Source organism: Ensifer sp. GW821-FHT05G01 (genome assembly GCF_059419585.1).
In genome coordinates this window covers 388011-495037 of the sequence record NZ_JBWKSC010000004.1, presented here as the reverse complement: position 1 = coordinate 495037, position 107027 = coordinate 388011, and the positions used below count along the sequence as shown (strand labels likewise).

Sequence of the window (107027 nt, the reverse complement as noted above, 5' to 3'; positions counted from 1 at the left end):
TGGCATGGCCGACGTCTTGCAACGCCGCCGGATGATCGACGAGGGCGGTGCGGCCGACGACATCAAACGCATCGAGCGCGGCAAGCTCAACGCGCTCTTGGCGATCTGCGAGACGGCCGGCTGCCGCCGCCAGGCGATCCTCGCGCATTTCGGCGAGGCCCATCCCGGGCGCTGCGGCCATTGCGACACCTGCCTGAAGCCAGTGGAAACCTGGGACGGAACCGAGGCTGCGATCAAGGCGCTTGCCGCCGTCTACCGTACGGGCGAGCGTTTTGGCACCGGGCATGTCGTCGATGTGTTGATGGGGACCGTCAACGAAAAGACCGAGCGTTTTGGCCATGTCGACATGCCGGTTTTCGGTGCCGGCAAGGATCTGCCGGCTCGGACCTGGCAATCGGTGTTTCGACAGTTGCTGGCCGCCGGTCTCGTCAGTGTCGACCACACGGCCTTCGGCGCGATCAAGCTGGAGCCGGAAGCGCGCGCCGTGTTCAAGCGCGAGCGCCAGGTGCTGTTTCGCAAGGACCGCCCGCAGACGGGCAAGGCGGCACGGCAGGCAAAATCCGGCAGCCAGCGCGAACGCGCCGACCTTGCCGGCTCCGATCTCGAGCTGTTCGAACGGCTGCGTGCCGAGCGCTTTACCATCGCCAAGGACCTGAACGTGCCGCCCTATGTCGTCTTCCCGGACGCGACGCTGATCGCGCTCGCCAAGGAGCGCCCGCGCGGCTTCGACGAACTGCTCGATATTCCCGGCATCGGCGAAAGCAAACGCGAGCGCTACGGCGAGGCGTTTCTCGCTGTCATCGACGGATATCTGGAGGGGTGACGCTGCCCGCCGGAGCGCTGTCTGGAGCGGCATTCGTCCGTTGCACCTTTCGCGCCGCCGACGCGGCGCGATAGATGGTGCCCAAGTGGACACACGGTTCCAGCCTCGCCGACCGCGCACTCAAGCCTAACGGCAACCGAAGCAATCTGTCTTGCACGACGAAGGCTACGACATAAAATGTCGACCAAACCGTCTCGCCATGCAATGCCCTGTCGTTTTGCCTAGGGAATGCCGCCCGGAGCTTTGGATCCGCTGGAATTTGCTGCAACGGGAAAGCTGGCGTGGTACTCGTTTGACACGAAACGTCCTTTTCACAGTGAAAGCGGCCAGCCATGACCTCAGCCTTTTTGTCCCACCTTCGTTCTGAACTCGATGGCCTGAAGTCATCCGGTCTCTACAAGTCGGAGCGGGTGATTATCTCGAAGCAAGCGGGCGAGATCGAGGTTGCCTCGGGCGAGCGGGTGCTGAACTTCTGCGCCAACAACTATCTTGGCCTTGCCGACAACGCGGAGCTGGCCGAGGCCGGAAAAAAAGCGCTCGACCGCTATGGCTATGGCATGGCGTCGGTGCGCTTCATCTGCGGCACGCAGGAAGAGCACAAGCAGCTGGAGGCGCGCATTTCGTCGTTCCTCGGCCTGGAAGACACGATCCTCTATTCCTCCTGTTTCGATGCCAATGGCGGCTTGTTCGAGACGCTGCTGGGCGAAGAGGATGCGATCATCTCCGATGCCTTGAACCACGCCTCGATCATCGACGGCGTGCGCCTCTCCAAGGCCAAGCGCTTCCGCTATGCCAACAACGACATGGCAGCACTTGAAGAAGAGCTGAAGAAGGCCGAAGGCAGTCGCTTCAAGCTGATCGCCACCGATGGCGTGTTCTCGATGGACGGCATCATCGCCAATCTCGGCGGCGTGTGCGATCTCGCCGAGAAATACGGCGCCATGGTCATGGTCGATGACAGCCATGCGGTTGGCTTCGTCGGCAAACATGGTCGCGGCTCGGCCGAACATTGCGGCGTCGAAGGCCGGGTCGACATCATCACCGGCACGCTCGGCAAGGCGCTCGGCGGCGCCTCAGGCGGCTACACCTCTGGCAAGGCCGAGGTCGTCGAGTGGCTTAGACAGCGCTCGCGCCCCTATCTGTTTTCCAACACGCTGGCGCCGGTGATTGCCGCAGCCTCGCTGAAAGTGTTCGACCTGATCGACAACGGCGATGCGTTGCGCGAACGGCTTTACGCCAATGCCAGCCTGTTTCGCACCGAGATGTCGAAGCTCGGCTTCACCCTTGCCGGTGAGGGGCACCCGATCATCCCGGTGATGCTCGGCGATGCGGCGCTGGCGCAGGAGATGGCGGCGCGCATGCTGAAGAAGGGCGTCTATGTCATCGGCTTCTCCTTCCCGGTGGTGCCGAAGGGGCAGGCGCGCATCCGCACGCAGATGTCGGCGGCCCACAGCGAGAACGACGTGCGCCGGGCGATTGCCGCCTTCGAAGAGGTCGGCCGCGAGCTTGGCGTGATCTGAGGGCAATTCGGCCCCTCACCCTAGCCCTCTCCCCGCAGGCGGGGAGAGGGGACTTATCTCTGGTCGGTGGTTGAAGAGGGACGCGAAGTTTGCGGCATCGTCCTTCTCCCCGCGAGCAGGGAGAAGGTGGCGGCAGCCGGATGAGGGGCACCCTCACCGGGCGGATGAGGGGCTGCGGTTAAAGGCGCGACGGCAAGGTTTGTGCGCCCGAGAGAGGCGCGGCGCCTGAACGGCGATGATTTTGGAGGCGATCGATGACGAACATGATGAAGGCGCTGGTGAAGACGAAGCCCGAAGTCGGGCTGTGGATGGAGCGCGTGCCGGTGCCGGAGGTCGGACCGAACGACGTTTTGATCAAGGTGAAGAAGTCGGCGATCTGTGGCACCGACGTGCACATCTGGAACTGGGACCAGTGGGCCCAAAAGACCATTCCGGTGCCGATGGTCGTCGGTCACGAGTTCATGGGCGAGATCGCCGAGGTCGGCTCGGCGGTGACGAAATACCACGTCGGCGAGCGCGTCTCGGGCGAGGGGCATATCGTCTGCGGCAAGTGCCGCAACTGCCGCGCCGGTCGCGGCCATCTCTGCCGCAACACGCTCGGCGTTGGCGTCAACCGGCCGGGCTCATTCGGCGAATTCGTCTGCCTGCCGGAATACAACGTCGTGCCGATCCCTGAAGACGTTCCCGACGAGATCGCAGCGATCTTCGACCCCTTCGGCAATGCAGTGCACACCGCCCTTTCCTTCGATCTCGTTGGCGAGGACGTGCTGGTGACCGGTGCGGGCCCGATCGGCATCATGGGGGCGCTGGTTGCCAAGCGCTCAGGCGCGCGCAAGGTTGTCATCACCGATATCAACCCGACACGGCTTGAACTTGCCCGCAACCTCGGCATCGACCATGTCGTCGACGCATCGAAGGAGAACCTTGCCGACGTGATGAAGGCGATCGGCATGACCGAGGGTTTCGATGTCGGGCTGGAGATGTCGGGCGCGGCACCGGCGTTCCGCGACATGATCGACAAGATGAACAATGGCGGCAAGATCGCCATTCTCGGCATTGCGCCGGCCGGCTTCGAGATCGACTGGAACAAGGTGATCTTCAAGATGCTCAACCTCAAGGGCATCTACGGCCGCGAGATGTTCGAGACCTGGTACAAGATGATCGCCTTCGTCCAGGGCGGGCTCGACCTTTCGCCCGTCATCACCCACCGCATCGGCATCGACGACTTCCGCGACGGCTTCGAGGCCATGCGCTCCGGTAACTCCGGCAAGGTCGTCATGGACTGGTGAACGGGGACTGGTGAACGGGGAGCGGCGAGGCGGCGCGCTTCGCCAGAACGCTGAAATCCACAAGGCCGCGTATCGCCATCGATGCGCGGTCTTTTTGTCAATTGGCAAGGCCGAACTGGATCTCTATCTCGTGGTAGCGAGAGCCGGGGCCTGCCCAGCGGTGATAGATCTCGCGGCTTTCGCCGGAGAAATTGTGCCGGCTCATCTCGATCTTTTCGACGAGCGGCGCATAGCCCTGGGTGAAGAGGCTTCGCATCGGCCCCTGATGCAGGGTGGAGGCGACCATGATCGGCTCCAGTTCGATCAGGTCGAGCGCGCCGTCATAGGCTTCACCGCCTTCGACCGGCCGGCAGATACGCCAGTCAAATGTGGCCTTGGCATTTTTCGGCAGGTTCTGCGCGATGAAGATCCATGGCCCCGAGGGCTTCAGCCCCGCGCGGTCGATTTCCGCGTCGATCAGCGGCGCAAGCTCTGCGCTTGCATGTCTGACGTCGGGAATCGTCAGCCTGCGTTGAATGCTGATGACGCGCATGGCGCCGGTTTCCTTGATGTTCAAGAGAGCCTCCATTTTCTCGGCCGGAAGGTCAGTCGAGATTGGGTCGAGGGCAAGCAGAAAACCGGAATAATGTTGCGAACACGCGGGTGAAGTTCGGGTTTTCGGGAATTGTTTTGCGTCTTGGCACGCGTTGTTCAATCCGGCTTGTTCGCCCGTGTTCACGCACTATCTTTGCCGACAGTTGCGGGCGACCGCGATCGACGGTTGTGGCGGCCAAAGGAGCCAGTGCATGCGTTACGAGGGAAGTTGCCATTGTGGCAAAATTGCTTTCGAGGTCGAGGGAGACTTCGCCGAGGCGATCGATTGCAATTGTTCGATGTGTCGCCGGCGGGGCGGCCTGCTGGCCTTTGTTCCACGCGACAGTCTGAGCCTGAAGACATCGGAAGCCGATCTCTCGACCTATGAGTTCAACAGGCATGTCATCAAACATCACTTCTGCAGCCATTGTGGTATCGCGCCTTTCGGCGAAGGAGCCGGTCCGAACGGACCGATGGCGGCCGTCAACCTGCGCTGTCTGCCGGAGTTCGATATCGAGGCGGTGAAGATCGTCAAATATGACGGGCTATCGGTATGATCGGCGGTATTGTGCATAGGTATGGTTGCGCGTGCGGATGCGGTGCAATCTTACCTTGCCGATAGGCAGTATCGACCCTTGTCTTTTTATGGGCAACGCCTACATGTTCAGCGGAAGCTGATAAACACCCGAAAACGTGAACTGAGGCGATTTTTGCCGAATCAGGCGGTTTTTCAGCGGAAATGCTTGACGGGATCGAAAATTCTGGGAATCACCATTTCCAAGCAAGAAATGGCGAAATGACACGGCGGTTAGGATATCATGCCAGTAGTGCTTCAGTGGCAGGACTGTCGAAGCTTGTCCGCTTTGCCACGATCGCTATCGTGGTTAATCAGGAATTAAACATCATCCCGTTACGTCAGGGGAAATGATTCGGTGGCGGGTGCGCGGCGCACCCGGACCTTCGAGCGGCATTTGCACCGGGCTCACGCCGGTTGCGACAAGGAAAGCGACGAACTAAATGGCAACCAAAGTCAAAGAAAACGAAGAAGCTGACGTTGAACGCGAAGGCGCTCCGGACGGCCCGCTTCTCGATCTTTCCGATGACGCTGTCAAGAAGATGATCAAGGCCGCCAAGAAGCGCGGCTATGTGACGATGGACGAGCTGAACTCCGTCCTGCCGTCCGAAGAAGTCACCTCCGAGCAGATCGAAGATACGATGGCGATGCTCTCCGATATGGGCATCAACGTCATCGAAGACGAGGAAGCTGAGGAAGCCGCCGGCGGCAGCAGCGACGACGAGAGCAGCGACGACGACAACGACGGCGAAGGTGGCGAACTGGCCACCTCCAGCGGCGGCACGGCGCTTGCGGCAACCAAGAAGAAAGAGCCGACCGACAGGACGGACGACCCGGTGCGCATGTATCTGCGCGAAATGGGTTCGGTCGAGCTTCTGTCGCGCGAAGGCGAAATCGCGATTGCCAAGCGCATCGAGGCTGGCCGCGAGACGATGATCGCCGGTCTCTGCGAGAGCCCGTTGACGTTCCAGGCGCTGATCATCTGGCGCGACGAACTCAACGAAGGCCAGACGCTGCTGCGCGAGATCATCGATCTGGAAACCACCTATTCCGGACCAGAGGCAAAGGCTGCGCCGCAGTTCCAGAGCCCTGAAAAGATCGAGGCAGACCGCAAGGCCGCCGAGGAAAAGGAAAAGACCCGCAAGGTTCGCTCCCCCAGCGACGACGACATCACCAATGTCGGCGGCGATGTCATGCCGAGCGAGGAAGAAGAGGAAGACGAAGACGAGTCGAACCTCTCGCTCGCAGCCATGGAAGCGGAACTGCGTCCGCAGGTCATGGAAACGCTCGACATCATCGCCGAGACCTACAAGAAGCTGCGCAAGCTGCAGGACCAGCAGGTGGAAGCCCGCCTTGCTGCCACCGGCACGCTGTCGCCTGCCCAGGAGCGCCGCTACAAGGAGCTCAAGGACGAGCTGATCAAGGCGGTCAAGTCGCTGTCGCTCAACCAGAACCGCGTCGACAGCCTCGTCGAGCAGCTCTACGACATTTCCAAGCGCCTGATGCAGAACGAAGGCCGCCTGCTGCGGCTTGCCGAATCCTACGGGGTCAAGCGCGACTCGTTCCTCGAGCAGTACTCCGGTGCCGAGCTCGATCCGAACTGGATGAAGTCGATCAGCAACCTGGCCGGCAAGGGCTGGAAGGAATTCGCCAAGAGTGAAAACCAGACGATCCGCGACATCCGCCAGGAGATCCAGAACCTTGCGACCGAAACCGGCATCTCGATCGCCGAATTCCGCCGCATCGTCTCGATGGTGCAGAAGGGCGAGCGCGAAGCGCGCATCGCCAAGAAGGAAATGGTCGAAGCCAACCTGCGCCTCGTCATCTCCATCGCCAAGAAGTACACCAACCGTGGCCTGCAGTTCCTCGACCTCATTCAGGAAGGCAACATCGGCCTGATGAAGGCGGTCGACAAGTTCGAATACCGCCGCGGCTACAAGTTCTCGACCTATGCGACCTGGTGGATTCGCCAGGCGATCACCCGCTCGATCGCCGACCAGGCCCGCACGATCCGCATTCCGGTGCACATGATCGAAACGATCAACAAGATCGTTCGCACGTCGCGCCAGATGCTGCACGAAATCGGTCGTGAGCCGACGCCGGAAGAACTGGCCGAGAAGCTGGCCATGCCGCTCGAAAAGGTCCGCAAGGTCCTGAAGATCGCCAAGGAGCCGATCTCGCTCGAAACCCCTGTGGGTGACGAAGAGGATTCGCATCTCGGCGATTTCATCGAGGACAAGAACGCGCTTCTGCCGATCGACGCCGCCATCCAGGCGAACCTGCGCGAAACGACGACCCGTGTCCTCGCCTCGCTGACGCCGCGCGAAGAGCGCGTCCTGCGCATGCGCTTCGGCATCGGTATGAACACCGACCACACGCTCGAAGAAGTCGGCCAGCAGTTCTCGGTTACCCGCGAACGTATCCGTCAGATCGAAGCGAAGGCGCTGCGCAAGCTCAAGCACCCGAGCCGCTCCAGGAAGCTGAGAAGCTTCCTGGACAGCTAAGCGTTCGAAGAGCAAATCATCCAGAAAGCCGGGCCCAGCGCCCGGCTTTTTTGTTTCCATGCAAGCGCTTCACCGGTTTTCTTGTGGGGGCTTGGCCGGAGGACTATACTCTCCCTTTCCGAGCAATCGGGGCACCCGGCCAAAGCGCGGGAGCAGTCGCACCGCGGGCGTGAAACGTGTCCTCATGGAGGTGTGAAATGACCACTTATGTCGTGCTCCTCAACTGGACAGAGCAGGGCGTGAAGAATGTGCGCGAGTCTCCCAAGCGGCTCGACGCGGCCAAGAAGATGCTCGCCGACATGGGCGGCTCCTTCAAACATTTCTTTCTGACCATGGGCGAGTACGACATGGTGGCGATCTGCGAGGCACCTGACGATGCGGTGGCGGCGCGTTTTGCCATGACGCTCGGTATGGGCGGCAATGTGCGCACCCGCACCCTCAAGGCATTCCCGGAAGCGGCCTACCGCGAGCTGGTTGCGTCTCTCGGGTGAGATCAGCAGCGCTGAGCAACAGCCGGCAAGCGCGCAATGCCCGTCTACGGCGGGCCGTTGCCGGAGAGAACGCGTGCGGCGCCCCGCATGGCGTTGCGAAATGCGTCATCGAAGCTGACGCCCCTGATCTGCCAGCGATACGCCTTGCTGTTTTCGATGAGGCGCCAGTCGGCGACCCAGCCACGTGCGGCGTCGGACCAGACGAGCGTGCCGGCGAGGGGAATGTCTGCGCCGACGTCCATGGCTAGCCGCTTCAACTCGGCCGGTTGCATCCGCGACAAACGCTCGAAATCCAGCCTGTTGGCGGCAAGCGTTGCCGCTTCGGGAAGGCGTGCCGTGAGGGCCTGCGGAACCGTGGCGGCCGCAAGCGATTGCGCCATGTAGGGGCTCCCGCCGCCGTCGCGCGCCAGAACGAACCGACGCCTCTGGTCGTGAACGGCCAACAACACGGCGATCACCGGGCGCGGCGACAGCCATGGTTTGCGCTCGAGCTTTGCCAAAAGTCGATCGATTGTGGCGGGATCGAAACGGCAGGTGAGATCGTGCGGCCGGTCGTGCGTTCCCTGCTCGTCGTGGATCGGGATGCCTTGCAACCGGTCGCGATAGGAGAAGGTGGCGACGAACTCCGCTGCCCGCGCCTGGAGGGCGGCAAGTGCCGCGCTATCGGTGAGGGTGAAATCGCCGGAGACCTTGACGAGCACCTCGCTCAGGCATTCGCGAAAGCCGATCTGCCGGTTCTCTTCTCCGGTGCCGGTGACGATCGCATCGCTGATGTAGAGGTGCGATGGCTCGGTTGCCTGTGCTGCGCCGCAAAGCCACGCACTGACAAGCGCGACCGCGAAGACGCATGTCTTCGCCGCCTTCGTCACGGCAGGCTTCAGTTGGCTGAGGGCACGGGGCAACTGAGGTCGCCTTCCTCGCAGCTCAGATAGGTCTTGAAGTCCTTGACGCGGCTCTGCGTCAAGCCATCCCTGCATTGCAGAACGATCATCGGATAGACCGAGCCTCCTGCAACGCCAGCTGCGGAAAAGTCGCACTCGGCATCGCGGAAGGCGATCCATGCCTTTTGTGCCGCAACCAGCAGTCTGGTTTTGTCCTGATCGTCCTTCAGGCGCGCCTCGATCTGCTTGTAGAGGGTGTTGAGTTCGCCGTCGGAAGCCTTGAGGGCCTTGTCGGCGCATTCGTTCATCGTCGCCTGATCGCTGGCATTGGCGCAATCGTCGGGCCATGCCGCCGGTGCCATGCCCGTCAGTCCGACAAAGGCTGCAAACATCAAGGAACGAAATCGCATGCGTTCGCTCTCCTCGTCTTGCGCATGGCGCCTTTGGCGTTCCCGCGCTCTCCCATCGCCTTCGAATGCCTGCTGGCCTCGGGAGGCCGCCCGTCTGCCGCCATCCTTCCGCACGCGGAGAATAGGCCAAACCTGAAACGTCAGATAGCACAATCTCGGGCGCTGCACGCGTCAACCACGATCACTCGCATTCGATTCAAAACCGATCCTTAACGTTTACGTTTTATCAATCTCTCGGAAACGAGAGGTTCGAAGATGCGTTGCGTTTTTGTCGTCGTCCTCCTGTTGCTGGCCGGTTGCGCCACGGTGCCGAGAGACACCCGAAACGCATGCGCGGTTTTCGAGCAGCGAGATGGCCTTTTCAACAATTGGCGCCGCGCCGCCTATCAGGTGGAGCGCGAATACGGCGTGCCCGTGCCGGTGCTGATGGCGACGATCTATACGGAATCCGGCTTCCGCCATAATGCCAAGCCGCCGCGCACCAAACTCTTCGGCTTCATTCCGTGGACGCGGGTTTCGTCGGCCTATGGCTATTCGCAGGCGCTCGATGGCACCTGGGCGCGCTACCAGAGCGAAACCGGGCGCTGGACGGCACGGCGTTCCGACTTCGGCGATGCCATCCGCTTCATCGGCTGGTACCACCGCGAAAGCGCCCAGAAAAATGGCATCGCGCTCAACGACACCTATCGGCTCTACATCGCCTACTACCATGGCCATGCCGGCTACGCCCGCGGCAACTGGAGCGACACAGCCAAGAACGGCGCCAAACGCGCCACCGGAATGGCCTCGCTTTATAGCCGCCAGCTGAAAAGCTGCGGTGGCTAAAGCGCGTCGCGATCTTTCAGATTCGCTTGACGCGCTTTAAGTTCTTGTTTTTGCGCATGTCGTTATCGCAAAACCGCGGCACACTTTTGCGCGACATGCTTTAGGACAAGGCTCAGCCGGCGGCTGCCTTTTCAAGGCCTGCAACGTCGATCTTGACCATGCCCATCATCGCCTGCTGGGCGCGGCTGGCGCGTGCCGGATCCGGATCGCTCAGGTGCCGCATCAGCGCATCGGGTATGATCTGCCAGGCCAAGCCGAAGCGATCCTTCAGCCAGCCGCAGCGCTGCGGCGTGCCGCCGTCGAGCAGGCGTTCCCAGTAGTAATCGACCTCCGCCTGATCGGCGCAGCGCACGAAGAACGAGACGGCTTCGGAAAACTTGAAATGCGGCCCGCCGTTGAGCCCCATGAACGCCTGTCCCTCGAGCTCAAAGGCGGCAGTGAACGCCTTGCCATCAGGCCCTTTCTTGACGTCAGTGATCCGGGCGTTGCGGAAGATGGCGGTGTAGAACTTTATCGCGTCTTCAAGCTGGTTGTCGAACCAGAGAAAGGGCGTGATCTTCTGCATGGCGGTTGCTCCCTTGGTGATGGTCTGTGCCAAGGACGAACGGGAAGGGGACTTGCCGACAGGCGGTCATAACTATTTCGCAAGGCCGTGCGCGACCGCCGACGACAGCCCTTGAAGGGCGGCAAACACACATCAAACGGAAAATCTGAGGCTAGTGTCGGAACTTTTCGATCCCGTTCGTCCTTTGGTGGTCGAAGCAACCGAGGAGGATATCGACATGAGCTACGTGGATGGTTTCATCGTTGCGGTGCCCAAGGCCAATATTGAGGCATACAAGGACATGGCGCGGCAAGCGGGTGACGTGTGGATGGAGCATGGTGCGCTTTCCTATGCCGAGTGCCTTGGCGACGATGTGCCCTATGGCGAGGTGACGTCCTTTCCTCGCGCCGTGCAGGCCCGGGAAGACGAGACTGTCGTTTTCTCCTGGATCACCTACAAGTCACGTGCCGACCGGGACGCGATCGTTGCCAAGGTGATGGAGGATCCGCGGCTGCAGGGCGAGGCCTGGAGAGACGTGTTCGACGGCAAGCGTATGATCTATGGCGGTTTCGAGGCCTTTCTCGAGAAATAGCTTTCGAGAACAGTCGCCGTTTGCTTGACTTGGCGGCGGGTTTTGTCGAATCCGTCGCGATGGCGGCGCGCATGCCGCCGCCGCGTGCCAAGGGAGACGGGCAGCGATGCCACAGACCACGATCGTCATTTCCACCCGCGGTCAGGGGCTCTACGAGTTCACCGACGAGGCGGCAGCGTTTGTCAGCGCCAATAGCGGGGGCGAGGGGTTGTTGACCCTGTTCGTCCGCCACACCTCTTGCTCGCTCCTCATCCAGGAAAACGCCGATCCTGACGTGAAGCGCGACCTCAGCGAATTTTTTGCCCGGCTGGTGCCGCCATCCTCCGATCCATCGATGCGCTGGGTGGTGCACACGCAGGAAGGGCCTGACGATATGCCGGCTCACATCAAGGCGGCGCTGACGCAGGTTTCGATCGGCATCCCCGTCAATGCCGGCCGCATGGCGCTTGGCACCTGGCAAGGCCTCTATCTGTTCGAACACCGAGACCGGGCGCACCGCCGCGAGATCGTGCTGCATCTTGGCGCCTGACGCGACCCGATCGCCCGATCGATCGTGGCGGCGACTTGAAGGGCGTCGTCGCCCCTCCATATTCGTTGGAGGGCGGCGCATGGAACCGACATTGGCTTTCGTCGTTTCCCTGGCTGCAGTCCAAAAGACATGGACGAACCCGACATCAGCATCCGAGGCAGATATGACCGACGCCCAAACCATCGCCAGCCGCTTCATCGACGCATTGAACGACCGCGATTTCGACGCATTGGCGCGGCTTGTCGACGAGGATGTGGCGCTCGATTCTCTGACCGGACAGCGCACCGTCGGCGTCGAGCCGCTCAGATCCAGCATCATGACCTTCCTGCGCCATTTCGACGAAACCTATGGCGACATCGTGCTGATGCGCGACAATTTCGGCCAGCGGATCGCCGCCGACCTGACGGCGCGTGGCACTTACCGCGAGACGCTCGACGGTTTCCCCACCGCCTCCGGCCAGACCTATTCGATCCCGAGCGTCTTCGTCATCGAGATCGAGGATCAGTCGATCACGCGGGTCAGCCACTATCGCAACATGCGCGCTTTCGAAGCCGAACTTGCCGGCTGAACCGCGTCTTCGCATCGCAACCTCCTCAGGAAGATCGCGCCGCATTTCACGCCCCCTGTCGCGCAGGGGATGGCAAGGCCATGTGTCGGTCAGTCCTCTAGCATATTGATATCACTCGAAAATGCTGGGCCAGCGCTTGCCGGCAATTCGCCGGGGCACCTCGCCTGGAAGTCGAACGAATCTTCGTTGCCCGCGCGCTTGCGTCAGGCGCCCGCAATCTGAACCCCGCATGAATGTGTAGTTCCGCTAGCGTTCAGTTTGGCGCCGCTATTGTCCGATCAATCGCTTGGGACGGTGATTGCAGATCGAACCCTTCAAGCCCTCGGAGAAAGACCATGAAGAACATCCTCATCAACGCCGCCGCAGCCGCCGTCATCGGTTTGACCGGCCTTGTCGGTGCCGCCTCCACCGCGTCCGCAGACACCGTCGAATTCGGCTTCGGCTCGGGCGATGGCGTTCAGGTTCAGTATCGCGATTTTGACCGTGGTTACGACGACGAGCGCGACTGGGGTCGCGATCGCCGCGGTCCAGACCGGGGCTGGGATGGCGGTGGCCGCCGCAGCCGCTGCGCCCCCTGGATGGCTGTCGACAAGGCCCGTGACCATGGCCTGCGCCGCGCCTATGTCGCCGACGTCTCGCACCGCCGCATCGTCGTCGAAGGCAGCCGCCGCGGTTACCGCCAGACGATCGCGTTCGCCAACGTTCGCGGTTGCCCGGTTATCGGCCGCTGGTAATCCCCGTCTTTCCGCCTTGTCTCCCCCGGCCGGCGGAAATGCACCCCTCACGCCCCAGGTGTGAGGGGTTTTTCTTTGTCCGGATCATGCCAACCCGTTGGGGCAGGTCCGTCGGAACCGAAACGGACCTTCCTCGTGCTTGCAAACGGACCCGGTGTAGCCATTGGTGGATCGCCTCGGGGCGATGCGAAACGGCCGCATGAGCACGCGACTGCCTTGCGCAGATCTCCGCGCACAAAAGGGACGCGGCTCCGCGAGCTCGGCGCTGTGCCGGGAGATCGCCGTTCGCTTCCTGGCATCGGCGACGGAACTGGCTGCGGCATAAGCCCGACGATCCGATCTAAGGGTGAAACGATGCAGCGGGTCGAAAGGGTTACAGTGTCCTCTGCACGCCACATTTGACGCGCGGTGCTATCAGCGAACGGTGCAAGAGCGGTTCTGCGGGCCGGAGACCGTCTTTGCGATCATCGAGAATTCCCTGCCGCAACTCAAGCTGCTGTTTTCGCAGGTTAACAATGGCAAATTCGTACACGACGAGCATGCATCGAGCTTCAGCCAGACACGAAAAAGCCCCGCGCGGTTTCCACTGCGCGGGGCTTTGTCTTGTCCGGTGCCGGTCTCCGAGCGTCGTCCGAGGCCGGTCGCAAACCGCAAAAGCCCGCCAGCGCTGTTGGCGTGCGGGCTTCTTGCGGCAGGCGTTACTGCTTAATCGCGAAGGTGACGTTGACCGTGACGTTGTAGCTGTTTTCGCCGGTTGCCATCGGCACGGAGTCGGCTGCAAATTCCTTGGCCATGCCGGCGCGCATCATCGGCACCGGCTCCGGGCGGAAACCCTGCTCGGTGATGTTGACGACGTTGCCGAGCGAAACGCCGGCAGCTTCCGCCAGGACCTTGGCCTTCTCGATGGCATCGGCGACAGCAGCCTTGCGCGCTTCGGTGATCACGCCTTCCGGCTTGTCATTGGTGAACTGGATGCCGCCGCCCTGGTTGACGCCGAGCGTGACCGACTTGTCGATGATCTCGCCAAGCTTGGTAAGGTCGCGCACGCGCACGCTGACGCCGTTGGCCACCTGGTAGCCGATCAGCTCCGGCGGGCGGTTGCCGCCGTCATTGTTGGTCGGGAAGTTGAACTGCGGGTTGATCGAGAAGCCGCTCGTCTGCAGGTCGCGGTCGGCAATGCCGCTTGCCTTGAGGGCGGTCAAAACCTCGGCCATCGTCTTGTTGTTGGCGTCGAGCGCCTCACGGGCGGTCTTGGCGTCCTTGACGACGCTCAGCTGCAGGATCGCCATGTCGGGCGCGATCGACGAGCGGCCTTCGCCGGCAACCGTGATGATCGCTTCGCGGTCCCTGGCGGCATCCTGCGCGTGCGCGCCGGCAGCGGCAATACCCGCAAAGGCGGCGGCCAAGGCAGCGATGGAAAGCGTGCGGGCAGTGCGTGTGGAAGTCATGGGTCGTGTCTCTCCGGTTGTTTCTGTCCCTGCTCACTTCATGCTTATCGATTGTGTGGGCATTGCGGCAATGGCTTGTCGTCAAAAAGGTTTTCGGCTAGAGCCATTGCCGATCACGAACTGCCATTGGTTCGCTGAGTCCCGGACCAAATCCGGCGTGGGCCTGTAGCTCAATGGTTAGAGCCGGCGGCTCATAACCGCTTGGTTGGGGGTTCGAGTCCCTCCGGGCCCACCAAAATTTAACAAATTCAATTAGTTAAGGGTAGGTTAGCCAGCAGGGTTAGCCAATAGGTTAGCCAATCGGCTTTTTGCGGTGAACACGCTTCGTCAGCCGCGTCATTGCATCGCGGGCGAGTCGCTGCTGCTCTGCTTCGCGGCTATACAGCTCGGCGTGCGCGATATCGTCGTGACCGAGTGTGTCCATAAGCTGGCGGGTGCTGGCTCCGGTCTCCGCCAAGAGCTTACCTAGGGATTTTCTAAGGCCGTGCATTGTGCAGCCTTTCGGCATATCCGCGCTCTTCGTCCAATCAGCCATGCGGCCGGTCAGGGACTTCTCCGAGAAAGGTTCGCCATAGGCTGTAATCAGAACGAACTCACCCTTCCGCTCTAGGGGGTCGATGATCTCGCGAAGCATAGGGGTGATCGGCAGGACAAGTTCCTTGCCACCTTTTTTCTGTTTGATTGTTACGATGCCGCGGCGGAAGTCGAACCAATCCCATCTCACGCGTGCCACGTCGGACCTTCGATTGCCGAGCCACAGTGCGAGCCCGTAGGCAGTGCGCGGAGTGCTGCCGAGCGGCCAGCGCGCCTCGAAGGTTTCGCGCTCCTCGTTAGTCCACGCCCTCCAGCCCTTATACTCTGGGCGATAGTTCATCTTCCAAGTGGGGTCGGCCTCGATCCATTCCTCGTCAAGGGCAACGTAGACCATCTTTCGGATGGTCGTCAGGAGGTGCTTGGCCTTGTGCGGCGTGGCGCTGAAGTGCGCAAGAATCCCTTTGATGTGCCGGCGCTTCGCATCCTTCACGAGCATATCGCCCCAGACATCGGGCCGCCCGTCAACGACGAGAAGCTTTAGGAACTCGGTGGCGAGCCGCGTGTTCTGGTCCTTGGTCGCGGGGTCGTGGGCGAGCCACTCCGGCGTTTTCTGGACGCGCTTCCATGCGTCGCGAAAGCTGCCGAGTATCGCTGTGCCCGGCATGGTGATGATCACGGCAGGTTTGTATTCTCGACCTTCGATCGCTGCCTGGTAGGCGGCTTCGAACTCGTCGTCGCCTGGCGATCCCTTGATCGGGGTTGTCTTGCCGGCGCGGCGGAAACGCCAGCGCGTCTGGCCGTGGCGATCTTGATAGGATGATAGGTAGGGGCGGGGCTCTGGTTTTTCGCTCATGGCGCGAAAGATATGCGCCTATGCTCGTCCTGACAACAAGTCGTCGATGCGGTTGCCGCCTTCCTCGGGCAGCGCAGAAAACGCCACGTCGAGCGCGATGCGATCCCAGACGACACGACCGCCGATCCGCTTCGGGCGTGGCATCAGCCTATCCGCAACCATCTCGTCGAATTTCGTCTCTCCGACACCGACATAACGTGCCGCTTCCGGCCGGCTGAGACCGCGTGGCGGATAAGCGATTTGGTCTTGATGCTTCATCTGCCGATCTCCTCGCATGCGGGTTTGCGGGTGGTGGTGTTGGCGATTTCGAGCAGGATGTCGGCATGGCAGGGGGCGCCGGGCTTGCACCAGCAGGCGAGGTTTTTGCCCTTCAGGTCACGACGTATCTCCGCCGGTGTTGGCGGTTTGCCCATCTCAGCTATCTTGCCGCCTATCCAAGCGTCAAAGCAGCGGACGGCATGCTGCTGCCACGAACCCTCGATCGGTTTCCGGCCCATCTCTCTCCATAACGACTGCAGATCTATGAAGTCCTGTTCGGTGACGGGATTGCCGTATTTGGACGGGCGCGAGACGATGGCTGCCAACAAGCCGTTGGTTTCGAGGCTATGGCGCTGCAGGTTAAAACCCTTTGCTCTGGAGAGCTGAAGGCGGACGGGCTCAACGATCATCGGCGCGGGCCTTTCAAGTTCTGCCGCCAATCGAACATACCGAGGGCGCCATTGACCGGAATAAACTCGACGGGGCGAGGGTTGGCGAGCAGAAAGCCATAGGCGCCGGAGTCTTCGCCGAAGAACCAAGGGCTTTTGGACTGGCTGACGCAATCGACGATATCGACCACGCCGACAATGCCGCCGCGCGGCAACTCCTCCAACCTCGGCAACGCAAGGCCGGCCGGAAATCCCGGAAATGGCTGCGTCTCGCTGATCTCGTGCACCGTGGCGAGACAATCTTCGAACTCGGCCTTGGTCAGGCCCTTGGCTGCATGCAGCGCGATCGGTCCACGGAAGCGGGTGCGCCAGGTGCGGTTCTCGATATCCTTGCCGGCGTGAAGGATGCACCATGCCCACGGTTGACGGATCGAGAGGGCAAACTGAGGGATGCTGGGGTCAACCATTGGCCTTCTCCCTGATGATCTTGATTTTGCGGATCGCTCCGTCGGTGACGTTGCGGCGCTCGATTGCGACCTTGCGGGCATCGGCAACGCAGGGCGCTTCGATGTCCAGCGGCGGAAGATCCGGGTCGTGGAAGTGGATGCGGAAGGGGTGCAGCGGCGCGGTCATCACATGAACCTCACGCCGGTCACGGGGAAGGCGCGGCGCTGGTCTGCGGTCGCGACGAGATAAAACGCTTCGGGGTCGCCTACCTCGACCTCGTCGACCGGGCGGAGCCAGAACTGTGTGAGAACGGCGCCGCCGGCCTCGTCGATGATCTCTCGTGCATCGGCGGCGAATGCCGGCGACAGATCGTTGAAGGCTTTGACGATCGCCTCCTCGGCGTCGCCGGCAAGCGTGAAGGGGTTCACGTGTCCGCGAACGAAGGCGGCGAAGGGTTCGCCCTGGTCGGTTACAAGCGCCTGCCAGGCGTGCTGGATGGCGATAGATTCAAGCATGGCTGCGCTCATTTCCTGGCATCCTTCACAAGGTTGATCTTTTTGACGAAGCCGCCGGGGTTGGCGACGCGGGCTTTCTGCTCGGCCAGCAGCGAATTACCGGCCGTGAGAACGATGGTCTTTCCGCCGTGAAAGAAGACGCGGAACAGGGGCAGAGTGGCGCTCGCCTCAGACATCGGTCGGAGCCTCCGACTTCGAAGCGCGGAGTGGCTCGACGAGGGCAGCCAGCTCAACATCAAATTTATCCGCGTTGCGGTACGGAACGACGGTCAGGTGTGTTCCGCCATGCTTCTCCAGCAGCTCACGGGCAGTGTTGATGTAAAGCTGGTGCGGTAGACCGAGCCAAACTGGGAGGTGGCCAGCCGGGTTGGCGAAAACCACTATCATATCGCAGCCGAACGGCATCATCGGCGCGATGTACCTGCCAAAGTCGCTGTCTCGAAGCTGAAAGCGGGCTTTCAATAACAGGGATAGTGCCGGGTCCATGGATACGGGGGCGTCGAGAAACTCCCGCACCTTGTCGACCAGCATGTGAAGCTCGTAGCGATCGAACAACATCATTTCCGGCGCATCTTCGGGCGAGGTGCGGTCGGGCAGTTCGCAGCACCACGTTTCCAGCTCAGCCAGGAACTGCTGCCAAGCTGCCCACTCCACCTCCTGCCGTCCGTTCTTGTCGGGGGAGGAGGCGGAAGCCTTTCCAGCCTGGTAGGCTCGCACAACAGCCTTCAGTCCGTATTCGAGCGACCCGTTGTCTCGACGGGTGGCGCAAAGGTTCTCTTCCACCCACGCGATCGCCTCGTTGTCGGCCGGGTCGAGCAATTCCAGTGCCTTGACCTTCCCGTCTCCTGCAACGGGGAGCGTTGCCGAGATTGCGCGAACGATGTCCGAGGCGCGGACGTTCCCGATTATCCTTGCGTCTCCTACCCACGACTGAGCGCAGCCGAGGACGGCAAGAAGGACAGTCCTAACGTCCGCGTCGTCGGTGTTCGACATGGCTGCACGGTCGGCCTCGATTGCTTCCATGGTGATCTCGTTCATGTCCGCTTCTCCAGCGCCGCCCGGTGCATGGAGATGGCCGCAACGGAAAAGGGGCGAACGTCGGCGCCGCCGTCTTTTCTCGAGCGCCAGCGATAGATGACGGTCTTGCCCGTGAGGAACTCGATACGGCCTTCGTTGCGGTTGCGCAGCCAGCGCGGCCGACGGACCTCCAGGAACACGGTCGCGCGGCGCTCCGTCGTGTTGAAGGCTGCCGCGATCTCCGCCGTGGTACTACCGGCAAGCACCATGCGGCGGATGCGGTCAATGTCTGTCGGCGTCAGGTTTGCCGGGAATGTGCTCGTGCGTTCGGGCACGGCAATGCTGCTTGCGGACATGGCTCTATCCTCAATCGGTCAGGTTCAATTGTGAGAAAGGGGTGAGGGCGGCCGGAGCCGCCCTATTGCCGTCGGCTAATCAGCCGGCGGACATCTCGGGCGCGCCCTCGAACTTCGGCAGGCCGGTTTCATCAGCGGACTTGATCAAGTCAGAGCGCACCTGGTCGGTGATGTAGCGATCGGGTCGGTAAAGCTCGCAAATCCACGTCAGGGAGCCGGCGACCAAACGGTAGCGCAGGCGCACCGGAATGCGCGTAGGCTCACCCATGAAGAACGGCGAGATCTGAAGCACAAACACGCCCGGAACCATCAGCGGCTCGCCGCTGGCGTTCTTGTGATCCTCCTCGAACATGATCTGGGTTTCGCCGGTCTGCAGCTTCACCGCCTGCTTCACGCGCGTCTCGGCGTTGATCTGCAGGCCACGCGACAACATGACGATATCGTTGGGGAAGCCGACCTTGGCGCCGAACATGCGCTCGAAGTCGGTACTTTCGTCGTGATGAGGCGATGACAGATCCGCAATGTGGTCTTCGATGAACTCAGCGAATGCCGTTTGGTCCATCTTCTTGCCGTTGATGGCAAGCCATGCCTTCCATTCCTCGGACAGCGGGAACTGGTAGTGGATGCGGTGCTTGCCGTTATCCGGGCCGTTGGCGTCGTGGTAATCGATCACTGCCGTCAGCGCCGGCTTCTGCCAATCGGTCTGCGCGAAGATGACGCTGTTTTCCTGCTTATGGCGCAGGATCAGTTCGATGAACGATTCGAGCGTCTCGGCGCGGGCGGTGCCCACCTTGCGCTCCGGGCGGGTACGCCACGGCGCCAGCTGATCATAGAGGCTGATCACCCGACCGCTTTCGGGATGGGCGAGCGCCGGGATCGCGGACGGCAGGCCGTTGATCTTCTCCGGCAGGGTTATGGAGATGACCTTCATCTCCGACTGCTTGGCGAGCTTGGCGACGGCTTCGACCGCGCCTTTATCCAGTTGTTCCACGGTGTTTCCTTTCGTGGCGTTCGAGGTTGGGGAGGCTTACTGGCTCTGGCGCGTCGGCTCTTCGGAAGAGACGGCGCGCGGCGTGAACATGTCGTGCTGGCGCGGATGCTCGGTCGACAGGGCGCCGTCCTCGACGACCCAGAAAACGGAGTTCTTGCGCGGGCGCTTCGGCGTGACGGAGGAGAAGTCGGCGGCGATGGTCGCCATGCCGTCCTTCACGGTGAAGCTGAGTTTCAGGGTGGTGGAGCCCTTGAACGTTGCACCTTGGCTGCCTTCCGACATGTCATAGAGCTTGTTGAGGGTTTCGCTGACCTCGCCCGACAGGGCAGGGTTGAGCTGGCCGTTTTCCAGCAGTCCGATGATCTGGCTGAAATCGCGGATCTTCTTCATGAGATTTCCTTTCGGGTCAGGCCGAGATGCGCCAGAGGGCGAACAGGGCGACGGTGAGGAGGGTGCAGGCGATGCCGCAGGCCACGCCGCGAAGGAAGTCGCTCGCGTGGTCGGCGTGCTCGATCTCGCAGCGACGCTGATCGAGGTGTTCGTCGGGAAGGACCATGTGCGGGCGCGTTCCCGCGAGGCGTGGTTGCGACTGCATGAGGTTAGGCCGCGCGACGGGCGGGAATGCGGGTGCGGATGCTGCTCGACCCGAGCGCAGTAGCGTGCTCACGGGCACGATCGCCGTACCGGTCGATGTGCTCATTGGAAAAGCCGTCGGATTTCAGCTGCTCTCGAGTGCAGCCGTCGCCGTGACGGCGCATACTGTCGGCCATCGCGATAATGATCTGAGTGGGGGTCGCGTCGTCGAAGCGGTTTTTGTGCATTGTCGCTCTCCAGGGTGAGTAGAAGCCTTGGCGACGATGCATTTGTTTGTGCTTCCGTCGCCGAACAGTGCGAAAGAAAGCACGCCTTTAACAGGTTTGCAAGCAGCACTTTAAAAATTGAAGCGTGCAAAATCGATTCGACAAGCGCGAAGAAAGAATCAATATTCGGAACGAACTGAGAACAAAGGAGGTTGGGGATGCTGCCAACGGGCGAGCCCACACTAGGACAAGTTGCGTCGATCTCGATCGAGTGCGCCGATTGCGGCCATTCGCGTTGGCGCAAGCCGCAGCAACTGTATGGCCGAGGGATTGGTCCCGCGACCTCGGTCACTCAACTGGGCACGCGCCTGAGGTGCGCGCCGTGCGGAGAGCAGGGGCTGCCTGGTAAAACGATCTCAGTTCAGGTGATGTTTAGCTGTGAGGCGGATCGCGCCAAGGCAGATGCTTGGCGCGTTAATAGCCGAGCAATTCGCGCAACGGGATGACGCGCCACATGTTCTTCACGCGATAGGCGTCAAAATTCAGTTCCGTCCGGGGATTGTATTGCAAGCAGGTCAGTTCCGCAGCCGTTCGCTTGGTTAGGCGCTTCACGTAGGCCTTGCCGGCAGATTGCTCGTCATCCGGATACATTTCGATCACGATGTCGTCGCCTGGCACAGCGTGGCGCCCGCCGCAGTAGATTAGGTCTCCGGGCTCGTACCTGGGGATCATGCTGTCGCTCAGAACGTGAAGCGCGAACACGTTTCGCACGTTCATGATGCCCGGCGGGCGGCGAACATATCCCGACACTTCGCCATTTAGTGTGAAGTCGCCGTCGTCTCCTCCAACGGCTACCCCAAGAATCTCCACATCAAGTGGGCCGGTGGGCGGCGGGCCGGGTTCGCTGATAATCTCCACATCAGCGAGTTCGTGCGGGCCTACGTCGTGATAGGCGAGGTCGCCCCGACTCAATGCTACGGGGTCAACGCCGAGCAAGCGTGCGACGGCCTGCAGGTTTTCCATCGAAAGCACATTGGCGCCGCGCTCCCAGTTGCCAACGGCACCGGTGCTCACGCCGGCTGCCTCTGCAACTTCTCGCATGACAAAGCCGCGCTGCTTGCGCGCAGTCCGGATTGCTTTACCAATTTTTGCGGCGAGATCATTTTCGTTCATACCGCCATTGAAAGAGGAACTTTCATTCGGCGTCCATTTAAGTGTAGCTTGCAAATTATTTAAAGCTGTGCTTTTTTCTCGCGTCATGACGAACACATCAAACTCCCTGGCTTTGGATCGTGCAAAAGAGGTGGCGGGTGGGCCGTCGGCGCTTGGCCGGCTGCTGAACCTTTCACCTCAAGCTATTTCGCAATGGAAAGAGGCGCCGCCCAACAGGGTGTTGGCGATCGAACGAGTTACCGGCGTGTCTCGTCATGAACTGCGGCCCGACGTGTTTGGGCCGCCGGACGTTGCAGCATGACGGCTTCCCCGCAAGTGCCCTCCCTCCTCTCCATGGGCCTTGCCACCTGGCAGGGGCGCGCCACTGACCTGCGCGTCCCTGCCTCTGTTTTTGCATCTGCGTACCCATGTGGGCCTCCTTGATCTGATGCCCAATTCGTAGCGGCTCGGCCGCGCGGTTTCAGTGAATCCTTTCCCGTTTTTGTTTCCTTGCTTTCAGTGGGGTGTTTTCGTGCGCCTGATTTCCGAACAACAGATCCTTGCCCTGAAGGGCGTAACGGATGCCTGCTACCGGCTCGGCGGTGGCGTTACTTCGTTCGCGATGCTGACGCGCGTCGCGGTCTCCAGCCTCGTCAAGTATGCCACGCTCGGCGAGCGTCGGCCGGACGGCACCTATGAGCATGGCCAGTCGATGATCCCGATCGACATCGCCGTTGAAGCGGACATGCGCGCCGGCTCGCCGATCATCCTTTCGGAAGCGGCGCACATGCTGGGCTTCGATCTTGTGCCCTCTGCAGGGCGGGAAGGGGTCAAACCTCTAACCGAACTGGATGCGCACCGCGTTCTCTCGCAGACAATGGATGTCTCCAAGGCGATCATCGATGCCGGGGCGGATGGCAAGTACGACGCGCTCGAAAGGCGGACAATCCACCGTGAGGCGCTCGAAGCGATCCGGGCTCTCGAACTGGTCGCCGCCGCGACGGCGGAGGGCTGACCATGGGCGCTCCGTTGACAATCACCCCTCTCAAGCCCGCCGAGCGGGCTTTTCTGCGTCGGCTTTCCGAAACTGACGGCGAGTTTCTGCTGGCCACCGGGCTGCGCGAAAAGCTTGCCGGCTGTGCGCTGGCGCAGATCGGTTATGCCCGCCGGCATTCCATCTACCCGCATCGCTTCGCCATTGCAGCGGCGGGCGAATACTACCTCGAGCGGTTGATGAGGGCTGACTGATGGACATGACCGCGATGCTCTCACCCGAACAAAAAGACATCCTCCGCGCCGTTGCAACCGGCGAGTACCGCGCGCCCGATGGCGGCGGCAAACGCCGTATCCAGCGGCTACATCAGCACGGGCTCGTGCGGCGGCATGACACCGATATGATGCTGTGCTTTCCGACCGATGCCGGCATGACGCTGGCGCGCGATCTCGGCTTGCTCGACGCGGCGTCGCTTGAGCCCGCATTGCCGGCGGCTACGCTGGCGGTTGAGTTCGGCCTTGTTGAGGCTCCGAAGCCGGCGAAGGTGCCGGAGATCGTCACGATGCTGGAGACGGCGGCGCGGCTCTTCGACGAAGGCGACATCCAGCGCGCACGCGTGATTGCCGATGGCGCCTATGATCTCTCGCAGGCTGAGGCGCGGTTCGCCCAAAAGTATGCCGCGACGCGGGAACTGGTGCCGAAGTTCCGGCAGCTGCAGGGCGACGCGCTGCTGATGGAGACGCGCTGCAAAATCCAGCTCGCGAAGGCCTACGATGCAGCGCAAGAGGCCGGGCAGGCGGCGAAAAAGGGGCGTCCGAAAAATGTCGCAACTGACGACATTTTCAAACAGGCGGAAGCGGGACTAACCCGGCAGGAGATTCATGACGCGCGCAAGCTGGCGGCGGCGGAAGAAAAGATGCCGGGCATTGCCGAGCGGGCCATCGCCGCGCGTGTCGCCGCTGGCCTCGCGCCGACGCGGGCGAACCTGAAAAACGCGATCGGCACGAAGACGGCAACCAAGGAAGAGCGCGGCAACAATCTTTACGAGACCGCTGAGGAGGCGACGCGCGCCATACTTGCGCTGGAAGACTTCACGCCGACCGTGAATGAACCGTTCTGCGGACGCGGCGCAATCTGCCGCATTCTGGAGGAGGCCGGCTATGAGGTCGTGCTTTCCGATCTGGTCGATTATGGCACGGCGACAAAAGACGGTGAGGTGCAGGAGGTCGTCGACTTCCTCGAAACCACGGGGCCGGCCTTCGATATCGTCTCGAACCCGCCCTATGGCGACCAGATGAACGCCTGCATCGCGCACGCGCTGCGCGTTCACCGGCCGGCGAAGATGGCGCTACTGCTCAACCTCAATGTGCTGGCCGGTTTCGAGGATGATGACCGGAATTTCTTCATGGAGGAATGCCCGCCGGCTCGGATCTACGTGATGAAGCGCCGCGTGCCGATGATGCACCGCGACGGATGGGAGGGAAACAAGGCATCGAGTCAGATGAACACCATGTGGTGCGTCTGGGAGCTGCAGGAAGACGGCACCTATGGAGCCGAGACCGTCATCAGGCGGGTCGATTGGGCGAATTATCAGCCGGCGGACGCCTCGGAAGGCGAGGCGGAATGAGCGCGCCTTGGCAACGGAAAGAGGTGATCGGCGACTGCACGCTCTACCTCGGCGATTGCATGGAAGTCATGCCGGCAATCGGTCAGGTCGACGCCGTGATTACCGATCCGCCCTACGGAATCTCCATGGATCGGGGCGTGAGGGGCGGGGGCGTGGACGGCTTCGGCAAGGGCATCAAGCGCGCGCCGAAAGTTTATGCGGGCGAGTGGGATCGAAATCGGCCGGATGAAGCCCTTTTCCGGCGCATGCTCGCCGTCTCTGGCGTCCAGATAATCTGGGGTGGCAACTATTTCTCTGACCTCCTGCCCATGTCGCAAAAGTGGCTGTGGTGGGACAAGCTCCAGACGATGCCATCGTATAGCGATGGCGAGCTTGCATGGACGAGCCTGCCCGGATCTTCGACGAAAAAGTTTGTCTATAACGGCTCGGGCCTGATGGCGCGTGAAAAGGACCGCCGTCATCCGACCCAGAAGCCGGTCGAAGTCATGCGGTGGTGCCTGACCTTCCTCCGGGGGGGGGGCATCGTGCTCGATCCCTTTATGGGATCTGGAACCACTGGCGTAGCCTGTGCGATGGCTCGCCGCAGGTTCGTCGGGGTCGAGATCGATGCCGGCTACTTCGAGATCGCCTGCGATCGCATACGTCAAGCCTACGCTCAGCCGGATATGTTCGTCGCGCCTGCTCCAGCTCCGAAGGCAGAGCAGTCGGACTTTTCGTTCGGGGAGGATAGCTAGCGATGGCCGATTCTCCCGAAAGAGCGCGCGAAAAGGCGCAGCTGGCCAGATTCCGCGATATCGCCGACCGTCTCACGGGCGATGATTGGGAGCTGGATGTCAGCGGCACCGTTACGCGGATCATTGCGAAGCGCTCGACAGGCGAATCTGTCGGGCTCTGCGCCATGCATCAGGACGCGCTGACGCCTGAGCTTGAGCTGTTGTCGAGTAGCTTGGATCTACTGAGGCTGTTTCTGACGTTGCAGGATCGCGCGGCGCAGGCGGTGATCGATCTTCGCGGGCGGTTGGAGGGCCAAGCGCGGGCAAACCGGCCGTTGAGCCAGGTCGCGGCGACACTCTGCGGCAAGCCGACGTTTCAGCGGTTTTTAGAGGTGCGCGGTGCGGGCGGGCAGGTTCGCTCGACGGCCGAAGCCGATACCCGTCTTAAGTTCCTGCTCAACATCCAATCGAAAAAGCAGCTCGACGACGACGCGTCCTGTGCGGCGCGGTTCCGGAAGTTGCGCGGTGATTATGACCTGTACGTGCGTGCGAGGTCGTCATGAGCGCGCGCACGTTCCCCATCGAACGGATCGGAGCCACCGACACCGGCAACGCAGCGCACGGATATCGCATCCGCTGCACCTGCGGCGCCGTCTGTTTCTACCCGCTCAAGCGTGGCGTGAAGCGCCGGACGCCCGAATCCATTCCGCAACATTTCCGCAGCTTCGGCTGGCAGGTCGGCACGACGGGCCGGAAGGACCGTTGCCCGGAATGCCTGAAGCGTGCGGCGCCAACCCCAGAGGAGACCGAGACGATGACTACGCCCCAGAAAGGGCCGGCGGTGAACGTGGTGCCGCTCAAGGCAGAACCGCCGCCGGAGATGAGCCGCGCCGACCGGCAGATCGTGTTTGCCAAGATATCCGACCACTACAGCGGCGAGGGCTATTGCTCCGGCTGGACCGACAAGCGGCTGGCGGAAGATCTGAATGTTCCGGCGGCATGGGTGCGCGAGGTGCGCGATCAGTTCTTTGGGCCCGAAGGCTCCAATCCGCTGCTCGACCAGTTCCTGAAGGCGCAGGCCGATTTCGACCGCGAATACCAGGCCGTGATGGAGGTGCGCAAAAGGCACCTCGACGACGGCAAATCGCTCCGCAATCGCCTCGACGATCTCGACGGCAAGGCACGTGACCTCGCCGGGCTCGCCAAGCGGGTGGAAAAGGAGATCGGCCGATGAAGTCGATCTTCCTTGCGAGGCTCATCAACCGCGTGCTTGAGGCGCGCCTGAAACGTGAGCCGGATTTCATCATCGGCGGGGCCGAGCGGCCCTATATGCTTCGTTGGTTCATCATCCCGCGCAACCGTTTCTTCAACGTCTATCACCATCACATCAAGCGTTCCGACGACGATCGGGCGCTGCACGACCATCCGTGGTGGTCGCTGTCGATCGTGCTCGACGGCTCCATGCTGGAGGTTCTGCCCGGCGATGTCCGCCGGCAGCTGCGCCAGGGCGACATCGTTCTGCGCAAGGCCTCCAGCGCGCACCGTCTGGAGATCCGCGACTATTGGTACTGCAAGACGCTGTTCATCACGGGCCCGCGCATTCGCGAGTGGGGCTTCCATTGCCCGAAAGGCTGGAAGCACTGGAAGGATTTCGTGGCGAAGGGCGACAATGGAGCGGTCGGGCCCGGGTGCGACGATGAATGAGCTTCGTCCAGAAATCGCCCGGCTCGCGAACGCGACCGATGACGCGGAGCGTGCGAGCGCCTTGCTCGAATGCCCGCTGTCCATGCTCATGACCTGCGAATCGACAATCCGCAATCGCCTGATGCACTCCGGTTTCCGCGAGGGGCTGGCCTATCTCGATGCCGAAATGGCGCAGCTTCGCAGTCCGCGGGCGATCGACGATGCCGGATTTCAGCACATGGCCGTCATCGTCGCACGCGGGCGCATGCACCGCATCGTCAGCGGTTTGCCGGCGGACGGGCAGGAGGGCCAGCCGTGAAGGTTCTCGTCGGCTGTGAAACCTCGGGCGTCGTTCGTCGCGCCTTCGCCTCCATGGGCCACGATGTGTGGTCCTGCGACCTCTTGCCGGCAGACGATGGAAGCAACCGCCATATCGTCTGTGATATTCGCGACCTGCTGGGCGACGGCTGGGACCTGCTTGCAGTCATGCACCCGCCTTGCACGCGCCTCTGCAACTCCGGCGTTCGTTGGCTGACGGCTCCGCCGAAGGGGCGGATGCTCGCGGAAATGTGGGCCGACCTCGACGCCGGGGCCGCCTTGTTCTCCGATTGCTGGAACGCGCCGATCGAGCGGGTGGCTGTCGAGAACCCGGTGATGCATAGGCATGAGAAAGAGCGCATCCGCAACTACCAGCCGCCGGCGCAGACTGTGCAGCCATGGTGGTTTGGCGATCGGGCTCTTAAGGCGACGTCACTCTATCTTCGCGGGCTTCCGAAGCTCGTCGAGACAGATCGTCTGACGCCGCCCGCGTCGGGCTCGGAAGAGCATAAGCGCTGGTCGCAAGTTCATCGGGCGTCGCCCGGTCCAGACCGTTGGAAATTCAGATCCGCCACCTATCCGGGCCTCGCGAGTGCGATGGCAGCGCAGTGGGGCGGATATGCAATGCAGGAGGCGGCAGAGTGAGCCAGGAGGCAACCATTCGCCGTGGCGTGCGCAATGCGCGATACGCGGCAATTCCGAACCATGTGTTTGAAGACGCGAGGCTTTCGATGGAGGCGCGGTGGCTGCTCGGCTACCTGCTTTCCAAGCCGGATAACTGGACCGTGCAAATCGGTGACATCATCAAGAAAGGCGGCTGCGGGCGCGACAAGGCCCGCAAGATGATCGCCGAGCTGGTCGAGTTTGGTTATGCCGAGCGCGAGGAACAGAACCGCGATGGCGGCAAGTTCGGTGCGTCGGCGCTGGTCATCTTCGACGAGCCCAGGGTGATGCCGCCAGAGGCAGTCGTCGAGAGTGTTGCATCTTTGCCGCAGACTGATTTGCCGTCGACGGCAAAACCGTCGACGGTTCTGCCGTCGCCGGTAAAATCGGCACATAGTAATAACTTAGATTCAGCAAAGACTGATTATAAGAATCTGAGAGAGGGCGTGCGCGAGGCGGAAGGGCAGGAAAGCCAGTCCGAAAGCTCGGCGGCGATCGACAAGGCCTTCTGGGCGCTGGTGAAGGATTGGCCGGGTTTCGCCGGCATGCCGAAAGAGCCTGCGCGCCGTGCTTGGCATCTGCTGACAGCCGACGAACGGCGCGAAGCCGCTGACCGCTTCCCGCGTTGGCTGGATCTTCTCAAGGCGCAGAAGAAATCCCACGTGCCGGCGCCATCGACATACTTCGGCGAAAAGCTCTGGCTGGCAGTGCCTTCGGCGGAAGAGGCGTCGAAGCCCGCGAATGTGCCGGCGCCGCCTTACGGCAAGCTCTGGAACTCCACCCGTATCGCCGATTTGCTCTTGCCGCCGACTGGCGTTGTCGCTGGTCCGACCGGCTTCGAGCAGGCTCAGATCAACGCAGGCAAAACCACTCTGGCCGATGTCATGGCCGAAAAGCGGATGCGCAGCGGTTGGCCGACAGTGAACCTCATGCATGAACGGGCGAGGGACCGGCAGGGCTGGCTATGCCCGCGTCTGCTCGACGAGGCGGCGCACGGCTTCGAGCAGGTGCACCGAGATTCCGAGCGCATGGAAGCATGGCGGCGCGAGCACAAGCGCCGTGGGTGGCCGTTCTTTGACGGTCGCTTGCCGGACTGGATCTACTTCCCGGCGATCACTGCCGATGAAGACCTCGACCGCGCCGTTGCCGAAGCGGTCGACCGATACCGCGAACAGATTTCCGACTATCTCGCAGCTAGGAGCAAGGGCGATGATCATGCAGCGTAATGTGACCGAAGGTGCTCCGATTGCGGTCTACTCTGGCGAACGGTTCGAGGAGCGTATGCGTCGAATCACCGATAGCCTGCTCGACGAGGGCGCGCTCGTGACCCTGAATTGCCGAATCAGCGGGGGCAGGGCGCCATGGTTTGCGCTTCGGGTTTGGACCGGTCGTGAAAAGGCAGTGGAAAATACGCTTGAAACGATGGGAGTGCGGTCGCTTGTGCCCATGCGAAAAGGGCCGGATCTCCGTCGTCGTCACCGCGTTATCGAGGGCACGATGATGCCTGTTATACATGGATATGTGCTCGTTCAGATGCTGCCGCAGGCGGAGTATCTCGCTGGTCTCCAGGGCATCGAGCATGCCATTGACGTGCTCGGTGGGTGTGAAAAACCGATGCGCATCAGTGATAAGGAAGTATCTCGATTCAACGCGATGGCGCTTGGTGGAACCTACGACTGGGAGCGTCCTGTTGACCTGGTCGTAACGGCTGGCGAGCCGGTATGGATAACGGCTGGCCCGTTCAACAATCAGAAGGCCATCGTGGTCACGCCGAACAGGAAAGGACGCGGTGACGTCGTCGTGGCTATCCGCTTCATGGGTGGTGAAGTGCCAGTGACGGTGCCTCTTGCATTGCTGCGGAAGTTGTGAGAGTCATTCGATCACTGGACTAGCTGATGATCCTGAAGTGAGCCTCTGAAAACGCCTAAACAGCGGGGAGCAATCCCGAGGTCGGTACGCCGGTCAGCCCCAGCCTTGACAGTCTCCCGAGCGAGACACCGATTCAGGGCAAGTGCTACAGCTATGAGAAGATGACAGGCGGCCGAAAGGTCGCCTTTTGTGTTCTAAGAGTATGACTGCTGAGCTGAGACTGGACACATCGGAAGTATTGGCGCTCTCCCGCGCCATTCGTCGACTGCCCGAGCAGATCAAGGTCAAGGCCATGGCGCGCGCAATGACGCGCATGCGGTCGATGGCGAGAACCCGGATAGTCAATCGCAGTGCCGAGCATACGGCTTTGCCGCGCAACATGGTCAACAAGCTGACGCGGGCCTATTACAACGCTGGTGGCAACTCGATCGAGGTTGTTCTGAATTCTGGGTGGATACCGCTCTATCGGCTGGGCGCAAGGCAAACGCGCAAGGGCGTTTCGGTGCGTGGTCGCGGATCTTACGAGCAAGCTTTTCTGGCTGGATTCAAGAGCGGTCACCGAGGCGTCATGCGAAGGGTCGGTGACAAGAGGTTGCCGATCCGTGAGTTGTTCGGTGCTAACCCTGCGCACGCGGTGACCAATAACCCGGACGTCTATCTCGAAGTGATGGCGGAACTGATAGCCGAGCAGCTCGCTCCTCGCTTTCTTCATGAGGTCGGTCGCCTCCTCCCTCGGTGACCCTACCCCCACCCCCCCTCTGGGTCCTTCCCCGCCACCCCCCGCCAAGCGGGCCGGGGCGACCCCGAAGTTTCGCTAGTGACGGCGGCAAAAAAGCTGACCTGACAACCCTGACAAAGGGGCTGACAACCTGACATGAGCGATCTCGTCCAGCAGATGGAAGCGATGCCGGAAGGCCATTGGATCAGCGTCTCCGAGCTGGCGAAGCTGAAGGGCATCAGCAGGCAGACCGCAAGCGAGAAGGTTGCGAAACTCGAAAGTGAAGGCCGGCTGTCGACCCGCAAGGATGGACGGCTGCGGATGGTCGAGCTTGCCACTTACGACCGCCTCGTCGGACAGGTCGGCGACGCAGCCCGCGAGATCGGCGCCGCCACAAAAAAGTCCGTCGACGAAACCGCAGTCAACGGCGGCGCGTTGCGCGACGCCCAGACCGAAAAGGCCAAATACGAGACCCGGCTGAAGGCGCTGGATTATGCGGAGCGCAGTGGACAGGTCGTGCCGATCAAGGGTGAGCACGGTATCGAGGCCGCGCTGATCAAAGTTTGCGATCGTGTCGTGCGCGATCTGGACATGCCGATGCAGTGGATCGACGAGCTGATGGAAGCGGCACGCAAGGGTGAGCCGCACCTTCGTCGGCTGATGCGAACCAAGATCGCGGAACAGCGGAAGAAAATTGCCGATCGCCTGCTTGCCATCGCCGGCGAGGCTGTGAAGGCCGAAGCGCAGGGCATCGACATCAACATTCATTTCGATGGTGACGACTGATGCATATCGCGCTGAAGCGCTCGGCAGTTGCGGTAATCGCTGCCACGCTGGCGGCTGCCATCATGCCGCCGGAGAAGGTCGACGCGGTCGAGTATGCCCGCAACAATGTGGTCGTGCCGGATGGACCGCGCAGCGGTGACACCTGGGATGACAGCCTGACGCCGCATATCCGCGAGCCGCTGCTCATGACCATGGTCGAGAGCGGGCACAACGAAATCGCGGTGCGGAAGTCGGCGCAGACCGGCTTCACAACGCTGCTGCTATGCTCTGCTTCCTACACGATCGCGCAGGATCCCTGCCGCATGATGATCGTGCAGCCGACGACGAACGCGCTTGCGGAATTCAACCGCGAGAAGCTGACCGTCATGCTGCAGCAGTCGAAGTCGCTCAAGAAGCTGGTGCGCGATCAGACCAGCCGTTCGGGCGAAGGGTCGACCGCGCTGGCGAAGCGGTTTCCGGGCGGATCGCTGAAACTGGCGATCGCCAATTCTGCGGCCGACCTTCGATCGTCGACGATCAAGAAAGCCTTCTGCGACGAGATCGACGAATACCCTGACGATCTCGACGGGCAGGGCGACCCGTTCGGCATGATCGAAGCGCGTCAGGAATCCTTCCTGGCCTCCGGCGATTGGTTCCGGGCCTATGTGTCCACGCCCACCGTCAAGGGCTCGTCGAAGATCGACGACAAGTTCATGGCCGGCGACCAGCGTTACTGGAACATGCCGTGCCCCGGCTGCGGCCAGCATTTCAAGTTTGAGTTCGATCGCCGGTACTTCAAGTTCAACGATGCCTTCCCGCACGACCCGTACTACGCCACACCGTGCTGCGGCTCGATCGTTCAGAGCCATGAAAAGGTTTCGCTCTATCGGAAAGGCAAGTGGATCGCCGAGGCCAGCCGGCCGGGCGCATATCCGTCCTACCATTTCGATGCGCTGACATCGCCATTCGTTCCGTGGGAGAAGATCGCGGAACGTTTCGTTGCCTGCAACGGCGATCCGCAAAAGCTCAAGACGTTCTTCAACCTGACGCTCGGCCTGCCTTTCGACATGAAGGGCGATGCGCCCGATCATGTCAGGCTGATGGAGCGGCGGGAAACCGGCCTGAAGCGCGGGCATATCCCAGCGCAGGGCATCGTGTTTGTCGGTACCGCCGACGTGCAGATGAACGGGATCTGGTATCTATTCAAGGCCTGGGGGCCGGATCGCCAGAGCTGGCGGGTCGATGCCGGTTACATCGAGGGCGCGACCGACGATCCCCATGGCGGTGCCTTCCTCAAACTTGAGGAGTTGCGCAGCAAGGAATGGCCGGACGCGTTCGGCCGCACCCGCAAGGTTGATGCCTTCGGCGTGGATACGGGTTACCGCAGCCACGTCGTCTATACCTGGTGCCGGGGCAAGGCCGGTGTGTTCGCACTCGACGGTCTCGACGGGTGGTCCCGCCCGCCGATCGGGCAGCCGAAGCCGATGGATATCAACCTCAACGGCAAGCGCATCCGCAACGGCGTGATGCTTTGGGGTGTCGGCACCTGGTCTATCAAGGGCGCCTTTTATGCGAACCTTCGGAAGGAAGGTCGAGCCGCCGGCAAGGATGCCGACCCGCCGGGATACTGCCATTTTGGCGACTGGATGGACGAGGTCTATTTCAAGCAGATCACGTCCGAATATCTTGGTACCGAAAAGTTCAAGGGCCGGTCGCGCCAGAAGTGGATTCCACGCGTCGGCTACGAAAACCACCTGCTTGACTGCGAAGTCTATGGCGAGGCGCTGGGTGACTATCTCGGCATCGCGCGCATGACGCCAGACGAATGGCAGCGGTTGATTGCCATGCGCGGCGTACCCGAACAGGTGTTTACGCAGGACCTGTTTGCGCCGGCTCCGCTCGTCGCGCAGGCCGCTTCCGCAGCAGCGGTTGCGCCGACACCTGTCGCTGAGAACGACGATCTCGATCAGGTCTCGGAGGGCGATAGTGCCGCCGTCTCGATGACCCGCACCCGTGACCCTGATGAGTTTGGGGATCGCGATTACGATTTTTGAGGTTAACCCGTGACCACGACCAGTTGGACTGCAGCAGATCTCGTCGCCATCGAGGCGGCGATTGCAACGGGTGCGAAGCGGGTGCGCTTCCAGACCCATGAAGTCGAGTACCACTCGATCAAGGAACTTCTGACCGCTCGCGATGCAATCCGTGATGCACTCAGCACGCCCGAAACCGGCAGCAACGTAATGTTTGCCCAGTACGATAGTGGCTATTGATGAACCTCCTCGACAAATTCGTTTCGGTCTTCAGCCCGGAAAGTGGTGTGCGTCGCGCAGCTGCCCGTACTGTTCTCGATCAGTATCAGGAACGGGACTACGCTGCTGCGCAGGCTGGCCGCCGCAATCGCTCATGGCGGGCGCGTGCGACCTCGGCGAATGTCGAGGTTGGCGGTGCGCTCTCTACGCTTCGCAACCGTGCCCGCGCCTTTGTCCGTGACAAGTGGACGGGCACGCGCATTCTGGACGTGCTCGCCTCGCACGTCGTCGGAACCGGTATCCTTGTCGTTGCCGATACTGGCAGCGACCGCGCAGACAACGCTTTCAATTCTGCCTTCGGGGAATGGCAGGAAATCTGCGATGTCGAAGGGGTGATGAATTTCGGCGCGCACCAGGCGCTCGCCGTGCGTTCCATGGTCGAGGGTGGCGATTGCGTTACCCGAAAGATCGACCTGACCATGAATGAAGCGGATGGGACCGTGCCGTTCCGCCTGCAGGGACTTGAGGGCGATAGCATCGATGCCTCGCGCGATCGTTTCGCTGGAAACAATGTGCGCCTTGGCGTCGAGTTGGGGGAGTGGAACCGACGCAAAGGCCTCTGGCTTTTCAGGGAACATCCCGGCGATTCTTACGCCTCTGCCGTTGAAGGCTCGGCGCTCGTCGACTGGGCTGACGTCTGCCATCTCTATCGTCACCTGCGTTTCGGACAGGTTCGCGGTATCAGCTGGTTTGCGCCGATCCTGCTGACGGCAAACGAGATCCAAGACCTGATGGAAGCGGCGATCGTGCAGGCTCGCACGCAGGCAAGTTTTGCCGGCTTCATCAAGCGCCAGCCCGGCGGCATGAATGTCCTTGCTTCGAGCAATGACGAAAAAGGGCAGAAGATCACAAAGATTGAGCCCGGCATGATTGCCGACATCGGCGAGGCAGATATCACATTTGCCAATCCATCATCACAGTCTGCCTTTGCCGAGACCTATATCGCCGGGATGCAGGCCATGGCAGCCGGCGCCGGCCTCACCTACGACCAGCTGACCGGCGATTTACGTCAGGCGAACTACTCAAGTCTTCGGGCTGGCAAGATCGAGTTCCGTCGGCTCGTCGAGCAGATCCAGTGGCACATCATCGGGCCGCGCTTGTGCATGCCGGTCGCGCGTCGCTTTGCCGATCGGGCGGTTCTGGCTGGACGGATTCCTCGTCGGAAGGACGGCTACAGGTGCCGACTGGTTATGCCGGCGGTCGAGCCCATCGACCCGAAGAAGGATCTCGAAGCGGATATTCTGGCTGTGCGCTCGGGGCGGATGTCACCGCAGGACTTCGTATCAGCATGGGGCAACGACTGGCGGACTGTGGTTGCTGACTTCAAGTCGTTCTTCGCCTTCGCCGATCAAAACGGGATCGTGCTCGATATTGATCCGCGGCGACCACAGAACGGGCAGGCGCCCCGTAACGAACAGCCGCCGCAAGAGTGAGGCTACCATCATGAGCAATGTTATTCAGCTCCCGAAGCTCATTCGGGATGCGGAAGTGCGTTCCGCTTCGTTCGACGAGGCGGCCAACACGGTCGATGTCGTCTGGACAACCGGGGCAACCTTCCGTCGTGTTTCCTGGATTGAAGGCGAGTTCGACGAGGAGTTGGTTGTCAACTCGAAGAGCGTCCGGCTCGGTCGTCTGAATAGCGGCGCGCCATTTCTCGACACGCACTCCAAGTACAGCCTTGACGATGTGATTGGCTCGGTTGTCCGTGGATCCGCAAAGATCGAGAACGGCGTCGGCGTTGCGAAGGTGCTCCTTTCCAAGGCGGCTGGCGCTGCGGATCGGGTTGCCAAGATCGTCGAAGGCGTCGTGTCGAACATCTCGGTCGGCTACCGCATTCACGCGGTCGAAAAGAAAGAGCGGGCCGGCCAGATCCCGATCCATCGGGTTATCGATTGGGAGCCGTGGGAAATCTCTGCTGTCCCTATCCCTGCTGACGCAGGCGCGCAGGTTCGCGCTGGCGGTGATACTTCCGAAACCTTTGCCTGCCGCGTCATCGGTGACGCGGCTGATGCGAGCGAGATTGTGCGCATCCGTATGCGCATGGCTGCGGCTCAAAACCGATTGGCGCGCTAGCGATCCCGCACCGCCATCTGCCCCATCTTCGGCCGTCAGGGGCGCGGCTTCATGAATAAGGATATTATCATGACCCTCAAAGAATTGCGGGAGCACCTTGCCAAGCTCAAGGCTCGCGCCGCTGCCAAGCTGGCGGAAGTAAAGGACGGCATGGAGGCCGATGCGGCGCGCTCCATCGAGGATGAACACAAGGGCATCCTCAAGGAAATTGGCGACACCGAAGAAAAGATCGCCAAGCGCGAAGCCGATCTCGATGGTCTCGACCAGCGCGGCGGCACCACGCTGCCCACCGCGCCCGCACCGCAGGCAAGTCAGACCCCAGCTGCCGGCGAAGGGCAGCGCTCTGCCGAAATTCTGGCGCTGGGTCGCCAGGCTGGCATGGCTGACGATGCGATCTCCGAGGCGCTGCGCACCGGATCTAGCGTCACGGATTTCCGGGTTCGCGCTTTCGAGCACCTTGCGGCTCGTTCTTCCGCAACGTCCACGAGCCCGGCACGCGTCATCGTCGACGAGCGGGACACCCGCCGTTCCGCCATGACCGAAGCCCTTGCCTATCGCATGGGCGTTCCTGTTCCTCAGGCCGGCCCGAGCGAGGCGGCTCGCGGGTACATGTCTCGCGGGCTGATCGACATCGCTGCCGAATGCGTCGGTTACCGTGGTGGTCTGATGCTGAATGCCCGCCAGGTCGACGAGATCTACACGCGTGCATCGCACACGACGTCGGACTTTCCGGCGATCTTTGAAGGTTCGGTCAACCGCACGCTCGAAGCGCGCTACACTCTGGCGCAGCCGACCTATCGACGGATCTCGCGCCAGCGCAATTTCCGCGATTTCCGTCCGCATACCTCGGTCAAGCTCGGCGATTTCCCGATGCTGAAGAAGGTCGCGGAAGACGGCGAGATCAAGTACGGCACCTTCTCCGAAGGCAAGGAACAGATCTCGGTATTCAGCTATGCGATCGCGCTCCGCATCACGCGGCAGATGCTGATCAACGACGATCTCGGCGCGATCTCGGAGCTGCTCGGCAGCTACGGTTCGACTGTCGCGCTGTTCGAAGAGACGACCTTCTACGCCAGTGCTTTCAACGGAAAGCTCGCTGATGGCAAGGACGTGTTCCACGCCGATCACAAGAACCTGGCCGACACGGCTGCTGCGATCACGGTCGACTCGGTCGCCCTGGGGCGCGCGGCTATGTCGAAACAGAAGTCTCTCGAAGGCAATCCGCTGTTGGAGAACCGTGCACGCATCCTTCTCGTCGGTCCCGACAAGATCACCGAGGCGGAAAAGCTGGTGGCATCGATCACGCCCGCGACGGCTTCCAACGTCAATATCTTCTCCGGTCGCCTGGAGCCGGTCGAGACCGCACAGATCGCCGGCAACGCCTGGCACATGTTCGCTGATCCTGCTTCCGGCATCTCGAATTACCGCTGGGGCTATCTTGACGGTTACGAGGCGCCACGTGTGCGGTTTGACGAGCCGTTCGGACAGCAGGGCTTCGCCATGTCTGTCGAGCACGATTTCGGTTGCGGCGCTACCGACTTCCGCGGCGGCTACAAGAACGCCGGGGCATAAGCCCCGGTCACTCTCACCATCGGAGCCTCTTTGAGGCCCTCCTGAATTCATGAGGATGTGGACTATGAAAAACTTCATTCAGCCAGGGGATGCGATCGATATCCCCGCGCCGGCCGGTGGTGTCGTCTCGGGCGCCGCCGTCGTCGTTGGATCTCTCGTTGGCGTGGCTTCGGCCACGGCAGCCGAGGGCGTGACCTTCGCGCTTCAGACCAACGGCGTTTTCCGCATGCCCAAGACTTCTGCGTTGGCGATCGCAATCGGCGACAAGGTCTATTGGGATAACACGGCCAAGGTGGTGAACAAGACGGCCTCGGGCAACACGCTTCTCGGTATCGCCGTCGAAGCTGCGGCCAACCCGTCCGATTTCGTTGCTGTCAAGCTCGGCGCGACGACGGTCTGACGATGGGCAATGTGTTTGATCGGCTGGCGGCGGTGAGCCGCCAGACCGTCGAGCGGGTGCACGGCAAGGCCGTCACGATCTATCCGGTCGGGGGCGGCAGCGTTAATGCCGCGTCGGCCGTGGCGCTTGCCGATCCGGCCGCCTGGGAGACGTCGGCCGTGTTCTTCGAGAACACGATGATGGAATCCGACCGGCGGGCGCAACCTTCGGCGGATGGCCGGCGGATCATGCATCGTGCGCTGCAGGCCCAGGCTTCCATCCGTCTCATAGACGGAAAGGCGCTGAAGGCTGGTTTCCTCATGCGTCGTCATGAGGACGATGGGTGGTATTCAATTTCGAGTTTCGACCCTGATGGGCTTGGAACCGTGCTCGCGGTCGTGGCTCTCGCCAAGCCGCAGATCGTGGTCGACGAGGAACCCTGATCATGTTGGCACCTGAGGCGTTGCGGCTGCTTATCGTCGAAATTCTTTGCCCGACTGCGGCGATCGCGGGGGCGGAAGCGTTTCCGACAGTGGCCGGAAATCTGGTCTATGACAGCCGCGAGATCCCGGTGCAGGATATCAACCGGGATCGGGACTTCACGCCGGTCATTGCCATTCACGGCAATGATGCCCGGATTACCTCGCGCGGCGAGATGACGGATTTTTCCGACGTCGAACAGCAGGCGGTGATCGACATCGTCGTGGAATTGGCTGTGGTCGCGGAAGATGACCAGGGCGAATTTGCCGACGCCATGGCCGGTACTGATCCGACCGCGCGCCTGGTGTTGGCCGCGCTTTGCTCGCGCATTCGCTACCTGCTGGAATTCAGCGAGAAGGGCGTCGCCTGGCGTCGGTTGGTGCGGCGGGTGGTCAATCTTGAGGAGATGCCTTTTTCCGTGCCGGATCTCGGTCTGCGGTTTCAGCGCATGATACTGCGCTACACGATCGAGATCGCGCCGGACGCCTATAGCGAGGCTGGCGGGTTGCCGGAGCCCATTCGAAGCGTCGCGGCTGCCTTGCCTGATGGCAGCTACGCGAAGCGAAAGCTGCAGCAGCTCGGGGCCTACTTCCTGGCGGAGAACCCGGATGCCCTGCAGGAGATTGCCGGGACAGTGCATGTGACAGACCGCGTAGACCTGACGGCCGGCGTCTCCAGCCTCTCCTCCTGATTTCTTCCATCCATCATTTTTACGGAGGCATTGATGTCGACGAAGTACGTGGCGGCGCCCGGCCGCACGATCCCTGGCGGCTGGCCCGAGGATGGGCGGCCGATCGACGAGCTTTCCCAGTTTCACCGCCGGCTGGTCAAGGACGGCGACCTCATAAAACTGCCCGCCAAGTCGGCGGCGAAAAAGGATGATGCCAAATGACGACTAACATTCCGAGCGGCGTTGTCGCGCCTCTGCTTGCTTTCGATGTCGAGAGCGGTGGGCAGTTTTCCTCCGAGAACCGGGCAATCCTTCTTGGCTTCGGCCTGGCGGCCGGTGCCCTGGCGGCCGGTGGCGTCGCCCTCTGCGCGAGTGTCGAGCAGGCGCGCTACCTCGCAGGGCGAGGCTCCATGCTGGAAGCCATGTTCATCCGCATGCGGCGCAACGCCAATGTGCAGGAAATCTGGCTTGGTCGTGTCGAGGAAGGCGCGACCGCCGAAGTGCGAACGATCACGGTCGGCGTGGTTCCTGCCGCCGGCGGTCAGGGTGTGGTGACGATTGCGGGCGAGGATGTCTCGATTAACATCGCGGCAGGCGATACGGCCAATGCCGTTGCGTCGGCAATTGCTGCGGCCGTCAACGCCTACATCAACCCGGTTACGAAGATCTCGCTGGGGTTCACAGCCACGGTTGCCACAAACGTCGTCACCCTGACGGCTCGACACAAGGGCGCCTATGCGTCTGGCATCGACATCTACCTGCCGGTGCTTGAGGGCGTCAACGCCTTCAAGGGCGTTCTGACGTTTGCCACCTCGACCGCAGGCGCCGGCACGCCGGATGTCTCGGCGGTTCTTGCGGCCATGGGCGATAACCCTTTCGAGATTGTCGTATTGGCTTTCGGTGACGATACGAACCGGACACGGCTCGACACCTATCACGACAATGCGCAGGGGCGCTGGTCGTACCTGCAGCAGCTCTATGGCCATGTGTTTTATCCGAAGAGCGGGACGGTTAGCGAGATCGTCACCTCGGCACTGGCGAAAGACAGCTGGCATCTTTCGCTGATCCCGGTGCTGGCATCCATGGCGCGGCCGGATTACGAGTTCGTGTCGGCCTATGTTGGCGCCATTGCATCGTATCTCGATGGCGGTTCGGATGGCCGGGTCTCGGCAAATCAGTCTGGCCTGGTACTTGTCGATATGATCGCGCCGCGCGACCGTGACTACTGGCCCGATTATGCGACGCGCAACAGCCTGGTGACGAACGGCGTATCGACGTGGAAGGTCGATGTTTCCGGTAAAGTCACGATCGACAAGGCGGTGACGCAGCAGCAAACCACGAACGGCGTGCCGGATACGGCGCTGCGTGACATCCAGGCGATCTACCAGACAACGTACGCCTTGAAGTTCTATCGCGCGCAATTGGCCTATGAGTTCTCGAACAAGGCCATCGTCGACGACAATCCGGCCAACCTCCCGACGCTGGTCAAGCCGAACGACATCCGCGCCAACCTGGTCAACTCGACCATCCAGCTTTCGCGGCGCGGCGTTCTCGAGGCGGGGCAGGACGCTCTCGACCAGATCACGGTCATGCGCAACGCGGACAATCCCAACCGGGTTGATATCGTGCTGCCGATGGATCGGGCCAACCCGCTCGACATCTTCGCAGGCCTCGCTCGCGTCTACGCGGAAATCTGACCCTCTTTACCTCTGGAGAAATAAGCCATGGCAGGCAAGGATTTTGGCGGCCGTATGCAGGTTCGCCTTTCGAGCGGTGTGCCGCTTTCGTTGCGGGGCACCTTCTCGGTTCTGGCGGGTCGCCAGTCGATCGAGGCGGTGACCAACCAGGATGGTTCGACCGATCGTGTCGGCACCCCGACGGCGCCGCGTGCGAACGTGACATTCAAGGATGGTGGCATCGATCTGTCCGCTCTGATGGAGGCGCCGCGTCAGAACATCGTCATCACCGAGGAGATGACCGGCGTGACGCACCACTTCATCGACGCGTTCTTTTCCGGGGAATCGGAAAACAACCGCATCAATGGTGAGGTGAGCGGCCTGACGATTGTCGGTGACACCTATCGTCGTACTGGCGGCTGATCTCATGGCAGACAAGACCGTTCCACTCTCGAAAAAATACGAGGTGCCCGGGCACGAGCCGTTCGACAAGCTCGTGCTCCGTGCCCCTGTCTACCAGGACATCTTCATTGACGGCCTCGGAGAGCCTGCCGAAAGGCAGCCAAACGGGGCCGGAGGCTTCATGGTTGTCGTCTACCACTCAGTCGTCGACCAATATGCGCGGCGGCTTTTACGCTCTCCGGATTACAGCTGCATCACGCAGCTGGAAGCATGCGACGCTCTCGATCTGCAGAACGAGATCATCGGTTTTTTCTCCAAGCGGGTGGCCTCGACAACCTCGCCGGCGTCGCCGACACCCTTGTCTTCCGGCTCGGATGGGACGCTGCCCGCGTCCAGCTAATGACGATCGGCGAGATCGCCTGGTGGTCCCGTCGCGCTCTGGCTTTCAAGGGTAGATCATGAACCGCGAAATCGAAGCACGGCTGAAGTACACGGCGGTCGACAAGACCGGCAGTGCCCACAAGTCCGTCGCGGACAAGATGGATGGCATCAACAAACGTGCTGCTGCCTTCAGTCGGCAGCAGGGGGCCTTTGCGCGATCCACTTCCGCGATGTATGCGACCATAGCTCGGTATGCTGCTCCAGCAGCGATCGCCTATGGAGCGAAGGTTGCGCTCACGGATTTCGCAGCACTTGAGCGGCAGATGACGCGGATCGGCATTACCGCCGATGCATCATCGAAGCAGACGGCGGACGCTTTCGCCTTGGCGCAGAAGGTGTCGAAGGATCTGAAGTTCGACAGCGTAGCACCGGCGATCGAAGCGCTCGACACGCTGGTCTCGTCCGGCAAATCTCTGGAAGAGGCATTGGCTTTCCTTCCGTCCGTTTTGGCGACGGCGCAGGCCTCGGGTGCAGCGACTGCGGATATCGCCAATACCGGTCTGAAGGCTGCCGATGCTCTGAAAATTGAGACGGCCCATCTGCAGCGCGCTTTCGACATCATGGTTGTCGGCGGCAAGGCCGGTCAGTTCGAACTGAAGGATATGGCTCAATACATTCCCGGCCTAGCAAACAGCTTTGCGACGCTGGGCTATGAGGGTGAGGATGGTCTGAAAAAGCTGGTCGCCATGCTGCAGACCATCCGCGAGGATACGGGCGACGCTTCTTCGGCGGCGACGCAGGCGCAGAACATCTTCGGCAAGATGTATTCCGAAGAGACGGCGAACAAGTTCAAAAATTTCGGGATCAACCTTCGCAAGGAAATGACTGAGGCCCGCAAGGCGGGCGAGGATGCCGTCGATGCATTTGTGCGGATCTCGCAAAAGGCAATCAAGGGTGATCTGTCGAAATTGCCGCTGCTGTTCTCTGACCAGGAATTCCGACTCGGCATGCAGTCGCTGATGACCAGCACTGACAGCCTTGAGCGGTTTCTGACCTTGATGAATTCAGCGGAAGTCGACGGTGCTGTGTGGCGAGACGTGCAGCGCGTGATGAAGGATACGCAATCGTCCATCGACACGATGTCGAATAGTTGGGAGCGTTTGAAGACTTCCATTGGCAGCGCTATTGCGCCCGATGCATCGGCAGCAATGAACGGTGTGTCGGATAGTCTCGACTATCATTCAGCGGTGAATGCCGGGCTGGAGAAAAGCGGCGTCAACGGTTTCTGGAACCGGACGAAGTGGGGCGTGCTTAACGGCGACGACGAAAAAATGCAGATGGCTATCAAGGGCGGATATAGCAACAAGGACGCCATCGCAGAACACCAGAGAGGTCGGTACGAACGCGAGGCCAACAAGCCTTCGGTCGGTCGTCACAGCCGTGGCACTCCCGTTGCCGCCAAGGTCAATGCAATCCCCGCTGGGTTCGCACCGACGAGTGCGCCGGGCCTCGGGCTTTCCGACCTGGTCACGGTTCCGAGCAAAGAAGACTTCAAGGCTGCCTTGAAAATCGACCTGGGTTTCAAACGTCAGGGGGAGGAAGCGGGGGCGGCTGTCGCGGATGGCGGCAAGGAAGCCGGCAAGGCGATCGAGGAATCCGCAGCCTTCTTCAAGGTTGCCGGTTACGATGTTGGTGCTGCCATCGCCAATGCGGCGCGCGACCTCGCCAGTGCGGCCTCGAAGATGAGCGCCGTGGGCAGCTTCACCAATCCGGGTCAACGGCTTGCCGTGAATGCTGATACGGGGCGCAGCATGCCGCCCTCCGCCGGGCGACCGGCCGGTGGTTCCAAGTAAGGTGGTATCATGAAGGATTGGGCGGCGCGGTTGCGCAAGGCGAGCTTCCGCGGTGTCGACTTCTGGGTCGACGCGGAAGACTTCTCCGCTGGAAAGCGGATCGCACGGCACGAGTATGCCGGCGGTCGATACACCTATCTCGAAGAGATGGGGCTTGCGACTGCGGCCTATGATGTTACGGCATATCTGATCGGCGATGACAGCGACAGCGCGTCGCAGAGCCTGACGGCAGCCTTTCTGGCTGCCGGTCCTGGTCGACTTGTGTTGCCGATCGATGCCGGGCAGCTGGCCTACATCGAGGGTTTCCGAAGGAGCCGAGCACGTGACCAGCGCGGTTACATCGCCTTCGATTTCACTGCCATCCCTTTCTCCAATCAGCCTGGCGGCGTGCTTGGTGTCGGTGACCTGAATGCGTTGGTCGCCTCCGGTCTCGGGCCGGCGGCGGGCGTGTTTGCCTCGATCTTCCCGGCATCAGCCGACATTCCCAGTGTTGCCGGCTGGCTGACGTCGGCGGTTTCGGTGCTCGTCACCGATGACCTTGATAGCGTTTATCTTGGCCAAAGGATCGCGGCGTCCGTCAAACTCGACCGCTACGCGTTTGCCTGTGAGGCAACGGGTGTCATGCGGATCATTGCAGAGAGCGTGGTCGATCCTTCCGGGTTCGATACCCTGCGCTTGCCAGAGGGCAGTGACCAGACGACGCTTGATGCCCTGGGCATCCTGCTTGCTCAAGGGCTCTGCATCGCAGCACCACGGGTGGCGTGGGTGACAAGGCCGCAGGCGCGCGCTGCGCGCAACCGCGTCAGATCTGTCGGCGAGGCCGCCCTTCAGGTGGTCTCGGCGAAAGGCGCCATCGCGGTCGACCTATACCAGTTTGTTGCGCAGCTCGTCGAAGTGGCCGTTCGCATCGTGTCTGACCAGGCGGCCGACGCCGTGCCGGTGGTCAGGGTGGAGACCGGTGTCTCGTTGCCTTCGACGGTGCTCGCCTATCGCCTCTATGGCAAGGCGGATCGTGCGGGTGATGTCGTCGATATAGCGAGATCCGGAACGCCTATGTTGATGCCGATCGCCTTCGACGCTCTGGAGAGTTGATATGCGCCCATCGAGTTCGGGACCGCTGGAGACGGTCAGTGTCGACGGATTGCCTCGGCTGAAGTCGATCGAGATCAACGTCTCGGCCGAAGAGGCATCCCGAACAGCAAGCGGCGATTTCGTTCTGACCGGGTCCGGACTTCCTGTCGTTCCGGGGCTTTCGACAGCCATTCGCGCCAGTGGCGATCTGTTGCTGACGGGTTTCGTTCGCGACGTCGATCTGTCCTATGGGGAAGTCGATCGCAGTCTATCGTGCTCGTTTGTGTCCAAGACCATAGATTTGATCGAAGCCTCTGCGGTTCATGATGGCGGGGAGATCCTGAACAAGGATCTCGTTGCAATCGCAAAGGAGCTGGATAGCTACGGGGTCGGTATCGAGACGGATGGAGCGGCGTTTCCTCCCGAGCCTCGGCATAAGCTGCAGCTTGGCGAGAGTGCATTCTCGTCGATCGAGCGCAGAGCGCGCGGTCGCGGGGCTCTGCTCTATGATACTGCGAAGGGGCGGCTGAAAATCGCCACGAAACCGGAGGGCGTCCATGCGGGGACGCTGAAGCGCGGCGTCAACATCCTTCCAGGCTCCAGTGCTTCCCTGACGGAAGCGGGGCGATACTCGGATGTTCGCGTTCGTGGTCAGCAAAGTGCCGGCGTCGACAAGCAGCAGTTGCGACCGCAAACGAAGGTGACTGACAGCGGCGTGACGCGCAAGCGCGTGCTCATCCTGCCCTATGAGGGTGAGGCCAGCGTTGACGCGATGCGCCAGCGGGCAATCTGGCAAGCCCGTCGGGCGGCTGGCAACAGTGTCACCGCCTCACTTCTTGTCACCGGCTGGCGCGACGATGGCGGAAAACTCTGGTCGCCGAACTGGCTTGTCCAGGTCGAAGACGACTGGCTTGGGATCGAGGGGCAGATGATCATCAAGAGTGTGGTTTTCAGTCAGGGTGAGCGGACATGGGCGACGTTGTCGCTTGCGGACCCTCGGGCGCTGGGTGGCGAAAACCCGCGCGGCAAGACTTCGGCGGGTTATGCAGCGCCAGGCGTTATCGAAGCGGAGTACGAGGACGAATGAGGCGGTTTGAATTTGATGGCCGTCTTGAGGAGCGCGGCGGGCAGCAGTTTGCTTCCGGCCGGGGTGCCTTTGGAGACGCATGGACCTCTATTCATCGCATCGAGCCACATGGCTTTGCCTCGATGCCCGTCAAGGGCGCGAAGGGCTTGTTGCTTCCGATGCCGGAAAACCCGGACCTGGCTTTTCTGATCGGTGGCGAAAACCCCGGCAGCCGCCCGCAAGATTTGCCGCAGGGCGGCGCGGCTCTTTACGATGCCAGCGGCAACATCATCAAATTCATCATGGGGGATGGGGTCACGTTTGATCTTGCAGGATCGTCCTTCACCATCAGGAAGGGTGGTGTATCGGTGGTTATCGATGACGAGGGCCTGAAGGTGAATGGCGGCGGAATCTGGAACGATGGTGTGCCGGTGGATAAAACGCATAGACATGGCGTGTCCCCAGGCGGCGCGATGACCGATGTGCCGGCGGGCGGGTGAACCATGGTGAGAATTGTCCCCATAGAAGAACAGCAAGAGCCATATCGTTCGCCGGACCTTCTCTGGGATGGAGTGGCTGGAGATCTGGCCGTCAACCCTCTCGATCATACGGAAGCGCCCGGCGATCTGCAGGCCGAACAAGGGCTGGCGACGCAGGTACTCATCCACCTACAGACCGATCGACGCGTCGAGGCTAGCGAGCTTCGGGATGGTGAGGACAATCGTGGCTGGATCGGTGACAGTTTCGACCTGATGAATGACGAGCAGCCGCTTGGCTCTCGCCTGTGGCTTCTGCGCCGTCGCGGCATCTCCGACGGTATTGAGACTGTGGTCGAAGACTATGTTCGCGAGGCGTTGCAGCCGCTCATAGACCAGGGTGCGGTTGCCTCGGTCGGGGTCGAGGTTTCGGTTGATAGAATAGGGAACCGCGTCGACTACACCGCCTCGCTCTACGGGCGCGATGGCGCGCGGGTTTACGAACGCAAGTTCGACATCATGTGGCGCCAGCTCGACGGCGTCGTCAGTCCTTTGGCGCGCTGACGCCCTTTATTCATTCGAGGAACTTTTCCATGGCCTGGACGATCCGCTCTCTCGGCGAGACCTCGGCGCGCGTGCGTGGCGCCTTCCGGCAATACCTGCCAGGTACGGATTCGGCGCTGGCAAACAACTTCGTGACCGTGACAGGAAAGGTGCTGGCGGGCATCAGTCACGAATTCGAACTGCGGATGGGCTGGCTGGCGCGCCAGTTGTTTCTGTCGACCGCGAGCGGGCAGTATCTCGCGCTCCATGCATCCGATGTCGGTATCTATCGCCGCGCGGCCGCATCTGCGTCTGGGGTGATTGAAGGCTTGGGGCTTGCAGGCACCGTTTACCCTGCCGGTATCCGTTTCGTCTCCGGTCGAAACACCTATGTTTCGACGGCGGCGGCGACTGCGGCTGCCGGTGGACAGCTAAGCTTACCGGTGACGTCGGTCGAATTTGCGGCGTCGGCCAATCGTGATGCGGACGGCGCAATGACTCTTGCCGATCCTGGTCTGTGGCCCGATCTCAGTACGCAATGGGTTGTCGCGAGTGGCGGTATCGGCGGCGGTGCGGATATCGAAAGTGATGAATCGCTGCGAACGCGTGGACTTCAGCGCAAGCGCAACCCGCCGGGTGGCGGAACGCTGAGTGATTACGAACGCATTGCGCTTTCGGTGTCTGGGGTCGCGAAGGCCTGGGCCTACCGGGATACGCTGTCACCGGGTTTTGTTGTCGTCTTCTTTCTCTTTGAAGGGCGCCCCAATCTGATCCCGTTGCCTGCCGATGTCGATGTCGTGCAGGCGGCGATCGATGTGCAAAGGCTCATCAGGGTTGACGACAGTGTTGCCCAAGCTCCGATCCCGCGACCAGTCGATATCACCATATCCGGGCTATCCGTCGATACCGAGGAGCTTCGGGCGCGGATCTCCGAAAACTTGACGGCAATGTTTCGTGATCGATGCAGGCCTGGCATTCCGGCAAACGTCTTCGTCCTGTCGCGGTCGTGGATTGCCGAGACGATCTCTCAGACCACAGGTGAGGACCGACATACGTTGCTTGCGCCATCGGGCGATATCGTAATGACCGATGGGCAGTTTCCCGTTCTGGGGGTCGTGACCTATGGCGCGTGACCCGGCTCTTAACACGTTGACGACGATTGCTTCGATCGGGTTTCAACCGGTCCCGGTTCCTGCTCCGCAAGACAGCCTGTCAATGCCAGGCAATGATGATCTCGTCTCGGCGGCGATATCGCTCTGGCCACAGGGGGCGGCGTGGGGATCGCCAGATGGTCAGGCGGTAAGCCTGAATAGTAATCTCGCCCGTTTTACTCGCGTGCTGATCGACTCGTTCGAATGGCTCTATGCCAGGGCCTTTCAGCTTTGGCGTGAAGCGACAGTGAGTGGTGTATTCGATCTTTTGCCGGAATGGGAAGCGGAGTACGGGCTTCCGGATACGTGCGTTCAGGGGCCGTCGACGCGATCCGAACGGCTTCGCGCGCTTGAAGCCAAAGTCCTCAGTCAGGCGACGATCACGCCTGGCGACATCATCCGGATTGCGAGCTCCTATGGCTTTTCGATCTCGATCGAAGAGCCGGCTATGTTCGAATGCGGTTTCTCGGAATGCGGCGGAGAACACACCGTCGGTGATATCCGCCAGGAATCGTTCTGGATCGCTCGAGTTCTTGATCTGGCCATCGATTATTTCCGCGTCGGGGAAAGCGAACTTAGCGTCGATCCCTTGTTCGATATCGGCGACGGGGAGCGTTTGCTCTGCATCCTGAACCGCATCGCACCGGCATGGACTACGCCAGTGCTGTCGTTCGTCGCGTACCTGATTGATGGGCAAGGTAACCGCCTCACCGATGGTGAAGGCCGCCACCTCATATCCGGTGCAATCTAAGCTTTGAGGAACACCAATGAAATATCATGCGCCTTTTGGCTCCAGTGATGCGAATGCGCCCTACGTCGACCGAAATACGGCGGCTGCGATCAGGGGGTCTGTGCCTCCAGCGGCGGCAGTCGAAGAACCGCAGCGGGAAATCGTCGATGTCATCAGCAAATCCGGATTCGCGCCCGCGGATCTGCTGCAATTGGCGAGGGCCATTCAGAGCCAGAAAATGAACTTCGCAGAAGCAACGGGTACTGCGAACGCGATTGTCGTAACTCTCAATCCGGCGCCTTCATCTTACTCTGACATCATCGGCATGCCGCTGATTGTGCTGACATCCTTGGCTCCAACTGGACCCGCAACGCTGCGGGTAGCGGGTCTGTCAGCTGTTGGTATTGTCCGGCGAGGTGGCGGCGCGCTTGCCGGAGGAGAGTGGTCCGACGGCGATCTTGTTACCTTCGCTTACGACGGCGAGTTTTTCCAGGCGCTGGGTGCATTGCCTGCTGAGCAGACGCTTGTTCATGTCGGGACAGACACTGGCAGTGCCAATGCGATCGTTGCATCCGTTGTTCCTGCTATAAGCGAGTACAAGCAGGGAAGCGTTTACAGCATCAAGGTTGCCAATACGGTCACCGGCGCTTCGACGGCGAACTTCGGAGCGGGCATAAAGAGCATAGCGAGAGCCAACGGCGCCCCGACCCGGGCTAACGACCTGGTTACAGGACAGGACGCGTTGCTGGTCTACGACGGCGCAAAATTCCAGATCGCAAATTTCTCGCCGGCCAACATTCCAGCCCGCAATACCCAGCAGTTTACGGCGTCAGGAAACTTCACTGTTCCCGCCGACGTGTACCGCGTCAAGGCGCGCGTATGGGGCGGTGGCGGTGGAGCGGGTGGATCATTCGGCGCCAATGGCGCTGGCAGCGGCGGTGGCGGCGCCGGCTATGCCGAAGGCATCGTCGAGGTTAATCCGGGTCAGGTTATCGCCGTCACAGTAGGTAACGGGGGGGCGGGTGGAGCCTCCACGCCGACGGATGGACAAGATGGTGGGCCGTCGTCGTTCGGGGGCCTTGTCAGCGCGACGGGTGGCGGAAGAGGCTACGCCGGGAACAACGCTCTCCAGACGAGCCAAGGGGGCGCCGGCGGTACTGGCACCGGGCCGTTTGCTGTCTCTGGAGTGAGCGCCGGTATCGCATTCCTTGTCGGGACGACACCGGCGGCGGGCATAGGTGGAAGTGCAGGAATGGGCTCCGGATCGCCGACGATCTCGATCGGAGGCGTCGGTGCTGTCGGCCTCTTCCCCGGGGGCGGCGGCAATGGCGGGTCTGCAGGGACTTATGCCGGTGCAGCAGGCGCAAAGGGGCTTGTCGTCATCGAGTATTGAAGCTTCTGCGCGAACACGAATTCTCTGTTGAACACATAGACGAGCGCCTTCCAACGGCTCGCCGAGGCGGAAACTGATGGCAGAAAATACTCTCAGCAATTATCTTGCAAATCCTGGAGACGACCGGAGCTCGCTCGTCACGGCTCTTGGTGAACTGGGCCTTCTGCGCTCTGACGCATCGCAGGATTTCTCGGATGAAGATCAATCCGTGATAAGGTCCAACATCGGTGCGGCTTCGCTTGAGCAAGGAAGTCTGGCCGAGACGGCGCTTCAACCCGGTGACGTCGGAACGGAACCGGGTACGTTTGCAGCCGGCGACGACGCGCGGATCAACGGCGCAATGCAGAAGGCGCAGAACCTCAGCGACCTGGCTAACAAGGGCGCCGCTCGTTCTAACCTCTCCACGCCTGTGCATGTGGCCGACAGGACCGCGCTGAAGGCGATCAACCCGGCGCAGGATCTCGTCGCTGTGTCGCGCGAAAACCCGCGCCAAATCCCGTTCTACCCGCATCTATTGGCGTCTTTGTCGGCCACTTCGCTTGCGGCAATGGCGACCGACGTTGGTGAAAACATCTACGTGGCGTCAACCGAAAACCCGGCCTTCGTCTGGATCAGGCAGGGCGCAGAGGCTCGTGGTTTTTGGACCAACAGCACGACCCCGGCGTATGTCCATCGCCTGCGTGATCGAGTGATGATCGGGGATAGCGCTGGCTTTGATTGCTCCACGACACCGGACACAAACACGGGTGCATCGTGGCTTCATACGATCAAGCCTGGCGCCTCCCGAAGCATGGGATATTTGGAATCGCACGGTCGGGTTGTCTCGACAGGCGGCAACGGCATGCAGTTTGTCGGCGCAACTCGGATAGCTGGGACTACTGGCGTCGAGGGCTACGGCGGTATTTTCCACGTTCGAAATGAGACGACCGTCAATACTAAGGCATGGGGCCTTTACATTGACGCGGTTCGCAAGTTCACGTCGTCTGGCCATGTGGCAGGCATCGAACTAGACGTGGCCAACTGCACTGGCGTAGCTGATGTTTCAGTGCTGCCGTACGGCCTTGTTGGCGGCGAGAGCGCCAACGGTTGGACCTATGGCCTAGCGCTCGCCTCGGGCGCTGACCCGCTCGTCAACCCCGACGCACTTCCAGCATCGTTCGCGTTGAGCATTGTGAACAATGGCGCACGCTTCAATACCGGCATCGTGTTCCGCAGTGACGCCCTGGTGACTGATGGCGGCGGCTACGGTCGCGCAATCACGCTGGCTCAACAGCACAAAGTTGGCTGGTATGGCTCATCCGATGGTCTTGAAGCCGCGTATCTGACATCGACTGTCACGCAGGCCGCCAACGGGACCAGATCGCGATTTGTCAACGGCGGGTTTGAACTGATCCGTTATGCCGACGATAAACCGTATGCGAAGTTCTTGTTCAACGCTAGCGCGGTCAACTATCTCGAAATGGTTGCCACGGCAGCGGGCCTCTCTCCCATTATCCGTGTTGCTGGCGATGACGCGGACAGGAACCTTGTCCTGCAGCCGAAGGGAACAGGCGTTCTCCAAGTCACATATGCGGCCACCACGGCAGCCGACATCGCTTCAAATCGACGCGTGCGCATTCGCGTTGCTGGCGCAGACATCGATCTGCTCGGCGTGCTTGTTTAACAACGAAAGGAACTGCCTCATGAACTATCAGGAAGCTCTTACGCTTCTTCACGCTCTCCGTTCGCTCGACGGCCGGCAGGTCGCCGTGAAGAACGGTTCGCAAGACGCCGTCATCTTCAAGCCATACAAGTGCGACGAGACAATCAAGCTCAAGATTGCGATGAACATCAACCGCCTGTCTCAGGTCCAGCGCGACTACCAGGCCGCCCATGAAATGGCGCGCAAGGAATACGCCCCCGATGCCCAGCCAACCGATGATATTGAACTTTATCCGGCGCTTAACGAGGCCGTCAATCGACTTATGGCGCAGGAAGTCGAGGTGGATTTGAAGCCTCTGGCGTGGGCTGATCTGAAGATCTCCGAGAACGAAATCACGAATAGCGTTCTCTCAAATCTGACCGGCATCATCGTCGAACCCGAAAAAGGACTTTGATCCATGGAAGTAGCAATCAAAACCACATTCCTTGGAGGCGACGGCGAAAACCCGGCGCGCGTCAAGGCCCAAACGATACTCGACGGCGATGCAGCTGATCGCTTCATTACGGTCGATTGGAATTCAGCGCTCGACGCCACCGGGAACCACATCGAGGCTGCACGCCAGCTAGCGACAAAACTTGACTGGCCGGGAGATTGGCACGCTGCCATTGGCGCGAGTTGCCATGTATTCGTTCGGGTGGAAGGCGGGCCTGCTTTCACAGTGCCCGCCTCGTAACTGCTAGACAGCTCGCAGGTACATGTAGCGCTGCATAAGGTCGTCGCTCGACCGATCCATTGCGGCGATCTCCCAGCCCGTAGCGATGGACTTGAGATAATCGACGGTCATCGACGTGTCGCCATAGGTGATGTCGCCGTCGACGGCCTCTCTGTGATGAGGGGCGAATACAAAGCCCTCTGCATCGTGGCGCTTTTCCACCGACTGAAGCCAGCTTTCCCCGCGTTCGGCATACATCTTCTGCGAACGCCAATATTCGATTGGCCGGATGGTGACGCAGAGAACTCCACCGGTCTTCATGTGCTTGCGGATCGCCGCAAGTGAGGTGGTTGTGGCCCTCTGGCTCAGGTGGGTGAATACCGAAAAGGCGAAGGCGAAATCGAAGTCCTGATCGACCGGAAGCGACTTCGGCAGGTATTCGGACAGGTGGACGTTTGGCAATCCGGCTTCCGTGCAAACCTTGATCGATTCTGACCATGGATCAACGCCAACGACTTTGTCGGAGTAATAGGCGAACGCCCGCAGCATTCGGCCATAACCGCAGCCAAAATCGAGGATCTTCTTGCCGCGAAGCGTCTGGCCGGTGATCTCCGCATAGTTTGCGGCGGCGGCTCGCACAAACGACAGCGTTGCGCGCATCAGGATTTCGCCGCTTGCGCCGGTCCAGCGTGCTTGCGTCTCTTTCGAAGCCATGGGCGGCAATGCGGCTGAAGCCTTGGGGAACTCGGGCTTTGGCATCTCCCAAAGGGCGTTGAGGAAGTCATTCAGCCCGAGCTGGCGAAGCGTTTCAATCGATGCCTGGCGGTCACCGTCGGCAACCGATCCGGTTTCGATCTGCCCAATAACGTCTGCAATATGTCTCTGCATCTAATCCTCCGAGGCGATGCGCGGGAAAATGGCAATCTTTTGCGATGCAGTAAACCCTGCAACGAAAAGTTGGCGCTCTTCTATCAACTTTCCACACGACAACAAGGTGAACCACATGGCTCGGGAAACTCTTCCCGTCGCTCTCGAACTCGTGTTCGGGCACGAGGGCGGCTATTCGAACGTCAAGACGGATAAAGGTGGACCGACAAAGTACGGGATCACGCATAAGACGCTGGCCGCTCATCGAGGCGTGCCGGCCGTCAGCGCCGTCCAGGTGCAGGGCATGAGCCGCGAGGAGGCCGTCGAAATCTACCGGCGGTCATACTGGAACCAAGCAGGGGGCGACCTGCTGCCGCCGGGGCTCGACTATGCGGCGTTTGACTTCTCGGTCAACTCCGGGCCGGCGCGGGCGGTCAAGACCCTGCAGCGCGTCGTGGGTGTGCGTGAGGACGGCCAATTCGGCGAACAGACGCTTGCCGCGGTGCGGCGATACCCGGGCGGGGTCTCCACGCTGATCCGAGACTATTGCGAAGCCCGAATGAAGTTTCTGCGCTCGCTCACAAACGGCCAGACCGGCTTTCCGAAGAATGGTCGGGGCTGGACGATCCGCGTCACCGGCAAGGATCCGAAAGGACAGTGGGCCGATACCCCGGGCGTCGTCGGCAACGCGTTGCGCCTGGCTGCGGATGCAAGCGGCAGCACTGTCGCGAAGAGCCCAAGCCCGGAAGGTTCGGCCAAAGCCGACAGCCGGGATACGGGAATCGGTGAGGTGCTGAAGCGTCCTGAAGCCTGGGGCCCGCTCGGTGGCCTTCTCTCGGCCGGTGGCGCGCTCTTCGCCGGCAATGGACCTGTGCAATGGGCTCTGGCTGCTGCGCTCGTCGCTGGCGTCGGCGTGGGGCTCTATTACTTCGTCCGGCGCGTTCGTGAGGCGGGATGATGACGTCCTGGCCGACGATCATCGGCGGCGTGCTCGTACTCGCCGCCATCACCTGGGTCGTCCTTGAGATCCGCGAGGACGGCGCCCGATCAATCACCAATGCAATCGAAAGGCAGAACAATGCGGCGGCTCATTCGGCGGGCGATGCTCGCTCTGACTATGACCTATGTGTCGATGGGGGCGGCGTGTGGGACTTTGGCGCCCGCAAGTGTCGACGGCCTCCGGCAGATCGTCGGCACTGACCTGGTCGGCGCGCGCGGGGTGACGCCGGCGGATCAACGGAAAATAGACCGGACTGTCGTCGGCCTTTGCGCTGGCGGCGTCTGGACCAATGCGGAATGCGTGAGGCATGGGGAAGGGCGGTAATGGCATCAACAGAGACAGAGGCGGCTGTCCATCGCCAGCTTGGCGAACTGGCGGCGGGGATGCGGGCCCTGCAAGATTCCATGCGACGAATAGAGGAGGGCGCCGATCGAGCGGAAGACAAGGCGGCCGAAAGTCGCGCTGCCGTGCACCGCCGCATGGATGAGCTTGTCGGTCGCGTCGGCCATCTCGAAACGTCCACGGCCACAATCGTCGCTGACGTGGCCGAGATGAAGCCGGTGACCGACGACGTGAAGCGGTGGAAGCTGATGGGTATCGGTGCGCTCGGCGTCACTGGCATCGCGGCCATGGCGCTCGGTGTGAGTTTCGCCGAGGCGATCCGACGCGTGGTTTTCGTCATTATTGGGAAAGGATGATCGGCGCGGAGGAATGGCCTTAGGATAGGGGATGACGCTCTAATTCGACTGTGCCTTAATGAATCATGGCTAAGTCTCTCCCGCCCTATGACCCGATGCCTGACCGTGTCGAGCCCTGTCTAGCGCTGCTCGCAAAGAAGGCGCCAGTGGGCGACGATTGGGCTTTTGAGATCAAGTGGGATGGTTATCGGTTGGCGGTGCATGTTGAGACGAGCCGCGTGCGCATCCTCACCCGGGGCGGCCATGACTGGACGCATCGTTTCCCCGCGATCGAGGAGGCGGCGAAGGCGCTGGGGCCAACAACCATGATCCTCGACGGTGAGGCGGTCGTGCTCGACGACGCCGGCCGTTCGAACTTCGGCCTGCTCCAGGCGGCGCTTGGTGGCCGTGGCGGCAAGCGTAACGCCGGAGACGCCATCTTCTATGCATTCGATCTGCTCTACTTCGATGGCCACGATCTGCGCGGCATGGAACAGCAGGAGCGACGAACGCTGCTCGAAAGCGCGATTAAGGGGAGTGGCAGCGTTATTCGGCTTTCGGAGGAGCTTGAAGCCGATGGCGACGTATTGCTCGAAACGGTCTGCCAATTCGGCCTTGAGGGCATCATCGCGAAGGACAGGCGAGCGCCGTATCGATCCGGCCGCCGGGGCGATTGGCTGAAAATCAAATGCACCCAGTCCGACAGTTTCGTCATCGTCGGCTTTGAGCCCTCGACAAACGTGCCGGGTACAATCTCGCGACTGCTGCTGGCGGCGACGAGGGGCGACGAGCTTGTCTATGTCGGCGGCGTCGGGACTGGCTTCTCCGAAAAGATTTCCCGCGACCTCAAGAGGCGCCTGTCAGCCATGCCGGCGAAGGTGCCGCCGGTAAAGCTTGCGCGCAGGAATGCCTTCTTCTGTCAGCCAGTGCTGGTCGCGAAGATCGACTACATCGAGATCACCAGCGACGGGAAGCTTCGCCACGCGTCGTTTAAAGGGCTGCGGGAACGCACCGACGAAGTCGAGGTGTTCGATCTCGGCGAAACAACCAGCTAGCCTTTAGCTGCCTCGCGCGCTTCCACCTCCCGCTCCCATTGCTCCCTGCGCTCGATAATCCAGCGCTCATGGTCAAGCAGCTCGCCCAAGTGCTTCTGCGTCATCCCCGGCCATGTCAGGCCCAACACAGCGTCATAGCAAGCCTCGCAGGCTGCAGCAGCTTCCCGCGCAGAGGCGGCCGACCCATTGAAGAGTTGGACCCCGGTCATGTCCTTGATCCCGTGATTGAAGGGCATGAACCAGAGGAAGTGCCCGCCAACGACGCCTTTCTCAGCCCGGCCCATCTGTCGGTTGCCGTCGTAGGCGTGGTAGATTTCCGCCCCGCCTGGCTCTTTCGTCCATTTGTATTTGATCGCGATTTCGTCAGACATGCGCTTTCCTCCTCGATCGAGGTTTCAACAAGCCGCATGTCGTGAAGGGGCGCCCCGCAGCGCCGTTGGATCAGGACTTCTTGGCCGGTGGCCATTCGATCCGGTGTTCGAAGCAATACCAATTTGGCACTGCTCTTCCGTGTGCGAAGCCGAAGCTCCCCCACTTCGTGCAGCCAGGATGCTCGCACAGGTGCTCAACCAGGCCGCTTTCCGCTCTCTTGGTAGCGCCGACTTCGTCGCTCATGCTCAATGCCTTCTGAGTAAATTTGTTCTACAAATGTTCTCATTTGCGCAGAGAGTCAACGACCAGATTTAGGGAGGTGCTTAGTGCGGCTTCCGTGCCGCCAGCACGACGGCGGGTTCCATCGCGAGGAACTGGTTTTCCGCATCCTGCACCATTAGAGCAATCGCGATATCCACACGCGACCAGCCCGCCGCCTGCGCTCCATCGGGCAGCATCTGGTAATTGGCCTTCATCGCAGCCTGGCTAAGGATGTCGCGATCGGGGTGACAATTCGCATGCTTCGGCGCGGGAATTTTCGACATAGCGAGTCCTCCTACCGAAGATGGTAGGGCGCGCTCTGCGTTCTGCAAGGTCCCGCTAATTTAACAATTCGCCGTAGGAAGGGGCTGCATCCATGATCGTCTCCTCTTTCGGGACAGCCGGCGCTCGAAATGGCTGGACACTTTGCCGGAATGCATAATGAAAAAGCTGGACAGGTGAGTGTCCAGCTTATCCGCAAGCCATTGATTTTGGCTAATTGAGGTGGCCCGCCTCCGAGTACCATCGCGGCGGGCATCAAAAAAGGGCTTGCGACATACGCCGCCGTGAAATTCTATCTTTCAATCCGTCAGACAATCTTGGATAGGTGTTAGCTAAGCGGTCGACGGTTGTGGTGAGGGGCTAATGTTCAAGAATCTCAGTGTCTCCAATTGGCGGCAGTTTTCGCACGTCGATATGGAGTTCCACGACAAATTGACCATAATCGCTGGTGCGAATGGTGCCGGTAAAAGTACCTTGGTGAGAATTCTGGCTCAGTTTTTTGGGATCAGCCATTCACTCGTTGGCGTGCCGCTGGAGGGCGATAAGCGCATCTATTCCCACGCGAAGCGTTCGGATGATCAAGGCCGTGGCTTGTATTCTGCAAAATTCGGTTCGGTCGCACTCACAAACGGCTCTACCATCAGTCTCGCGATGCATGCCCAATCTGAAGACGTAGTATCTGGAATTGACCTGTCGCACTTCCAGAATGTCCCTGGGATGTTTTTTCACCCTCACCTGGGCGCGAATAGGTATGTAGGCGTCGGGCACCTACCGATAAATGGAAAAGGTCTCGAACAAATCTACCAGGAAGTAATTGGCAATCACGGAGTTATCTCGCACCACGAGCACCCAGTCGGAACTCCGGCCCCCCTTAACTCGGTAAAAACGAGCATGATAGCGATGGCCGCGTTCGGTCCGGGGGGGAAGTACATCACGCCGAACAGTGAAATGGAGTCAATGTTTGAAGGGTTCCGTGACCTGTTGCGGGGATTTTTGCCTGAGAGCTTGGGCTTCGAGGACTTTTCTGTCCGCTTGCCGGAACTGGTACTCATCACAAAGACGGGTGAATTCGCGCTCGACGCTGCGTCTGGCGGGATCACAACGTTAATAAACTTGGCGTGGGCACTTTTTGTCTTATCCAAAAAGCACCCCGACGGTTTCTCTGTCGTAATCGACGAACCGGAGAACCATCTTCATCCTGCTATGCAGCGGGAGCTGATGGTGTCTCTTCTGCAAGCGTTTCCGAACGCGCAGTTTATCGTAGCAACTCATAGTCCCTTCATTGTTTCATCGATCAGAGATTCCCGCGTGTACGCATTACGGTACGATGTGGCCACAGAGCGTGGCCGCAAAGTGCATTCAGAGCAACTAGATGGATTTAATAAAGCAGGTACCGCGGGGGACATTCTGCGGAGCGTGCTCGGCGTGCCCGTGACGATGCCATCTTGGGCTGAGGATGAGATCGAAGCCATTGCTCGCGATTTTAATATCCAGAACTTGACCGAAGCGAGTGTGCACGCATTGCGCGGCCGCCTCGAATCGGCCGGCCTTGGCTCATACTACGCGCAGACGCTCAGCAAGATGGCAGAGCGTCTATGATCAAGCTGAAAAAAGAGGATGAACCAAAGAAGTTGCGGGAGAACGCCGCAGCTTGGACGGCTGTAATCGAGGCAAAATATGCAGCAGGAGATAAGCCGACTGCCGCGGAAATGGCACGCTATCGGCATCCTGAAATTAAAGATGTGCTAGTCAAAGAGACCAACGGAAAGTGTGCTTATTGCGAAAGCAAATTACTGCATATCCACCACGGAGATGTGGAACACATATACCCCAAGTCTCTCGATCGAAAGATGACCTTTGAGTGGAGCAACCTGACCCTGGCTTGCGAGATATGCAACCAACTGAAAAGCGACAAAGATCCTCTCATCAAGCAAATATTAGATCCCTATTCAGTAGACCCGGCTCAACACATAACGTTGCTCGGAGTGGTCCCCAAAGGTAAGACTCCACAGGGAGTGTCCACCGTTGATTTGTTGAAGCTGTATCGGGCGGAGTTGCTGGAGCAACGCGACCAGGAGTTAGAGAGGATCTACGGCATCATCTATAAGATCGCAGATGCGCGAATTGCGGTCGAATCTCGTCGGTCAATGTACAGGAATCTTCTTGATGAAAGTCTTGCGGGTACTGGTGCGTACTCAGCGATGATCAGAGCAGTTCTGAGGGTTGAAACTGAAAATTTCGATCCGGAGATCACGTCATGAAAATTAGAGTGAGGTGGTCTGGATCGAGTGAGACAGATGCTGGGAAAAAGATAATGAAAGTACGTCCAACCCACATGTCCCACACTACCGCAAGGCATTGTTTTTAGGCAATTACCTCGCTCCGGCATGGGGCACCATATCCGGTGGCGAACGGCAAAAGGGGTTCGCCAAAAATCGAGAACAATCGCCGAACAGCGTTGGCTAACCGATCTGGTAGCCAATTGTTTTCGTTGACTCTTCGCAGGCCCTCCGGGCCCACCAATCCCCTCTGAGTATTAAATTTGCTAAGTTTTCTGGCTACGTGTGTCCCACATTTGATATGCACGCCGGCGAGGGACACTTTCCAGCGATTTTGTTGCTACGCGATATGGCGCAAGATGTGTTCCTCCAACGTCGGATAATCCCAACCCCTTTCCTCGTCGTTTCTGCTACGATGTCCGATCAGGCAGCAATGGAGAATTTCGATGGCTGGTCTGGGCGCGGACATGATGCGAATTGTACGTCGCAACAAGCTGGTCGGTTTCTGGGCAGCGGAGAAATTGGCCCTTGCCGGCGAGAATGCCAAGACCTACTCGGATGATCTTGCGATGGCGGCGCTGGACGTCGAACGCAGCAACATTCTTGCGATAATTCGAAGAGACTTTGATGCGGCAGGAGTGATCCAATCCGATGAGGACATTCTGGCGGTCATGACCGTCTGCTGGCTGGAGGCGGGAAAACCAACAAAGGGGTCAGACTGCAGCGATTCAGCGCTGCTGCACATTGCGCGTAACCTCATGCAAGGATCGTGAACGGAAGCACACCAAGGCCCCACGTCGACAAGCGAAGTTTCAGCCGGCCAATGCGCCACGTGAACAGGCGATAGAGCAAAATGCAGCGGCGTTCCAAGCTGGACGTAGGAGTAGCCGATACCGGGACCTGAGCTTTCTCTGGCTGCGAACCAGCAGAGCCAGCACGCTATCGTATAACAGCCGGATCCTAGCGCTCTGCGATGCCAAAAAAATGCCCGCCAGAAGCGGGCAGTTTTGGAGTGGGCGCATACGCTCAAACATGTTGCGCCTGGAAGCCAAGGTGCGTCACAGAGGTCAACACTGTGTAAACGGCGGGTGGCCAGAAATGAGGGGGACTTTGGTCGGAGCGGGTGCGCGTGCCGTTCCTTGCCTGCATCGAGCATCCCGCAGGAGAACGTTTGTTCCGGCTTGACAGGGCGTTGGCGCGCACGGCTTCGATGGCGGATGCCTCGGTCTGCACCATGAGAGGCGGGGAGTGCGGCCGATAGCGCTATCCCCTTGTTTTTGGTGCGTGCGGATCGGTTGTCTAACCTCATGATTTCGTGGCGGCTCTTTGTTGTGGTTGCGGGTCTCGACGCCGCTGGAGCGCGGTCGGCAGGGTCGGGACCGGTGCGGGCGGCTGCGGTCTGGCAGCGGCCTCGCGTTCGAAAAGCCGGCGCTCAGAAAGAAACTCTTAATTTTAGCTGTCAATAATAAGAAGTGAGGGTTGAACTTCACGGTCGATTCCCGCTAGGGAAATTGCCAGGCGGCGATGGCCGCTCGTTCGAAAGGATGCTTATGCGAAGCCTAACCGTCTTGGGCGGTCTCCGCCGCACCACCGTTTCAGGTTTCAAGTATCTCGTACCTGCCTCGTTTCTCGGTCTTCTGCTTGTCTCATCCGGCTGTTCGTCGGCGGGCATGGCGGAAAGCCCCCTGTTTGCGTCTGCCGGCCCGAAGGCCGTGACGGGCGTGCCGGGTATCGCCCCGAAAGCGGGTAAGTTGATCAGGGTTGCGCAGGATGACGATATCGTCGAGCCGCTGCCGGCAAGGAAGCGGGTCACCTCCTATCTCGGCCGTGCGCCCTACATCTGCTCGCCGAGTGGCTTCGGCCATACGTCGCGCTGCTTCCTCAGAAGTTCGCTGTAAAGCCGTTCCCATTTGGGTGATGCGCTTGAATTGGTTCGTCTTCATATAGTGTCGTTAGAGTGTTTCCGCTTGGGGTTTTGAGCGACGAAATACTCCAGTTCCTTGCAGTCATGCACCTTTTGGGAAGAGCCTTTTTCGCTCTGTTCCGCGAAACGCTCCAGATCCTCAGACGGAGACATATCGTGTCGATTGCGATGTTCAGATCGCTGGTGCTGGCCGGCCTCGTGGCGCTTTCGCCGGCGTTGGGGGCGGCGCATGCCGCGGCTGCCGATCTCGGTGACACGGTCGACCGGGTGCTGACGACGGCCTCGATCGGTACGGCCGGCAAGGTCGCGGGAAAATCCGGCGGCGCGGTCGCGATCGGCGTCTATGATCCGCATGACGCGGTAACGAACAGCGATGCGCTGACGATCGAACATGTGTTCGTCTATTGGCAGGCGCTCGACAAGGCGATGCTGAAGCGCAAGATCGCCATTGCCGAGGCGCAAGGCCGGGCGCTGATGATCTCCGTCGAGCCCTATACCCATGCGAGCGACTGGCGGGCAGGTGGCGAGCGGTTGTTTGCCGATATCGGCCGCGGCCGCTTCGATCGCGAGATCCGCGATATCTGCAAGCGCGCCGGTGCGGTGGCTGCCCCGGTCTACATACGCTGGGGCCACGAGATGGAAGATCCTGACGGACGCTATCCCTGGGCGCGGCGCGATGCGGATGGATACAGGAAGGCGTTTCGTTACTTCGTCGAAAGCTGCCGCACGCTTGCGCCCGACGTGCGCTTCGTCTGGTCGCCCAAAGGCCATCGCAACCTGACCGGCTATTATCCCGGCGACGATGTGGTCGATGCCATCGGCATTCCCGTCTGGGGCCTGCAGAAGATGGATGTGGACTATTGGGGCCGCGAGCGCAGCTTCGGCGAGACGCTTGGCGAAAAATACCGGCGGGTCGAAGGTTTCGGCAAACCTGTGATGGTTGCAGAGCTCGGCGTTTCCGGCTCGCCCGACTACAAGCGCGCCTGGTATGCGGAGATCTTCGATCGCAACACCTATCGCGATCGGTTCCCGCTGTTGACGGCCGTGGTGTTCTTCAACGACAAGGAACCGTATAAATGGCCGCTCGGCTACGGCTCGCCGGACTGGCGGCTGGACAAGGCGTCACTTGCCGCACTTGTTTCGGACAAGGGCGAAACCCTCGGCCGGCCGACGCAGTAGTGGCGGTGGACGCACCGGCGGTTCAGCCGGTGCGTGAACTTCGGAAAACTGGAGTTTTTCTCAGGCGAGCAGGAGGCCTGACTCACGGGCGGCTGCGGTAAAGCAGCGGCTTGCCCTGTTTACGCTGGTCAGCCCATCGAGCGCATCCAGGCAGCGCTGAAGGGCGGCACGATATTCCCGTCCACGTCTGCCCGGCCATTGCCGCAGCAGCTCAAGCGCCTCCCAGACCGTCCTGACGACGGTCTGCCGCTTGGACGACAGTTTCAGGTGGATCGGCGTTGCGAAGGTCTTTTCGCTCATCTTGCATTCCTCATTCATAGTCTTTTGAGCGGGAGGGCAACGCCGGGGATCGCCGATGGTTCCCTCGGCGAATGCAGTTTTTTAACCATGAGGACGGCGACCCGACATGGTCGGTGCGGCCGCGGCTGCCGAAAGTCCCCAAAGCCAAGGCTTTCGGACGAACGCGGCCACGCTTTGGCCGTGACAGATTTCGCCAAAGATTTTTCGGTTGATGGAGGTGCTGGAGGGAGGGGTGATGGTCGGCCCCAACGCAGGTCGTGCGCAAGCGGCGCCACATGATGCGCGTCGATGGACCGCTACCGCTGTGCCCTTCGGGCGGCAGGCATCAGAGATCGAGCGCGGCCCTGAGGTCGGTCGGCTTGCGCTCCCGAAGGTCGAGATCGGCCTCAATGTGATCGATATGATGGATCATCAGCGCTGCTGCGGTCTCGATGTCACCGGTTTCGATCGCGGTCAGGATGTCGTCGTGTTCGCTGTGGCCGCAACTCGAAACGGTCGATTGTCCGTAGAGCGCGATGACGAGCGAGGAGCGGGCGACCAGTTCGTCCATGAAGCGCCTGAGGATGGTATTGCCGGTGAGGTCGGCGAGCGCCAGGTGAAAATCGCCCGACGCCTTGATCTCGGCGCGGCGGGCCGAGCGGCCGCGCTGCGCGGTCAGGTGCTGTTCGGTGGCGAGCAGGCGGCGCAGTTCCTTGATCTCGACGGGGCCGATCCGGGCCGCAGCCGCGTGCAGGAGACCGGGCTCGATGAGCCGGCGGGTCGCAAAAATCTGGCGGGCTTCATCCGGAGAGGGATGGGCAACGAAGGCGCCGCGATTTTTCTCGACAGTGACCAGCCCTTCATAGGCCAGCGCCTGAAGGGCGGCGCGCACCAGCGTGCGGCTGACATTGAAGAGCTCGCCGACATCGCTTTCCGACAGCTTGGTTCCCGGCGCAAGCCGTCGTTCGACGATCGCATCGCGCAGCTTGTCGTGGATCTGGCGGGTGCTGGTGTCGGTGGGTACGTCGGCAGGTGCCGAATGGGTGGTCAGAGGCATGAAGGAGATCGATCCGCGAATGAGTGCGGCATCTTATCGTCGCGCGCGGTGAAGGGAAACGACAATCTGGCATGGTGGTGGATCGACACCATGCCGCCGTCTTCGAATGGCCAGCTACTTGTCGAGCTCGGGATACACCCGATCGAGGAAGCCGGGCCGTAGCTTTTCGCCGATCAGGCAGTCGGGCGCCGGCGTGGCATCGACGAGGCGCACGCGCGGCGGTGGCGGCAGGCCGCTCACCTCCAGGATCAGCTTCTGGCGGATGGCGATGGCGAAATCTTCCGGCTCGTGCACCGGCAGCACGAAGGAGCCGGGTCCACCGACGACGCATTCGGCATAATACTGGTCGAGCGGCCCGGTCGAGACCGACGGCCTGATCAGGATCGCCAGTCCATTGATGATGATACCGCGGGCAATCGCGATATCGCGGGCAGGGGTGACCGGTGGGCCGATGTTGTTGGGGCCGTCGCCGGAGACATCGATGACCCGGCGCATGCCGGAAAAGGCGTTGGAATCGATCAGCGCCGTTCCATAGCTGATCGCGTTTGAAATCGAGGTGCCGCGGCGTGTGCCGACGGGTCGTGCCTCGATCATCGCGGCAAAGGCGTCGGCCTCTGCGGCGTTGGAAATCACTCGCCAGGCGACGACGGAGGATTCGTTGACCGTGCCGGCCCATTCGAAATAGCCAAGGGCGATGCGGCCATAACGTCCGCTCTTCACCGCATTGAGGAATTCCGCATGGCGCAGCGCCTGCACATAGCCGGAGCGCTGGACCCGTGCTTCGTCCAGGTCCATCGAGCCCGACATGTCGACGGCCAGCACCAGTTCCACGTCGACATCGGTCGGCGCAGCGCCCGATTGGGTCGGGCTGCCCGTCAGGGAAAGGATCAACGCCAGCATGCTCAACATAGCTTCAACCCGTCATTGCGAGCCGCGTTATCTGACGAAATGTAGCACAGGATTGGCCGTCGGCGACTGTCTGGGGTTGGCCGACCTTCAATAAAAGGTGATATCGACATAGGTGACAGCCGACCGATACTGTGCCAGCAGTTCCAAATGAGCCGGTAAAATGCTTCAGCAGACACGGAATACGGAATGTTTTCAGATCGATAGGCTGCAAGCCGCCGCCTTCGATTATTTCCTGCGCTATAGCGACACCGAAACGGGGCTTGTCGCCGATACTTCGCTTGCCGATGCGCCCTCGAGCGTTGCTGCGACCGGTTTCGGGCTTTCCTGCTACCCCGTTGGCGTCGAACGCGGCTGGATCGGGCGCGGCGACGCGGCCAGCCGGGTGCTGACGACCCTGCGGTTTCTGGCGCAAAGCCGGCAGGGGAGAGATACGCTCGCCAGCGGCTATCGCGGCTTTTACTATCACTTTCTCCACATGAAAACCGGCGAGCGGGTGTGGCAGTCAGAGCTTTCCACCATCGACACCGCGCTGCTGATTGCCGGCGTCCTGGCGGCTGCCGCCTATTTCACCGGCGAGGATGCAACGGACACGGAGATCCGGGCGCTGTCGGAAAAACTCTATGCCCGGGTCGACTGGCGCTGGGCGCTCGGCCGCGGCGAGACATTGACGATGGGCTGGCGGCCGCCGGGGCGGTTTTTGAAATATCGCTGGCAGGGCTATAGCGAGGCGCTGCTGCTTTACGTGCTGGCGCTCGGCGCGCCGCACCATGCGATCGGGCCGGAGCATTACCGCGCCTTCACTGCCGCCTACGACTGGACGACGGTCGACGGTGCGCCGCATCTGAAGGCCGGCCCGCTGTTCATCCATCTCTTTCCGCAGGCCTGGATCGACCTTCGCGGTCTTCGCGATCCGCCGATGCGCGACAAGGCGACGGATTATTTTGAAAACACCTGCCGGGCGATCGACCTGCAGCGCCAGTATGCCGACGACAATCCCCGAGGTTTCGCCGGCTATGACCGGGTTGGATGGGGCCTCAGCGCCGGTGACGGACCGAAGGGGCGGCTGCGGCTTGTCGACGGGCGCTGGCAGCGGATGCTCGGTTATGCCGCCCGCGGTGCGCCCGGTGGACCCGACGACGGCACGCTGGTCCCCTGGGGGCCGGTTGCCTGTCTGCCCTTCGCCGCGGATGCTTCGCGCTCGGCGCTGGCCGCATTCGAAAACCGCTATCCGGACCTCCTGTGCGAAGGCCGCTTTCCCGGCGGGTTCAATCCAAGCCTGTCCGGCGCAGGCCCTGAAGGCTGGGTCGACGACCGCGTGGTCGGGCTTGACCAGGGGCTCGTCGTGATGATGATCGAAAATGCCAGAAACGGTTTTGTCTGGCAGCTGACGCGTAGCGTCCCGGCCATCCGGCGCGGCTTGCAGAAGGCGGATTTTCGCGGCGGTTGGCTTGCGGCAAGGGAGACGGCATGAGCTTCGCTCACCAGCGGCAGGACGATCGCCCGGCGGTAGAGGGCATGGACGCGGCGCAACGCCGGAGCGCTCTCGACCTGCTCGCGCGCCTGCAGCCATTCTTTCCCGAAGTCGGCTTTTCGCTCGATGCTGCCGGCGACGACGGTCTTTCCGCGGCGCAGTTCTGGGCCGAGGATGGTGCGGGGCTCGAAGCCGGGCTTGCCTATCAGGATTGTTTCGCCGTCGGTATGGACAACAAGATCCGCGCCGCCCATCTGATCGCGTTTTACGGCAACCAACTGGCGCTCGCGCTTGGCAGCCTCTATCTCGGTGCGGGCATCGTGGCGGGGGTTCGCCGCCTTCGCTTCGAAGAATTTTCGCGCGCCTATGGTGAGCGGCTGGTGGCGGCCAAACGGTTTCATTTCAGCCTAAGCATGCCTGCGGTCGGCGATAATGCCCCAGGCGATGCGGTTGCCTTCAGTGAAACCTTCGCCGTGCATCTGGCGCCAGTCATCGCCATGCTGAAGCGTCGCACGGGTCTTTCGTCCGGCGCGCAATGGCGGCTGGCAGCGGATTCGCTTGCGGGTGGTTTCCTGGAGATCGGTCGCGCGCTCGGCGACGAAGAGGATGCGATGTCCAAGGCGCTGGCGATCGTCAAACGCCAAGGCACGCCGCTCTATTCCGACAAGCTCTGTTATGAGGCAATCAAGGTCGAGTTCGGCGAGGGGAGCGGCGATCAAGCGCTGTCGCGCGTCTATCGCCTGCGCGGCGGCTGCTGTCTCTATTATCGAACCGAAGGCGGCAGCTTCTGCGACAATTGCGTGCTGTTGGCGCCGCAGGAGCGTCGGGAACGATTGCAGGCGCATCTGCTTGCATCGCAGACGGGCTGATCATCTCAAACGACAGAGCGCCTGATATCGGCGATATCAGGGGCTCGTTTGTCACGGTGGCCGGTCGGCTTATGCCTTGGCGAAACGGTCGTTGATGAAGCCCGAGACGACGCCGAGCACGATCCAGAAGGCGAGCGTGGTGGCGAGCGCCGCCACGGCGAACTCGGCGCCCAGTACGGCCGGAACATTACTGGAAATATCCGACGGCTGCGGCGCGCCATAGACGTGGGGTGCTGCGATCAGCACGAGGCCGATGATCTTGGCAACGATCTCTTCGCGCAGGACCAGCAGATAAAGGCCGACGGCGGAAAGCGCTACCGTTGCCAGCCACCAGACCTGGCGGTCGCCGAGTTCGGCGGCCGGGAAGCCCGGTAGTTCCGGCGGCAGGCCGATGGCCGGCAGCATGTGTACGGCAAGCCAGCCGCAGGCGCCCCAGAGCGCGCCGTTCCTGAGCGTGATCGGATAGCCGATGACGAGGCTGACGCCGGCCAGCAGCAGCGCGAAGCCGGAGCCGGTCACCAGATTGGCGATCAGCGTGCCGGAAAAGCGGCTCATGCCGAACATGATGCCACCTTCCTCGTGTTCGCCCTCGTGGGCGTAGGCGGGGGTGATCGGCGACAGGGCGTCGAGCAGGGCGCCGATCGGCGAAACCGCCTTCAGCGACGAATGCTGGTCGTGGTTTGCGGCGGCCGGATCGGCCGTTCCCGGCTGGGCGGCGGGCTGTTCGCCGGCGGCGGGTGCTTCGCCTTCGAATTCTTCCGCGTGCAGGATCAGCGGTACGACGCGCAGTTCCTGGGCGCCGGTCATGAAGACACCGGCAATCAATCCAGCCACGATCGCGGCCAGAAGCGTTCTGACAATCATTTTCGATATCCCTCGATATCGGCGCGCCATGCGCCTTGCAGGCAGCGCCGTGTCCCATTGGCAATCCTGCGAACGGCTCCGGCCGGCAGATCTTCGGTCTGCATCAGACGCAAGCAAACGCGTCCGGCTGTTTGCCGGAAGCGTTTTTGTCCGCAGCTATGTCGACGCGGAACGCATGTCGCGTCCCTCCGCATCGCTTAGTGGCAGGGGAAGCCGTAGGAGTGGCGGGTGTCGTGCGCGGTGTCGTGCAGCACGGCCGAATTCGCCAGGCCCGCGCCGAAGACGAGGAAGCCGCCGATGAGAAGCGCGATGATACCCGCGGTCAGACGATCGCTGAGGGAGAGCGGAATGCTCGAAACTGTAGACGTAGCCATGACAACCTCCGTGATGGCATCGGGAAATTTCCCGGTTTGGGCCCTATGCCCGCATCGACTGGCAGGTTTCCTGGCTCAGGACGTCGGGTGAGATCACCCTGGATTTGCCTCGCCTTCCCAGAGCCAAGGTCCGCCCTCTCGCGGTCTCGTCTCCAGTGGCTTCTTCCGGATCGCTCCGGAACGGCGCATTCACGTCGCTCTACAGTCGCGGGGTCGGCCGTGATTTGAATGCCCAGCATGGGTCCATCCGTCACGTTCCCGTTTACTCCCGAAACGCGTTCGCGTTGCGGGAACCAATCGATCTGATGATGATTAGGATCGCACCCCGGAGATGTCAATTAAACTTGCGCCGCCGCCCGGCCCATCCGCGACAAAATCCCGAAGGATCATGCGTTTATAGGCCTCGACGATCTGGTCGCCCTCGGCCCGGTCCACCGAGACCGCAAGCCGCATGGTGCAATCGCCGAGATGCATGATCAAAAAGGCGGCGCTATCGATCGCCTCGCGCGGCGTGCCGGGCGCAAACCGCGCCCAGACGTCGGCGAGAAGCTGGCCACCGGCACGGCTTTGCTGGAGGTCGATTTCGCGCAGCGCCTTGTCGGCCTGCATCGCCGACCAGATATCGCGCATGACGGGCTCGGCCAGGAACATATCGTAATAGATGTCGAACAATACGGCGAAGGCGTCACGCAGCTCGGCGAGCGACGTCACCTTGGCAAGCTCGGCCGCGATACACTCGTTGCACACCGCATTGTAGCGCTCGGCCAGCGTGCGCACGATCGCCGCCTTGTCGGGAAAGTACTGGTAGAGCGATCCGATCGAAATTCCAGCCTTTTCAGCGACTTCGCTCATGCGCATGGCGTCGCTGCCCTTCTCCTGGATGAGTGCCGTCGCGCAGGCGAGGATGTGTTCGACGCGCTCGCGGCTGCGTTTCTGGCTGGGTGTCCGGCGCAGCGCGGTCTCGTCGTCGGGGGGAGCCGCGGCTGGGCTTGTCTCTTGATTCATGAGTGATGCTCACATTTTGACTTGACTCCTAAAATACGAGGATTTATCACATTTGCAAATGTGAGAGATGCTCATGTTTGTAGGCCAACCTCAGGAGGAAGCGATGACGGACAAACTGACACTGGTTCTGGGCGGTACCGGCAAGACGGGGCGGCGGGTCGCGGCCCGCCTTCAGGAGCGGGGCGTTGCGGTGCGCATCGGCGCGCGCTCGGCGTCGCCTTCTTTCGACTGGACCGACGAGGCGACCTGGGCGACGGCCCTTGCAAATGTCGATCGCATTTATGTCTGCTTCCAGCCCGACCTGGCGGTGCCGGGTTCCGTCGAGATCATCGCCAAGTTTTCACGCCTTGCCGTCGACGCAGGCATCAAGCGGCTGGTGCTTTTGTCGGGCCGAGGCGAGGATGAGGCGGAAGCCGCCGAGCGTGCGCTTCAGGCCTCCGGCGCTGACTGCACGATCATCCGCGCCAGCTGGTTCTTCGAGAACTTCAGCGAAGGTTTTCTCGCCGATGGCATCGTGAGCGGGTCCGTCTTCCTGCCGACGGATGAGGTCACCGAACCCTTCATCAGCTGTGACGACATCGCCGACGTTGCGGTTGCGGCTCTTCTGGATGAGGGCCATGTTGGCCAGGTCTATTCGCTGACCGGCCCGCGGCTCATGACCTTTGCTGACGCTGTGGCCGAGATCGCTGCGGCTGCCAATCGGCGGATCAGCTATCAGTCCGTTCCGGTTGACGATTTTGCCGCGCAGCTGAAGGCCGACGGCGTGCCGGATGACTATGTCGAATTGATCCGCTATCTCTTCACCTCGGTGCTCGATGGGCGCAATTCGAGTGTGACGTCCGATGTCGAGCGCGTGCTTGGGCGCCGGCCGCGCGACTTTGCAACTTACGCCCGGGAGACCGCTGCAACCGGTGTCTGGAGTATTGCCGCATGATCCCGCTCATCCCCGCTCTGGCGTTTGCCGCCGCGATCGGTTCCGGCCTGATGGCCGGGCTGTTCTTCATCTTCTCGGTCTGCATCATGCAGGCGCTATCACGGCTGCCGGCCGAGCAGGGGATCGCGGCGATGAACGCCATCAACGTGGTGATCCAGAACCCGCTGTTTCTGAGCGTCTTCATGGGCACGGCGCTTCTGGCGCTTGCCCTGGTGATTGCCGCCTTCGTCTGGGGCGGCAATGGCAGCCTGCTCCTGGCTGTAGGCGGCATCGTCTATGTCGCCGGCGTGCTGATCGTCACCATCATCTTCAACGTTCCGATGAACGATGCGCTGGGTGCTGTCACGCCCGGCCAGGCTGCCACCGAATTCTGGCAGCAGCGCTACCTGACCGACTGGGTCTGGTGGAACCATGTGCGCACGGTGACTTCGATCGGGTCGCTGGCGCTGTTCATCCTCGGATTTGCACGCGCCTGACACGCGGCGACTGGCGGACCTTGACGAGGGTGCGCCGGTCGTTCCCGTCAATCGACCAGCGAACCGCAGGTGAGATTGGCGATTGCGCCGGTCATGGCGCCAGCCCGGTCCGAGGCGACGAAGGCGGCGTAGTCCGCGACCTCGTCGAGCTTCGGAAAGCGCCCGAGCAATGTCCCAGTCTTCGCGCGACCGTCGAGCATCTCCTCCACCGTCGTGTCGAAGCGGTCGGCAAAGCCTTGAAAGACGGCGCGTGCGTGCGAAACCGGCAGCGCCTCGGGAATGGCGTCCGGACGCAGGCAGATGACGCGGATGCCGTGACTGCCGACTTCGCCCGCCAGAATGCGCGAGAAGGTCTCGATGACGCCGCAGGTGGTGCCGTAGCCGAGGAAGCCCGAGCCTGACAGGCGCGAGCCGGGTGTCGACACCGTCAGGATGACGCCGCCGCCGCTTCTCTCCATATGCCTTGTGGCCGTCTTGGCTGTGATGAAATTGGCGCGGGTGTAAGCAGAGATCGGACGTTCGAACTGTTCCAGCGTCAGCGCCGAAAGCGGCGGACCCTGGACATGGGAAAAGCCGACGGCTGTCAGCACCACGTCGATCCGGCCGGCGCGATCGACAACCGATTGCGCGTGTTGTTCGACGGCGGCCTGATCGAGGACGTCGACGACGTCGAACTCTGCCTTTCCGCCCGCCGCTCGAATTGTCCCGGTCGTGCGGCTCAAGGTTTCGGCTGTCCGTCCGACCAGAAAGACATCAGCACCTTCGCGGGCAAAGGCAGACGCCGCAGCGCCGCCGATCGCGCCGCTGCCGCCATAAACGATGGCCACCTTGTTTTGAAGCAACATGTCAAACTCCGTTGATCCTGCCTCGTTGAATGGACGTGCGGCATGAGGCCCCTGGGTCGGCAGGGATCCCAGGTGGAAAATCACGCAGCAATTTCTCATGGTTAGAGGGTGCTAGGGCGGCGACAGCCGCCGGGCATATTCCAGTTCGGGCAGGGTATGCTTGTTCCAGAAGCCGCGCGACGTGCGGCCGGAAACCACATTGGCGAGAATGTCGAGATGGGTATGCCAGCCCGCGGCAAAGCTCGCCATCGTCTGCTGTTTCGCGATGCGCGAATGGGTGACGACCAGCAGCACGTTGGCACCCCTCATTTCCAGATCGAACCGCACCTGCGATGGCGTCGGCGTGCCTTCGCCCCAGCTATAGGCGAGCAGATGCGGCGGTTCGCAGGCGATGATGCGGCCATGGATTCGGCTTTCGCCGGCAAGGGCCGCATATTTGGCAGGCGGTTCGCCGCAATCCGTGCCGAGTTCCTCGTGACGGAAGATGTGCTCGACCTTCGTCCCGGCTGCAGCCCCTATGGTGCCGGCTGCCATCCACAGGCGGCGCTTGTCCTCCTCCGTCAGATAGGCCCAGATGCGCTCGATCGGCCCCGGCAACAGCCGCTCGATGCGCGCCGCATCCGGCGCGACGATCCGGGCATATCCGTCGTCGTTGCCGGTTGACGAAATCATCCCTTCTTCTCCGTCGTTGCCTGCGCATCCGCACCCTTTGCCGCGTCGTCCGCCAGCAGCAGCGCTTCCAGCACGTCGATGCGCTGGCGCCAGAAGGCTTCGTAATGGCGCATCCACTCCATGCCGGCATGCATCGGTTCGGCGTCGAGCCGGCAGACATGGGCGCGGCCGCGCACCTCGCGCCGCACGAGGCCGGCGCCCTCGAGCACCTTGATGTGTTTCGAGGCGGCGGCAAGCGAAATGGCGAAGGGGGCGGCAAGCTCGCCCACCAGCCGTTCGCCCGCCGACAGATCCTCAAGCATCGCTCGCCGCGTCGGGTCGGAGAGCGCATGGAATACGGCGTCGAGCCGATCGTTCTTATATTCAACCATGTTGTTGAATATTGCCGATGCGATAATTATTGTCAACCGTTTGGTTGAATTTAGTAGTAGCGCGAGAAGGAGCGGCCACGCGGCGGATCATCATGGATATGCCGTCCCTTCCAGGCGGCGAGCGCATCGGAGAGGTCGTCGGTCGGCACCATCTGGGCAAACTGCTCGCTTTCCACCAGCAGCCCTTCCGATATCGACATGTTGAGGCCGCGGGTGACGGCAGTGATGATCGAGCGGACGGCGAGCGGCGAATATCCCATGATGCGTCTGGCAAGGTCGCGGGTGGCAGGCATCAGTTCCTCATGGGCAACGACGTGGTTGACGAGGCCCATGTCCCGGGCGCGGTCCGGCGAGAAATCCTCGCCCGTCAGCAGCAGCTCGAGTGCGTGTTTGCGGCCGGCAAGCCGCGGCAGGCGCTGCGTGCCGCCGAAGGTTGGGGGCATGCCGAGTTTGATCTCGGGCTTGGCAAAGCGTGCCCGCTCGCTGGCGATCGCCAGATGCACCGCCTCGGTGATCTCGCAGCCGCCGCCATAGGCGATGCCGTTGACGGCAGCGATGACCGGCTTCGGGAAGGACTCGAGCCGCGCGGTCAGCCGCTGGCCCCGGCGAACGAAATCGCGCACCGCCGGGTTCACGCCCTTCGCCACGCTTTCGGAAAATTCGTGAATATCGCCGCCAGCGGAGAAGGCCCGCTCGCCCGCGCCGGTGATGATCACCGCGCCGACCTTGTCGTTGACCTCGATGGTGTCGAGCAGGGCCAGTAGGCGGTCTATCAGCTCGTAGTTCAGCGCATTGAGTTTCTCTGCCCGGTTCAGCGTCAGTTGGGCAATGCCTTCGGAAATCTGCATCAGCACGGTGTTGGACATGGTTGCTCTCCGGCAAGTGTTGACACGGAGAGGTTAGGTGAGGGAGGATACCATGTATATTCACTAGTCGGTATACATTGTGATGGCGAAGGCTCAGAAATCGACCCGGGAAACGATTGTCGCGTCCGCAGCAAAGCTCTTCTATGCGCAGGGTATCCGCGCCGTCAGCGTCGATGCGGTGGCCGAGGCTGCAGGGGTGACGAAGCGCACGCTCTACTATCATTTCGAAAGCAAGGACGAGCTGATCGCCGCCTATCTCGAAGGCCGCGACCAGCCGAACCTTTTGCTTTTTCGCAAATGGTTCGAAGCGGCAGACGGCGATCTGGCCGAAAAGGCCGAGGCGATCTTCGTCAACCTCGCCCGGGCCGCGCGACATCCCAAATGGAAAGGGTGCGGTTTCCTGCGCACCTCGGCCGAGCTCGCCAATATGCCCGGCCATCCGGCGATCCGCATCGGTGCCGCCCACAAGAAGACTTTCGAGGCCTGGCTGGCGCAGGTGTTCGCCGAGGCAGGCATCAATGATGCCGGTGAACTGGCGCGCCAGATGCTGCTTTTGCTCGACGGCAGTTTTGCCGTCGTCCTCCTGCATCGGGATGCAAGCTACATGGAGAGTGCCGGCAAGGCGGCGGCAATGCTGGTCCGCGCGGCGATGTCCGCCCGCTGATTTCCGGCTTCAGGGTTTGCCGTTGGCCTCGACCTTGGTGGTGCCGCAGGGGTCGAGTACGACGCCGTTTTCGAATGTGCCGGACACCAGTCCGCTGACGTCGACCCGATCTCCCGGCTTCAGCGCGCTGTTGTTGTATTCGAGGCAGACGACGCGGGTCCTGGTGTTCGGGCAAAGCGTGGTGACGGCGATCGGATCCTGGACCTCCAGCGATACAACTTCGGCGGTCAGCTCGACATCCGGCCATTCCGGTGGCTGCTTCTGCCAGCCGGCAACCATAGGGGCGATCGCCTCGCAGCTGGTAACGTGCGGGCCGCCATCTTCGGCGATCGATGGCGTCGGCAGCAACAGAAGCGTCAGGAAAGTGCTGCGGGCGATCCGCTTCAGGTCAAGCATTCAGGTCTCCTGTGTTAAGGAGGCGCTCTAGCAAAGCCCGTGATCGCTGGAAAATGATTGCTCCTCATCTCGCATTGAATGGAATTCAGCATGCTCGACTGGCGTCGGATCGACCTCAACAACCTGAAAGTGCTGCATGCGCTGATGCTGGAGCGCCATGTCGGCAGGGCAGCCGACCGGCTGGGGGTAACGGCATCCTCGATCAGCCACAGGCTCCGTCGCATGCGGGAAGACTTTGCCGACGATCTGTTCGTGCGCACGCCGAGCGGCATGGTGCCGTCGCCGCGCATGGAAGAGATCGCGGTGCCGCTCAGCGAAATGATCACCAGCATCACCCTTGCGGTTTCATCGGGCGCAATGGAGGCATTGTCGCAGGCGCGGCGTTTCACGCTCGTGGTGCCGGACGGTCTGCGCCAGCAACTCTTGCCGGTGCTGATACAGAGCCTGGTTCAGGACCATGCGGGCCATAGCCTGGAGATCCGCGTCTTCGAGCGCCGATCCTATGCCACCGAGCTGTCGCAGGGCGAGGTCGATGCGGTCATCTCGGTCGGTGGCGATCGCGACGACCGCAGTCTCGTCGAGCGGATACCGGTTGCATGCGACCGGCTCGTCTGTCTGTTCGGACCGCTCTGCCCACTTGCCGGCGCGGATGAGGTGGCGGTCGACGACTATCTCTCGGCCGCGCATCTCTATTCGCTGCCCTGGCCGGCGACGGACAATCACTTCGACCGGCTGCTGGCACGCGATGGGCGCTCGCGCCGGATCATGCTGACCATGCCATCGCATCTGGGGATCGGCGACGCGCTGATTGCCAGCCGGCTGGTCGCCACCGTCCCGTCGTCGCTTGCGCGTCATCTGACGGCGCTGCACCCGGCGCTCGCCATCCGCCCGCTCGCGATCGACGGCACCGAGGGAACGGTCTTTCTGGAAGCCTCGCGCCAACAACAGCGGCGGCCGGAAATCGCTCGCTTCAAGGCCCTGGTGGAAACGGCGATCCGCACGGTGCTGCCGCGATCGCCGGCGGCACCGGGCGTCTGACAGGACGCGAAAAGGCCGCTCTATCCTTTTGCAGCACGTGACGGCGCTGTAGCACTATAAATTGCTGCATAATTCCTTAAATCGATTCTGATTTAAGGAATTATGCAGTAGGCAAACGCGTTGCCGCGATACAGATTGCGCCCGAAAACCGGGAGAGCGACATGGCAGTCAAACGCATCGTTTCCAATTTATACGCGCCGGATCCCAAGGCCGCGCACGCCTTCTACGCCGACCTGCTCGGGCTTGAGCTGGTGATGGATCATGGCTGGATCCTGACATTCGCCGCCAAAGGGCAAACGGCGATGCCGCAGGTGGGCGTGGCGAGCGAGGGCGGAAACGGCACGTCGGTGCCGGTGTTGTCGATCGAAGTGGACGATGTCGATACGGTCTATGCGCAAGCACGGAAGAAGGGCGTGGACGTCGTCTACGAGCTTACCGACGAGCCTTGGGGCGTGCGGCGCTTTTATATGCGCGATCCGTTCGGCAATGTGATCAACATCCTGTCCCATTGAGGAGGCCGGTCGCCGAAGGGATCGGCGGCCAGCCTATCAGATCAGGCGAGCGTCAGCGCGTTCGCGAGGTCGGCGACCAGATCGTCGGCATGTTCGATGCCGATCGAAAGCCGGATCGTCGTGTCGAGAACGCCGATGCGACGGCGAACGTCGATCGGCACGCCGGAGTGGGTCATCGCCGCCGGATGGCTTGCCAGCGATTCCGTGCCGCCGAGGCTGACGGCGAGCTTGAAGATCTGCAGCGCATTCAAAAAGCGGAAGGCCGCCTCCTGACCGCCCGTGATGTCGAAGGAGAAGGTCGAGCCGGCCCCTGTGCATTGCGCCGCATAGGCCTTGCCGAGCGGCGAGGCTTCGTCGTGGAACGGCAGGTAGTGAATGCGCTCGACCTTGGGATGGTCGCGCAGGAATTCCGCCACCACCAGGGCATTGTCGTTGGCCTTGTGCATGCGCACCGACAGGGTCTCGAGCGAGCGGCCGAGCATCCAGCAGGAATGCGGGTCGAGTTGCGTGCCGATCGCGCCGCGCAGCGCCTTCACCTGCTTCATGACCGCCTTGGACCCGAGGGCGGCGCCGGCGATCAGATCGGAGTGACCGCCGACATATTTGGTCAGCGAGTAAAGCGAGATATCGGCGCCGTGCTCGATCGGTCGCTGGAACACCGGGCCGAGCAGGGTGTTGTCGCAGGCGATGACCGGCGTGTGGCCCTGTTTGGCGCCAATGGCGTCGGCGACGCGACGGATCATGGTGACGTCGACGAGGCTGTTGGTCGGGTTGGCGGGCGTTTCGATCAGGATGACCGAGACACGGCCTTTCGCCATCGCCGCTTCGGCAGCTTCCGTCACCGCCGCTTCGTTGACGCCATCGGCAAAACCGACGGCCGAAACGCCGAGATTGAGGAAGGTTTTCGCCAGCAGCGTCTCGGTGCCGCCGTAAAGCGGCTGGCTGTGCAGCACCGCATCGCCGGGCTTCACGAAGGCAAGCAGCGTCGTTGCGATCGCCGACATGCCGGAGGAAAACAGTGCGCAGCTTTCCGTGCGCTCGTAGACGGCGAGGCGATCCTCGACGATCTCGCTGTTCGGATGGTTGAAGCGCGAATAGACGAGGCCGGCACCTACACCCGCCGGCGGCTCGCGACGGCCCGAGACGAAATCGAAGAAATCGCGGCCTTCCTCGGCGGTGCGGAAGACGAAGGTGGAGGTCAGGAACACCGGCGGCTTGACGGCCCCCTCAGACAGTTCAGGGTCGTAACCATAGTTCAGCATCAGTGTTTCGGGATGCAGCTTGTGGTTTCCGATATGGGTCTTGTAGGGGTGCGGCGCGGTCATGGCTTTCTCCTGAAGCGAAACGGGGCGACTGGCAGGCAAATTATATCAGACGCTTGGACCGATCCTTGCTATTTGCGATCACATACCCTTGAGTTGCGCAAACTATTGCCGGGATTGAAGAGATATGACGCAGAAAATTGCCGACGAGACTGACCGCAGAATCCTGAGGGAGTTGCTGGCCGACGCACGCATCACCAACAACGACCTGGCCGAGCGTGTCGGCCTGTCGGCTTCGCCCTGCCTCAGGCGGCTGCGGCGACTGGAGGAAACCGGCGTCATCCGCGGCTATACCGCGCTCATCGATCCGGCAGTCGAGGGTTGGACGATGACGGCGATCGCCACAGTCCGCCTCAGCCGCCAGCACGAGGACGAGATCGTCATGTTCGAGCAGGCGATCCGTGGTTGGGACGAGGTGCTTGAATGCCATCTCGTCACCGGCTCGCGCGACTATGTGCTGAAGGTGATGAGCGCCGGGCTGGAACAATACGAACGGTTCATCAAGGAGAAGATCGCCCGGCTCAAATGCGTGGCCTCAATCGAGACAAGCTTCGTGATGAACACGATCAAGGAGCGGCGGATCTGACCGACAATTGCCTTTAGGCAATTGTATCCAGGACAACAGCGAACTTGTTCGGTTCGCCTCTGCAAGGTCCGCGTGCGTGGGGCATCGATCTCGCCTTGCCAAGCGGGCGCAGGCATTGTCTACTGCCGGAAATTGCACACCATATGACCTTTTGGGAGCATTGCGATGCCGCCTATGGAATTGCTTCTGGCCTTCGTCGTGACCACGGCAATTTTCGCCTATATCCCGGGTCCTGCGATGCTTTATGCGGCGGCGCAGACGATGGCGCGCGGCCGCTGGTCCGGCTTGATGGCGACGCTCGGCATTCACCTCGGCGGTTATGTGCATGTCGTTGCGGCGGCCGCCGGCCTGTCGGTGCTGTTTCATGCGGTGCCGGTGCTCTACATGATCGTCAAGTTTGCCGGTGCCGCCTATCTCGTCTGGCTCGGGATTTCGCTGTTTCGCGCCAAGGCGCATGGGACCGGCGACTTACCCGGCATCGGGGCGAAATCCGGCCGGCGCGCCTTCTTCGAAAGCATCACCGTCGAAGTGCTCAACCCGAAGACGGCGATCTTTTTCGTGGCCTTCCTGCCGCAGTTCATCGATGCATCCGCGGCGTTCCCGGTATGGCTGCAGTTCGTCATCCTCGGCACGATCGTCAACCTGATGTTTTCGTCGGCCGATATCGTCTGCGTCATTCTGGCGGGGGTACTGATGGCAAGGCTCAAGCGCTCGAGCATGGCGCAGCGTGCGATGCAGCGCGCCGGTGGCGGCGTGCTCGTCGGGCTCGGCGTGCACCTGGCCTTCCAGAAAAGCTGATCCGCGCATGCCGCGTGTAGGGGATGGCGTCGGTGGCGGTGACACTGCCGACGCGAGGTGGTCGCTGCTGCGGCTGGCGACTATCAATCGGGCACCGCGCCAACCCGAATGGTGCTCTTGACGAACAATTGACAACAAGGAGCCTGCCGGTGGATCACCTTGAAGAGATAGGCCTGCGCAGGACGAGGTGGCCCGTTCCACGTTTCGTGTCCGGGCTTTGGGCGTCGTTGTCGACGACGGGGCTCATCGTCGCAGTGCTGTTCTTCGCCGCGTCTCTGACGCCGAGCCTGATCCCGCGGCCCTATGTCATTCAGGCGTTGATCTCAGGCCTTTCGCTGTCTGCCGGCTATGCCATCGGCGTGTTCCTGCGCTGGCTCTGGTCCTATCTCGAACTGCCGGACGTACGGCCGAAGACTGGCCTGTTCCTCAAGATTGCGGCGGCCCTCGGCTGCGCAATTTTTGCGCTGACCTTTCTTTGGCGGGCGGCGGAATGGCAGAATACCGTGCGCAGCCTCATGGGGCTCGATCCCGTCGAGAGCGCCGAGCCGTTCAAGCTTGGCCTCATCGCCGCTGTCGTCTTCATCCTCATCGTGTTGCTGGCACGCCTGTTCCGGCTGACATTCCGCTTTCTTGCCGGGCGCTTCGAGTATGTGCTGACGCGGCCGCTGGCAAAGGTCACGGCTATTGCCGCGGCCATCGCTCTCTTTTGGTCGGCGACCGACGGGGTGATCTTCCGCTTCGCTCTGCATGCGGCCGACAGCTCCTTCCGGAGGCTCGATGCGCTGATCGACCCTGATGTGGCGCCGCCGAGCGACCCGCTGAAGACGGGCAGCGGCGCGTCGCTGATGACCTGGGACGAACTCGGCCGGCAGGGGCGCCAGTTCATCGCCTCGGGGCCGAGCGCCGGGGATATCGGCGCCGTCTTCAGTGGTGAGGTGAAGGAGCCCTTGCGCGTCTATGCCGGGCTCAATTCGGCCGAGACGGCGAAGGAACGGGCCAAGCTGGCGCTCGAAGAACTGAAGCGTGTCGGCGGGTTCGAGCGGTCCAACCTGATGATCGTCGTGCCGACAGGCACCGGCTGGGTCGATCCGCCGGGCATCGATTCTGTCGAGTATCTCTTGAAGGGCGACGTCGCGAGTGTCGCGGTGCAGTATTCTTATCTGGCGAGCTGGTTGTCGCTTCTGGTCGAGCCGGAATATGGCGGCGAGACTGCCAATGCCTTGTTCGACGCGGTCTACGGTTACTGGACGACGCTGCCCAAGGACAAACGTCCGCGCCTCTACCTCTACGGTCTCAGCCTCGGCTCGATGAACTCGCAGGGCTCGGTCGACCTGTTCGACATCATCAGCGACCCATTCCAGGGCGCTCTCTGGGTCGGCACGCCGTTCCCGACGCGGACTTGGCTTTCGGTGACGGCGGCCCGAAATCCGGGCTCTCCGGAGTGGCTGCCGCGCTATCGCGACGGTTCGGTGATCCGCTTCACCGGCCAGAAGAATGCGCTGGATATCCCCGGCGCGGTATGGGGTAATGTCCGCATCGTCTACCTGCAATATGCAAGCGACCCGATCACCTTCTTCGATCCGCTTTCCTTCTATCGCGAGCCGGACTGGATGAAGGCGCCGCGTGGCCATGACGTCTCGCCCGACCTTAGATGGTTCCCTGTGGTAACGATGTTCCAGCTTTTGGCCGACGCGGCGACGGGTACGACGACGCCGATCGGTTACGGCCATGTCTATGCGCCGGAACATTACATCGATGCGTGGATGGAGGTGGTCGATCCGCCTGGGGTGACGACTGATGACGCGACGCGGCTGAAGGCGCTGCTCAAGGGGCGCTACTGAAAGCCGGCCATGTCAGTCACCGCGCAGATGGGCGGCGATCTGATGGGCAAGCGCCTGGATCAGCGGCGCCTCGGCCTTCTCCGTCGGGCAGAGCAGGTAGTAGCCTGCCGATGCGGGTATCGCCGTCGGAAACGGCTGGATCAGCCGGCCCTCTTGCAGATAAGAACGGGTCAGCACATCCGAGACGAGAGCCATGCCCTGTCCCTGTAGGGCGGACGCCACCGCGACGGCGACTGAAGGCACCCGGACGCTGCGGCTGCCTTCAAGCGATATGCGCGCGGCGGCCGACCAGCGCGTCCATTCCCGGCCGTCGTCCTCATGCAGCAAGGTGACGTCGCGCAGCTTCCGGTCGCGGTGCGACCCTTCCAGCCGCGGGAAAAGAAGCGGCGAGCAAATGGTCCTGAGCTTCACGTCGCTGACCACCTGCCACCACAGCCCGTTGAAGGGCGGATTGTCGTAGACCACGGCCAAGTCGACATCGTCCCATTGCACGTCGCTTGCGCGGATACAGCTGCGCATGGCGAGATCACTGACCCCGCGCGCATCGGCGAATTGCACCAGCAGGCTCGCCATCCAGGCGATTGCCAGGGCCGGGGGCAAGGCGACCGTCAGCTTCGTCTGGTGGTTTTCGAGCTGACGTTCCGCATTGTTTTCAACGGCGATGGCGAGATTGCCGATGGCGTGGGAAACGGTTTGGGCAAAATCACGCCCGGCTGCGGTCAGGCGGATATTGCGCCCCGATTTTTCCAGAAGCGTCAGGCCCGTCGTTTCAGAAAGCCGGCGCAGTTGCAGCGATACGGCTCCGGGGCTGAGGCCGAGTTCATCTGCTGCCTGGCGCACCGATCCGATCCGGGCAACGGTTTCGAAGACCCTGAGATAGGGCAGGAAATGCAGCGCTTTCATTTGAGCTCCAAGCCCTGATTTGCAGTCGATCGACGCGTTTGCATCATCGATAATTGTTTAGCCAAACTAGACAATATCAAGCATAAAAAATCGCTATTCCCAATCGATTTTTGCTCCTATGAATCGGGTCGGAGAGAGGGAGTTACACCATGATTGCAGCGCAACCATTTGATTTTCCTTATGACGGCAGGCTGGTTCCGTCACAGACCGCGCTGATGGTGATCGACCTTCAGATCGACTTCTGTTCGCCCGATGGATACTTCGCTTCGATGGGCTACGATCCGGCGCCGCTCGCCGCCATCGTGCCGGCGGTCAACCGGGTGATATCGGCGGCGCGTAAGGCCGGCTGCCTGATCATCCATACACGGCAGGGCTACCGTGCCGACCTCGCCGATATGACGCCTTACGAAATATGGCGGCGAAAGCGTTCGGGCCTCGAGAATACGCAGGTGCTGCTGCGCTCGAGCCCCGGCTTCCAGCTGCTACCGGAACTCGATGTCGCCGACACAGACGTCATCATCGACAAGACCTGCAACAGCTCGTTCACCTATACGGATCTTGAGCATGTGCTGCGGGCGCGGGGCATCACCCATATGCTCTTTACCGGCTGCACCACCGATGTCTGCGTCCACACGACGCTGCGCGAAGCCTGCGATCGCAATTTCCAGTGCCTGACGATCTCGGATTGCTGCGCCAGTGGCGAGCAATGGGCGCATGAGGCGGCGATCAACATGATCTCGATCGAGAACGGCATTTTCGGCACGGTCTCGACCAGCGACGCCGTCATCGCCGGTCTGGCCAAAGCCAGCGGCTAACGCCGACAGCACACTCCCATTTCAAAGCGTTCTGCCAACCGTTTCAACGGAATGATGCCCCATGCAAAGATATATCTCGCTGATGAGACTGACGGCCAAGGGACTGGCCGAACTTGCCGACAGCGGCGCGCGGCGCAAGGTCAGCGAAGACCGCGTTTCTGCGCTCGGTGGCCGCTCGGTCGCCTTCTACGCCACGCTCGGAACCTACGACTTCGTCCAGGTTTTCGAGATGCCCGACAATGCGTCGATGATGCAATACGTGCTGACGGCGCGGCGCGACGGGTTCGTCGACCCGCTTATCCTTCCCGCCTTCGACAGCCAGGCCTATGGCGACATCGTCGGGCGCGTTTCACCAACCTAATCGAGGGGAATACAGATGATCAGACTGGCATCGCATGCAACCCTTCTCGGGACCATTCTGCTGTCGGCGGGGCTTGCCCACGCGGAAGTACCAGCCTTTGCCGCCGATGGCGACATCGGCGTGTGCACCACCGCTGCCTTTCCGCCGCTGACCTTCAAGGAGAGCCCGGCCGATCCAAAACCGACCGGCATCGATATCGAGATCGTCGAGGCGCTTGCCGGCCTCTGGAACGCCAAGGTCGGCTATACGGTCACGGAATTTGCCGGGCTGTTGCCGACGCTCGGCGCCGGGCGCTGCGACGTGATCATCAGCGGCATCTACATCAACGCCAAGCGCCGCGAGACTTATGACGGCGTATCCTACATGAAATCGGCGACCGCAATGGTGACCAAGGCCGGCACCGACACCATCAAGGTGCCGGAGGATCTGAGCGGCAAGGTGATCGCGCTTGAAGCTGGCGCCTACTACAAGCAGGAGCGGATCGAGCCCCTGAACAAGGCGCTCGCCGCCAAGGGCCAGCCGCCGGTCGAGGTGCAGGAATATCCGACCCAACAGGCGGCCTACCAGCAGGTTCTCGTCGGCCGCGTCGATGCGACGATGACCGAAGAGGCCGAGGGCGCCTATCGCGCCTCGCGCTCCGACGGGGCGCTGCAGCTCCCCTATACCTGGGCGTCGGATTTCACCTACGGAATCTACTCCAGGCGCGAAGGCAGCGATGCTGCCGCGGTCAAGGCGGGGCTGAAGACTTTGAAGGAACAGGGCTTCTTCAGCGGCATCGCCAAGAAATATGGCCTCGACCCGGCGCTGTTCGACGTCGATTACGATCGTTGATGCTTGAGAGCGGGATGAGGAAAAGTGTGCGCGGTTTGCCGCCCGCATCCCGCGCTAACTTAATCCAAGGAAGCGGGCAGGGCATGAACTTCGACACCAAACTGTTTTTCGATGCCCTGACCATGCCGGTCATGCTGCAGGGGGCGGCGATCGCGATCCTGCTCTCCATCCTGGTTCAGGCCGCCTCGTTCCTGCTCTGCCTGCCGCTCGCCGTCGCGCTCAACTCGATGGCGGCGGTTCGGCGCACATCGGCCCAGATCTATGTCTGGCTGTTTCGTTCGGCCCCGCTCATCCTCGTGCTGCTGATCGTCTGGAACGGTGCGCCGCAACTCTTTCCCGGCCTGACGCGGGCGCCCTGGTACACGCCCTTTGCCGCCGCCTTCATCGCCTTCACGCTGGTCACCACCGCCTATATGGCGGAGGCGATGCGCGGGGCACTGGCAGCGATCGGCCAGGGGCAGACCGATGCGGCACGCGCGCTCGGGCTCAACCGGCTGCAGACCTTCTTCCTCGTCGTGCTGCCGCAGGCCCTGCGCATCGTCATGCCGGTGCTCGTCAACGAGTTCATCAACCTGATCAAGCTGACCTCGCTTGCCTACGTCATCTCGATGCGAGAGATCATGGCCGTCGTCAACGACGCGATCGCCTCAAGCTTCCGCTTCGTCGAATGGTATTCGGCAGCGCTCGTCTATTATCTGGCGATCGTCTCCATCCTGATGGTCCTGCAGCGCTTGATCCAGCGCCGTATGGCCTAGCTTCCGGCCGCGGCGTCGCTCCCTGCGGAAAGCAACACCTGCATCGCGCCGATGATCTTGCGGTGCTGGTGGGCGTGGCGGGTGCGAAGGCTGGTGGCGGCATAGACCGTCTGCGGGACCACCGGCGCATCGGCAACAAGCTTTGCCCGGCCGGAGTGAACGAGCCGATCGGCCGTTGCCGCCGTGACATAGGCAGCGCCGCCGAGCGAATGCAGCAGCATGGTGATCGCCATGTTCTGCCCTGACGCCACCGGCGCTGCCGAGAGATGCGGCAGCGCCAGCCGGTGGGCGCGATCGAAGGCAGGCGAATAGATCGCCTGGATATAGGTCTCGATCCTGATATCCGATAGCGAAGCCGCATCCCTGCTCACCATCACGTAATGCAGATCACCGATCCTTTCATAGTGAAGATCGGGCAGGTAATGCGGGGTATAGAGCAAGGCGAGATCGAGATCGCCGGCGCCCAGATCCCGGTTCATCTGGTTGGAATAGTCCGCCTCCATGTAGATCTCGGTGGTCGGCAGATCGAGCCTGATGGCCGCGAGCCATTCGCCGGCAAAGGCTTCCGCCAGATCGTGCTGGATGCCGAGCCGCATGGAACGCTCCAGCGCGCCGGCACTTGTGACTGCTCTCGTTGCTTCATGCCACTGATTTTGAAGGGCTTTTGCATAGTCCAGAAACCTGAGGCCCGCAGCCGTCGGCACCGTCCCGCCCTTGTTGCGGGTAAAGAGCTTGCGGTTGAATTGCGCCTCCAGCGCCTTGACGCGGTGGGAAACGGTGGACTGGGTGATGTTCAGTCGCTCGGCGGTGCGGTTGAAGGAGCGGGTCTCCATCAGGTCCAGGAACGTCTCGATCAGGTCGACTTGCATGGGCATTGCGTCCGGTTTCGAAGGTCCGTCCAATCTAATCGAATTCATCGATCAATAAAGCCTGTTTCCGTCGCTTGATGGCGCCCCGTTTCAACGGCAAGAATTCCGGCAAAACGAGGGAACAGTGCATGTCGAATTTGCCGTCACACGCGCGGGTCGTGATCATCGGTGGGGGAGCGATCGGCGCCTCCTCGCTCTACCATCTTGCCAAGGCCGGCTGGACCGACTGCGTGCTTCTGGAGAAGAACGAGCTGACGGCCGGATCGACCTGGCATGCGGCCGGCAACGTGCCGACCTTCTCGTCGTCCTGGTCGATCATGAACATGCAGCGCTACTCGGCGTCGCTCTATCGCGATCTCGGCGCGCTCGTCGATTATCCGATGAACTATCATGTCACCGGCTCGATCCGGCTCGGTCACTCCAAGGAGCGGCTGCAGGAGTTCAAGCGCGTCGTCGGCATGGGCCGCTACCAGGGCATGGACCTCGATATTCTGTCGCCCGAGGAGATGCGCAGCCGCTACCCGTTCCTCGAAACACATGACCTGACTGGCGCGCTCTACGACCCCTATGACGGCGACATCGATCCGGCGCAGCTGACGCAGGCGCTGGCCAAGGGCGCGCGCGACATGGGTGCAAAGATCATCCGCTTCTGTCCCGTCACGGCGGCGCGCCGCGAAAACGACGAGTGGGTGATCACCACGCCGCAGGGCGAAATCCGCTGCGAATACGTCGTCAACGCCGCCGGCTATTACGCCCGCGACGTCGGCAAGATGTTCGGGCGAGACGTGCCGATGATGGTGATGAGCCATCAGTACATCCTGTTCGACGAGATCCCGGAGCTTGCCGCCTGGTCGAAGGAGGCAGGCCACAAGCTGCCGCTGCTGCGCGACGTCGACAGCTCCTACTATCTCCGGCAGGAGAAGAACGGCATGAACCTCGGGCCCTATGAGCGCAACTGCCGCGCCCACTGGGTCACGCCCGACGACCCGATGCCCGAAGACTTTTCGTTCCAGCTGTTCCCCGACGATCTCGACCGGCTGGAATGGTATCTGAACGATGCCGTCGAGCGCGTGCCGATCCTCGGAACCGCCGGGCTGTCGCGGATCATCAACGGCCCGATCCCCTATGCGCCTGACGGCAATCCGCTGATCGGGCCGATGCCCGGCGTGCCCAATGCCTTCGAGGCCTGCGTCTTCACCTTCGGCATCTGTCAGGCGGGCGGTGCCGGCAAGGTGCTCGCCGAGTGGATCACCGAGGGCCAGACGGAGTGGGACATGTGGTCCTGCGATCCGCGCCGCTACACCGACTATACCGACCAGGATTATTGCATCGCCAAGGGCATGGAGATCTACGGCCACGAATACGCGATGCATTTCCCGAAGCATTACTGGGCTGCCGGCCGCGGCAAGAAGCTGTCGCCGATCCACGACCGGATCGCAGCGCTCGGCGCCCAGTTCAAGCCCTATAACGGCTGGGAACGGGCGATGTGGTACGCCAAACCGGGCGACGCCACCTCGGAAGAGGCGACGCAGACCTGGGGGCGGGCAGGGCCATGGGCCAAACGCATCGAGGAGGAGTGTCTCGCCGTGCGCGACGCCGCGGGCATTCTCGACCTGCCGGGCTTCTCGCGCTTCCGGGTGAAGGGCAAGGGCGCGACCGAGTGGCTGTCAGGCCTGATCACCGGGCGCGTGCCGAAGCCCGGCCGCATCGGCCTTGCCTATTTCTCCGACGACAAGGGACGCATCGTCACCGAAATGTCGGTCATGATGCTGGACGAGGATTTCTTCTTCCTGATCACGGCGGCAACGGCGCAGTGGCACGATCTCGAGTGGCTGCAAAAGCACCTGCCGGCAGATGCCGCCTTCACGCTCGACGACGTCACCACGCAATTCAGCTGCCAGATCCTGACGGGGCCGAAATCGCGCGACATCCTCGCAGAGGTCAGCGACGCGGATCTCGCCAAGGGGTGGCTCACGCACCAGACGGCGCAAATCGCCGGGCGTTATTGCCAGCTGGTGCGCGTCTCCTTTGCCGGTGAACTCGGCTGGGAGATCCATACGAAGGTCGAGGACACGGCAACGATCTTCGACGCCGTGTGGGCGGTCGGCGAGAAGCATGGCCTGAAACCCTTCGGCATGGAGGCGCTCGACAGCCTGCGCATCGAGAAAGGCTACCGCGCCTGGAAGGGCGATCTCTCCACCGACTACACCATCCTGCAGGGCGGGCTCGAGCGCTTCGTCGACTGGGCAAAGCCGGGCTTCAAGGGCAAGGCCGCACTGGAGCGGGAGAAGCAGCAGGGCGTTTCCAAGCGCTTCGTCACCCTGACGGTCGCCGCCGACGGCTGCGATGCGCCCTACATGTCGACGCTCTGGTCGGACGGCCAGGTGGTCGGCGAGACCACCTCGGGCAACTGGGGCTACCGCGTCGGCAAGTCGATCGCGCTCGGCATGCTCAGGGCCGATCTCGCCGTACCCGGCAACGAGATCGAGGTCGAGATCTTCGGCGACCGCTTCAAGGCGACGGTCGAGGCCGACCAGCCGCTCTGGGATCCCTCCAATGAAAGACTGCGCGCATGACCAAGCCCATCCCCTCGAAAGCCCGGGCCGTCATCATCGGCGGCGGCGTCTCCGGCTGTTCCGTCGCCTATCACCTGGCCAAGCTCGGCTGGACCGACGTGGTGCTGCTTGAGCGCAAGCAGCTGACGTCGGGCACGACCTGGCATGCGGCCGGCCTGATCGGCCAGCTGCGCGCCTCGCAGAACATGACGCGGCTCGCGAAATATTCCGCCGACCTCTACGTCAAGCTTGAGGCCGAAACCGGCATTTCCACCGGCATGCGCCAGAACGGCTCGATCACCGTGGCGCTGACGGAGGAACGCAAGGAAGAAATCTACCGTCAGGCGTCGCTGGCGCGCGCCTTCAATGTCGACGTGCGTGAAATCACGCCCGACGAGGTGAAGGCGATGTATCCACACCTCAACACCTCGGACGTGAAGGCGGCCGTGCACCTGCCGCTCGACGGCCAGTGCGACCCGGCCAATATCGCCATGGCGCTTGCCAAGGGCGCGCGGCAGAACGGCGCAACGATCATCGAGGGCGTCAAGGTGACGGCCGTCTTGAAGAAGGATGGCCGGGTGACCGGGGTCACCTGCGAGCAGAACGGCGAGACCTACACGATCGAGACCGATCATGTCGTCAACTGCGCGGGCATGTGGGGCCGCGAGTTCGCGCGGCAATCCGGTGTGACCGTGCCGCTGCATGCCTGCGAGCATTTCTACATCGTCACCGAGGCGATCCCCAACTTGACCCGCTTGCCGGTGCTGCGGGTGCCGGACGAGTGCACCTATTACAAGGAGGATGCCGGCAAGATGCTGGTCGGCGCCTTCGAACTCAAGGCGAAGCCCTGGGGCATGGACGGTATCCGCGAGGACTTCTGCTTCGACCAGTTGCCCGATGATTTCGACCACTTCTCGCCGATCCTCGAAATGGCGGTCAATCGCATGCCGATGCTGGAGACGGCGGGGATCCATACCTTCTTCAATGGCCCGGAGAGCTTTACGCCCGACGATCGCTACTATCTCGGCGAGGCGCCGGAGGTGAAAGGCTACTGGGTTGCTGCCGGCTACAACTCGATCGGCATCGTTTCTTCCGGCGGGGCGGGCATGGCGCTGGCTCAATGGATGAACGACGGCGAGCCGCCGTTCGATCTCTGGGAAGTGGATATCCGCCGGGCGCAGCCGTTCCAGAAGAACCGCGCCTACCTCAAGGACAGGGTCTCCGAGACGCTCGGCCTGCTCTATGCCGATCATTTCCCCTATCGCCAGATGGCGACGGCCCGCGGCGTGCGGCGCTCGCCGCTGCATGAACACCTTAAGAGCCGCGGCGCCGTCTTCGGCGAAGTCGCAGGCTGGGAGCGGGCCAACTGGTTTGCCAATGACGGCCAGGAGCGCGAATACCGCTATTCCTGGAAGCGGCAGAACTGGTTCGAAAACCAGAAGGCCGAGCACCTGGCGGTGCGTGAGCGCGTCGGCCTGTTCGACATGACCTCCTTCGGCAAGATCCGGGTTGAGGGGCGCGACGCGCTTTCGTTCCTGCAGAGGCTCTGCGCCAACGAGATGAATGTCGAGGCCGGCCGCATCGTCTACACCCAGATGCTCAACGGCCGCGGCGGCATCGAAAGCGACCTGACGGTCACGCGCCTTTCGGAGACCGCCTTCCTGCTCGTCGTGCCTGGCGCCACGCTCCAGCGCGATCTCGCCTGGCTGCGCAAGCATGTGCGCGACGAGTTCGTCGTCATCACCGATGTCGGTGCCGGCGAAAGCGTGCTCTGCGTCATGGGGCCGAAATCGCGCGACCTTCTGCAAAAGGTGAGCCCGAACGATTTCTCGAATGCCGCGCATCCCTTCGGCACGGCGCGCGAGATCGAGATCGGCATGGGCCTCGCCCGTGCCCACCGCGTCACCTATGTCGGCGAACTCGGCTGGGAGCTTTATGTCTCCACCGACCAGACGGCGCATGTGTTCGAGGCGCTGGAGGCGGCGGGGCAGGATCTCGGGCTGAAGCTCTGCGGCATCCACACGCTTGACAGTTGCCGCATCGAAAAGGCCTTCCGGCATTTCGGTCACGATATCACCGACGAGGACCACGTGCTCGAAGCCGGGCTCGGCTTTGCGGTCAAAACCGACAAGGGCGATTTCATCGGCCGCGAGGCGGTGCTTGCCAAACACAATCGTGGGCTGTCGCGCCGGCTGGTGCAGTTTCGCCTCGCCGATCCGGAGCCGCTGCTCTTCCACAACGAGGCGATCGTGCGCGACGGCAAGATCGTCGGCACCATCACCTCGGGCAACTACGGCCACCACCTCGGCGGTGCCATCGGCCTCGGTTACGTGCCGTCGGAAGGCGAGAGCGACGCCGATGTGCTTGGCTCCAGCTTCGAGATCGAGATCGCCGGCACGCGGGTGAAGGCCGAGGCGTCGCTGAAGGCGATGTACGACCCGCGGGCGGAGCGGGTGCGGATGTGAACTCGCGCTTGGAGTTGCCCCTCACCCTAACCCTCTCCCCGCAGGCGGGGCGAGGGGACGAGAATGCGGCACGCTTGCCATACGATGGCAGTCGTTGAAATGGCGGAGTCGCAAATGGATTTGGGGAACGAATGGGTGCTGCGATGTCCCTTCGCCCCGCCTGCGGGGAGAAGGTGCCGGCAGGCGGATGAGGGGCCTTTCGAGGCACAACGAAAATACGCGCGCCGGAACGCGGTTCTTCCGGTTCTTCTTTCGGGAGTACAGGCCCATGTTCGCATCGGACCTTTCCAATACCACCGTCGCGGGCGACCGCATCGATCAGCTGGTGGCAGCGCATCGGCCGGGCCATGGGCTCGCCCGCGCCTTCTACCATGACGAGGACATCTACGAGCGCGATCTCGACCGGGTGTTTCGCCGCCACTGGCACTGCGTCGCGCATGAAAGCGTGATCCCGAACCCCAATGATTTCGAAGTCTTTCGCATGGCCTCCGAGCAGGTGATCGTCACACGCACCGCTACCGGCGCGATCCATGCGATGCTGAATGTCTGCCGCCATCGCGGCGCCGAGGTCTGCACCAAGGACAAGGGCAATGCCCGCGCCTTCGTCTGTCCCTATCACGCCTGGACCTATGGCAACGACGGCGCGCTGAAGGCGGCGCGGCTGATGCCCAAGGATTTCAAGCGCGAGGACCATGGGCTGAAGAAGCTGCATGTGCGCGTGGTCGAAGGTCTGATCTTCATCTCCTTTGCCGAACAGCCGCTCGACTTCTCCGAGGTCGAGAACCTCTTGCACGCCACCTGCGGCCAGTATGGCTGGGCGGAGGCCAAGGTCGCCCACCGGCAATCCTATCCCGTCGATGCCAACTGGAAGCTCGCCGTCGAAAACTATGTCGAGTGTTACCATTGCGGCCCGGCCCATCCGGAATATTCCGAGACGCATGCGCTGGAACAGCCGCTGCACATGATCGAGGAGCTGAATGCCAAGATGGAAGCGCGCACCTGCGCGCTCGGTATCGAGGTCGGCTCCGGCGACCACTGGCAGTCCTCGGCAGGCGGCAAGGAAACGGTGCATGCCTTCCGCTACGCGCTCTATGACGGCGTCAAGACCGGCAGCAAGGATGGCCAGCCGCTCAGCACCCTGATGGGCCGCTTCAGCGATTTCGACGGCGGCGTTACCTCCATCCATCTCGGCGGCACGACATTCCTCGTCTGTTACCCCGACCACGGCATGATCTACCGCTTCATTCCGAAGACGGCCGGCACCTGCGAGATGGAGCTGATCTGGCTCGTCGACGGCAAGGCCGAGGAGGGACGGGACTACGATCTCGAAAAGCTAATCTGGCTGTGGACGGTGACGACGGACGAGGACAAGGCGATCATCGAGCACACCTCGCGCGGCGTGCGCTCGCATTATTTCGTGCCGGGACCGATCGCGCCGATGGAGCAGAACGAGCTGCGCTACATCAACTGGTATCTCGACGAGATCAGCCGGCCGTCCCAACCTTCATCCATGAACCTGCCACAGGGAGCGGGCAGCGCCGCGTCGGCGGTGTGAAAACACTTTGAACACTGCAGCTGGGCGAAGCACCTCACTGACGGCGCGGACGCGCCGTCGCTAGATTCCCGTGACGAGCACGGGATTGAGGCAAGTATCTATGGCTCAGTTACGGCATTGAGGCCGAAACAAAGCGCGTCGTGCAGCGCCGTTGCGCGATCAATCCCGTCGGTCGAAATGGGTGCGCAGTGCCACATGGGTCTGCACCGTCGCGACGCCCGAGATCAGCGAGATCTGACGGCGGATGGTGTCGAGATCGCCATTGGAGGCGCATTCGATCAGGAGCATAAGATCGGTCTCGCCGGCAAGCGACCAGCAGCTGACGACCGGCGGCATGCCGGCCAGATGCGGGACGATGTGGTCGCAGTTCTTGCCGGGCTGGAAGGAGACGGCGATCAGCGCGCGCACCACCGGTGCCTTGTCCTCGACCCCCAAGCGAATGGTGTAACCGGCAATCACGCCCTTCGTTTCCAGCCGGCGCAGACGTTCATGGGCAGCACTGCGCGACAGGCCAGAATGGCGGGCAAGCGCCACGAGGCTCTGACGCGAATCCTGTCGAAGCGCTGCTACCAGAAGCCGGTCTTTCTCATCCATTTCTGTCAATGTGTCGCCCCCATGTGCGCCAGGCCGGAACTTCGTCCGGCCGGACGTCATCTTGTCCAGTGAAACCGGACGATAAGGCAGCTAGCTTCCTCAGGCAACCAAGGAGCGTTAGCCATGACCAAACAGCGACTTCCCGACAATGCCGTGCTTATCCCGATCGACATGCAGCAGGCGTTCGATGCCGCTCCCTGGCCGCCGCGCTGGAATGATGCCGTCGATGAAAATGGCCGCGCCTTGCTTGCCTCATGGCGCGCGGCCGGCCGGCCGATCATCCATGTGCGCCACGACAGCGTCGCGCCGGGCTCGACCCTTACCCGGGGTGCGGCCGGCAATGCGCCGCGTCCGGGTTTCGCGCCTGATGGCGATGAGCCACTTGTCAGCAAGAGCGTCAACGCCGCCTTCATCGGTACCGACCTCGATCTGCGCCTGCGTCGGCTCGGCGTTGATACGATCGTGCTCTTCGGCATCTCGACGGATATGTGCGTCTCGACTTCCGTGCGGGTCGGCGCCAATCTCGGTTACCGAGTAATCCTGGTGGAGGATGCCTGCGATTGTTTCGACCAGCCGGATGGCGCGGGCGGCACGATCCCGGCGCGGGACATTCACCGGGCACATGTCGCGACGTTGCGGGCGGAATTCGCAGAGGTGACGACGACAGCGCAGATCGTCTCGGCGTTGCGGCCGGCATCGGCGGCTTGAGCGGACCGCAAAGCTGGCAGAGACTTACTTGCTGGCGGCGCCGCGGACTTCCAGCACCTGGTAGGTCCACTTCGGCGTCGTCAGGCTCTCGCCCTCGCGGCTCGGGAAGGTGAGGAAGGTTTCGAATGGCCTTGCCTGTCCGACGGGCACACGGGAAAGCACAAGCGCGGTGTCGTCGCCGATCTTCGTGCAGGCGTCCTGGGGGCAGTCTTCAAGCGTCACGGAGAGCCGGAAATATTCGAGCGGTGTGGCGCCGTTGTTGGTGACCGTGCCGCGCAGGCGGAAGCTTCGCTCGGGTTGGCTTTGCTCGAAGGTCATATCGCCGAGACTGATGTTCTTTGCTGCCGGAACCGCGGGAACTGTCGCTACTGGCTCAGGTGCCTGAGCCTTGCGCTCGCCGCGATCGCTGATCCAGACGATGAAAGCGGAGAGCAGGGCGATTGCCACTGCGACCGAAAGGATGGGCTCGGCCCACCGGCGAAAGCGGCTGAAACGCGCCGCCAGATACACGATCGCCACGCCAACCAACGCTACCAACCAAAGCATGAAGCTCCTCCTTATCAACCCTTATATAGGGTGCGGAGCGGGTGGCAACATCGCCGGGCGCGCTCGAAGGTCACGCCTTCGGCATTTCCTGGTTTGGATCGCACGTCTTTTCGCCAACCCCTTGCTGCCATTGCAATTGTGTTGGGTTTCGCGGAGTCTCTAACGCGGCGTATCGGCGCCCAGGCTGACGGTATAGGTGCCTTCGAAGGGCACGGCGGCAAAGCGTTCGTTGATCTCAGCGAGGCTCTTTTCCGGGTCGAGATCGGCAAAGATGTCGGGGCGCAGCCAATGGGCGAAGGCTTCGGCAGCGACGATGTTGAGCGGGATGGCGTTGAAGAAGTTCCAGATGCCATGGACGCGGCCGCTCTCGACCGCTGCGATACCGGTAAGGACCGGCGCCTTGACCGCAGCGGCCAGCGTCTGTTCGGCCTCATCCCTGGCAACGCCGGGGCCGATCGAGAAGCTGCTGTAGGTTCCACCGGGAGACGAAGTGGCAATGTAGACGTCCGGATTTGCGGCGATGACGGCTTCGGCGCTCACTGTGCCGCCCGGGCGCGGCAGCGCGCCTTCGGCGATGTTGCGGCCGCCGGCGATCGTCAGGAACTCGCCGAGGCCGCCGACGCCATAGGCCCAGCAGCACTGGTCGGGCTTCGGGAAGGCATCCATCAGCACGCTCGGTCGCGGCTCGGGCTTGGCGGCGACACGGGAGCGGATCAGGGCGAGCTTGTCCTCGTAGTAGCGCGCAAAGGCCTCGGCCTGCTCGTCGCGCTCCAGGATCCGGCCGAGAAGCCGCATCATGTCGGGCGTGGTCTTGAGCGGATCGCTGTTGAAATCGACGACGATGACAGGCACGCCGGTGCTGGTGAGATAGTCGATGGCGCGCTGGCCCGGCTCGTTGTCGGCCTGCCAGTTGGCGAGGATTGCGAGGTCAGCCTTCAGCGTCAGCAGTGTTTCGTAAGACAGGCCCGGAATCGTGCCGTCATCGATCAGTGGCACGTCTGATATCGCCGGGAATTTCTGGCGGAAGCTCTCGTAGATCTCGGGATTGGCACCCTTCATGTCGCCGGACCAGCCGGCGAGCAGGCTGACGGGATCCGGATGGATGAGCGACAGGGCGACGAGGTTAAAGCCGCTACCGAGCAGGATCGCCTTTGGCGGCGCTGAGATCGTCACCTCGCGCCCGGCTGCGTCCTTCACTGTCATCGGCCATTTGCCTTCGGCCCGTGCGGGCATGGCGAAAAGCGGGATGGTGACGAGGAGGGCCAGTATAATCCGGACCGCGGACCGCAAAGCGAGATGAAGCAAACTACTGATTCCGTTGGCTGGGGAGGGCGCAGAGACTGCCGCAGCTGCGAACGCCCGGAAGCAGGTAACGCAGGCAGCAGATCTTGCGTCGGCACACGCGCGCCCCGTCCTCTTCCTCGTGGCGCAGGCAATCGAAGAAGGGGTTCGGCGAGCCGTCGGGCAGGGATTTGCTGCCAATCAAGGCTTCGGCCTGGGCATGAAGCGGCTCGACGCCGGCAGCGCGCAGGGCATAGTCGATGTAAACGAGCGCGTTGTTCCAGGCGAGTTTCGGGGCGATGCCGCCGCTCGACTTGAGATAGCCGACGACCTCGCGCAGGTGCTCGCCCATCAGCGGCGCCAGGGTGGCAAAGACATCGTCGTCATCACCCGCCTGCCAGTCGCCGGCATCGTCAACGCCAAAGGCGCGCGGCAGGCCATCGTTTGCCAGCGCCACCTTCATGCGGTTGAAGGCGACCGGCAGCACCTGATGATCGAGCACGCGGGCGACGAGGTAGGGGATGGTGAGGGCCGAGAAATAGTAGAGCGACCACATGGAGGCGACCGCGCGGCGGTCTGTTCCCCCTGACTTCTCGGCGTAGGTGTCGAGCGCGCGGTCAAAGGCGCCGGAGGCGAAGAACTCCGGCAGCGCGATGCCGTCGGAAAGATCGCCCGACAGCATCATCTTCTCGTTGCACCAGGCATGTGGCCCGGAAAAGGCGGATGAGAGCACCTTGGTGCCGCCCGTCTCCATGATCGCTTCGGACGCGGCAGCCGTCATCGCATCACCTTACGCGAGCGAGACACAACCGGGCGCCCGGCTGAAGCAGCGAACCTTGTTGCAAGCATGCGATACACCTTCTGAGCAACGGTCAGAAACTCATAAGGTGATCGTGTTACTCATGATTTCTTCAGGCGCAAGTCATTTTATGATTTGCGACCATGTTTCGATGCTGGGAAAGCGAGCCGGGAAGAACCGCAAGCCTTCACTCGCGGTTTGCCAGTGGCCGGTTTTGTTCTCGGTTACAGCAGGCCGAGCTGTTTGTAGAAGCCGAGCGCATCGTAATAGTCGTTCTGTGCGGCGATCTTGCCGTCCTTGACCGTGAACACCGAGGCGCCGGTGAACTTGAAGGCCTTGCCGGTTGCGGCCGTGCCATCGGCCCAGGCGCCCGAATTGGTGCCGGAGAACTCCCATTCGAAGGAGACCTTGTCGCCGGCGGCGATGGGATCACCCTTCATGGTCCAGACGGCATCCGGAGCTGCATTGAGAAAGTTGTCGATGACGCCGGTCTTGGCGGCGTCCTTCCCGTTGACCGGCTTGCCGACGGATGCGTCGTAATAGGTGACGTCATCGGCGAAGTAGGATGCGGCCTTGCTCGCATCATGGGCGTTCCACGCTGCGACATAGGCTTTGACGACATCAGGCGCCGCATCGGCGGCAAAGCCTGAGGGCACCTGCAGAACGGCGCTCAGACCCAGAGCACCTGCAGCAACAAGCAGTTGGCGGCGGTACATGGTATTTCCTCCCGTTTGTGGTGGCCTGAGGGGGCGGGCGCTGCCTGAGCGAAGGCCGCGCCACGCCCTTAACTCCTAGCCGTGGTTGATCATGATGTGGCGCACCGCAGTGTAGTCCTCCAGCGCATAGACGGACATGTCCTTGCCGTAGCCAGACTGCTTGACGCCGCCATGCGGCATCTCGTTGGTCAGCATGAAGTGGGTGTTGATCCAGGTGCAGCCATATTGCAGGCGCGATGCGGCGTTCATCGCCTTGGAGATGTCCTTGGTCCAGACAGAGGAGGCAAGGCCGTAATCGCTGTCATTGGCCCAGGCGACGGCATCGTCCTTGCCGGTGAAGCGGGTGACGGAAACGACCGGGCCGAACACCTCACGCCGGACGATCTCGTCCTCCTGGGTTGCACCGGCGATCACCGTCGGCTGGAAGAAGAAGCCATCGGCGCTGCCGGGCGCACCGCCGGTGGTGATTTCGATGTGCTTCTGGTCGGCGGCACGCTCGACGAAGCTGGCGACCCGGTCGCGCTGGCGGCGCGAGATCAGCGGGCCGATCTCGTTTTCGGTGTCGTCCGCGAGATTGTAGCGGATAGTGGAGACGGCCGAGCTGAGGTCGGCGACGAGCTTTTCGTAGATGCCGGCCTCGGCATAGATGCGGCAGGCGGCGGTGCAATCCTGGCCGGCATTGTAGTAGCCGAAGGTGCGGATGCCGCCCACGACCGCTTCGAGGTCGGCGTCGTCATAGACGATGACGGGCGCCTTGCCGCCGAGTTCCAGATGGGTGCGCTTCACTGTCTTGGCGGCGGCCGTCAGCACCTTCTTGCCGGTGGCGATGTCGCCGGTGATCGAGACCATGGCGATCTTCGGGTGGTTGATGAGCGCATTGCCGACGGTTTCGCCACGGCCGGTGACGACGTTGACCACGCCTTCCGGCAGGATGTCGGCGAGCAGGCGGGCGAGTTTCAGCGCCGTCAGCGGCGTCTGTTCCGACGGCTTGAAGACGACGGTGTTGCCGCCGGCAATCGCCGGCGCCAGCTTCCAGGCCATCATCATCAGCGGATAATTCCAGGGCGCGATCGAGCCGACGATGCCGACCGGATCGCGGCGGACCATGGAGGTGTGTCCGGCCAAGTATTCGCCCGCCGTCGGCGCATGCAGATTGCGGATGGCGCCGGCGAAGAAGCGCCAGCAGTCGACGATCGCCGGCAGCTCGTCGTTTCTTACCGCATTGATCGGCTTGCCGCAGTTGAGCGCCTCGAGCGCTGCAAAATCGTCGGCGTTCTTTTCGATCGCGTCGGCGATCTTCAAGAGGTAGCCGGAGCGTTCGCCCGGCGTCGTCATCGACCAGGAAATGAAGGCGCGTTCCGCCGCGTCGACGGCCGCCTCGACCTGCATGTGCGAGGCTTCGGCGAGATCGATGATCTTCGCGCCGGTGCGCGGGTTGAGGATAAGCTCCTCGGCTTCGGTGCCGGCCTCGAAACGCGATCCGATCAAAAGCTGGGTGTCCATGTCTGTTCTCCCTTGAAAGTCTTGTTCATTTGCCGGCGCCGGCGATCTGGTCGCCGTCGCGGGTCAGGTAGTAGGCGCCGAGGATCGGCAGGAAGGTGACCAGCACCACGATCATGGCGACCACGTTGGTCACCGGTCGCTGGCGCGGGCGGATGAGCTCTTCGAGCATCCAGATCGGCAGCGTCGACTGTTGGCCGGCGGTAAAGGTGGTGACGATCACCTCGTCGAAGGACAGCGCGAAGGCGAGCATGCCGCCGGCGAGAAGTGCCGTGCCAATGTTCGGCAGGATGATGTAGCGGAAGGTCTGGAAACCGTCGGCGCCGAGATCCATAGACGCCTCGATCAGCGAGCCGGAGATGCGGCGGAAGCGGGCGACCGCATTGTTGTAGACGACGACGATGCAGAAGGTCGCGTGGCCGAGCACGATCGTCCAGAACGAAAACGGGATCTCCGCCATGGAAAAGGCCGAGCGGAGCGCGATGCCGGTGATGATGCCGGGCAGCGCGATCGGCAGGATGACCAGGAGCGAGATCGTCTCGCGGCCGAAGAAGCGCGTCTGGCTGACGGCGGCAGCGCACAGCGTGCCGAGCACCAGGGCGACGGCGGTTGCGATCGAGGCGACCTTGACCGACAGCGTCAGCGCTGCCCAGACATCCGGCCGGTTCCAGGCGACGGCGAACCATTGCGTCGTCAGCCCCGGCGGCGGGAACTGGTAGCTCTTTTCCTCCGTGGTGAAGGCGTAGAGGAAGATCAGCAGGATCGGCACATGCATGAAGGCAAGGCCGGCAGCAGCGGCGATCTTCAGGCCGAGGGGGGAGCGGTTGCGTTCAGAGCGCATCGAAGGCCCCCATGCGTTTGGCGACGAAGAGATAGGCGCCCATGATGACGATCGGCACGACGGTGAAGGCGGCGGCAAGCGGAATGTTGCCGGCCGTGCCCTGCTGGGCATAGACCGCCTGGCCGATGAACAGCCGGGACGAGCCGATGATCTGCGGAATGATGTAATCGCCGAGCGTCAGCGAAAACGTGAAGATCGAGCCGGCGACGATGCCGGGAAGCGCCAGGGGGAAAAGCACGTGGCGGAAGGTTTGTGCCGGCGTGCCGCCGAGATCGGACGAAGCCTCGATCAGGTTGCCCGGCACGCGCTCGAGTGCCGCCTGGATCGGCAGGATCATGAACGGCAGCCAGACATAGACGAAGACGATGAAAGTGCCGGTGTAGCTGACCGAGAGCGAGTTGCCGCCGACGACGGGAAGCGAGAGCCAGGCGTCGAGCAGCCACTGCAGATGCAGCTTTCCCAGGAACCAGGTGACGATGCCTTCCTTGGCGAGAATGAGCTTCCACGCATAGATCTTGACGAGGTAGCTCGACCAGAGCGGCAGCATGACGCCGAGATAGAACAGCACCTTCCATTTGCCCTGCGCGTAGCGCGCGGCGTAGTAGGCGATCGGGAAGGCGATGAGCGCGGAGGCGATGGTGACGATGGCCGCCATCGACACGGTGCGCAGGATGATGTCGAGGTTGGTTTCGCTGAGCAGCTGGCGGTAGGTGGCGAAGGTGAACTCGTAATTGATCAGGCCGGAAAAGTCGTCGATCGAGAAGAAGCTCTGCAGCAGCAGGGCAAAGAGCGAGCCGACATAGACGACGCCGAGCCACAGAAGCGGCGGCGCCAGCAGGACGGTGAGCAATACGTGCGGATGCTTCCAGAAGAAGTCCGACAGCCGGCCCGCTGGGCCGCGGCGGTCCGGCAGGACGATATTTTCAGTGACGGCGGTCATGCGTCCTCCATCGGGTGCAACTCATGCGCCGCAAAGCTGATGGTGACGGGGCTGCCGATCTTGGGCACGGAAAGTGCGGCCGGGCTTGCGACCGCGATGCGCGCGCCATCGACATCGACGACGATGCGGTTGACCGCGCCAAGGAAACTATGGGCGGAGACGGTACCGTTGAGGCTGAGCGCGCCTTCACCCGGTGCCGACAGCACGATCGCCTCGGGGCGAAGGCTGGCATAGGCGGATTTGACCCCGAGCTTCTGGCAGAGCTTTGCCGGCAGCACGTTCGACGAGCCGACGAAATCGGCGACGAAGCGGGTCTTCGGCTGCTTGTAGACTTCCTCGGGGCTGCCGAGCTGCTGGATGCGGCCATCGTTGAAGACGGCGATGCGGTCGGCCATCGATAGCGCTTCGCCCTGGTCATGGGTGACGAAAACGAAGGTGATGCCGAGCGATTTCTGCAGCGTCTTCAGCTCTTCTTGCATCTGCTCGCGCAGCTTGAGGTCGAGCGCGCCGAGCGGCTCGTCGAGGAGCAGTACCTTCGGTTTGTTGACGAGGGCGCGGGCGAGCGCCACGCGCTGGCGCTGGCCGCCGGAAAGCTGGCCGGGGCGGCGGCTGCCATAGTTCGGCAGCTTGACCATGGCGAGCGCGTCTTCGGCTGCCTTGCGACGCTCTTCACGGCCGACGCCCTTGACCATCAGCCCATAGGCGACGTTGTCGAGGATCGAGAGATGCGGGAACAGCGCATAGTCCTGGAAGACGGTGTTGACGCTACGGCGATAGGGCGGCACGCCCTCGGCCGTCTCGCCGAAGATTTCGATATGGCCGCCGGTCGGCTGCTCGAAGCCGGCCATCAGGCGGAGACACGTGGTCTTGCCCGAGCCCGAGGGGCCGAGCATGGCGAAGAATTCGCCCGCGGCGATCTCGAGGTTCACGCCATCGACGGCGCGCACAGCGCCGAAGTGGCGGGAAACATTGTCGAAAAGAACGGCGGTGGACATCAAATTGCTCCAGGATTCCAGCCCCTCATCCCGCTGCCGCGACCTTCTCCCCGCTCGCGGGGAGAAGGGGATGTGCGGTCGGCGTCTCGCCCAAAGCTCATCCGGCGGGTTTGCCGGGGGCGTTCCCTCTCCCCGCATGCGGGGAGAGGGTCAGGGTGAGGGGCGATGCTTGCGATACGGTCGCGACGGCTCAGCGACCGCCGATGACGCCGATGTAGTCAGAGACCCAGCGGTGGTAGGGCACGCATTCGCCCTGGCTTGCGCACTTCGTCACCGGCGTCTTCCAGAACTTGACCTTCTCGAAGTCCTCGTAGCCGTTGGTCTTGCAGCCGGCGTCGGTCAGAAGCTCGTTGCCCTTGCAGGCCGCGCCGACTGAAGGGTTGGCGCCGAACCAGGCGGAGACGTCACCCTGGACCTTGGGCGAAAGCGAATGCTCCATCCACATATAGGCGCAGTTCGGATGGGCGCTTTCGGCGTGCAGCATGGTGGTGTCGGCCCATCCGGTCACGCCTTCTTCCGGAATGGTCGAGGCGATCGGCAGCTTTTCGGCTTCCATCAGGTTGACCTGGAACGGCCAGGAGCCGGAGGCGACGACGCCTTCGTTCTTGAAATCGTCGATCTGGATCATCGCGTCGTGCCAGTAGCGACCCACGAGCGTGCGCTGGGTGCGCAGCAGCTCGAGCGCTGCCTTGTACTGGTCTTCGTTCAGTTCGTAGGGATCCTTGATGCCGAGTTCCGGCTTGTGCTTCATCAGGTAGTTGGCGGCATCCGCCACGTGGATCGGGCCGTCATAGGCCTGGACGCGGCCCTTGTTGGACTTGCCGTCAGGCAGGGTCATTTCCTCGAAGACGACGTTCCAGCTCTTCGGCGCTTCGCCCTTGAAGGCGTCCTTGTTGTACATCAACACGTTCGGACCCCAGACATAGGGGGTGCCGTAGTGAACGCCGTTGACCGTGTGCCAGGGCGCGCTCTGCATGCGCTCGTCGATGGTCTTCCAGCTGGGGATGAGATCGGTGTTAACAGGCTGGACGCGCTTGCCGGCGACAAGCCGCATCGAGGCGTCGCCCGAGGCGGTGACGAGGTCGAAGCCGCCCTCGTTCATCAGCGCGACCATTTCGTCCGAGGTGGCGGCCGTCTTGACCGAGACCTTGCAGCCGGTCTGCTTTTCGAAATCGGTGACCCAGTCGTAGTTCTTGTCGGTCTCGCCGCGCTCGATATAGCCGGCCCATGCAACGATCGACAGTTCGCCTTCGCCCTTGCCCAGTTCCTTCAGCGGTTCCTGCGCCAAGGCAGGCGCCACGAGGCCGAGCGACAGCGTCAGCGCAGTGCAGGATTTCAGGATCTGCTTCATCTGAATTCTCCCAGTTTTGAGCCGCATTTTACGGCTTCGTTCCCAGGCTGAAGCGTGCCTTGATTTCTCCGCATTCGCAAATTCATTAATCAGAATGCCGCTATCGGTTTTTCCGATATATCGACGTGAGTGAACGGGAGCGCACTCATCTGTGGTGACGCATCCTCATGGTTTTCTGTGTATTTTTGACCTGTCGGTTTTTAGCGTGGACGGGCGCTGCGCAGAGCTTCGGCGATGCCGACGAAATCGCGTGCCGATTGCGGCAGGCTGGAGCCCTTGCGCCAGACCATGCCGACCTGGACGACGGGAAGGGCGCCCGAGACGTCGCGGCTCTCAATCCGGTCGCCTTCAAGAGACCATGGGCGGTAGACGAGGTCGGGCAGAAGGGCGATGCCCGCGCCTGTCGCCACCAGGCTGCGCACGGCCTCCACCGATCGGGTGCGGAAGGCGACATGCGGCCGCGCGCCGAGCGCCGACAAGAGCTTGCCGGTGTTCTCCTCGATTTCGTCGACCGTCAGCATGATCAGCGGTTCCTTGGCGATATCGCTGATCGAGATGATGTCGGCGCTGACCAGCGGATGGCCGATCGGCAGCCAGAGGCGATAGGGCGAGGTTTCCAGGATCTCGGCCTGCAGCGCCATGCGGTCGCGCAGGTTGGAGATGACCATGACGGCGACGTCGAGTTCACCGCCGATCAAGAGATGTTCGAGATAGGAGCCGTTGTCCTCGATGGCACTGACATCGACGCCGGGGCAGGCGCGGCGATAGCGCGCGAGCAGGTCCGACAGCACGTAGCCGGCCACCAGCGATGTGACGCCGAGATTGAGCTTGCCTCCCGTCTCCTCGCGGCTGTCGGAAAAGCTGCGTCTTGCGTCGGAGACATTGGACAGGATTTTTGTCGCGTGCCGCAGAAACTGGTGGCCATTGTGGGTGATCGAGAGGCCGCGTGGATGTCGGTCGAACAGTTCGACGCCGAGGTCGCCTTCAAGCTCCTTGATCGCCTCGGTGATCGAGGATTGCGAGATCGACAGGTTCTGGGCCGCGCGGGTGATCGAGCCTTGCTCGGCGACGGCGACAAAATACTGCAACTGTCTGAAGGTGAAGGCCATCCGCGCAGTTAATCGCTGTGAAGGCGCGGTTGCAAGCGCGGCCACGAGATCGTCCCCGACAATGCAACTGCGGCGGGATTTTCCGGATGATGTCGGTTTCCGGACAGAAGGCGGGCCGGCCGATGCTAGACTTGCGCCGGTAAGATCAGGGAGGCGGACTTTGGATCAGGGCGTATTGAAACCGATGCCGACGGAAGAGGGCATCCTCGCCTTCCATCGGCGCTGCGAAGCCTTCTATCCCGCCGATGCGGTGGATGCGTCGATCGAACAGCAGCGCAAGTGGTACGATGCGCTCTGCGCCGAGTTCGACGCGCCATCGCCCGAAGGCCTGACGCGCGAGGATGCGCTTGTCGAGGACCGCATCCCGATCCGGCGCTACCGGCCGGCGACGGTCTCTACCGACACCCGGATCTACTACATTCACGGCGGGGGCTTCGTCGTCGGCTCGCTCGACAGCCATGATGCCATCTGCGCCGAGCTTGCCGATTTCGCTCACGCCGAACTCGTCAGTGTCGATTACCGCCTGGCGCCGGACCATGTCTGGCCGGCTGCCTTCGAGGATTGCTACGCGGTGCTTCAGGCCCTGCTCGCGGATGGCCGTCCTGTTGTCGTTGCCGGCGACAGCGCCGGTGGAAATCTGACGGCGGGCATTGTGCTCAAGGCACGGGCCGACGGACTGCCCGGTATCGTCGGGCAGGCATTGATCTATCCCGGTCTTGGCGGCGATCTCGTTTCCGGCTCCTATATCGAGATGTCCGAAGCGCCGGGGCTGACGACGGCCGATACGAAGTACTACCGGGACATACTGCAGGCGCCGGCCGATAATCCGTTTGCAGCACCGCTGGCGGAGACGGATCTTTCGGGTCTGCCGCCGACCTACATCACCGGCGCCTTTTTCGATCCGTTGCGCGACGACGCCCGCATCTATGCTGCACGGCTCGCGATGGCTGGCGTCAACGTCACCTTTCGCGAAGAGCCGCAGATGATCCATGCCTGGCTCCGCGCTCGGCACATGAGCGAGGGTGCGCGCGAAGGCTTTCGCCGTCTGGCTGGCGGCATTGCCGTTCTTGTTGGAACCGGCTGAACGTTTCGGTCCTGATGGATGCGTAAATCCGGCTTCAGTGCGCCTCGGTTCTTTCTGGGTCGGGCTAGCTCTTCGCCTTGAACACCAGCGCCGGATTGGTGCGGAAGCTCTGCGGGAACAGTTGGCGCAGGTTCTCGATCTTCGGCATGTCGTTATAGACGATGTAGGGGTAGGTCGGATTGCGCGTCAGGAAATCCTGGTGATAGGCCTCGGCGGCATAGAAGCCTTTGAGCGGCGAAATCTCGGTGACGATCACGGCCGGGAACGCGCCGGATTTGCCGAGTTCGGCGATGTAGGCCTCGGCGATCTTCTTCTGCTCCGGCGTGGTGACGAACAGGGCCGAGCGATACTGCGTGCCGTGATCGGGCCCCTGATAGTTCAGCTGCGTCGGGTTGTGGCCGACGGAGAAGAAGATCTGCAGCAGCTTTCCGTAACTCACTTTGCTCGGATCGTAGGTCACTTCCACCGACTCCGCATGGCCGGTATCGCCATTGCTGACGGCCTCGTAGGACGCTGTGTCGCGGCTGCCGCCGGCATAGCCGGAGACGGCTTTGCTCACACCCTTCACATGCTGGAACACACCCTGGACGCCCCAGAAGCAGCCGCCGGCAAACACCGCCGTCTCCGGTCCGCTGGCGGTTTTTTCGTCGAGTGACGGCGGCGGAATGGATACGGCCGGTTCGGCGGCTGTTGCCATCGATGCGCCGGAAAGCGTGGCACTGAGTGCGAATGCGCGGGCAATCCATTGCAAGCGTCGGCCGGTCTTCACAGTGCGTGGCTGACTGTCGGGTTTTGCAAACATCGGTGGGTTCCTCTGCCGCGGTCGGGCGGCGGCCGTGTTGCGCCCATGTTTTTCGCGAGACCTTTCGAAAGCAAATCGCAAGAGCGTGCTTCACGGCAATGTGACGATCCGCTACCACAGTCACGAGGACTCGGCGGTCCCTCGAAACGAGGATCGCGAGACATTGCGGGGAGGGATGATGGCCGGGGAAACGGATCTTGCGAAGCTGCTGGCGACGATGGCGCCGGTGTTGTTTCCACAAACCTATGTCTATTGCACCGTGCCCCATGACGAGGCGCAGCGTTACATGACGCTCGAGCCGCTTGCGACCTATCGCGAGGACGAAGGGGTGACCCTGATCCTGGAGCGCCCGGCGGCGGATGCCGCCGACCTTTCCTATGGGCCGTTGCTTGCTCGCATCACGCTCAACGTGCATTCGGCGCTCGAAGCCGTCGGGCTCACGGCAGCGGTGGCGACGGCGCTGACGCGCGAAGGCATCAGCGCGAATGTCGTCGCTGCCTATTATCACGACCACATCTTCGTACCTGAGGCGGACGCCGAACGTGCGCTTGAGGCACTGCGGGCGCTGAGCCCCGCCTGACCTGACCCCGCTTGGTACCTTACCGGCTTTCCGGGCTTTGCCGATCACATGAAGCGGATGTCGGCGGGCGGGTTTTCGTAGTCGTCGTGACGGCCGTTCTCGTAGGTGATGGGGGCCGCACCCAGCTCTTCGTCGCTGACGCCGTCGAGGCAAGCGACGTTGACAGCGTAGAAATGGCCGAGGAAATCCTTGAGGTAGCCGCGGGAAAACGGCCTGACGCCGCAGCGGCTGCAGAAATAGTGATCGACGTCGCCCTCGCGCCAATTCGATGGCACTGCCCGGTAGCTCGTCAGCGCTTCCTTGCCCTTGGTGATCGCGAACTCGTCGCGAAGCGCGAAGGATTTCTGCATGCGCGTCTTGGCGCAGAAGCTGCAATTGCAGCGGCGGATGCCTTCGGCAAAATCGAGCTGGCATTCGAAGGCAACGGCGCCGCAGTGGCAGCTGCCGCGATAGGGCTTTTTCATCGGAAGGTCTCCTGTCGTTGGGCGGCGGTCAGCCGGCCCCGGTCCTTCGGCCGGGGACGATGACGCTGCAGAGATGGACGTTGAAGCAATTCATGTGTTGGCGTCCGCGACGCGGACACGACTTGCTATCCTGCCTTGGCAGAGACTTCCGCCTCGTCGGCGATCACAGGATCGTTGTCGGCGCCGTTGCCGGTCGCCTTGCGCAGAAGCAGGAAGGCGAGCAGCGCCGTCAGCAGCGACAGGGCGACGCAGATCGATGCGGTGAAGGCGAAGGAATTGGTGAAGACGTCGCGGGCGGCAATCAGCAGCCGTTCGGACTGCTCCCCCGGAAGCTGTTCGGCGATGGCGACGGCACCGCCCAGCGTCTGGCGCGCCGACTCGACGGTGTCTTCGGGAAGGCCGGTGACGACAACCGAGTCCATGCGGCTGCGGTAGGCTGCCGTCAACATGCTGCCAAGCACGGCGATGCCAAGCGCGCCGCCGAATTCGAAGCTTGTCTCCGAGATCGCCGATGCCGCGCCTGCGCGCTCCGGCGGGGCGGAGCCGACGATCAGGTCCGTGGTCAATGTGCCGACCGGTGCGAAGCCGAGGCAGAGGACGACCAGGCCTGTCGTGACGAGCAGGGGGCTGCTCGTCGTTTCGACCTGGGTGCAGATGGCAAAGCCGATGGCGGTCAGGACGAAGCCGGCGGCAATCAGGTTGGAGGCAGCGTAACGCGCAGCCAGCGACGGCACGAGGATCGAGCCGAGCACCATGGCAACCCCCGTCGGCACCGACCAGAGACCGGCAACGAACGGCGACAGGCCGAGCACAAGCTGCAGGTACTGCGCCACGAACAGGAAGGCGCCGAAGCCGACGAAAAGGCCGAGAATGTTGACGCCGAGCGCCGCGCTGAAGGCCGGGGTCCTGAACAGGGCCAGGTCGATCAGCGGATCGGCAAGCCGGCTCTGGCGCCTCGCAAACAGGAGGGCGACCGTCAGCCCGAGCAGGATGAAGAACACGGCGGTGACGTCGAGGCCATCCTCGGCGATCCGCTTCATGCCATAGATCACCGACAGAACGGCGACGAGCGACTGCCCGGCGCTGACGAAATCGAGCCGGCCGGCATTGGGGTCGCGGAATTCCGGCAGCAGCATCGGGCCGAGGATCAGAAGCAGGATCATGACAGGGACCGCCAGCAGGAAGACGGAGCCCCACCAGAACTGCGACAGCATCAGCCCGCCGACGACAGGGCCGATGGCGCCGCCGGCGGAGAAGCTGGCGATCCAGATGCCGATGGCGAGTGTGCGCTGCTTGTCGTCGAGAAACATGTTGCGGATCAGCGATAGCGTCGAGGGCGCGAGCGTGGCGGCGGCGACGCCAAGGACTGCGCGCGCCAGGATCAGCGTTTCCGCACTCCAGGCAAAGGCGGCGAGCACCGAGGCGATGCCGAAGGCGATCGAGCCGATCATCAGCAGCCGGCGCCGGCCGATGCGGTCGCCGAGCGTGCCCATGGTGATCAGCGAGCCCGCCACCATGAAGCCGTAGATATCGACGATCCACAGCAGCTGCGAGGCAGTGGGCTTCAACTGTTCGGTGAGCTGGGGAACCGCGAGGTTCAGGACGGTCAGGTCCATGGAGTAGAGCATGCAGGGCAGGGCGAGGACGGCAAGGCCGATCCATTCGCGCCGCGTCGCCTTCGGGCCTGGTGCGGTCTCTGCCGTGTCGGGTGCGTCAGACATCAGAAAGATACTCCCGCAGCCTTTCGAGGCACTCGCCCCAGCCTTCCTGGTGCGAGTCGCGCTCGTCGACACTATCGAACGGTGTCTGGTGGAAGGTCAGGCGCGTCTTGCCGCCGACATCGGCGAAGGACACCGTGATCAACGTGTCAGCTCCCGGCTTGCCCTCCTCGTCCCAGGCAAAGGTGAAGATGAGTTTTTCCGGCTCGATCACTTCGCGATAGATGCCGCCCATCCAATAGTCTTGTCCTTCCGGCGAGCGGATGCAGCCGCGCCAGGCGCCGCCGGGGCGGAAG

The 107027-nt window shown here is 62.0% G+C and carries 129 protein-coding genes, 1 tRNA gene, 1 pseudogene and 1 riboswitch (2 of these 132 cut by a window edge); of the genes and pseudogenes, 79 read left to right on the top strand and 52 right to left on the bottom strand.

All coding sequences use genetic code 11. The features are described from left to right. The 3 genes and pseudogenes from AC07UR_RS13675 to tdh all read left to right on the top strand — a co-directional run. A pseudogene (locus tag AC07UR_RS13675) lies at positions 1–823 on the top strand (RecQ family ATP-dependent DNA helicase) (its annotated part extends 575 nt beyond the left edge of the window); the annotation flags it as partial. A 332-nt stretch (positions 824–1155) separates the two neighbouring features. Next, positions 1156–2343, top strand: a complete 1188-nt coding sequence (locus tag AC07UR_RS13670; RefSeq protein ID WP_209790610.1) for a glycine C-acetyltransferase — start codon at positions 1156–1158, stop codon at positions 2341–2343. Between the two features lie 254 nt (positions 2344–2597). Beyond that, positions 2598–3632, top strand: coding sequence for an L-threonine 3-dehydrogenase (gene tdh, locus AC07UR_RS13665; RefSeq protein ID WP_115419638.1), 1035 nt, complete (start codon positions 2598–2600; stop codon positions 3630–3632). Between the two features lie 97 nt (positions 3633–3729). Here the strand turns inward: tdh and AC07UR_RS13660 are convergent, their stop codons facing one another. Then, complete coding sequence (locus tag AC07UR_RS13660) at positions 3730–4188, bottom strand: GyrI-like domain-containing protein (protein ID WP_209790611.1); 459 nt, start codon at positions 4186–4188, stop codon at positions 3730–3732. 229 nt (positions 4189–4417) lie between these two features. Between AC07UR_RS13660 and AC07UR_RS13655 the strand changes: the two genes are divergently transcribed. From AC07UR_RS13655 to AC07UR_RS13645, 3 genes are all read left to right on the top strand, one after another. Then, positions 4418–4762 (top strand): GFA family protein, encoded by a 345-nt coding sequence (locus tag AC07UR_RS13655; protein ID WP_173420765.1) that lies wholly within the window; start codon positions 4418–4420, stop codon positions 4760–4762. Positions 4763–5222: 460 nt separating this feature from the next. Further along, a complete protein-coding gene (gene rpoD / locus AC07UR_RS13650) occupies positions 5223–7283 on the top strand; it encodes an RNA polymerase sigma factor RpoD (protein WP_173420764.1) in 2061 nt (686 codons plus the stop codon). 197 nt (positions 7284–7480) lie between these two features. Continuing rightward, entirely contained in the window at positions 7481–7774 is a 294-nt protein-coding gene (locus AC07UR_RS13645; protein WP_025427881.1) for a GYD domain-containing protein, read from the top strand. A 44-nt stretch (positions 7775–7818) separates the two neighbouring features. Here the strand turns inward: AC07UR_RS13645 and AC07UR_RS13640 are convergent, their stop codons facing one another. Both AC07UR_RS13640 and AC07UR_RS13635 read right to left on the bottom strand, forming a co-directional pair. Then, positions 7819–8676 carry a DUF8605 domain-containing protein gene (locus tag AC07UR_RS13640; RefSeq protein WP_209790612.1) on the bottom strand — a complete coding sequence of 286 codons (858 nt, stop codon included), beginning with the start codon at positions 8674–8676 and terminating at the stop codon, positions 7819–7821. After that, positions 8652–9065, bottom strand: coding sequence for a lysozyme inhibitor LprI family protein (locus AC07UR_RS13635; RefSeq protein WP_234941857.1), 414 nt, complete (start codon positions 9063–9065; stop codon positions 8652–8654). Before AC07UR_RS13635 ends, AC07UR_RS13640 begins: the two co-directional genes overlap by 25 nt. Before the next feature lie 255 nt (positions 9066–9320). Between AC07UR_RS13635 and AC07UR_RS13630 the strand changes: the two genes are divergently transcribed. Then, entirely contained in the window at positions 9321–9890 is a 570-nt protein-coding gene (locus AC07UR_RS13630) for a transglycosylase SLT domain-containing protein (RefSeq protein ID WP_173420762.1), read from the top strand. Positions 9891–10002: 112 nt separating this feature from the next. Here the strand turns inward: AC07UR_RS13630 and AC07UR_RS13625 are convergent, their stop codons facing one another. Beyond that, positions 10003–10455, bottom strand: a complete 453-nt coding sequence (locus AC07UR_RS13625; protein ID WP_209790613.1) for a VOC family protein — start codon at positions 10453–10455, stop codon at positions 10003–10005. 217 nt (positions 10456–10672) lie between these two features. Between AC07UR_RS13625 and AC07UR_RS13620 the strand changes: the two genes are divergently transcribed. The 4 genes from AC07UR_RS13620 to AC07UR_RS13605 all read left to right on the top strand — a co-directional run bounded on the left by AC07UR_RS13620 (position 10673) and on the right by AC07UR_RS13605 (position 12857). Next, complete coding sequence (locus AC07UR_RS13620; protein WP_173421062.1) at positions 10673–11026, top strand: DUF1428 domain-containing protein; 354 nt, start codon at positions 10673–10675, stop codon at positions 11024–11026. A 106-nt stretch (positions 11027–11132) separates the two neighbouring features. Beyond that, entirely contained in the window at positions 11133–11555 is a 423-nt protein-coding gene (locus AC07UR_RS13615; protein ID WP_209790614.1) for a secondary thiamine-phosphate synthase enzyme YjbQ, read from the top strand. A 163-nt stretch (positions 11556–11718) separates the two neighbouring features. Continuing rightward, positions 11719–12123: a ketosteroid isomerase-related protein gene (locus AC07UR_RS13610; protein WP_173420759.1), complete on the top strand. Its 405-nt coding sequence runs from the start codon at positions 11719–11721 to the stop codon at positions 12121–12123. 335 nt (positions 12124–12458) lie between these two features. Next, the gene (locus AC07UR_RS13605; RefSeq protein WP_173420758.1) at positions 12459–12857 is read left to right on the top strand and encodes a hypothetical protein; all 399 of its coding nucleotides are present in this window, start codon (positions 12459–12461) and stop codon (positions 12855–12857) included. A gap of 698 nt (positions 12858–13555) precedes the next feature. Here the strand turns inward: AC07UR_RS13605 and AC07UR_RS13600 are convergent. Continuing rightward, positions 13556–14305, bottom strand: coding sequence for an SIMPL domain-containing protein (locus tag AC07UR_RS13600; protein WP_077499601.1), 750 nt, complete (start codon positions 14303–14305; stop codon positions 13556–13558). A gap of 159 nt (positions 14306–14464) precedes the next feature. On the opposite strand from AC07UR_RS13600, the gene AC07UR_RS13595 reads away from it, so the two are divergent. Beyond that, a tRNA-Ile gene (locus AC07UR_RS13595) sits at positions 14465–14540 on the top strand. A gap of 57 nt (positions 14541–14597) precedes the next feature. Here AC07UR_RS13595 and AC07UR_RS13590 read toward each other — a convergent pair. From AC07UR_RS13590 to AC07UR_RS13525, 14 genes are all read right to left on the bottom strand, one after another. After that, positions 14598–15692: a tyrosine-type recombinase/integrase gene (locus tag AC07UR_RS13590; RefSeq protein ID WP_494700288.1), complete on the bottom strand. Its 1095-nt coding sequence runs from the start codon at positions 15690–15692 to the stop codon at positions 14598–14600. An 18-nt stretch (positions 15693–15710) separates the two neighbouring features. After that, positions 15711–15950, bottom strand: a complete 240-nt coding sequence (locus tag AC07UR_RS13585; protein ID WP_494700287.1) for a helix-turn-helix transcriptional regulator — start codon at positions 15948–15950, stop codon at positions 15711–15713. Continuing rightward, a complete protein-coding gene (locus AC07UR_RS13580; protein ID WP_494700286.1) occupies positions 15947–16360 on the bottom strand; it encodes a DUF4326 domain-containing protein in 414 nt (137 codons plus the stop codon). Before AC07UR_RS13580 ends, AC07UR_RS13585 begins: the two co-directional genes overlap by 4 nt. Next, positions 16357–16806 (bottom strand): ASCH domain-containing protein, encoded by a 450-nt coding sequence (locus tag AC07UR_RS13575; protein WP_494700285.1) that lies wholly within the window; start codon positions 16804–16806, stop codon positions 16357–16359. The genes AC07UR_RS13580 and AC07UR_RS13575 overlap by 4 nt, the downstream gene beginning before the upstream one ends. Next, positions 16799–16972 carry a hypothetical protein gene (locus tag AC07UR_RS13570; protein ID WP_494700284.1) on the bottom strand — a complete coding sequence of 58 codons (174 nt, stop codon included), beginning with the start codon at positions 16970–16972 and terminating at the stop codon, positions 16799–16801. The genes AC07UR_RS13575 and AC07UR_RS13570 overlap by 8 nt, the downstream gene beginning before the upstream one ends. After that, positions 16972–17301, bottom strand: a complete 330-nt coding sequence (locus AC07UR_RS13565) for a hypothetical protein (RefSeq protein ID WP_494700283.1) — start codon at positions 17299–17301, stop codon at positions 16972–16974. Before AC07UR_RS13565 ends, AC07UR_RS13570 begins: the two co-directional genes overlap by 1 nt. 8 nt (positions 17302–17309) lie before the next feature. Continuing rightward, positions 17310–17477, bottom strand: a complete 168-nt coding sequence (locus AC07UR_RS13560) for a hypothetical protein (RefSeq protein WP_494700282.1) — start codon at positions 17475–17477, stop codon at positions 17310–17312. Then, positions 17470–18339 (bottom strand): hypothetical protein, encoded by an 870-nt coding sequence (locus AC07UR_RS13555; RefSeq protein ID WP_494700281.1) that lies wholly within the window; start codon positions 18337–18339, stop codon positions 17470–17472. Before AC07UR_RS13555 ends, AC07UR_RS13560 begins: the two co-directional genes overlap by 8 nt. Further along, complete coding sequence (locus AC07UR_RS13550) at positions 18336–18674, bottom strand: hypothetical protein (RefSeq protein ID WP_494700280.1); 339 nt, start codon at positions 18672–18674, stop codon at positions 18336–18338. The genes AC07UR_RS13555 and AC07UR_RS13550 overlap by 4 nt, the downstream gene beginning before the upstream one ends. 79 nt (positions 18675–18753) lie before the next feature. After that, positions 18754–19665, bottom strand: coding sequence for a DUF2303 family protein (locus AC07UR_RS13545; protein WP_494700279.1), 912 nt, complete (start codon positions 19663–19665; stop codon positions 18754–18756). Positions 19666–19701: 36 nt separating this feature from the next. Continuing rightward, positions 19702–20055 (bottom strand): YfdP family phage-associated protein, encoded by a 354-nt coding sequence (locus AC07UR_RS13540; RefSeq protein ID WP_084814451.1) that lies wholly within the window; start codon positions 20053–20055, stop codon positions 19702–19704. 16 nt (positions 20056–20071) lie between these two features. Continuing rightward, complete coding sequence (locus tag AC07UR_RS13535) at positions 20072–20221, bottom strand: hypothetical protein (protein WP_494700278.1); 150 nt, start codon at positions 20219–20221, stop codon at positions 20072–20074. Positions 20222–20264: 43 nt separating this feature from the next. Further along, a complete protein-coding gene (locus AC07UR_RS13530) occupies positions 20265–20486 on the bottom strand; it encodes a hypothetical protein (RefSeq protein ID WP_494700277.1) in 222 nt (73 codons plus the stop codon). A gap of 453 nt (positions 20487–20939) precedes the next feature. Then, on the bottom strand, positions 20940–21638 hold the full coding sequence (locus AC07UR_RS13525) for an XRE family transcriptional regulator (protein ID WP_494700276.1): 699 nt from the start codon (positions 21636–21638) through the stop codon (positions 20940–20942). Between AC07UR_RS13525 and AC07UR_RS13520 the strand changes: the two genes are divergently transcribed. The 37 genes from AC07UR_RS13520 (at position 21565) to AC07UR_RS13340 (ending at position 51570) form a co-directional block, all read left to right on the top strand. Then, on the top strand, positions 21565–21939 hold the full coding sequence (locus tag AC07UR_RS13520) for a transcriptional regulator (protein ID WP_494700275.1): 375 nt from the start codon (positions 21565–21567) through the stop codon (positions 21937–21939). The genes AC07UR_RS13525 and AC07UR_RS13520 overlap by 74 nt on opposite strands. Before the next feature lie 210 nt (positions 21940–22149). Further along, on the top strand, positions 22150–22632 hold the full coding sequence (locus AC07UR_RS13515; RefSeq protein WP_494700274.1) for a phage regulatory CII family protein: 483 nt from the start codon (positions 22150–22152) through the stop codon (positions 22630–22632). Between the two features lie 2 nt (positions 22633–22634). Beyond that, positions 22635–22865, top strand: coding sequence for a hypothetical protein (locus tag AC07UR_RS13510; RefSeq protein WP_494700273.1), 231 nt, complete (start codon positions 22635–22637; stop codon positions 22863–22865). Then, complete coding sequence (locus AC07UR_RS13505; protein ID WP_494700272.1) at positions 22865–24238, top strand: SAM-dependent methyltransferase; 1374 nt, start codon at positions 22865–22867, stop codon at positions 24236–24238. The genes AC07UR_RS13510 and AC07UR_RS13505 overlap by 1 nt, the downstream gene beginning before the upstream one ends. Next, on the top strand, positions 24235–24972 hold the full coding sequence (locus AC07UR_RS13500; RefSeq protein ID WP_494700271.1) for a DNA-methyltransferase: 738 nt from the start codon (positions 24235–24237) through the stop codon (positions 24970–24972). Before AC07UR_RS13505 ends, AC07UR_RS13500 begins: the two co-directional genes overlap by 4 nt. 2 nt (positions 24973–24974) lie before the next feature. Next, positions 24975–25514, top strand: coding sequence for a hypothetical protein (locus tag AC07UR_RS13495; RefSeq protein ID WP_494700270.1), 540 nt, complete (start codon positions 24975–24977; stop codon positions 25512–25514). Next, positions 25511–26185 carry a hypothetical protein gene (locus AC07UR_RS13490; RefSeq protein ID WP_494700269.1) on the top strand — a complete coding sequence of 225 codons (675 nt, stop codon included), beginning with the start codon at positions 25511–25513 and terminating at the stop codon, positions 26183–26185. The genes AC07UR_RS13495 and AC07UR_RS13490 overlap by 4 nt, the downstream gene beginning before the upstream one ends. Further along, on the top strand, positions 26182–26655 hold the full coding sequence (locus tag AC07UR_RS13485; RefSeq protein WP_494700268.1) for a hypothetical protein: 474 nt from the start codon (positions 26182–26184) through the stop codon (positions 26653–26655). The genes AC07UR_RS13490 and AC07UR_RS13485 overlap by 4 nt, the downstream gene beginning before the upstream one ends. Then, the gene (locus AC07UR_RS13480; RefSeq protein ID WP_494700267.1) at positions 26648–26953 is read left to right on the top strand and encodes a hypothetical protein; all 306 of its coding nucleotides are present in this window, start codon (positions 26648–26650) and stop codon (positions 26951–26953) included. Before AC07UR_RS13485 ends, AC07UR_RS13480 begins: the two co-directional genes overlap by 8 nt. Further along, on the top strand, positions 26950–27597 hold the full coding sequence (locus tag AC07UR_RS13475; protein ID WP_494700266.1) for a hypothetical protein: 648 nt from the start codon (positions 26950–26952) through the stop codon (positions 27595–27597). Before AC07UR_RS13480 ends, AC07UR_RS13475 begins: the two co-directional genes overlap by 4 nt. Next, complete coding sequence (locus tag AC07UR_RS13470) at positions 27594–28841, top strand: helix-turn-helix domain-containing protein (protein WP_494700265.1); 1248 nt, start codon at positions 27594–27596, stop codon at positions 28839–28841. The genes AC07UR_RS13475 and AC07UR_RS13470 overlap by 4 nt, the downstream gene beginning before the upstream one ends. Beyond that, positions 28825–29484 (top strand): transcription termination/antitermination NusG family protein, encoded by a 660-nt coding sequence (locus AC07UR_RS13465; protein WP_494700264.1) that lies wholly within the window; start codon positions 28825–28827, stop codon positions 29482–29484. Before AC07UR_RS13470 ends, AC07UR_RS13465 begins: the two co-directional genes overlap by 17 nt. Positions 29485–29686: 202 nt before the next feature. Then, positions 29687–30223, top strand: a complete 537-nt coding sequence (locus AC07UR_RS13460; RefSeq protein WP_494700263.1) for a hypothetical protein — start codon at positions 29687–29689, stop codon at positions 30221–30223. 135 nt (positions 30224–30358) lie between these two features. Then, the gene (locus tag AC07UR_RS13455) at positions 30359–30988 is read left to right on the top strand and encodes a winged helix-turn-helix domain-containing protein (protein ID WP_494700262.1); all 630 of its coding nucleotides are present in this window, start codon (positions 30359–30361) and stop codon (positions 30986–30988) included. Next, complete coding sequence (locus AC07UR_RS13450) at positions 30988–33021, top strand: phage terminase large subunit family protein (protein WP_494700261.1); 2034 nt, start codon at positions 30988–30990, stop codon at positions 33019–33021. The genes AC07UR_RS13455 and AC07UR_RS13450 overlap by 1 nt, the downstream gene beginning before the upstream one ends. Before the next feature lie 9 nt (positions 33022–33030). Continuing rightward, positions 33031–33240 carry a phage head-tail joining protein gene (locus AC07UR_RS13445; RefSeq protein WP_494700260.1) on the top strand — a complete coding sequence of 70 codons (210 nt, stop codon included), beginning with the start codon at positions 33031–33033 and terminating at the stop codon, positions 33238–33240. Then, a complete protein-coding gene (locus AC07UR_RS13440; RefSeq protein WP_494700259.1) occupies positions 33240–34712 on the top strand; it encodes a phage portal protein in 1473 nt (490 codons plus the stop codon). The genes AC07UR_RS13445 and AC07UR_RS13440 overlap by 1 nt, the downstream gene beginning before the upstream one ends. 10 nt (positions 34713–34722) lie before the next feature. After that, on the top strand, positions 34723–35352 hold the full coding sequence (locus AC07UR_RS13435) for an HK97 family phage prohead protease (RefSeq protein WP_494700258.1): 630 nt from the start codon (positions 34723–34725) through the stop codon (positions 35350–35352). A gap of 69 nt (positions 35353–35421) precedes the next feature. Then, entirely contained in the window at positions 35422–36924 is a 1503-nt protein-coding gene (locus tag AC07UR_RS13430) for a phage major capsid protein (RefSeq protein ID WP_494700257.1), read from the top strand. Between the two features lie 64 nt (positions 36925–36988). Beyond that, positions 36989–37324, top strand: coding sequence for a DUF2190 family protein (locus AC07UR_RS13425; RefSeq protein WP_494700256.1), 336 nt, complete (start codon positions 36989–36991; stop codon positions 37322–37324). Between the two features lie 2 nt (positions 37325–37326). After that, positions 37327–37746, top strand: a complete 420-nt coding sequence (locus AC07UR_RS13420; protein ID WP_494700255.1) for a hypothetical protein — start codon at positions 37327–37329, stop codon at positions 37744–37746. A gap of 2 nt (positions 37747–37748) precedes the next feature. Then, positions 37749–38474 carry a hypothetical protein gene (locus tag AC07UR_RS13415; RefSeq protein WP_494700254.1) on the top strand — a complete coding sequence of 242 codons (726 nt, stop codon included), beginning with the start codon at positions 37749–37751 and terminating at the stop codon, positions 38472–38474. Between the two features lie 33 nt (positions 38475–38507). After that, a complete protein-coding gene (locus AC07UR_RS13410) occupies positions 38508–38675 on the top strand; it encodes a hypothetical protein (RefSeq protein ID WP_494700253.1) in 168 nt (55 codons plus the stop codon). Continuing rightward, positions 38672–40150 carry a hypothetical protein gene (locus AC07UR_RS13405; RefSeq protein WP_494700252.1) on the top strand — a complete coding sequence of 493 codons (1479 nt, stop codon included), beginning with the start codon at positions 38672–38674 and terminating at the stop codon, positions 40148–40150. Before AC07UR_RS13410 ends, AC07UR_RS13405 begins: the two co-directional genes overlap by 4 nt. 27 nt (positions 40151–40177) lie before the next feature. Further along, a complete protein-coding gene (locus AC07UR_RS13400) occupies positions 40178–40552 on the top strand; it encodes a phage tail tube protein (protein ID WP_494700251.1) in 375 nt (124 codons plus the stop codon). A 4-nt stretch (positions 40553–40556) separates the two neighbouring features. Further along, the gene (locus AC07UR_RS13395) at positions 40557–40931 is read left to right on the top strand and encodes a hypothetical protein (protein WP_494700250.1); all 375 of its coding nucleotides are present in this window, start codon (positions 40557–40559) and stop codon (positions 40929–40931) included. 58 nt (positions 40932–40989) lie between these two features. Then, entirely contained in the window at positions 40990–42765 is a 1776-nt protein-coding gene (locus AC07UR_RS13390; RefSeq protein ID WP_494700249.1) for a phage tail tape measure protein, read from the top strand. Between the two features lie 9 nt (positions 42766–42774). Beyond that, on the top strand, positions 42775–43857 hold the full coding sequence (locus AC07UR_RS13385; protein ID WP_494700248.1) for a DNA circularization N-terminal domain-containing protein: 1083 nt from the start codon (positions 42775–42777) through the stop codon (positions 43855–43857). Between the two features lies 1 nt (position 43858). Further along, entirely contained in the window at positions 43859–44923 is a 1065-nt protein-coding gene (locus AC07UR_RS13380; RefSeq protein WP_494700247.1) for a phage baseplate assembly protein, read from the top strand. Further along, entirely contained in the window at positions 44920–45402 is a 483-nt protein-coding gene (locus AC07UR_RS13375) for a phage baseplate assembly protein domain-containing protein (protein WP_494700246.1), read from the top strand. The genes AC07UR_RS13380 and AC07UR_RS13375 overlap by 4 nt, the downstream gene beginning before the upstream one ends. A 72-nt stretch (positions 45403–45474) precedes the next feature. Continuing rightward, a complete protein-coding gene (locus AC07UR_RS13370; protein ID WP_494700245.1) occupies positions 45475–45942 on the top strand; it encodes a phage GP46 family protein in 468 nt (155 codons plus the stop codon). A gap of 29 nt (positions 45943–45971) precedes the next feature. Next, positions 45972–47054, top strand: coding sequence for a baseplate J/gp47 family protein (locus AC07UR_RS13365; protein WP_494700244.1), 1083 nt, complete (start codon positions 45972–45974; stop codon positions 47052–47054). After that, a complete protein-coding gene (locus AC07UR_RS13360) occupies positions 47044–47823 on the top strand; it encodes a hypothetical protein (protein WP_494700243.1) in 780 nt (259 codons plus the stop codon). The genes AC07UR_RS13365 and AC07UR_RS13360 overlap by 11 nt, the downstream gene beginning before the upstream one ends. Positions 47824–47839: 16 nt before the next feature. Beyond that, a complete protein-coding gene (locus AC07UR_RS13355) occupies positions 47840–49195 on the top strand; it encodes a glycine-rich domain-containing protein (protein ID WP_494700242.1) in 1356 nt (451 codons plus the stop codon). Positions 49196–49271: 76 nt separating this feature from the next. Continuing rightward, positions 49272–50858 (top strand): hypothetical protein, encoded by a 1587-nt coding sequence (locus AC07UR_RS13350; protein ID WP_494700241.1) that lies wholly within the window; start codon positions 49272–49274, stop codon positions 50856–50858. Positions 50859–50877: 19 nt separating this feature from the next. After that, positions 50878–51291, top strand: a complete 414-nt coding sequence (locus tag AC07UR_RS13345; protein ID WP_494700240.1) for a hypothetical protein — start codon at positions 50878–50880, stop codon at positions 51289–51291. 3 nt (positions 51292–51294) lie between these two features. Beyond that, complete coding sequence (locus tag AC07UR_RS13340) at positions 51295–51570, top strand: hypothetical protein (protein ID WP_494700239.1); 276 nt, start codon at positions 51295–51297, stop codon at positions 51568–51570. A gap of 3 nt (positions 51571–51573) precedes the next feature. On the opposite strand, the gene AC07UR_RS13335 is transcribed toward AC07UR_RS13340, so the two are convergent. After that, positions 51574–52437, bottom strand: coding sequence for a class I SAM-dependent methyltransferase (locus AC07UR_RS13335; RefSeq protein WP_494700238.1), 864 nt, complete (start codon positions 52435–52437; stop codon positions 51574–51576). A gap of 115 nt (positions 52438–52552) precedes the next feature. Between AC07UR_RS13335 and AC07UR_RS13330 the strand changes: the two genes are divergently transcribed. The 5 genes from AC07UR_RS13330 to ligD all read left to right on the top strand — a co-directional run bounded on the left by AC07UR_RS13330 (position 52553) and on the right by ligD (position 55148). Further along, the gene (locus AC07UR_RS13330) at positions 52553–53374 is read left to right on the top strand and encodes a glycoside hydrolase family 108 protein (protein WP_494700237.1); all 822 of its coding nucleotides are present in this window, start codon (positions 52553–52555) and stop codon (positions 53372–53374) included. Further along, the gene (locus tag AC07UR_RS13325; RefSeq protein ID WP_494700236.1) at positions 53371–53616 is read left to right on the top strand and encodes a hypothetical protein; all 246 of its coding nucleotides are present in this window, start codon (positions 53371–53373) and stop codon (positions 53614–53616) included. The genes AC07UR_RS13330 and AC07UR_RS13325 overlap by 4 nt, the downstream gene beginning before the upstream one ends. Then, complete coding sequence (locus AC07UR_RS13320; protein WP_494700290.1) at positions 53519–53740, top strand: hypothetical protein; 222 nt, start codon at positions 53519–53521, stop codon at positions 53738–53740. Before AC07UR_RS13325 ends, AC07UR_RS13320 begins: the two co-directional genes overlap by 98 nt. Further along, positions 53740–54114, top strand: coding sequence for a DUF1515 family protein (locus tag AC07UR_RS13315; RefSeq protein ID WP_494700235.1), 375 nt, complete (start codon positions 53740–53742; stop codon positions 54112–54114). The genes AC07UR_RS13320 and AC07UR_RS13315 overlap by 1 nt, the downstream gene beginning before the upstream one ends. Positions 54115–54179: 65 nt before the next feature. Further along, positions 54180–55148, top strand: a complete 969-nt coding sequence (ligD, locus tag AC07UR_RS13310) for a non-homologous end-joining DNA ligase (RefSeq protein ID WP_494700234.1) — start codon at positions 54180–54182, stop codon at positions 55146–55148. Here the strand turns inward: ligD and AC07UR_RS13305 are convergent. The 3 genes from AC07UR_RS13305 to AC07UR_RS13295 all read right to left on the bottom strand — a co-directional run bounded on the left by AC07UR_RS13305 (position 55145) and on the right by AC07UR_RS13295 (position 56065). Further along, a complete protein-coding gene (locus AC07UR_RS13305; protein ID WP_494700233.1) occupies positions 55145–55519 on the bottom strand; it encodes a hypothetical protein in 375 nt (124 codons plus the stop codon). The genes ligD and AC07UR_RS13305 overlap by 4 nt on opposite strands. A gap of 70 nt (positions 55520–55589) precedes the next feature. Then, positions 55590–55763: a hypothetical protein gene (locus AC07UR_RS13300; protein ID WP_494700232.1), complete on the bottom strand. Its 174-nt coding sequence runs from the start codon at positions 55761–55763 to the stop codon at positions 55590–55592. An 80-nt stretch (positions 55764–55843) separates the two neighbouring features. Beyond that, a complete protein-coding gene (locus tag AC07UR_RS13295; RefSeq protein WP_494700231.1) occupies positions 55844–56065 on the bottom strand; it encodes a hypothetical protein in 222 nt (73 codons plus the stop codon). A gap of 361 nt (positions 56066–56426) precedes the next feature. On the opposite strand from AC07UR_RS13295, the gene AC07UR_RS13290 reads away from it, so the two are divergent. From AC07UR_RS13290 to AC07UR_RS13270, 5 genes are all read left to right on the top strand, one after another. Next, positions 56427–57662, top strand: coding sequence for an AAA family ATPase (locus AC07UR_RS13290; RefSeq protein ID WP_494700230.1), 1236 nt, complete (start codon positions 56427–56429; stop codon positions 57660–57662). Then, the gene (locus tag AC07UR_RS13285; RefSeq protein WP_494700229.1) at positions 57659–58324 is read left to right on the top strand and encodes an HNH endonuclease; all 666 of its coding nucleotides are present in this window, start codon (positions 57659–57661) and stop codon (positions 58322–58324) included. The genes AC07UR_RS13290 and AC07UR_RS13285 overlap by 4 nt, the downstream gene beginning before the upstream one ends. 464 nt (positions 58325–58788) lie before the next feature. Next, positions 58789–59115: an ATPase inhibitor subunit zeta gene (locus AC07UR_RS13280; protein ID WP_209790615.1), complete on the top strand. Its 327-nt coding sequence runs from the start codon at positions 58789–58791 to the stop codon at positions 59113–59115. A gap of 795 nt (positions 59116–59910) precedes the next feature. After that, the gene (locus tag AC07UR_RS13275) at positions 59911–60240 is read left to right on the top strand and encodes a hypothetical protein (RefSeq protein WP_209790899.1); all 330 of its coding nucleotides are present in this window, start codon (positions 59911–59913) and stop codon (positions 60238–60240) included. A 182-nt stretch (positions 60241–60422) separates the two neighbouring features. Continuing rightward, entirely contained in the window at positions 60423–61445 is a 1023-nt protein-coding gene (locus tag AC07UR_RS13270; RefSeq protein ID WP_209790616.1) for a glycoside hydrolase family 26 protein, read from the top strand. Between the two features lie 60 nt (positions 61446–61505). Here AC07UR_RS13270 and AC07UR_RS13265 read toward each other — a convergent pair whose 3' ends face one another. From AC07UR_RS13265 to AC07UR_RS13255, 3 genes are all read right to left on the bottom strand, one after another. After that, positions 61506–61745, bottom strand: coding sequence for a DUF982 domain-containing protein (locus AC07UR_RS13265; RefSeq protein WP_077500014.1), 240 nt, complete (start codon positions 61743–61745; stop codon positions 61506–61508). Between the two features lie 325 nt (positions 61746–62070). After that, positions 62071–62781: a GntR family transcriptional regulator gene (locus AC07UR_RS13260; RefSeq protein ID WP_209790617.1), complete on the bottom strand. Its 711-nt coding sequence runs from the start codon at positions 62779–62781 to the stop codon at positions 62071–62073. A gap of 114 nt (positions 62782–62895) precedes the next feature. Beyond that, on the bottom strand, positions 62896–63690 hold the full coding sequence (locus AC07UR_RS13255) for a DUF1194 domain-containing protein (protein WP_173420736.1): 795 nt from the start codon (positions 63688–63690) through the stop codon (positions 62896–62898). A 160-nt stretch (positions 63691–63850) separates the two neighbouring features. Between AC07UR_RS13255 and AC07UR_RS13250 the strand changes: the two genes are divergently transcribed. Then, entirely contained in the window at positions 63851–65161 is a 1311-nt protein-coding gene (locus AC07UR_RS13250; protein WP_209790618.1) for a glucoamylase family protein, read from the top strand. Then, complete coding sequence (locus AC07UR_RS13245; protein ID WP_234941858.1) at positions 65158–66030, top strand: (2Fe-2S)-binding protein; 873 nt, start codon at positions 65158–65160, stop codon at positions 66028–66030. The genes AC07UR_RS13250 and AC07UR_RS13245 overlap by 4 nt, the downstream gene beginning before the upstream one ends. 69 nt (positions 66031–66099) lie before the next feature. On the opposite strand, the gene AC07UR_RS13240 is transcribed toward AC07UR_RS13245, so the two are convergent. From AC07UR_RS13240 to AC07UR_RS13230, 3 genes are all read right to left on the bottom strand, one after another. After that, positions 66100–66894, bottom strand: a complete 795-nt coding sequence (locus tag AC07UR_RS13240; protein ID WP_209790619.1) for a CbtA family protein — start codon at positions 66892–66894, stop codon at positions 66100–66102. Positions 66895–67091: 197 nt separating this feature from the next. Then, positions 67092–67268, bottom strand: coding sequence for a CbtB domain-containing protein (locus AC07UR_RS13235; RefSeq protein ID WP_025427862.1), 177 nt, complete (start codon positions 67266–67268; stop codon positions 67092–67094). Between the two features lie 43 nt (positions 67269–67311). Beyond that, positions 67312–67581: riboswitch (cobalamin riboswitch) on the bottom strand. Next, complete coding sequence (locus AC07UR_RS13230; RefSeq protein WP_209790620.1) at positions 67581–68273, bottom strand: TetR/AcrR family transcriptional regulator; 693 nt, start codon at positions 68271–68273, stop codon at positions 67581–67583. It overlaps the preceding riboswitch by 1 nt. Positions 68274–68376: 103 nt before the next feature. Between AC07UR_RS13230 and AC07UR_RS13225 the strand changes: the two genes are divergently transcribed. Both AC07UR_RS13225 and AC07UR_RS13220 read left to right on the top strand, forming a co-directional pair. After that, positions 68377–69207 (top strand): NAD(P)H-binding protein, encoded by an 831-nt coding sequence (locus AC07UR_RS13225; protein WP_209790621.1) that lies wholly within the window; start codon positions 68377–68379, stop codon positions 69205–69207. Next, positions 69204–69683: an anthrone oxygenase family protein gene (locus AC07UR_RS13220; RefSeq protein WP_209790622.1), complete on the top strand. Its 480-nt coding sequence runs from the start codon at positions 69204–69206 to the stop codon at positions 69681–69683. The genes AC07UR_RS13225 and AC07UR_RS13220 overlap by 4 nt, the downstream gene beginning before the upstream one ends. Positions 69684–69730: 47 nt before the next feature. Here AC07UR_RS13220 and AC07UR_RS13215 read toward each other — a convergent pair whose 3' ends face one another. The 4 genes from AC07UR_RS13215 to AC07UR_RS13200 all read right to left on the bottom strand — a co-directional run bounded on the left by AC07UR_RS13215 (position 69731) and on the right by AC07UR_RS13200 (position 72437). Continuing rightward, complete coding sequence (locus AC07UR_RS13215) at positions 69731–70528, bottom strand: SDR family NAD(P)-dependent oxidoreductase (protein ID WP_209790623.1); 798 nt, start codon at positions 70526–70528, stop codon at positions 69731–69733. A 111-nt stretch (positions 70529–70639) separates the two neighbouring features. Continuing rightward, on the bottom strand, positions 70640–71200 hold the full coding sequence (locus AC07UR_RS13210; protein WP_209790624.1) for an SRPBCC family protein: 561 nt from the start codon (positions 71198–71200) through the stop codon (positions 70640–70642). Then, positions 71197–71571: an ArsR/SmtB family transcription factor gene (locus AC07UR_RS13205; protein WP_209790625.1), complete on the bottom strand. Its 375-nt coding sequence runs from the start codon at positions 71569–71571 to the stop codon at positions 71197–71199. Before AC07UR_RS13205 ends, AC07UR_RS13210 begins: the two co-directional genes overlap by 4 nt. A gap of 50 nt (positions 71572–71621) precedes the next feature. Beyond that, positions 71622–72437, bottom strand: coding sequence for a crotonase/enoyl-CoA hydratase family protein (locus tag AC07UR_RS13200; RefSeq protein ID WP_209790626.1), 816 nt, complete (start codon positions 72435–72437; stop codon positions 71622–71624). 82 nt (positions 72438–72519) lie between these two features. On the opposite strand from AC07UR_RS13200, the gene AC07UR_RS13195 reads away from it, so the two are divergent. After that, positions 72520–73101 carry a TetR/AcrR family transcriptional regulator gene (locus tag AC07UR_RS13195; protein WP_209790627.1) on the top strand — a complete coding sequence of 194 codons (582 nt, stop codon included), beginning with the start codon at positions 72520–72522 and terminating at the stop codon, positions 73099–73101. Between the two features lie 9 nt (positions 73102–73110). Here AC07UR_RS13195 and AC07UR_RS13190 read toward each other — a convergent pair whose 3' ends face one another. Beyond that, entirely contained in the window at positions 73111–73497 is a 387-nt protein-coding gene (locus AC07UR_RS13190; protein ID WP_209790628.1) for a hypothetical protein, read from the bottom strand. Between the two features lie 90 nt (positions 73498–73587). Here AC07UR_RS13190 and AC07UR_RS13185 point away from each other — a divergent pair, with 90 nt between their 5' ends. Together AC07UR_RS13185 and AC07UR_RS13180 are read left to right on the top strand one after the other, a co-directional pair. After that, positions 73588–74535, top strand: coding sequence for a LysR family transcriptional regulator (locus AC07UR_RS13185; protein WP_209790629.1), 948 nt, complete (start codon positions 73588–73590; stop codon positions 74533–74535). Positions 74536–74696: 161 nt separating this feature from the next. Then, positions 74697–75047 carry a VOC family protein gene (locus tag AC07UR_RS13180; protein WP_173420723.1) on the top strand — a complete coding sequence of 117 codons (351 nt, stop codon included), beginning with the start codon at positions 74697–74699 and terminating at the stop codon, positions 75045–75047. Positions 75048–75088: 41 nt separating this feature from the next. Here AC07UR_RS13180 and AC07UR_RS13175 read toward each other — a convergent pair whose 3' ends face one another. Beyond that, positions 75089–76372: a cystathionine gamma-synthase family protein gene (locus tag AC07UR_RS13175; RefSeq protein WP_209790630.1), complete on the bottom strand. Its 1284-nt coding sequence runs from the start codon at positions 76370–76372 to the stop codon at positions 75089–75091. Positions 76373–76496: 124 nt separating this feature from the next. Between AC07UR_RS13175 and AC07UR_RS13170 the strand changes: the two genes are divergently transcribed. From AC07UR_RS13170 to AC07UR_RS13160, 3 genes are all read left to right on the top strand, one after another. Further along, positions 76497–76955: an Lrp/AsnC family transcriptional regulator gene (locus tag AC07UR_RS13170; RefSeq protein ID WP_077499731.1), complete on the top strand. Its 459-nt coding sequence runs from the start codon at positions 76497–76499 to the stop codon at positions 76953–76955. 165 nt (positions 76956–77120) lie between these two features. Continuing rightward, positions 77121–77753, top strand: coding sequence for a LysE family translocator (locus AC07UR_RS13165; RefSeq protein WP_173420721.1), 633 nt, complete (start codon positions 77121–77123; stop codon positions 77751–77753). A gap of 149 nt (positions 77754–77902) precedes the next feature. Then, positions 77903–79594: an alpha/beta hydrolase gene (locus tag AC07UR_RS13160; RefSeq protein ID WP_209790631.1), complete on the top strand. Its 1692-nt coding sequence runs from the start codon at positions 77903–77905 to the stop codon at positions 79592–79594. 12 nt (positions 79595–79606) lie between these two features. On the opposite strand, the gene AC07UR_RS13155 is transcribed toward AC07UR_RS13160, so the two are convergent. Beyond that, complete coding sequence (locus AC07UR_RS13155; RefSeq protein ID WP_209790632.1) at positions 79607–80497, bottom strand: LysR substrate-binding domain-containing protein; 891 nt, start codon at positions 80495–80497, stop codon at positions 79607–79609. Between the two features lie 149 nt (positions 80498–80646). Between AC07UR_RS13155 and AC07UR_RS13150 the strand changes: the two genes are divergently transcribed. The 4 genes from AC07UR_RS13150 (at position 80647) to AC07UR_RS13135 (ending at position 83259) form a co-directional block, all read left to right on the top strand. After that, on the top strand, positions 80647–81312 hold the full coding sequence (locus tag AC07UR_RS13150) for a cysteine hydrolase family protein (protein WP_173420718.1): 666 nt from the start codon (positions 80647–80649) through the stop codon (positions 81310–81312). A gap of 61 nt (positions 81313–81373) precedes the next feature. Next, complete coding sequence (locus tag AC07UR_RS13145; RefSeq protein ID WP_173420717.1) at positions 81374–81673, top strand: GYD domain-containing protein; 300 nt, start codon at positions 81374–81376, stop codon at positions 81671–81673. Between the two features lie 15 nt (positions 81674–81688). Beyond that, positions 81689–82504, top strand: coding sequence for a transporter substrate-binding domain-containing protein (locus AC07UR_RS13140; protein WP_209790633.1), 816 nt, complete (start codon positions 81689–81691; stop codon positions 82502–82504). An 83-nt stretch (positions 82505–82587) separates the two neighbouring features. After that, positions 82588–83259, top strand: a complete 672-nt coding sequence (locus AC07UR_RS13135) for an amino acid ABC transporter permease (protein WP_234941859.1) — start codon at positions 82588–82590, stop codon at positions 83257–83259. On the opposite strand, the gene AC07UR_RS13130 is transcribed toward AC07UR_RS13135, so the two are convergent. Next, positions 83256–84128: a LysR family transcriptional regulator gene (locus AC07UR_RS13130; protein ID WP_209790878.1), complete on the bottom strand. Its 873-nt coding sequence runs from the start codon at positions 84126–84128 to the stop codon at positions 83256–83258. The genes AC07UR_RS13135 and AC07UR_RS13130 overlap by 4 nt on opposite strands. Before the next feature lie 128 nt (positions 84129–84256). Here AC07UR_RS13130 and AC07UR_RS13125 point away from each other — a divergent pair, with 128 nt between their 5' ends. The 3 genes from AC07UR_RS13125 to AC07UR_RS13115 all read left to right on the top strand — a co-directional run bounded on the left by AC07UR_RS13125 (position 84257) and on the right by AC07UR_RS13115 (position 90703). Beyond that, complete coding sequence (locus AC07UR_RS13125; RefSeq protein ID WP_209790634.1) at positions 84257–86704, top strand: GcvT family protein; 2448 nt, start codon at positions 84257–84259, stop codon at positions 86702–86704. Next, positions 86701–89148, top strand: a complete 2448-nt coding sequence (locus AC07UR_RS13120) for a GcvT family protein (protein WP_209790635.1) — start codon at positions 86701–86703, stop codon at positions 89146–89148. The genes AC07UR_RS13125 and AC07UR_RS13120 overlap by 4 nt, the downstream gene beginning before the upstream one ends. A 268-nt stretch (positions 89149–89416) precedes the next feature. Beyond that, positions 89417–90703: an aromatic ring-hydroxylating oxygenase subunit alpha gene (locus AC07UR_RS13115; protein WP_209790636.1), complete on the top strand. Its 1287-nt coding sequence runs from the start codon at positions 89417–89419 to the stop codon at positions 90701–90703. A 159-nt stretch (positions 90704–90862) separates the two neighbouring features. On the opposite strand, the gene AC07UR_RS13110 is transcribed toward AC07UR_RS13115, so the two are convergent. After that, positions 90863–91297 carry an Lrp/AsnC family transcriptional regulator gene (locus AC07UR_RS13110; protein WP_234941860.1) on the bottom strand — a complete coding sequence of 145 codons (435 nt, stop codon included), beginning with the start codon at positions 91295–91297 and terminating at the stop codon, positions 90863–90865. 123 nt (positions 91298–91420) lie between these two features. On the opposite strand from AC07UR_RS13110, the gene AC07UR_RS13105 reads away from it, so the two are divergent. Then, a complete protein-coding gene (locus AC07UR_RS13105; protein ID WP_209790638.1) occupies positions 91421–92005 on the top strand; it encodes a cysteine hydrolase family protein in 585 nt (194 codons plus the stop codon). A gap of 24 nt (positions 92006–92029) precedes the next feature. On the opposite strand, the gene AC07UR_RS13100 is transcribed toward AC07UR_RS13105, so the two are convergent. The 10 genes from AC07UR_RS13100 to AC07UR_RS13055 form a co-directional block, all read right to left on the bottom strand. Then, positions 92030–92551: a hypothetical protein gene (locus tag AC07UR_RS13100; protein ID WP_209790639.1), complete on the bottom strand. Its 522-nt coding sequence runs from the start codon at positions 92549–92551 to the stop codon at positions 92030–92032. 159 nt (positions 92552–92710) lie between these two features. Beyond that, a complete protein-coding gene (locus AC07UR_RS13095) occupies positions 92711–93865 on the bottom strand; it encodes an ABC transporter substrate-binding protein (protein WP_412728387.1) in 1155 nt (384 codons plus the stop codon). Continuing rightward, positions 93858–94613, bottom strand: coding sequence for a siderophore-iron reductase FhuF (gene fhuF / locus AC07UR_RS13090; protein ID WP_209790641.1), 756 nt, complete (start codon positions 94611–94613; stop codon positions 93858–93860). The genes AC07UR_RS13095 and fhuF overlap by 8 nt, the downstream gene beginning before the upstream one ends. A gap of 242 nt (positions 94614–94855) precedes the next feature. Then, positions 94856–95347, bottom strand: coding sequence for an ester cyclase (locus AC07UR_RS13085; RefSeq protein WP_209790642.1), 492 nt, complete (start codon positions 95345–95347; stop codon positions 94856–94858). Between the two features lie 75 nt (positions 95348–95422). Then, positions 95423–96850, bottom strand: coding sequence for a gamma-aminobutyraldehyde dehydrogenase (locus AC07UR_RS13080; protein WP_209790643.1), 1428 nt, complete (start codon positions 96848–96850; stop codon positions 95423–95425). Positions 96851–96875: 25 nt separating this feature from the next. Further along, positions 96876–97688 (bottom strand): ABC transporter permease, encoded by an 813-nt coding sequence (locus AC07UR_RS13075; protein ID WP_173420704.1) that lies wholly within the window; start codon positions 97686–97688, stop codon positions 96876–96878. Then, positions 97678–98628 carry an ABC transporter permease gene (locus AC07UR_RS13070; RefSeq protein ID WP_173420703.1) on the bottom strand — a complete coding sequence of 317 codons (951 nt, stop codon included), beginning with the start codon at positions 98626–98628 and terminating at the stop codon, positions 97678–97680. Before AC07UR_RS13070 ends, AC07UR_RS13075 begins: the two co-directional genes overlap by 11 nt. Beyond that, positions 98625–99623, bottom strand: a complete 999-nt coding sequence (locus AC07UR_RS13065) for an ABC transporter ATP-binding protein (protein WP_209790644.1) — start codon at positions 99621–99623, stop codon at positions 98625–98627. The genes AC07UR_RS13070 and AC07UR_RS13065 overlap by 4 nt, the downstream gene beginning before the upstream one ends. Before the next feature lie 190 nt (positions 99624–99813). Further along, on the bottom strand, positions 99814–100974 hold the full coding sequence (locus AC07UR_RS13060; protein WP_173420701.1) for an ABC transporter substrate-binding protein: 1161 nt from the start codon (positions 100972–100974) through the stop codon (positions 99814–99816). 200 nt (positions 100975–101174) lie between these two features. Further along, on the bottom strand, positions 101175–102083 hold the full coding sequence (locus AC07UR_RS13055; RefSeq protein ID WP_173420700.1) for a LysR family transcriptional regulator: 909 nt from the start codon (positions 102081–102083) through the stop codon (positions 101175–101177). A 160-nt stretch (positions 102084–102243) separates the two neighbouring features. Here AC07UR_RS13055 and AC07UR_RS13050 point away from each other — a divergent pair, with 160 nt between their 5' ends. Next, on the top strand, positions 102244–103167 hold the full coding sequence (locus AC07UR_RS13050; protein ID WP_412728372.1) for an alpha/beta hydrolase: 924 nt from the start codon (positions 102244–102246) through the stop codon (positions 103165–103167). Between the two features lie 64 nt (positions 103168–103231). Here the strand turns inward: AC07UR_RS13050 and msrA are convergent, their stop codons facing one another. After that, positions 103232–103969, bottom strand: coding sequence for a peptide-methionine (S)-S-oxide reductase MsrA (gene msrA, locus AC07UR_RS13045; protein WP_209790645.1), 738 nt, complete (start codon positions 103967–103969; stop codon positions 103232–103234). 178 nt (positions 103970–104147) lie between these two features. Between msrA and AC07UR_RS13040 the strand changes: the two genes are divergently transcribed. After that, a complete protein-coding gene (locus tag AC07UR_RS13040; protein ID WP_209790646.1) occupies positions 104148–104549 on the top strand; it encodes an ACT domain-containing protein in 402 nt (133 codons plus the stop codon). Positions 104550–104593: 44 nt separating this feature from the next. On the opposite strand, the gene AC07UR_RS13035 is transcribed toward AC07UR_RS13040, so the two are convergent. From AC07UR_RS13035 to AC07UR_RS13025, 3 genes are all read right to left on the bottom strand, one after another. Further along, a complete protein-coding gene (locus AC07UR_RS13035) occupies positions 104594–105013 on the bottom strand; it encodes a GFA family protein (protein WP_209790647.1) in 420 nt (139 codons plus the stop codon). Positions 105014–105138: 125 nt separating this feature from the next. Further along, entirely contained in the window at positions 105139–106734 is a 1596-nt protein-coding gene (locus tag AC07UR_RS13030; RefSeq protein ID WP_209790648.1) for an MFS transporter, read from the bottom strand. Then, positions 106727–107027: the 3' portion of an SRPBCC domain-containing protein gene (locus AC07UR_RS13025; RefSeq protein WP_173420695.1), read on the bottom strand. Its footprint extends 167 nt past the window's final position; 301 of the gene's 468 nt are visible here — the last part of the coding sequence; its start codon lies off the right edge, out of view — the gene reads right to left on this strand; the stop codon is at positions 106727–106729. The genes AC07UR_RS13030 and AC07UR_RS13025 overlap by 8 nt, the downstream gene beginning before the upstream one ends.

Excerpts from the sequence above, each read along its gene's own strand:
- AC07UR_RS13670 (WP_209790610.1), top strand. The coding sequence starts at position 1,156 with ATGACCTCAGCCTTTTTGTCCCACCTTCGTTCTGAACTCGATGGCCTG.
- tdh (WP_115419638.1), top strand. The coding sequence starts at position 2,598 with ATGACGAACATGATGAAGGCGCTGGTGAAGACGAAGCCCGAAGTCGGG.
- AC07UR_RS13655 (WP_173420765.1), top strand. The coding sequence starts at position 4,418 with ATGCGTTACGAGGGAAGTTGCCATTGTGGCAAAATTGCTTTCGAGGTC.
- rpoD (WP_173420764.1), top strand. The coding sequence starts at position 5,223 with ATGGCAACCAAAGTCAAAGAAAACGAAGAAGCTGACGTTGAACGCGAA.
- AC07UR_RS13645 (WP_025427881.1), top strand. The coding sequence starts at position 7,481 with ATGACCACTTATGTCGTGCTCCTCAACTGGACAGAGCAGGGCGTGAAG.
- AC07UR_RS13635 (WP_234941857.1), bottom strand. The coding sequence starts at position 9,065 with ATGCGATTTCGTTCCTTGATGTTTGCAGCCTTTGTCGGACTGACGGGC.
- AC07UR_RS13630 (WP_173420762.1), top strand. The coding sequence starts at position 9,321 with ATGCGTTGCGTTTTTGTCGTCGTCCTCCTGTTGCTGGCCGGTTGCGCC.
- AC07UR_RS13625 (WP_209790613.1), bottom strand. The coding sequence starts at position 10,455 with ATGCAGAAGATCACGCCCTTTCTCTGGTTCGACAACCAGCTTGAAGAC.
- AC07UR_RS13620 (WP_173421062.1), top strand. The coding sequence starts at position 10,673 with ATGAGCTACGTGGATGGTTTCATCGTTGCGGTGCCCAAGGCCAATATT.
- AC07UR_RS13615 (WP_209790614.1), top strand. The coding sequence starts at position 11,133 with ATGCCACAGACCACGATCGTCATTTCCACCCGCGGTCAGGGGCTCTAC.
- AC07UR_RS13610 (WP_173420759.1), top strand. The coding sequence starts at position 11,719 with ATGACCGACGCCCAAACCATCGCCAGCCGCTTCATCGACGCATTGAAC.
- AC07UR_RS13605 (WP_173420758.1), top strand. The coding sequence starts at position 12,459 with ATGAAGAACATCCTCATCAACGCCGCCGCAGCCGCCGTCATCGGTTTG.
- AC07UR_RS13600 (WP_077499601.1), bottom strand. The coding sequence starts at position 14,305 with ATGACTTCCACACGCACTGCCCGCACGCTTTCCATCGCTGCCTTGGCC.
- AC07UR_RS13590 (WP_494700288.1), bottom strand. The coding sequence starts at position 15,692 with ATGAGCGAAAAACCAGAGCCCCGCCCCTACCTATCATCCTATCAAGAT.
- AC07UR_RS13585 (WP_494700287.1), bottom strand. The coding sequence starts at position 15,950 with ATGAAGCATCAAGACCAAATCGCTTATCCGCCACGCGGTCTCAGCCGG.
- AC07UR_RS13580 (WP_494700286.1), bottom strand. The coding sequence starts at position 16,360 with ATGATCGTTGAGCCCGTCCGCCTTCAGCTCTCCAGAGCAAAGGGTTTT.
- AC07UR_RS13575 (WP_494700285.1), bottom strand. The coding sequence starts at position 16,806 with ATGGTTGACCCCAGCATCCCTCAGTTTGCCCTCTCGATCCGTCAACCG.
- AC07UR_RS13570 (WP_494700284.1), bottom strand. The coding sequence starts at position 16,972 with ATGACCGCGCCGCTGCACCCCTTCCGCATCCACTTCCACGACCCGGAT.
- AC07UR_RS13565 (WP_494700283.1), bottom strand. The coding sequence starts at position 17,301 with ATGCTTGAATCTATCGCCATCCAGCACGCCTGGCAGGCGCTTGTAACC.
- AC07UR_RS13560 (WP_494700282.1), bottom strand. The coding sequence starts at position 17,477 with ATGTCTGAGGCGAGCGCCACTCTGCCCCTGTTCCGCGTCTTCTTTCAC.
- AC07UR_RS13555 (WP_494700281.1), bottom strand. The coding sequence starts at position 18,339 with ATGAACGAGATCACCATGGAAGCAATCGAGGCCGACCGTGCAGCCATG.
- AC07UR_RS13550 (WP_494700280.1), bottom strand. The coding sequence starts at position 18,674 with ATGTCCGCAAGCAGCATTGCCGTGCCCGAACGCACGAGCACATTCCCG.
- AC07UR_RS13540 (WP_084814451.1), bottom strand. The coding sequence starts at position 20,055 with ATGAAGAAGATCCGCGATTTCAGCCAGATCATCGGACTGCTGGAAAAC.
- AC07UR_RS13535 (WP_494700278.1), bottom strand. The coding sequence starts at position 20,221 with ATGGTCCTTCCCGACGAACACCTCGATCAGCGTCGCTGCGAGATCGAG.
- AC07UR_RS13530 (WP_494700277.1), bottom strand. The coding sequence starts at position 20,486 with ATGCACAAAAACCGCTTCGACGACGCGACCCCCACTCAGATCATTATC.
- AC07UR_RS13520 (WP_494700275.1), top strand. The coding sequence starts at position 21,565 with ATGACAAAGCCGCGCTGCTTGCGCGCAGTCCGGATTGCTTTACCAATT.
- AC07UR_RS13525 (WP_494700276.1), bottom strand. The coding sequence starts at position 21,638 with ATGAACGAAAATGATCTCGCCGCAAAAATTGGTAAAGCAATCCGGACT.
- AC07UR_RS13510 (WP_494700273.1), top strand. The coding sequence starts at position 22,635 with ATGGGCGCTCCGTTGACAATCACCCCTCTCAAGCCCGCCGAGCGGGCT.
- AC07UR_RS13505 (WP_494700272.1), top strand. The coding sequence starts at position 22,865 with ATGGACATGACCGCGATGCTCTCACCCGAACAAAAAGACATCCTCCGC.
- AC07UR_RS13500 (WP_494700271.1), top strand. The coding sequence starts at position 24,235 with ATGAGCGCGCCTTGGCAACGGAAAGAGGTGATCGGCGACTGCACGCTC.
- AC07UR_RS13495 (WP_494700270.1), top strand. The coding sequence starts at position 24,975 with ATGGCCGATTCTCCCGAAAGAGCGCGCGAAAAGGCGCAGCTGGCCAGA.
- AC07UR_RS13490 (WP_494700269.1), top strand. The coding sequence starts at position 25,511 with ATGAGCGCGCGCACGTTCCCCATCGAACGGATCGGAGCCACCGACACC.
- AC07UR_RS13485 (WP_494700268.1), top strand. The coding sequence starts at position 26,182 with ATGAAGTCGATCTTCCTTGCGAGGCTCATCAACCGCGTGCTTGAGGCG.
- AC07UR_RS13480 (WP_494700267.1), top strand. The coding sequence starts at position 26,648 with ATGAATGAGCTTCGTCCAGAAATCGCCCGGCTCGCGAACGCGACCGAT.
- AC07UR_RS13465 (WP_494700264.1), top strand. The coding sequence starts at position 28,825 with ATGATCATGCAGCGTAATGTGACCGAAGGTGCTCCGATTGCGGTCTAC.
- AC07UR_RS13460 (WP_494700263.1), top strand. The coding sequence starts at position 29,687 with ATGACTGCTGAGCTGAGACTGGACACATCGGAAGTATTGGCGCTCTCC.
- AC07UR_RS13455 (WP_494700262.1), top strand. The coding sequence starts at position 30,359 with ATGAGCGATCTCGTCCAGCAGATGGAAGCGATGCCGGAAGGCCATTGG.
- AC07UR_RS13450 (WP_494700261.1), top strand. The coding sequence starts at position 30,988 with ATGCATATCGCGCTGAAGCGCTCGGCAGTTGCGGTAATCGCTGCCACG.
- AC07UR_RS13440 (WP_494700259.1), top strand. The coding sequence starts at position 33,240 with ATGAACCTCCTCGACAAATTCGTTTCGGTCTTCAGCCCGGAAAGTGGT.
- AC07UR_RS13435 (WP_494700258.1), top strand. The coding sequence starts at position 34,723 with ATGAGCAATGTTATTCAGCTCCCGAAGCTCATTCGGGATGCGGAAGTG.
- AC07UR_RS13430 (WP_494700257.1), top strand. The coding sequence starts at position 35,422 with ATGACCCTCAAAGAATTGCGGGAGCACCTTGCCAAGCTCAAGGCTCGC.
- AC07UR_RS13425 (WP_494700256.1), top strand. The coding sequence starts at position 36,989 with ATGAAAAACTTCATTCAGCCAGGGGATGCGATCGATATCCCCGCGCCG.
- AC07UR_RS13420 (WP_494700255.1), top strand. The coding sequence starts at position 37,327 with ATGGGCAATGTGTTTGATCGGCTGGCGGCGGTGAGCCGCCAGACCGTC.
- AC07UR_RS13415 (WP_494700254.1), top strand. The coding sequence starts at position 37,749 with ATGTTGGCACCTGAGGCGTTGCGGCTGCTTATCGTCGAAATTCTTTGC.
- AC07UR_RS13410 (WP_494700253.1), top strand. The coding sequence starts at position 38,508 with ATGTCGACGAAGTACGTGGCGGCGCCCGGCCGCACGATCCCTGGCGGC.
- AC07UR_RS13405 (WP_494700252.1), top strand. The coding sequence starts at position 38,672 with ATGACGACTAACATTCCGAGCGGCGTTGTCGCGCCTCTGCTTGCTTTC.
- AC07UR_RS13400 (WP_494700251.1), top strand. The coding sequence starts at position 40,178 with ATGGCAGGCAAGGATTTTGGCGGCCGTATGCAGGTTCGCCTTTCGAGC.
- AC07UR_RS13395 (WP_494700250.1), top strand. The coding sequence starts at position 40,557 with ATGGCAGACAAGACCGTTCCACTCTCGAAAAAATACGAGGTGCCCGGG.
- AC07UR_RS13390 (WP_494700249.1), top strand. The coding sequence starts at position 40,990 with ATGAACCGCGAAATCGAAGCACGGCTGAAGTACACGGCGGTCGACAAG.
- AC07UR_RS13385 (WP_494700248.1), top strand. The coding sequence starts at position 42,775 with ATGAAGGATTGGGCGGCGCGGTTGCGCAAGGCGAGCTTCCGCGGTGTC.
- AC07UR_RS13380 (WP_494700247.1), top strand. The coding sequence starts at position 43,859 with ATGCGCCCATCGAGTTCGGGACCGCTGGAGACGGTCAGTGTCGACGGA.
- AC07UR_RS13375 (WP_494700246.1), top strand. The coding sequence starts at position 44,920 with ATGAGGCGGTTTGAATTTGATGGCCGTCTTGAGGAGCGCGGCGGGCAG.
- AC07UR_RS13365 (WP_494700244.1), top strand. The coding sequence starts at position 45,972 with ATGGCCTGGACGATCCGCTCTCTCGGCGAGACCTCGGCGCGCGTGCGT.
- AC07UR_RS13360 (WP_494700243.1), top strand. The coding sequence starts at position 47,044 with ATGGCGCGTGACCCGGCTCTTAACACGTTGACGACGATTGCTTCGATC.
- AC07UR_RS13355 (WP_494700242.1), top strand. The coding sequence starts at position 47,840 with ATGAAATATCATGCGCCTTTTGGCTCCAGTGATGCGAATGCGCCCTAC.
- AC07UR_RS13350 (WP_494700241.1), top strand. The coding sequence starts at position 49,272 with ATGGCAGAAAATACTCTCAGCAATTATCTTGCAAATCCTGGAGACGAC.
- AC07UR_RS13345 (WP_494700240.1), top strand. The coding sequence starts at position 50,878 with ATGAACTATCAGGAAGCTCTTACGCTTCTTCACGCTCTCCGTTCGCTC.
- AC07UR_RS13340 (WP_494700239.1), top strand. The coding sequence starts at position 51,295 with ATGGAAGTAGCAATCAAAACCACATTCCTTGGAGGCGACGGCGAAAAC.
- AC07UR_RS13335 (WP_494700238.1), bottom strand. The coding sequence starts at position 52,437 with ATGCAGAGACATATTGCAGACGTTATTGGGCAGATCGAAACCGGATCG.
- AC07UR_RS13330 (WP_494700237.1), top strand. The coding sequence starts at position 52,553 with ATGGCTCGGGAAACTCTTCCCGTCGCTCTCGAACTCGTGTTCGGGCAC.
- AC07UR_RS13325 (WP_494700236.1), top strand. The coding sequence starts at position 53,371 with ATGATGACGTCCTGGCCGACGATCATCGGCGGCGTGCTCGTACTCGCC.
- AC07UR_RS13320 (WP_494700290.1), top strand. The coding sequence starts at position 53,519 with ATGCTCGCTCTGACTATGACCTATGTGTCGATGGGGGCGGCGTGTGGG.
- AC07UR_RS13315 (WP_494700235.1), top strand. The coding sequence starts at position 53,740 with ATGGCATCAACAGAGACAGAGGCGGCTGTCCATCGCCAGCTTGGCGAA.
- ligD (WP_494700234.1), top strand. The coding sequence starts at position 54,180 with ATGGCTAAGTCTCTCCCGCCCTATGACCCGATGCCTGACCGTGTCGAG.
- AC07UR_RS13305 (WP_494700233.1), bottom strand. The coding sequence starts at position 55,519 with ATGTCTGACGAAATCGCGATCAAATACAAATGGACGAAAGAGCCAGGC.
- AC07UR_RS13300 (WP_494700232.1), bottom strand. The coding sequence starts at position 55,763 with ATGAGCGACGAAGTCGGCGCTACCAAGAGAGCGGAAAGCGGCCTGGTT.
- AC07UR_RS13295 (WP_494700231.1), bottom strand. The coding sequence starts at position 56,065 with ATGTCGAAAATTCCCGCGCCGAAGCATGCGAATTGTCACCCCGATCGC.
- AC07UR_RS13290 (WP_494700230.1), top strand. The coding sequence starts at position 56,427 with ATGTTCAAGAATCTCAGTGTCTCCAATTGGCGGCAGTTTTCGCACGTC.
- AC07UR_RS13285 (WP_494700229.1), top strand. The coding sequence starts at position 57,659 with ATGATCAAGCTGAAAAAAGAGGATGAACCAAAGAAGTTGCGGGAGAAC.
- AC07UR_RS13280 (WP_209790615.1), top strand. The coding sequence starts at position 58,789 with ATGGCTGGTCTGGGCGCGGACATGATGCGAATTGTACGTCGCAACAAG.
- AC07UR_RS13265 (WP_077500014.1), bottom strand. The coding sequence starts at position 61,745 with ATGAGCGAAAAGACCTTCGCAACGCCGATCCACCTGAAACTGTCGTCC.
- AC07UR_RS13260 (WP_209790617.1), bottom strand. The coding sequence starts at position 62,781 with ATGCCTCTGACCACCCATTCGGCACCTGCCGACGTACCCACCGACACC.
- AC07UR_RS13255 (WP_173420736.1), bottom strand. The coding sequence starts at position 63,690 with ATGTTGAGCATGCTGGCGTTGATCCTTTCCCTGACGGGCAGCCCGACC.
- AC07UR_RS13250 (WP_209790618.1), top strand. The coding sequence starts at position 63,851 with ATGCTTCAGCAGACACGGAATACGGAATGTTTTCAGATCGATAGGCTG.
- AC07UR_RS13245 (WP_234941858.1), top strand. The coding sequence starts at position 65,158 with ATGAGCTTCGCTCACCAGCGGCAGGACGATCGCCCGGCGGTAGAGGGC.
- AC07UR_RS13240 (WP_209790619.1), bottom strand. The coding sequence starts at position 66,894 with ATGATTGTCAGAACGCTTCTGGCCGCGATCGTGGCTGGATTGATTGCC.
- AC07UR_RS13235 (WP_025427862.1), bottom strand. The coding sequence starts at position 67,268 with ATGGCTACGTCTACAGTTTCGAGCATTCCGCTCTCCCTCAGCGATCGT.
- AC07UR_RS13230 (WP_209790620.1), bottom strand. The coding sequence starts at position 68,273 with ATGAATCAAGAGACAAGCCCAGCCGCGGCTCCCCCCGACGACGAGACC.
- AC07UR_RS13225 (WP_209790621.1), top strand. The coding sequence starts at position 68,377 with ATGACGGACAAACTGACACTGGTTCTGGGCGGTACCGGCAAGACGGGG.
- AC07UR_RS13220 (WP_209790622.1), top strand. The coding sequence starts at position 69,204 with ATGATCCCGCTCATCCCCGCTCTGGCGTTTGCCGCCGCGATCGGTTCC.
- AC07UR_RS13215 (WP_209790623.1), bottom strand. The coding sequence starts at position 70,528 with ATGTTGCTTCAAAACAAGGTGGCCATCGTTTATGGCGGCAGCGGCGCG.
- AC07UR_RS13210 (WP_209790624.1), bottom strand. The coding sequence starts at position 71,200 with ATGATTTCGTCAACCGGCAACGACGACGGATATGCCCGGATCGTCGCG.
- AC07UR_RS13205 (WP_209790625.1), bottom strand. The coding sequence starts at position 71,571 with ATGGTTGAATATAAGAACGATCGGCTCGACGCCGTATTCCATGCGCTC.
- AC07UR_RS13200 (WP_209790626.1), bottom strand. The coding sequence starts at position 72,437 with ATGTCCAACACCGTGCTGATGCAGATTTCCGAAGGCATTGCCCAACTG.
- AC07UR_RS13195 (WP_209790627.1), top strand. The coding sequence starts at position 72,520 with ATGGCGAAGGCTCAGAAATCGACCCGGGAAACGATTGTCGCGTCCGCA.
- AC07UR_RS13190 (WP_209790628.1), bottom strand. The coding sequence starts at position 73,497 with ATGCTTGACCTGAAGCGGATCGCCCGCAGCACTTTCCTGACGCTTCTG.
- AC07UR_RS13185 (WP_209790629.1), top strand. The coding sequence starts at position 73,588 with ATGCTCGACTGGCGTCGGATCGACCTCAACAACCTGAAAGTGCTGCAT.
- AC07UR_RS13180 (WP_173420723.1), top strand. The coding sequence starts at position 74,697 with ATGGCAGTCAAACGCATCGTTTCCAATTTATACGCGCCGGATCCCAAG.
- AC07UR_RS13175 (WP_209790630.1), bottom strand. The coding sequence starts at position 76,372 with ATGACCGCGCCGCACCCCTACAAGACCCATATCGGAAACCACAAGCTG.
- AC07UR_RS13170 (WP_077499731.1), top strand. The coding sequence starts at position 76,497 with ATGACGCAGAAAATTGCCGACGAGACTGACCGCAGAATCCTGAGGGAG.
- AC07UR_RS13165 (WP_173420721.1), top strand. The coding sequence starts at position 77,121 with ATGCCGCCTATGGAATTGCTTCTGGCCTTCGTCGTGACCACGGCAATT.
- AC07UR_RS13155 (WP_209790632.1), bottom strand. The coding sequence starts at position 80,497 with ATGAAAGCGCTGCATTTCCTGCCCTATCTCAGGGTCTTCGAAACCGTT.
- AC07UR_RS13150 (WP_173420718.1), top strand. The coding sequence starts at position 80,647 with ATGATTGCAGCGCAACCATTTGATTTTCCTTATGACGGCAGGCTGGTT.
- AC07UR_RS13145 (WP_173420717.1), top strand. The coding sequence starts at position 81,374 with ATGCAAAGATATATCTCGCTGATGAGACTGACGGCCAAGGGACTGGCC.
- AC07UR_RS13140 (WP_209790633.1), top strand. The coding sequence starts at position 81,689 with ATGATCAGACTGGCATCGCATGCAACCCTTCTCGGGACCATTCTGCTG.
- AC07UR_RS13135 (WP_234941859.1), top strand. The coding sequence starts at position 82,588 with ATGAACTTCGACACCAAACTGTTTTTCGATGCCCTGACCATGCCGGTC.
- AC07UR_RS13130 (WP_209790878.1), bottom strand. The coding sequence starts at position 84,128 with ATGCAAGTCGACCTGATCGAGACGTTCCTGGACCTGATGGAGACCCGC.
- AC07UR_RS13125 (WP_209790634.1), top strand. The coding sequence starts at position 84,257 with ATGTCGAATTTGCCGTCACACGCGCGGGTCGTGATCATCGGTGGGGGA.
- AC07UR_RS13120 (WP_209790635.1), top strand. The coding sequence starts at position 86,701 with ATGACCAAGCCCATCCCCTCGAAAGCCCGGGCCGTCATCATCGGCGGC.
- AC07UR_RS13115 (WP_209790636.1), top strand. The coding sequence starts at position 89,417 with ATGTTCGCATCGGACCTTTCCAATACCACCGTCGCGGGCGACCGCATC.
- AC07UR_RS13110 (WP_234941860.1), bottom strand. The coding sequence starts at position 91,297 with ATGGATGAGAAAGACCGGCTTCTGGTAGCAGCGCTTCGACAGGATTCG.
- AC07UR_RS13105 (WP_209790638.1), top strand. The coding sequence starts at position 91,421 with ATGACCAAACAGCGACTTCCCGACAATGCCGTGCTTATCCCGATCGAC.
- AC07UR_RS13100 (WP_209790639.1), bottom strand. The coding sequence starts at position 92,551 with ATGCTTTGGTTGGTAGCGTTGGTTGGCGTGGCGATCGTGTATCTGGCG.
- fhuF (WP_209790641.1), bottom strand. The coding sequence starts at position 94,613 with ATGACGGCTGCCGCGTCCGAAGCGATCATGGAGACGGGCGGCACCAAG.
- AC07UR_RS13085 (WP_209790642.1), bottom strand. The coding sequence starts at position 95,347 with ATGTACCGCCGCCAACTGCTTGTTGCTGCAGGTGCTCTGGGTCTGAGC.
- AC07UR_RS13080 (WP_209790643.1), bottom strand. The coding sequence starts at position 96,850 with ATGGACACCCAGCTTTTGATCGGATCGCGTTTCGAGGCCGGCACCGAA.
- AC07UR_RS13075 (WP_173420704.1), bottom strand. The coding sequence starts at position 97,688 with ATGCGCTCTGAACGCAACCGCTCCCCCCTCGGCCTGAAGATCGCCGCT.
- AC07UR_RS13070 (WP_173420703.1), bottom strand. The coding sequence starts at position 98,628 with ATGACCGCCGTCACTGAAAATATCGTCCTGCCGGACCGCCGCGGCCCA.
- AC07UR_RS13065 (WP_209790644.1), bottom strand. The coding sequence starts at position 99,623 with ATGTCCACCGCCGTTCTTTTCGACAATGTTTCCCGCCACTTCGGCGCT.
- AC07UR_RS13060 (WP_173420701.1), bottom strand. The coding sequence starts at position 100,974 with ATGAAGCAGATCCTGAAATCCTGCACTGCGCTGACGCTGTCGCTCGGC.
- AC07UR_RS13055 (WP_173420700.1), bottom strand. The coding sequence starts at position 102,083 with ATGGCCTTCACCTTCAGACAGTTGCAGTATTTTGTCGCCGTCGCCGAG.
- msrA (WP_209790645.1), bottom strand. The coding sequence starts at position 103,969 with ATGTTTGCAAAACCCGACAGTCAGCCACGCACTGTGAAGACCGGCCGA.
- AC07UR_RS13040 (WP_209790646.1), top strand. The coding sequence starts at position 104,148 with ATGGCCGGGGAAACGGATCTTGCGAAGCTGCTGGCGACGATGGCGCCG.
- AC07UR_RS13035 (WP_209790647.1), bottom strand. The coding sequence starts at position 105,013 with ATGAAAAAGCCCTATCGCGGCAGCTGCCACTGCGGCGCCGTTGCCTTC.
- AC07UR_RS13030 (WP_209790648.1), bottom strand. The coding sequence starts at position 106,734 with ATGTCTGACGCACCCGACACGGCAGAGACCGCACCAGGCCCGAAGGCG.